78 protein-coding genes and 2 pseudogenes (2 of these 80 cut by a window edge) are annotated in these 115,343 nt (G+C 60.8%); 45 read left to right on the plus strand and 35 right to left on the minus strand.

From position 1 onward, the window contains the following. On the plus strand, positions 1–896 hold the 3' portion of the coding sequence (locus tag ACYAR8_RS22020; RefSeq protein WP_074890785.1) for a malic enzyme-like NAD(P)-binding protein. 373 nt of this gene lie to the left of the window's left edge; the window shows 896 of its 1,269 coding nt (coding positions 374–1,269); the start codon falls outside the window, past its left edge; the stop codon is at positions 894–896. Positions 897–1,021: 125 nt separating this feature from the next. On the opposite strand, the gene ACYAR8_RS22025 is transcribed toward ACYAR8_RS22020, so the two are convergent. Beyond that, a complete protein-coding gene (locus ACYAR8_RS22025; protein ID WP_425438883.1) occupies positions 1,022–3,496 on the minus strand; it encodes a penicillin-binding protein 1A in 2,475 nt (824 codons plus the stop codon). Positions 3,497–3,705: 209 nt separating this feature from the next. Between ACYAR8_RS22025 and ACYAR8_RS22030 the strand changes: the two genes are divergently transcribed. The 12 genes and pseudogenes from ACYAR8_RS22030 (at position 3,706) to hemE (ending at position 19,648) form a co-directional block, all read left to right on the plus strand. Next, positions 3,706–4,770, plus strand: coding sequence for a pilus assembly protein PilM (locus ACYAR8_RS22030; RefSeq protein ID WP_074890782.1), 1,065 nt, complete (start codon positions 3,706–3,708; stop codon positions 4,768–4,770). Next, positions 4,770–5,339 carry a PilN domain-containing protein gene (locus ACYAR8_RS22035; protein WP_074890780.1) on the plus strand — a complete coding sequence of 190 codons (570 nt, stop codon included), beginning with the start codon at positions 4,770–4,772 and terminating at the stop codon, positions 5,337–5,339. Before ACYAR8_RS22030 ends, ACYAR8_RS22035 begins: the two co-directional genes overlap by 1 nt. Further along, positions 5,336–5,983 carry a type 4a pilus biogenesis protein PilO gene (pilO, locus tag ACYAR8_RS22040; protein WP_074890778.1) on the plus strand — a complete coding sequence of 216 codons (648 nt, stop codon included), beginning with the start codon at positions 5,336–5,338 and terminating at the stop codon, positions 5,981–5,983. The genes ACYAR8_RS22035 and pilO overlap by 4 nt, the downstream gene beginning before the upstream one ends. Continuing rightward, entirely contained in the window at positions 5,980–6,507 is a 528-nt protein-coding gene (locus tag ACYAR8_RS22045) for a pilus assembly protein PilP (RefSeq protein WP_065986622.1), read from the plus strand. The genes pilO and ACYAR8_RS22045 overlap by 4 nt, the downstream gene beginning before the upstream one ends. A gap of 53 nt (positions 6,508–6,560) precedes the next feature. Beyond that, positions 6,561–6,945, plus strand: a pseudogene (locus ACYAR8_RS22050) (AMIN domain-containing protein); the annotation flags it as partial. A gap of 122 nt (positions 6,946–7,067) precedes the next feature. Next, positions 7,068–8,645 (plus strand): annotated as a pseudogene (locus ACYAR8_RS22055) (type IV pilus secretin PilQ); the annotation flags it as partial. Between the two features lie 4 nt (positions 8,646–8,649). Next, positions 8,650–9,168: a shikimate kinase AroK gene (gene aroK / locus ACYAR8_RS22060; protein WP_065986620.1), complete on the plus strand. Its 519-nt coding sequence runs from the start codon at positions 8,650–8,652 to the stop codon at positions 9,166–9,168. Positions 9,169–9,297: 129 nt separating this feature from the next. Then, a complete protein-coding gene (aroB, locus tag ACYAR8_RS22065; protein WP_074890775.1) occupies positions 9,298–10,401 on the plus strand; it encodes a 3-dehydroquinate synthase in 1,104 nt (367 codons plus the stop codon). A 10-nt stretch (positions 10,402–10,411) separates the two neighbouring features. Then, positions 10,412–12,031, plus strand: a complete 1,620-nt coding sequence (locus ACYAR8_RS22070) for an AAA family ATPase (protein WP_108119113.1) — start codon at positions 10,412–10,414, stop codon at positions 12,029–12,031. Between the two features lie 358 nt (positions 12,032–12,389). Then, the gene (gene gltB / locus ACYAR8_RS22075) at positions 12,390–16,835 is read left to right on the plus strand and encodes a glutamate synthase large subunit (protein WP_074890771.1); all 4,446 of its coding nucleotides are present in this window, start codon (positions 12,390–12,392) and stop codon (positions 16,833–16,835) included. 122 nt (positions 16,836–16,957) lie between these two features. Beyond that, on the plus strand, positions 16,958–18,376 hold the full coding sequence (locus tag ACYAR8_RS22080) for an FAD-dependent oxidoreductase (protein ID WP_065986613.1): 1,419 nt from the start codon (positions 16,958–16,960) through the stop codon (positions 18,374–18,376). A gap of 207 nt (positions 18,377–18,583) precedes the next feature. Beyond that, the gene (gene hemE / locus ACYAR8_RS22085; RefSeq protein WP_463581055.1) at positions 18,584–19,648 is read left to right on the plus strand and encodes a uroporphyrinogen decarboxylase; all 1,065 of its coding nucleotides are present in this window, start codon (positions 18,584–18,586) and stop codon (positions 19,646–19,648) included. Positions 19,649–19,919: 271 nt separating this feature from the next. Here hemE and ACYAR8_RS22090 read toward each other — a convergent pair whose 3' ends face one another. Then, on the minus strand, positions 19,920–21,185 hold the full coding sequence (locus ACYAR8_RS22090; protein ID WP_463581056.1) for an MFS transporter: 1,266 nt from the start codon (positions 21,183–21,185) through the stop codon (positions 19,920–19,922). Positions 21,186–21,301: 116 nt separating this feature from the next. Here ACYAR8_RS22090 and ACYAR8_RS22095 point away from each other — a divergent pair, with 116 nt between their 5' ends. Continuing rightward, entirely contained in the window at positions 21,302–22,192 is an 891-nt protein-coding gene (locus ACYAR8_RS22095) for a LysR family transcriptional regulator (RefSeq protein ID WP_074890764.1), read from the plus strand. Positions 22,193–22,274: 82 nt separating this feature from the next. Here the strand turns inward: ACYAR8_RS22095 and ACYAR8_RS22100 are convergent, their stop codons facing one another. Beyond that, on the minus strand, positions 22,275–22,763 hold the full coding sequence (locus tag ACYAR8_RS22100; protein ID WP_074890762.1) for a DUF3261 domain-containing protein: 489 nt from the start codon (positions 22,761–22,763) through the stop codon (positions 22,275–22,277). A 353-nt stretch (positions 22,764–23,116) separates the two neighbouring features. Here ACYAR8_RS22100 and ACYAR8_RS22105 point away from each other — a divergent pair, with 353 nt between their 5' ends. Further along, positions 23,117–23,899, plus strand: a complete 783-nt coding sequence (locus ACYAR8_RS22105) for a ParA family protein (RefSeq protein WP_427683283.1) — start codon at positions 23,117–23,119, stop codon at positions 23,897–23,899. 3 nt (positions 23,900–23,902) lie between these two features. Here ACYAR8_RS22105 and ACYAR8_RS22110 read toward each other — a convergent pair whose 3' ends face one another. Further along, a complete protein-coding gene (locus ACYAR8_RS22110; protein WP_074890758.1) occupies positions 23,903–24,280 on the minus strand; it encodes a PAAR domain-containing protein in 378 nt (125 codons plus the stop codon). A 136-nt stretch (positions 24,281–24,416) separates the two neighbouring features. Further along, on the minus strand, positions 24,417–24,851 hold the full coding sequence (trxC, locus tag ACYAR8_RS22115; RefSeq protein ID WP_463581057.1) for a thioredoxin TrxC: 435 nt from the start codon (positions 24,849–24,851) through the stop codon (positions 24,417–24,419). Positions 24,852–25,249: 398 nt separating this feature from the next. On the opposite strand from trxC, the gene ACYAR8_RS22120 reads away from it, so the two are divergent. The 3 genes from ACYAR8_RS22120 (at position 25,250) to ACYAR8_RS22130 (ending at position 27,693) form a co-directional block, all read left to right on the plus strand. Further along, on the plus strand, positions 25,250–26,179 hold the full coding sequence (locus ACYAR8_RS22120) for a hypothetical protein (protein ID WP_463581058.1): 930 nt from the start codon (positions 25,250–25,252) through the stop codon (positions 26,177–26,179). A 123-nt stretch (positions 26,180–26,302) separates the two neighbouring features. After that, entirely contained in the window at positions 26,303–26,752 is a 450-nt protein-coding gene (locus ACYAR8_RS22125; protein WP_463581059.1) for a hypothetical protein, read from the plus strand. A 110-nt stretch (positions 26,753–26,862) separates the two neighbouring features. Then, on the plus strand, positions 26,863–27,693 hold the full coding sequence (locus ACYAR8_RS22130; protein WP_463581060.1) for a hypothetical protein: 831 nt from the start codon (positions 26,863–26,865) through the stop codon (positions 27,691–27,693). On the opposite strand, the gene selO is transcribed toward ACYAR8_RS22130, so the two are convergent. From selO to ACYAR8_RS22145, 3 genes are read right to left on the minus strand one after another with little or no spacing between them, the layout of a single operon-like run. After that, positions 27,677–29,140 carry a protein adenylyltransferase SelO gene (selO, locus tag ACYAR8_RS22135; protein WP_463581061.1) on the minus strand — a complete coding sequence of 488 codons (1,464 nt, stop codon included), beginning with the start codon at positions 29,138–29,140 and terminating at the stop codon, positions 27,677–27,679. The two genes, ACYAR8_RS22130 and selO, sit on opposite strands and share 17 nt — an antisense overlap. A gap of 48 nt (positions 29,141–29,188) precedes the next feature. Beyond that, on the minus strand, positions 29,189–32,557 hold the full coding sequence (mscK, locus tag ACYAR8_RS22140) for a mechanosensitive channel MscK (protein ID WP_463581062.1): 3,369 nt from the start codon (positions 32,555–32,557) through the stop codon (positions 29,189–29,191). A gap of 36 nt (positions 32,558–32,593) precedes the next feature. Continuing rightward, on the minus strand, positions 32,594–34,336 hold the full coding sequence (locus ACYAR8_RS22145) for a potassium/proton antiporter (RefSeq protein ID WP_074890747.1): 1,743 nt from the start codon (positions 34,334–34,336) through the stop codon (positions 32,594–32,596). A 232-nt stretch (positions 34,337–34,568) separates the two neighbouring features. Between ACYAR8_RS22145 and ACYAR8_RS22150 the strand changes: the two genes are divergently transcribed. Continuing rightward, complete coding sequence (locus ACYAR8_RS22150) at positions 34,569–37,193, plus strand: dermonecrotic toxin domain-containing protein (protein WP_463581063.1); 2,625 nt, start codon at positions 34,569–34,571, stop codon at positions 37,191–37,193. Between the two features lie 20 nt (positions 37,194–37,213). On the opposite strand, the gene ACYAR8_RS22155 is transcribed toward ACYAR8_RS22150, so the two are convergent. Together ACYAR8_RS22155 and putA are read right to left on the minus strand one after the other, a co-directional pair. Beyond that, the gene (locus tag ACYAR8_RS22155; RefSeq protein ID WP_463581064.1) at positions 37,214–39,016 is read right to left on the minus strand and encodes an acyl-CoA dehydrogenase; all 1,803 of its coding nucleotides are present in this window, start codon (positions 39,014–39,016) and stop codon (positions 37,214–37,216) included. A gap of 218 nt (positions 39,017–39,234) precedes the next feature. Beyond that, positions 39,235–43,188, minus strand: coding sequence for a trifunctional transcriptional regulator/proline dehydrogenase/L-glutamate gamma-semialdehyde dehydrogenase (gene putA, locus ACYAR8_RS22160; RefSeq protein ID WP_463581065.1), 3,954 nt, complete (start codon positions 43,186–43,188; stop codon positions 39,235–39,237). Positions 43,189–43,618: 430 nt separating this feature from the next. On the opposite strand from putA, the gene putP reads away from it, so the two are divergent. Beyond that, entirely contained in the window at positions 43,619–45,103 is a 1,485-nt protein-coding gene (gene putP / locus ACYAR8_RS22165; protein ID WP_074890740.1) for a sodium/proline symporter PutP, read from the plus strand. A 57-nt stretch (positions 45,104–45,160) separates the two neighbouring features. Here putP and ACYAR8_RS22170 read toward each other — a convergent pair whose 3' ends face one another. Further along, complete coding sequence (locus ACYAR8_RS22170) at positions 45,161–45,832, minus strand: polysaccharide lyase family 7 protein (RefSeq protein ID WP_074890738.1); 672 nt, start codon at positions 45,830–45,832, stop codon at positions 45,161–45,163. Between the two features lie 316 nt (positions 45,833–46,148). On the opposite strand from ACYAR8_RS22170, the gene ACYAR8_RS22175 reads away from it, so the two are divergent. Genes ACYAR8_RS22175 through ACYAR8_RS22185 form a run of 3 tightly spaced genes read left to right on the plus strand, consistent with a single transcriptional unit; the run spans position 46,149 to position 49,176 of the window. Then, positions 46,149–48,290, plus strand: a complete 2,142-nt coding sequence (locus ACYAR8_RS22175) for a putative bifunctional diguanylate cyclase/phosphodiesterase (protein ID WP_463581066.1) — start codon at positions 46,149–46,151, stop codon at positions 48,288–48,290. 57 nt (positions 48,291–48,347) lie between these two features. Beyond that, entirely contained in the window at positions 48,348–48,848 is a 501-nt protein-coding gene (locus ACYAR8_RS22180) for a YgjP-like metallopeptidase domain-containing protein (RefSeq protein WP_425438882.1), read from the plus strand. 31 nt (positions 48,849–48,879) lie between these two features. Continuing rightward, on the plus strand, positions 48,880–49,176 hold the full coding sequence (locus ACYAR8_RS22185; RefSeq protein WP_074890732.1) for a winged helix-turn-helix domain-containing protein: 297 nt from the start codon (positions 48,880–48,882) through the stop codon (positions 49,174–49,176). A 79-nt stretch (positions 49,177–49,255) separates the two neighbouring features. On the opposite strand, the gene ACYAR8_RS22190 is transcribed toward ACYAR8_RS22185, so the two are convergent. After that, a complete protein-coding gene (locus ACYAR8_RS22190; protein WP_463581119.1) occupies positions 49,256–49,714 on the minus strand; it encodes a GNAT family N-acetyltransferase in 459 nt (152 codons plus the stop codon). Between the two features lie 205 nt (positions 49,715–49,919). Here ACYAR8_RS22190 and ACYAR8_RS22195 point away from each other — a divergent pair, with 205 nt between their 5' ends. Then, positions 49,920–50,657, plus strand: coding sequence for a substrate-binding periplasmic protein (locus tag ACYAR8_RS22195; protein ID WP_463581067.1), 738 nt, complete (start codon positions 49,920–49,922; stop codon positions 50,655–50,657). On the opposite strand, the gene yccS is transcribed toward ACYAR8_RS22195, so the two are convergent. From yccS to ACYAR8_RS22255, 12 genes are all read right to left on the minus strand, one after another. Further along, positions 50,638–52,845, minus strand: a complete 2,208-nt coding sequence (gene yccS / locus ACYAR8_RS22200) for a YccS family putative transporter (protein WP_463581068.1) — start codon at positions 52,843–52,845, stop codon at positions 50,638–50,640. The two genes, ACYAR8_RS22195 and yccS, sit on opposite strands and share 20 nt — an antisense overlap. A gap of 549 nt (positions 52,846–53,394) precedes the next feature. Then, positions 53,395–54,573: a BaiN/RdsA family NAD(P)/FAD-dependent oxidoreductase gene (locus ACYAR8_RS22205; RefSeq protein WP_463581069.1), complete on the minus strand. Its 1,179-nt coding sequence runs from the start codon at positions 54,571–54,573 to the stop codon at positions 53,395–53,397. Positions 54,574–54,785: 212 nt separating this feature from the next. After that, positions 54,786–56,165, minus strand: a complete 1,380-nt coding sequence (gene dbpA, locus ACYAR8_RS22210) for an ATP-dependent RNA helicase DbpA (RefSeq protein WP_074893676.1) — start codon at positions 56,163–56,165, stop codon at positions 54,786–54,788. Positions 56,166–56,251: 86 nt separating this feature from the next. Continuing rightward, positions 56,252–57,694 carry a multidrug transporter subunit MdtD gene (gene mdtD / locus ACYAR8_RS22215; RefSeq protein WP_108119099.1) on the minus strand — a complete coding sequence of 481 codons (1,443 nt, stop codon included), beginning with the start codon at positions 57,692–57,694 and terminating at the stop codon, positions 56,252–56,254. 197 nt (positions 57,695–57,891) lie between these two features. Further along, positions 57,892–59,217, minus strand: a complete 1,326-nt coding sequence (locus ACYAR8_RS22220; RefSeq protein WP_463581120.1) for a TldD/PmbA family protein — start codon at positions 59,215–59,217, stop codon at positions 57,892–57,894. Then, positions 59,217–60,659, minus strand: coding sequence for a TldD/PmbA family protein (locus ACYAR8_RS22225; protein WP_074893680.1), 1,443 nt, complete (start codon positions 60,657–60,659; stop codon positions 59,217–59,219). Before ACYAR8_RS22225 ends, ACYAR8_RS22220 begins: the two co-directional genes overlap by 1 nt. A gap of 593 nt (positions 60,660–61,252) precedes the next feature. Further along, positions 61,253–62,953, minus strand: a complete 1,701-nt coding sequence (betA, locus tag ACYAR8_RS22230; RefSeq protein ID WP_245760098.1) for a choline dehydrogenase — start codon at positions 62,951–62,953, stop codon at positions 61,253–61,255. Positions 62,954–63,102: 149 nt separating this feature from the next. After that, complete coding sequence (gene betB, locus ACYAR8_RS22235) at positions 63,103–64,575, minus strand: betaine-aldehyde dehydrogenase (RefSeq protein ID WP_463581070.1); 1,473 nt, start codon at positions 64,573–64,575, stop codon at positions 63,103–63,105. Between the two features lie 75 nt (positions 64,576–64,650). Next, a complete protein-coding gene (betI, locus tag ACYAR8_RS22240; protein ID WP_074892155.1) occupies positions 64,651–65,244 on the minus strand; it encodes a transcriptional regulator BetI in 594 nt (197 codons plus the stop codon). A 198-nt stretch (positions 65,245–65,442) separates the two neighbouring features. Beyond that, the gene (gene choV, locus ACYAR8_RS22245) at positions 65,443–66,624 is read right to left on the minus strand and encodes a choline ABC transporter ATP-binding protein (RefSeq protein ID WP_074892157.1); all 1,182 of its coding nucleotides are present in this window, start codon (positions 66,622–66,624) and stop codon (positions 65,443–65,445) included. Then, the gene (choW, locus tag ACYAR8_RS22250; RefSeq protein ID WP_074892159.1) at positions 66,621–67,466 is read right to left on the minus strand and encodes a choline ABC transporter permease subunit; all 846 of its coding nucleotides are present in this window, start codon (positions 67,464–67,466) and stop codon (positions 66,621–66,623) included. The genes choV and choW overlap by 4 nt, the downstream gene beginning before the upstream one ends. A 67-nt stretch (positions 67,467–67,533) precedes the next feature. Continuing rightward, a complete protein-coding gene (locus ACYAR8_RS22255; RefSeq protein WP_074892161.1) occupies positions 67,534–68,481 on the minus strand; it encodes a choline ABC transporter substrate-binding protein in 948 nt (315 codons plus the stop codon). A 476-nt stretch (positions 68,482–68,957) separates the two neighbouring features. Here ACYAR8_RS22255 and ACYAR8_RS22260 point away from each other — a divergent pair, with 476 nt between their 5' ends. Then, positions 68,958–70,334 carry an L-serine ammonia-lyase gene (locus tag ACYAR8_RS22260; RefSeq protein WP_463581071.1) on the plus strand — a complete coding sequence of 459 codons (1,377 nt, stop codon included), beginning with the start codon at positions 68,958–68,960 and terminating at the stop codon, positions 70,332–70,334. 470 nt (positions 70,335–70,804) lie between these two features. Then, entirely contained in the window at positions 70,805–71,908 is a 1,104-nt protein-coding gene (gene gbdR, locus ACYAR8_RS22265; protein ID WP_074892165.1) for a choline metabolism transcriptional regulator GbdR, read from the plus strand. Between the two features lie 37 nt (positions 71,909–71,945). Here gbdR and ACYAR8_RS22270 read toward each other — a convergent pair whose 3' ends face one another. After that, complete coding sequence (locus ACYAR8_RS22270; protein ID WP_463581072.1) at positions 71,946–72,212, minus strand: hypothetical protein; 267 nt, start codon at positions 72,210–72,212, stop codon at positions 71,946–71,948. A 331-nt stretch (positions 72,213–72,543) separates the two neighbouring features. Between ACYAR8_RS22270 and ACYAR8_RS22275 the strand changes: the two genes are divergently transcribed. Continuing rightward, positions 72,544–73,383: a 23S rRNA (adenine(2030)-N(6))-methyltransferase RlmJ gene (locus ACYAR8_RS22275; RefSeq protein WP_463581073.1), complete on the plus strand. Its 840-nt coding sequence runs from the start codon at positions 72,544–72,546 to the stop codon at positions 73,381–73,383. Positions 73,384–73,544: 161 nt separating this feature from the next. On the opposite strand, the gene ACYAR8_RS22280 is transcribed toward ACYAR8_RS22275, so the two are convergent. The 5 genes from ACYAR8_RS22280 to aceE form a co-directional block, all read right to left on the minus strand. Then, complete coding sequence (locus ACYAR8_RS22280; RefSeq protein ID WP_463581074.1) at positions 73,545–74,009, minus strand: REP-associated tyrosine transposase; 465 nt, start codon at positions 74,007–74,009, stop codon at positions 73,545–73,547. A 783-nt stretch (positions 74,010–74,792) separates the two neighbouring features. Continuing rightward, complete coding sequence (gene msrA / locus ACYAR8_RS22285; protein ID WP_463581075.1) at positions 74,793–75,455, minus strand: peptide-methionine (S)-S-oxide reductase MsrA; 663 nt, start codon at positions 75,453–75,455, stop codon at positions 74,793–74,795. 131 nt (positions 75,456–75,586) lie between these two features. Continuing rightward, positions 75,587–78,280 carry a putative bifunctional diguanylate cyclase/phosphodiesterase gene (locus tag ACYAR8_RS22290; protein ID WP_463581076.1) on the minus strand — a complete coding sequence of 898 codons (2,694 nt, stop codon included), beginning with the start codon at positions 78,278–78,280 and terminating at the stop codon, positions 75,587–75,589. A gap of 368 nt (positions 78,281–78,648) precedes the next feature. Beyond that, positions 78,649–80,319 (minus strand): dihydrolipoyllysine-residue acetyltransferase, encoded by a 1,671-nt coding sequence (gene aceF, locus ACYAR8_RS22295; protein ID WP_463581077.1) that lies wholly within the window; start codon positions 80,317–80,319, stop codon positions 78,649–78,651. Between the two features lie 146 nt (positions 80,320–80,465). Then, positions 80,466–83,111 carry a pyruvate dehydrogenase (acetyl-transferring), homodimeric type gene (gene aceE, locus ACYAR8_RS22300; RefSeq protein ID WP_108119093.1) on the minus strand — a complete coding sequence of 882 codons (2,646 nt, stop codon included), beginning with the start codon at positions 83,109–83,111 and terminating at the stop codon, positions 80,466–80,468. A 386-nt stretch (positions 83,112–83,497) separates the two neighbouring features. Here aceE and glnE point away from each other — a divergent pair, with 386 nt between their 5' ends. The 8 genes from glnE (at position 83,498) to ACYAR8_RS22340 (ending at position 93,739) form a co-directional block, all read left to right on the plus strand. After that, complete coding sequence (gene glnE / locus ACYAR8_RS22305; protein WP_463581078.1) at positions 83,498–86,449, plus strand: bifunctional [glutamate--ammonia ligase]-adenylyl-L-tyrosine phosphorylase/[glutamate--ammonia-ligase] adenylyltransferase; 2,952 nt, start codon at positions 83,498–83,500, stop codon at positions 86,447–86,449. Between the two features lie 246 nt (positions 86,450–86,695). Beyond that, on the plus strand, positions 86,696–87,730 hold the full coding sequence (waaF, locus tag ACYAR8_RS22310) for a lipopolysaccharide heptosyltransferase II (RefSeq protein ID WP_074892183.1): 1,035 nt from the start codon (positions 86,696–86,698) through the stop codon (positions 87,728–87,730). 1 nt (position 87,731) lies between these two features. Next, positions 87,732–88,796, plus strand: coding sequence for a lipopolysaccharide heptosyltransferase I (gene waaC / locus ACYAR8_RS22315; RefSeq protein WP_463581079.1), 1,065 nt, complete (start codon positions 87,732–87,734; stop codon positions 88,794–88,796). Continuing rightward, positions 88,796–89,920, plus strand: coding sequence for a glycosyltransferase family 4 protein (locus tag ACYAR8_RS22320; RefSeq protein WP_463581080.1), 1,125 nt, complete (start codon positions 88,796–88,798; stop codon positions 89,918–89,920). Before waaC ends, ACYAR8_RS22320 begins: the two co-directional genes overlap by 1 nt. Next, positions 89,917–90,723: a lipopolysaccharide core heptose(I) kinase RfaP gene (gene rfaP, locus ACYAR8_RS22325; RefSeq protein WP_074892189.1), complete on the plus strand. Its 807-nt coding sequence runs from the start codon at positions 89,917–89,919 to the stop codon at positions 90,721–90,723. The genes ACYAR8_RS22320 and rfaP overlap by 4 nt, the downstream gene beginning before the upstream one ends. Further along, on the plus strand, positions 90,723–91,457 hold the full coding sequence (locus tag ACYAR8_RS22330; protein WP_074892191.1) for a lipopolysaccharide kinase InaA family protein: 735 nt from the start codon (positions 90,723–90,725) through the stop codon (positions 91,455–91,457). The genes rfaP and ACYAR8_RS22330 overlap by 1 nt, the downstream gene beginning before the upstream one ends. Then, positions 91,454–92,209 carry a lipopolysaccharide kinase InaA family protein gene (locus tag ACYAR8_RS22335; protein ID WP_108119088.1) on the plus strand — a complete coding sequence of 252 codons (756 nt, stop codon included), beginning with the start codon at positions 91,454–91,456 and terminating at the stop codon, positions 92,207–92,209. Before ACYAR8_RS22330 ends, ACYAR8_RS22335 begins: the two co-directional genes overlap by 4 nt. 78 nt (positions 92,210–92,287) lie before the next feature. Beyond that, complete coding sequence (locus tag ACYAR8_RS22340) at positions 92,288–93,739, plus strand: lipopolysaccharide kinase InaA family protein (RefSeq protein ID WP_463581081.1); 1,452 nt, start codon at positions 92,288–92,290, stop codon at positions 93,737–93,739. Positions 93,740–93,743: 4 nt separating this feature from the next. Here the strand turns inward: ACYAR8_RS22340 and ACYAR8_RS22345 are convergent, their stop codons facing one another. Further along, positions 93,744–99,791 (minus strand): dermonecrotic toxin domain-containing protein, encoded by a 6,048-nt coding sequence (locus ACYAR8_RS22345; RefSeq protein WP_463581082.1) that lies wholly within the window; start codon positions 99,789–99,791, stop codon positions 93,744–93,746. A gap of 390 nt (positions 99,792–100,181) precedes the next feature. Here ACYAR8_RS22345 and ACYAR8_RS22350 point away from each other — a divergent pair, with 390 nt between their 5' ends. From ACYAR8_RS22350 to ACYAR8_RS22360, 3 genes are read left to right on the plus strand one after another with little or no spacing between them, the layout of a single operon-like run. Continuing rightward, complete coding sequence (locus tag ACYAR8_RS22350) at positions 100,182–101,936, plus strand: carbamoyltransferase family protein (protein WP_463581083.1); 1,755 nt, start codon at positions 100,182–100,184, stop codon at positions 101,934–101,936. Then, positions 101,929–102,837: a glycosyltransferase family 2 protein gene (locus tag ACYAR8_RS22355; RefSeq protein ID WP_074892201.1), complete on the plus strand. Its 909-nt coding sequence runs from the start codon at positions 101,929–101,931 to the stop codon at positions 102,835–102,837. The genes ACYAR8_RS22350 and ACYAR8_RS22355 overlap by 8 nt, the downstream gene beginning before the upstream one ends. 37 nt (positions 102,838–102,874) lie before the next feature. Continuing rightward, a complete protein-coding gene (locus ACYAR8_RS22360; RefSeq protein ID WP_463581084.1) occupies positions 102,875–104,335 on the plus strand; it encodes a hypothetical protein in 1,461 nt (486 codons plus the stop codon). Here ACYAR8_RS22360 and ACYAR8_RS22365 read toward each other — a convergent pair. Further along, positions 104,322–104,990 (minus strand): BUD32 family EKC/KEOPS complex subunit, encoded by a 669-nt coding sequence (locus ACYAR8_RS22365; RefSeq protein ID WP_463581085.1) that lies wholly within the window; start codon positions 104,988–104,990, stop codon positions 104,322–104,324. The two genes, ACYAR8_RS22360 and ACYAR8_RS22365, sit on opposite strands and share 14 nt — an antisense overlap. 121 nt (positions 104,991–105,111) lie before the next feature. Between ACYAR8_RS22365 and msbA the strand changes: the two genes are divergently transcribed. The 7 genes from msbA to ACYAR8_RS22400 all read left to right on the plus strand — a co-directional run bounded on the left by msbA (position 105,112) and on the right by ACYAR8_RS22400 (position 113,430). Further along, entirely contained in the window at positions 105,112–106,932 is a 1,821-nt protein-coding gene (msbA, locus tag ACYAR8_RS22370; protein WP_463581086.1) for a lipid A export permease/ATP-binding protein MsbA, read from the plus strand. Beyond that, on the plus strand, positions 106,926–107,822 hold the full coding sequence (locus ACYAR8_RS22375; RefSeq protein ID WP_463581087.1) for a GNAT family N-acetyltransferase: 897 nt from the start codon (positions 106,926–106,928) through the stop codon (positions 107,820–107,822). The genes msbA and ACYAR8_RS22375 overlap by 7 nt, the downstream gene beginning before the upstream one ends. A 1-nt stretch (position 107,823) precedes the next feature. Further along, on the plus strand, positions 107,824–109,227 hold the full coding sequence (locus ACYAR8_RS22380; RefSeq protein ID WP_463581088.1) for a PIG-L deacetylase family protein: 1,404 nt from the start codon (positions 107,824–107,826) through the stop codon (positions 109,225–109,227). 139 nt (positions 109,228–109,366) lie between these two features. After that, a complete protein-coding gene (gene hldE, locus ACYAR8_RS22385; protein WP_074892213.1) occupies positions 109,367–110,791 on the plus strand; it encodes a bifunctional D-glycero-beta-D-manno-heptose-7-phosphate kinase/D-glycero-beta-D-manno-heptose 1-phosphate adenylyltransferase HldE in 1,425 nt (474 codons plus the stop codon). Between the two features lie 74 nt (positions 110,792–110,865). Further along, the gene (locus ACYAR8_RS22390) at positions 110,866–111,840 is read left to right on the plus strand and encodes a glycosyltransferase family protein (protein WP_463581089.1); all 975 of its coding nucleotides are present in this window, start codon (positions 110,866–110,868) and stop codon (positions 111,838–111,840) included. Next, positions 111,840–112,550, plus strand: coding sequence for a protein kinase family protein (locus ACYAR8_RS22395; protein WP_074892216.1), 711 nt, complete (start codon positions 111,840–111,842; stop codon positions 112,548–112,550). Before ACYAR8_RS22390 ends, ACYAR8_RS22395 begins: the two co-directional genes overlap by 1 nt. A gap of 67 nt (positions 112,551–112,617) precedes the next feature. Next, a complete protein-coding gene (locus ACYAR8_RS22400; protein ID WP_463581090.1) occupies positions 112,618–113,430 on the plus strand; it encodes a hypothetical protein in 813 nt (270 codons plus the stop codon). A 7-nt stretch (positions 113,431–113,437) separates the two neighbouring features. On the opposite strand, the gene ACYAR8_RS22405 is transcribed toward ACYAR8_RS22400, so the two are convergent. The 3 genes in view from ACYAR8_RS22405 to ACYAR8_RS22415 are tightly spaced (at most 36 nt apart) and all read right to left on the minus strand, a layout consistent with a single transcriptional unit that may run on beyond the window. Then, positions 113,438–114,403, minus strand: coding sequence for a metal ABC transporter ATPase (locus ACYAR8_RS22405; RefSeq protein WP_074892219.1), 966 nt, complete (start codon positions 114,401–114,403; stop codon positions 113,438–113,440). A gap of 36 nt (positions 114,404–114,439) precedes the next feature. Further along, positions 114,440–115,249 carry an aldo/keto reductase gene (locus ACYAR8_RS22410; RefSeq protein ID WP_463581091.1) on the minus strand — a complete coding sequence of 270 codons (810 nt, stop codon included), beginning with the start codon at positions 115,247–115,249 and terminating at the stop codon, positions 114,440–114,442. Further along, positions 115,246–115,343, minus strand: partial view of an NAD(P)/FAD-dependent oxidoreductase gene (locus ACYAR8_RS22415; protein WP_074892223.1) — the final stretch only. The gene runs 1,078 nt beyond the window's last position; the window shows 98 of its 1,176 coding nt (coding positions 1,079–1,176); the start codon falls outside the window, past its right edge — the gene reads right to left on this strand; its stop codon occupies positions 115,246–115,248. The genes ACYAR8_RS22410 and ACYAR8_RS22415 overlap by 4 nt, the downstream gene beginning before the upstream one ends.

Genomic DNA, 115,343 nt, shown 5'->3' on the forward strand with positions numbered 1-115,343 from the left:
TCTCCATCACGTTCGGTGGCATCAACCTGGAAGACATCAAGGCACCTGAGTGCTTTGAAATCGAAAAGGCGCTGATCGAGCAGTGCGACATTCCGGTTTTCCACGATGACCAGCACGGCACCGCGATCGTTACCGCAGCCGGCATGATCAACGCGCTGGAAATCGCCGGCAAAACCCTGGAAGCGGCGAAGATCGTCTGCCTGGGCGCTGGCGCTGCGGCCATCTCCTGCATGAAGTTGCTGGTGAGCATGGGCGCGAAGATCGAAAACATCTTCATGATCGACCGTAGCGGCGTGGTTCACGACGGGCGTACCGACCTGAATCAATACAAGGCCCAGTTCGCTCACTCCACCGACAAGCGCACGCTGGCCGACGCCCTGGAAGGCGCTGACGTCTTCGTCGGTCTGTCCGGTCCAAACCTGCTGAGCGCTGAAGGTCTGAAGTCGATGGCGGCCAACCCGATCGTGTTCGCTTGCTCGAACCCGGATCCGGAGATCTCGCCAGAACTGGCTCACGCTACCCGCGACGACGTGATCATGGCCACCGGCCGTTCGGACTACCCGAACCAGGTCAACAACGTGCTGGGCTTCCCGTTCATCTTCCGTGGCGCGCTGGACGTTCGCGCCAAGCGCATCAACGAAGAGATGAAGATCGCCGCGGCCAACGCCCTGCGAGAACTGGCCAAGCTGCCGGTGCCTCAGGAAGTCTGCGATGCCTATGGCGGCATCGCCCTGGAATTCGGTCGTGAGTACATCATCCCGAAACCAATGGACGCGCGCCTGCTGGGCCTGATCTCCGATGCAGTTGCCAAGGCAGCCATCGAGAGCGGCGTCGCAACCCTGCCGTATCCGAAGCACTACCCGCTGAAGAGCGTGGATGAAGTGTTCAACGGCTGATACAAGCGCCCATAAAAAACCCAGCCAAGTGCTGGGTTTTTTTTATGGCTGGAGGCTGCCAGCAGTGCAACTGATCGCCGCTGCTTTTACTTGGAGCTTGCCGCTTGAGGCTTGCGGCTGCTCCCCTAGAACAGATCGATCGGCGCTGATTCATCCGCCGGCAGCGGGCTGCCTGGAGGTGGGCTGCCGCCAAGTTCGTTCACGCTAGGCGGCGTATCTTCGCTCTTGAACAGCTCGAAGAACGCCCCTGGCGTACTCGGCGTGGCGGAGCGGCCGCTGACGGGGTCGATACGCAGGCTGAGGATGCCGTCCGGTTCGGCCTGAACGTGTGGCGGCTTGTCCTTCAGCGCGGCGCTCATGTACTTCATCCAGATCGGCAGCGCGACCGTGCCGCCGAACTCATGGCGACCGAGGCTTTCTGGCTGATCGAAACCGGTCCAGACCGTGGTCACGTAATCGGCGTTGTAACCCGTGAACCACGCATCTTTCGATTCGTTGGTGGTACCGGTTTTGCCTGCGATGTCCGGACGGTTCATCGCCAGGGCGCGGCGACCGGTGCCGCGTTTGATCACGTCCTGCAGCATGCTGTTGAGAATGTAAACCGTGCGACCGTCAACAATCCGCTCCGCGACCACAGGGGCCGGCGCTGCGCCCGAAGTATCCAGCGCGTTCGGCACGACATTGGCAGTCAGCGGCGGGGCTTCTGGCGCTGCATAAGTCGATGCATTGCTGATAGCCGCCTCGCTGACCGCTTTCGGATTAGGGTCATTGGCAGGCACTGTCGGAGGGTTGGCGACAAAAAGGGTTTTCCCCTCACGGTCCTCAATCTTCTGGATCAGGTACGAGCTGACCTTGTAACCGCCGTTGGCAAATGCACTCCAGCCGCTGACGATCTCCATCGGTGTCAGGGTTGCCGTGCCGAGGGCCAGGGACAGGTTGGGCGGCAAGTCCTGCTTGTTGAAGCCAAACCGAGTGATGTAGTTGATCGCGTTGTTCACGCCCAGGCTTTGCAGCAGGCGGATCGACACGAGGTTGCGCGACTTGTACAACGCCTCGCGCAGCCGAATCGGACCGAGGAAGGTGCCCGTGTCGTTCTTCGGGCGCCAGACTTTGTCGATGGTTTCGTCGACGAATACGATCGGCGCGTCATTGACCAGGCTGGCGGCGGTATAGCCGTTATCCAGCGCTGCCGAGTACAGGAACGGCTTGAAGCTGGAGCCCGGCTGACGCTTGGCCTGCATTGCCCGGTTGTAGTTGCTCTGCTCGAACGCGAAACCGCCAACCAGCGCGCGAATCGCGCCGTTCTGCGGATCGAGCGAAACCAGCGCGCTTTGCGCCACCGGAAGCTGGCTGAACTTGAGCGAGTTGTCCGGCTGACGCTGCAAACGCACCAGATCGCCGACGTGGGCGACATCGCCAGGCTGCTTGGGATTGGCGCCGACGCTGTTGGTGTTCAGGAACGCCTTGGCCCACTTCATGCTGTCCCAGGCGACGGTTTCTTCGTTCTCGCCGCTGCGGGTCAGCACGCGGATCCCGGTCTTGTCGACCTGGGTGACGATGGCCGGCTCCAGACCGCTGATCGGACGCTGTTTGCTCAGTTCCTGCACCCAGCCCTCGCGGGTCAGGCCTGGGAATCGGCTCTCAGGCCCGCGATAGCCATGGCGCTGGTCGTATTCGATCAGCCCGTCCTGCACCGCCTTGTTGGCGTCTTCCTGCAGGCCGCTCGGTACGGTAGTGGTGACGCGGAAACCTTCTGTGTAGGCTGCGCTGCCATAACGACCCACCATTTCGGCGCGCGCCATTTCAGCGATATACGGCGCGTTCACTTCGGGACTCTGAACGTGGTAGCTGGCGTTGATCGGCTCGACAAGAGCGGTCTGGTAGGTGTTCTGGTCGATTTTCCCCAGCTTGAACATGCGGCCCAGAATCCAGTCGCGGCGTTCTTTGGCGCGCACCGGGTTGGCCAGTGGGTTGAATCGTGACGGCGCCTTGGGCAAGCCGGCAATCATTGCCATCTGCGCGACGCTCAGGTCGCGGATGGATTTGCCGTAGTAAACCTGCGCTGCGGCCTCGATGCCGTAGGCGCGGTTACCCAGATAGATCTTGTTGACGTACAGCTCGAGAATCTCGTCCTTGGTAAGTTGGCGCTCGATTTGCAAGGCCAAGAGAATCTCGGTGGTTTTGCGCGAAAAACTGCGCTCGCTGGTCAGGAAGTAGTTTTTCGCGACCTGCATGGTGATGGTCGAGCCGCCGGACTGGATATGACCGCTCTTGACCAACTGGCTGGCCGCGCGCATCAGGCTGCTCGGGTCCACGCCATAGTGATTCTCGAAGTTATCGTCTTCGGCAGAGAGCAGGGCGTGAATGAAATTGGGGGGAATGTCGGCGAAACGGATGGGAGAGCGGCGCATTTCGCCAAACTCTGCGATCAGTTTGCCGTCGCTGCTGAACACCCGCAGCGGGATCTGCAGCTGGATGTTACGCAGCGCATCGACCGAGGGCAGGTTCGGAGCCAGGTAGAGAAAGGCGCCGCTCAGGCCGAGCAGCAGCCCGCAGACGACCGCGACGATGGACCACCAGACGAACTTCAGCAGGCGTATCAAGGCTTTTGGATTTCCAGAAAAAAGAATGAGTTAGACGCAGGCATTTACAAATGAACACGCCTTGAAGCTTCGCTACACGAAAAAAACGCTGGGCATTATAAGCATTTTTCGTCGTCGAGCGTTATTTGCGCTACTGTCAAGTCAGCCGACAGTGGCACTGGACTAGAAATCATCCGTAAGTGACGGAAACGCATAGGGAATCGGTTGTGTTCGAACTCTTCAGTAAGAAGGCCAACACCCTTCTAGGGATCGATATTAGCTCCACCTCGGTCAAGCTCCTGGAGCTAAGTCGTTCCGGCAACCGTTACAAGGTCGAGTCTTATGCGGTCGAGCCACTGCCCGCCAACGCAGTGGTCGAAAAGAACATCGCGGAGCTCGAAGGCGTCGGCAGTGCTTTGACGCGTCTGCTGGTAAAAGCCAAGAGTAACGTCAAAATTGCGGCGGTTGCCGTCGCAGGTTCGGCGGTTATCACCAAGACCATCGAGATGGATGCAGGGCTTTCCGACGACGAGATGGAAAACCAGCTCAAGATCGAGGCCGATCAGTACATTCCCTATCCGCTGGAAGAAGTGGCCATCGACTTCGAGGTTCAGGGGTATTCGGCGCGTAATCCCGAGCGCGTCGAAGTATTGCTGGCCGCGTGCCGCAAGGAAAACGTAGAAGTGCGCGAAGCCGCGCTGGCACTGGCCGGGCTCACCGCCCGCGTGGTCGATGTCGAAGCTTATGCCCTGGAGCGCTCGTTCGGTCTGCTGTCTGCCCAGTTGGGTCAGGACCACGAGCAGTTAACCGTCGCCGTCATCGACATCGGCGCGACCATGACCACCCTCAGCGTGCTGCACAATGGCCGCATCATCTATACCCGCGAACAATTATTTGGCGGTCGCCAGTTAACCGAAGAAATCCAGCGCCGTTATGGCTTGTCCGTTAGCGAGGCCGGGCTTGCGAAAAAGCAGGGCGGGCTCCCCGACGACTACGTCATGGAAGTGCTGCAGCCGTTCAAAGACGCTGTGGTGCAGCAGGTGTCCCGTTCGCTGCAGTTTTTCTTCGCGGCCGGCCAGTACAACCGCGTTGACTACATCATGCTGGCCGGTGGCACAGCTTCTATTTCCGGTCTTGATCGGCTGATCCAGGAACGCCTGGGCACGCCGACGCTGGTGGCTAACCCCTTTGCTGACATGGCGCTGAGCGTCAAGGTCAATGCTGGCGCGCTCGCCAGCGATGCTCCTGCACTGATGATCGCGTGTGGTCTGGCCCTGAGGAGCTTCGACTAATGGCACGGATCAACTTACTTCCCTGGCGCGAGCAGCAACGCGAAGAGCGCAAGAAGCGCTTCATTCTGGCGCTCGTCGGGGTGCTGGTGCTTGGCATCGGCGCCATTCTTTTGGCTGATCAATATTTGAGCAGTGCCATCGCGCATCAGAACAGCCGCAATCAATTCATCAGGACCGAAATCGTTCAGCTCGACGCGCGTATCAAAGAGATCAGCGAGCTCAAGGCGCGTCGCAAGCAATTGCTGGAGCGGATGAAGATCATTCAGGACCTGCAGGGCAACCGGCCGATCATCGGGCGCATCTTCGATCAAATGGCGCGCACCCTGCCCGATGGTGTCTATTTCAACGACGTGAAGATGACCGGGCAGATGATCAGCATTTCCGGCGCTGCCGAATCCAATAATCGGGTCTCGGATCTGCTGCGTAATCTGGATGCGTCTGACTGGCTGGAGTCGCCGAGTCTGACCGAGGTCAAGGCCAACACTGCGGCGGGTGGTGTGGATCAGACCAACACCTTCCAGTTGACGGTGCGTCAGACGCAGCCAGCAGTTGAGGGGGTCAAGCCATGAGCATGAATGATTGGCTCGATAGCCTGAAAAAGATCGACCTCAACGACCTGGACATCAATAACCTGGGTTCATGGCCCGCCGCAGTGAAGACCATTGCCGGCGCGCTACTGTTGGCTCTGGTTCTGGCCGGCGGGTACTTCTTCTATATCCAGGACATGCAGGCTCAGCTGGATCAGGCCCGAGGCGAAGAGACGGCGCTGAAAGAGCAGTTCGCGACCAAGGCTTATCAGGCTGCCAACCTCGCGGCGTACAAGAGCCAGATGGTGGAGATGGAAAACACCTTTGGCGCGTTGCTGCGACAGTTGCCGAGCGACACCGAAGTCCCTGGCCTGCTTGAAGACATCACCCGCACCGGTCTGGGCAGTGGCCTGGAGTTCGAAGAGATCAAGCTACTCCCTGAAGAGGCCCAGCAGTTTTATATTGAATTGCCGATCCAGATTACCGTGACAGGCAGTTATCACGACCTCGCGACCTTCGCCAGCGGCGTCGCCAGCCTGCCGCGAATCGTGACGCTGCATGACTTCGAGATCAAACCGCTGGACGCCAAGTCCCCCGGAAAGCTGCGCATGAGCATCCTTGCCAAGACCTATCGCTATAACGACAAAGGTCTTCAGAACGTTGATACGAAAGGGCCGGCGAAATGAGGGCGATGCGTTGGTTGTGCGTCGGCGTCACGCTGATGGGGCTCGCGGGTTGCGACAGCTCGAATGAATTTGACGATCTCAAGCAGTTCATGGCCGAGGTACGCGCACGGCCGGTTGGCACCATCGAGCCGATGCCCAAATTCCGGCCCTATGAAGCCTTTACCTATGCGGCGGCCAGTTTGCGCAGTCCTTTTCAGCCGCCGATCAAGATTGACCTGGTCAACCGTCCAAAGGGCTCGCACCTGGTGCAGCCGGATCCGACGCGGGTGAAGCAGTTTCTCGAAGGCTTCAACATCGATTCCTTCGAGATGGTCGGCACGTTGAGCAATGAAACCGGCACGTTCGCGCTGCTTCGCGGGGCGGGTGGCGTGCATCGGGTGAAAGTGGGCGATTACCTGGGGCGTAACGATGGCCGGATTACGGCGATCACCGACTCGGCGGTGCAAGTGATGGAAATCGTTCCGGATGGAGAGGGGGCCTGGCTTGAGCGTCCGCTCAGTATTTCCCTCAAGGAACGCTCATGAAGACGGCAAGCAAGCGAAGCACCTTCGGATCTGCACAGTGGTGGAATGTGAACATGAACAGGATTCTTTCGATTATCGGCCTGTCGCTAGGGATGGCGATGCTTTCACCGGTTGTCCAGGCGGCTAACCTCAAGACGCTGGATGTCGCCGCATTGCCGGGGGATCGAGTCGAACTGAAACTGTCCTTCGACGGTCCGGTGGCGGCGCCGCGCGGTTACACCACCGAGCAACCGGCGCGCATTGCGCTGGACCTGCCGGGGGTGACCAGCCAGTTGGCGATCAAAAGCCGTGATCTGGGTTCAGGTAACGCCCGCAGCGTTGTGGTCGTCGAAGCCAAGGACCGCACGCGGGTGATCATCAACCTCACCACGCTCGCGCCTTACAGCTCGCGTGTCGACGGCAACAACCTGTTCGTGGTCGTGGGCCAGGGCGCCGCTGCGGCTCAGGGCTCGCAGCCGAGCACCGCCATGGGCGCGGCGCGAGTGAGCGTGCCAAGCGGACCTGCCGCCCAGTCGAAACCCGTTGCCCGCTCGTATGCGCCAGGCCCACGGTCGGTGAAAAACGTCGACTTCCAGCGCGGCGAGTTGGGTGAAGGCAACGTCATCATCGAGCTGAGCGACACCGGCATTGCCCCGGACATTCAGGAGCAGGGCGGCAAGATCCGCGTCGACTTCGCCAAAACGCAATTGCCTGAGCCGCTGCGCGTGCGTCTGGACGTCAAGGATTTCGCCACCCCGGTGCAGTTCGTCAATTCCAGCGCCACGGGTGACAAGGCCAGTATCTCCATCGAGCCGTCCGGTGCGTTCGACTACTCCGCCTACCAGACCGACAACAAGCTGACCATCAGCGTGCGCCCCCTGACCAACGAAGATCAGGAGCGGCGCAACTCGGAAAAACTGGTCTACACCGGCGAGAAGCTGTCGCTGAACTTCCAGGACATCGATGTGCGCTCGGTGCTGCAACTGATCGCTGATTTCACCAACCTCAATCTGGTGGCCAGCGACACCGTGCAAGGCGGCATCACCCTGCGCCTGCAGAACGTGCCGTGGGATCAGGCACTGGATCTGGTGCTCAAGACCAAGGGCCTGGACAAGCGCAAGATCGGCAACGTCTTGCTGGTCGGTCCGGCTGACGAGATCGCTGCGCGCGAGCGCCAGGAGCTGGAATCCCTCAAGCAGATTTCCGAACTGGCCCCGCTGCGTCGCGAGTTGCTGCAAGTGAACTACGCCAAGGCCGCTGACATCGCCAAGTTGTTTCAGTCGGTGACGAGCGCAGAATCCAAGACCGACGAGCGCGGTTCGATCACCGTCGATGAGCGAACCAACAACATCATTGCCTACCAGACCCAGGATCGTCTGGACGAGCTGCGCCGCATCGTTTCGCAGCTGGACATCCCGGTGCGCCAGGTGATGATCGAGGCACGCATCGTCGAGGCCAACGTCGATTACGACAAGTCTCTCGGCGTGCGCTGGGGCGGTTCGAGCAACAGGGGCAACTTCACCGCCGGCGGCAACGGCACCGTCTCGGGCGCCTCGGCAACCAATGGTCCCTACGTCGACATGGGCGTGACCAATGCTACCTCGTCGATCGGCCTGGGCTTCCTGACCAACAACACCATTCTCGACCTCGAGCTGACGGCGATGGAGAAGAGCGGCAACGGCGAAGTGGTCTCGCAGCCAAAGGTCGTTACGTCGGACAAGGAAACCGCGAAAATCCTGAAAGGTACGGAAGTGCCTTATCAGGAAGCGAGCTCCAGCGGCGCGACGTCGGTGTCGTTCAAAGAGGCCTCGCTGTCCCTGGAAGTGACCCCGCAGATCACGCCTGACAACCGCATCATCATGGAGGTCAAGGTCACCAAAGATGAGCCGGACTACGTGAACACGGTGCTGGGTGTGCCGCCGATCAAGAAAAACGAAGTCAACGCCAAGGTGCTGGTGGCCGACGGCGAGACCATCGTAATTGGTGGCGTGTTCTCGAATACGCAGAGTAAAGTCGTCGACAAGGTGCCATTTTTAGGCGATGTGCCGTATGTTGGCCGCCTTTTCCGGCGCGATGTGGTTTCGGAGTCAAAATCCGAGCTGTTGGTGTTTCTCACTCCGCGTATCATGAACAACCAGGCGATTGCTGTGAGTCGTTGATTCTGTGCGAAATTTAATTCTTGTGGGGCCGATGGGGGCTGGCAAAAGCACCATCGGTCGCTTGCTGGCCAAAGAGCTTCGACTGCCGTTCAAGGATTCCGACAAGGAAATCGAGCTGCGAACGGGCGCCAATATTCCCTGGATCTTCGACAAGGAAGGTGAAGCGGGCTTTCGCGACCGCGAACAGGCCATGATCGCCGAGCTCTCCGCACTGGACGGCGTAGTCGTAGCCACCGGCGGGGGCGCAGTCATGCGTGAAGAAAACCGTCGCGCCCTGCACGCCGGCGGTCGGGTGGTGTATCTGCATGCGTCGGTTGAGCAGCAAGTGGGCCGGACCTCGCGGGATCGTAACCGACCGTTGTTGCGCACGGCTGACCCGGCGCGCGTGCTACGCGAACTGCTGGCGATCCGCGATCCGCTGTACCGCGAGATCGCCGATGTCATCATCGAAACCGATGAGCGGCCCCCGCGAATGGTGGTTATCGACATACTCGCCCTGCTGGCCGAGCTTCCTCCCCGTTAAAGCGCAGACGGAAATGCGCTATCCTCGGCGACCATAAAAAGTGGGGTCGCTACATGGCCTTGCGCCATAGCCGGTGTCGGCGTCTTTCAGACGCGCACAGGCAACCAATTGTTAACAGCGTGGGGACACATGCAGACACTCAAGGTCGAGCTTGGCGAACGCAGCTACCCGATCCATATCGGCGAAGGCTTGCTGGATCAGCCCGAGTTGCTCAAGCCGTACATTGCCGGTAAACAGGTGGCGATCGTTTCCAACGCCACCGTTGCGCCGCTCTACATGGAACGCCTGACCCGATCCCTCGCCGGTTACAGCGTCTTGCCGATCGTGCTTCCCGACGGTGAAGCCTTCAAGAACTGGGAAACCCTGCAAACCATCTTCGACGCGCTGCTTACTGCACGCCATGATCGCCGCACCACTGTGATTGCGTTGGGCGGCGGCGTTATTGGCGACATGGCCGGCTTTGCCGCTGCCTGTTACCAGCGCGGCGTCGAATTCATTCAAGTGCCGACCACACTGCTCTCCCAGGTCGATTCCTCGGTCGGTGGCAAAACCGGCATCAATCACCCGCTGGGCAAAAACATGGTGGGCGCTTTCTATCAGCCCAATGCGGTGCTGATTGACACGTTATCGCTGAACACCCTGCCTGAACGCGAACTGTCCGCCGGTCTTGCCGAGGTCATCAAATACGGTTTGATCTGTGACGAACCGTTCCTGACGTGGCTCGAAGAGAATGTGGATAAGCTGCGCGGGCTGGATCAGGTCGCGCTGACCACGGCAATCGAGCGCTCGTGCGCCGCCAAGGCGGCGGTCGTCGGTGCCGATGAGCGAGAGTCTGGTGTGCGTGCCACGCTGAACCTCGGCCACACCTTCGGCCACGCCATCGAAACCCACATGGGTTACGGCGTATGGCTGCACGGCGAGGCGGTGGCGGCAGGCACGGTGATGGCGCTGGAAATGTCGGCGCGTCTGGGCTGGATCAGCGAGCAGGAACGTGACCGCGGCGTCCGTATTTTTCAGCGCGCCGGCTTGCCGGTGGTTCCGCCGCAAGACATGACACCCGAGCACTTCCTCGAGCACATGGCGGTGGACAAAAAGGTCATTGACGGTCGTTTGCGCCTGGTGCTGTTGCGTCGCATCGGTGAAGCAGTGGTAACAGACGAATATCCACAAGAAGTACTACAGGCCACACTGGTCGCGGACTACCGCGCCTTGGTGGATCAGCTTAGAGGTTAATGAGAAATCCATGACTAGTTTGCACGCCGATGAGGCCTTCCTCGGTCATTACCAGTTGAGTCATGACCCCTTTGCAACGCGGGTTCCCGGCTTCAAGTTCTTCCCCGCACAGCGCAAGCCCGTGCTGGGCCAGCTGCATCACCTTGCGCGCTACAGCCAGCTGTTGCTGGTCGTGACCGGGCCTCAGGGCAGCGGCAAAACGCTGTTGCGTCAGGCATTGGTGGCGAGTACCAACAAGCAGTCGGTGCAGAGCGTTGTGGTGTCGGCGCGTGGCGCCGGTGATGCGACGGGCGTGCTGCGCCAGGTTGCCCAGGCCCTGAACGTCGCTCAAGCGGAAATGCGCCCGATCCTGGCGCAGGTCGTGCAGTTGGCGCTGACCGGTCAGGAAGTCTACATCCTGGTGGACGATGCCGAACAACTGGGCGAATCCGCACTCGAAGCGTTGTTGGGATTGGCAGCAGGCACCCCGGAAGGGCGTCCGCATGTCTTCCTGTTCGGCGAGGCTTCGATCATTGATCGCCTGGATCAGCTGTGCGCCGAGAGCGGTACCGAGGAAGAGCGCTTCCACGTTATCGAGCTGGCACCGTATACCGAAGAAGAAACCCGTGAGTATCTGGCTCAGCGTCTCGATGGCGCAGGGCAGGGCGTTGAGTTGTTCAGCGCCGCGCAGATCACTGATATCCACGAGCAGTCCGGTGGATGGCCAGGCGCGATCAACCAGGTCGCGCGCGATTCGATGATCGAAGCCATGATTGCCAGCCGCTCTGCGGTCAAGCGTCCAAGTATGGGGTTCAAAATGCCTAAGAAACACGTGTTGGCTTTGGGTGGCGTTGTTGTCGCAGCCGTTCTCGCGGCGTGGCTGATTCCAGGCCGCAGCAACGCGCCGGCCACTGCGCCAGCCAACTCTCAGGCTCAATTGCCTCTGGGTCAGGGCCAGGCGCCCGCGCAACAATCGAACAACGGTGGCCCGGCCATCGAGTTCGCCGGTAATTCGCAACCGATGCCGCTGCCGATGAACGGCTCGCAACCGGCGACCCGCGCGCCGCTGGCGGAAGCCGCGGGTTCGGGCGAGGGTGACGGCGAAGATGGCGGCCCTGCGGCTAATCAATCGCTGCAGCCGCCGACCGTGACCACCACTGCACCACCGGCAGGCGCGACGGCAAGTCCTGCGCCGACCATGGCACAGCAACCGGTTCCGGCAACGCGTCCGGCCCCGGCCCCCAAGCCAACGCCTGCTCCGGCCCCTGCCGCGAAACCTGCCCCAGCGCCGACTCAGGTGGCCACCGCCAAACCTGCCCCGGCGCCGGCGGCCAAACCAGCAGCTGCAGCGTCTGGCGCGGCGGGCAGCGGCTGGTACGCAGGTCAGGCACCGACGCATTACGTGGTGCAGATCCTCGGCACCAGCTCTGAAGCCACCGCTCAGAGCTACGTGAAAGAGCAGGGCGCCGAGTACCGTTACTTCAAGAAAACCCTGCAGGGCAAGCCTCTGTTCGTGGTGACTTACGGCAGCTTCGCTGACCGCAATGCGGCACTGACCGCTATCAAGGCCTTGCCAGAGAAGGTTCAGGCTGGTAAACCTTGGCCTCGTACTGTCGGCAGTATCCAACAGGAACTCGCCGCCGCCCGCTGATGACGCAGGGACCTTATCCAGGTCCCTCGCTTGGCCCTCCCGATATCACGCATGAGCGTGCTGCCAACGAGCAGCGCGCCTTGCGGTGTCTGCGTCTCAGGCGCGCATTGATCTTCGGGCTCTCATTGGTCAGACTCGCAAAAAAGCTCTGGCTAGCACGAGAATCGATATAAAACCTTTCATGAATGCGACATAAATTTGCGACACTTCGTCGTCAAATTTGTGAGGACTTGTGTCGCTGTGTACAATGACCTCCCTTTTGCTCCCGCAAAGCCGGCATACGTTCGGCGTGGATGGTAAATGGTTGAATTGAAAAGAAATTTGCCTCGATAAGGGGCAGCCTGGTGAGAATGTGTCTATGAAAGCAGGTCTGTACCATCCAGAAGAATTCAAGGATAACTGTGGTTTCGGCCTGATCGCCCATATGCAAGGCGAGCCCAGTCATCACCTGTTGCAGACGGCTATCGAAGCCCTGACGTGCATGACCCACCGTGGTGGTATCAACGCCGACGGCAAGACCGGTGACGGTTGCGGGCTGTTGATGCAAAAACCTGACACCTTCCTGCGTGCGGTGGCCACCGAGCACTTCGGCGTCGAGCTTCCGCGCCAGTATTGTGTTGGCATGGTCTTCCTCAATCAGGACGACGCCAGGGCCGAAGCGGCCCGCGAAAACATGAACCGTGAAATCCTGGCGGCCGGCCTGACCCTGATCGGCTGGCGTCAGGTGCCGATCGACACCAGCGTATTGGGCCGTCTGGCCCTTGAGCGTCTGCCGAAGATCGAGCAGGTGTTCATCGGTGGCGAAGGCCTGACCGATCAGGAGTTCGCGATCAAGCTGTTCTGTGCACGTCGTCGCTCCTCGGTGGCCAACGCCGCTGACACCGACCACTACATCTGCAGCTTTTCCCACAAGACCATCATCTACAAAGGCCTGATGATGCCGCGTGACCTCACGGCATTCTTCCCGGACCTCAACGACGAGCGCCTGCAGACCGCGATCTGCGTATTCCACCAGCGCTTCTCGACCAACACCCTGCCGAAATGGCCGCTGGCTCAGCCATTCCGCTTCCTCGCCCACAACGGCGAGATCAACACCATCACCGGTAACCGCAACTGGGCCCAAGCCCGTCGCACCAAGTTCACCAACGACCTGATGGACCTCGACGAGCTGGGCCCGCTGGTCAACCGCGTGGGCTCCGACTCCTCCAGCATGGACAACATGCTCGAGCTGATGGTGACCGGCGGCATCGACCTGTTCCGTGGCGTGCGCATGCTTGTGCCGCCGGCATGGCAGAACGTCGAGACCATGGACCCGGATCTGCGCGCGTTCTACGAATTCAACTCTATGCACATGGAGCCTTGGGACGGCCCGGCCGGCATCGTCATGACCGAAGGTCGCCATGCCGTCTGCCTGCTTGACCGCAACGGCCTGCGCCCTGCGCGCTGGGTCACCACCAAGAACGGCTACATCACCCTCGCGTCGGAAATCGGCGTTTGGAACTACAAGCCTGAAGACGTCATCGCCAAGGGCCGTGTCGGTCCGGGCCAGATCTTCGCCGTGGACACCGAAACCGGACAGATCCTCGACACCGACGCCATCGACAGCCGTTTGAAGTCGCGCCACCCGTACAAGCAGTGGCTGCGCAAGAACGCCCTGCGTATTCAGGCGACGCTGGAAGATCACGACCACGGTTCGGCGTTCTACAACCCGGATCAGCTCAAGCAGTACATGAAGATGTTCCAGGTCACGTTCGAAGAGCGTGATCAGATCCTGCGCCCGCTGGGTGAGCAGGGTCAGGAAGCGGTCGGCTCCATGGGCGATGACACGCCGATGGCGGTGTTGTCGCGTCGCGTCCGCACGCCGTACGACTATTTCCGTCAGCAGTTTGCGCAGGTCACCAACCCGCCGATCGACCCGCTGCGTGAAGCCATCGTCATGTCGCTGGAAGTCTGCCTCGGGGCCGAGCGCAACATTTTCCAGGAGTCGCCAGAGCACGCTTCCCGCGTGATCCTCAGCTCGCCGGTCATTTCCCCGGCCAAGTGGCGCTCGCTGATGACCCTGGATCGTCCGGGCTTTGATCGTCAGATCATCGACCTGAACTACGACGAAGCCATGGGCCTGGAAGCGGCCGTGCGCAACATCGCGGACCAGGCTGAAGAAGCCGTGCGTTCGGGCAAGACCCAGATCGTCTTGAGCGACCGCCATATCGCGCCGGGCAAACTGCCGATTCACGCATCGCTGGCCACCGGTGCGGTGCATCACCGTCTGACCGAAAAAGGCCTGCGCTGCGACAGCAACATTCTTGTCGAGACAGCAACGGCTCGCGACCCGCACCATTTCGCCGTGTTGATCGGCTTCGGCGCCTCGGCGGTCTACCCGTTCCTGGCCTACGAAGTGCTGGGCGACTTGATCCGTACCGGGGAAGTGCTGGGCGATCTGTACGAAGTCTTCAAGAACTACCGCAAAGGCATCACCAAAGGCCTGCTCAAGATCCTGTCGAAGATGGGCATTTCGACCGTCGCCTCCTACCGTGGGGCGCAGCTTTTCGAAGCCATTGGTCTGTCCGAAGAAGTCTGCGACCTGAGTTTCCGTGGCGTTCCCAGCCGCATCAAGGGCGCGCGTTTCGTCGACATCGAAGCCGAGCAGAAAGCCCTGGCCTTCGAAGCCTGGAGCGCGCGCAAGCCGATCCAGCAGGGCGGGCTGCTGAAGTTCGTCTACGGCGGCGAATACCACGCGTACAACCCTGATGTGGTGGCGACACTGCAAGCGGCTGTTCAGCAGGGTGATTACGCGAAATTCAAGGAATACACAGCGCTGGTGGACAACCGTCCGGTGTCGATGATTCGTGATCTGCTCAAGGTCAAAGAGCTCGACACGCCGCTGGGCATCGATGAAATCGAGCCGCTGGAAGGCATTCTCAAGCGCTTCGACTCGGCGGGCATCTCGCTGGGCGCGCTCTCGCCGGAAGCCCACGAAGCGCTGGCCGAGGCGATGAACCGCCTGGGGGCGCGCTCCAACTCCGGTGAGGGTGGCGAAGACCCGGCGCGGTACGGCACCATCCGTAGCTCCAAGATCAAACAGATCGCAACCGGCCGTTTTGGCGTGACGCCTGAGTACCTGGTCAACGCCGACGTGCTGCAGATCAAAGTGGCGCAGGGCGCCAAGCCAGGCGAGGGCGGGCAACTGCCGGGTGGCAAGGTCAACGGCCTGATCGCCAAGCTGCGTTACGCAGTGCCAGGCGTGACGCTGATTTCGCCGCCGCCGCACCACGACATCTACTCGATCGAAGACTTGTCGCAGTTGATCTTTGACCTCAAGCAGGTCAACCCGGCCGCGCTGGTCTCGGTCAAGCTCGTAGCGGAAGCAGGCGTGGGCACGATTGCGGCCGGTGTGGCCAAGGCCTACGCCGACCTGATCACCATTTCCGGCTATGACGGCGGCACCGGTGCGTCGCCGCTGTCATCGATCAAATACGCGGGCTCGCCATGGGAAATCGGCCTGGCCGAAACCCACCAGACCCTGCGCGGCAACGACCTGCGCGGCAAGGTTCGGGTGCAGACCGACGGCGGCCTGAAAACCGGCCTGGACGTGATCAAGGCGGCCATCCTCGGCGCCGAAAGCTTTGGCTTCGGCACCGCGCCGATGATCGCGCTGGGTTGCAAATACCTGCGCATCTGCCACCTGAACAATTGCGCCACCGGCGTCGCCACTCAGAACGAAAAGCTGCGCAAGGACCACTACATCGGCACCGTCGACATGGTGATCAACTTCTTCACCTACGTGGCTGAAGAGACCCGCGAGTGGCTGGCCAAGCTGGGCGTGCGTTCGCTGGAAGAACTGATCGGGCGTACCGACCTGCTGGAAATCCTGCCGGGTGAAACCGCCAAGCAGCAGCATTTGGATCTGACGCCGCTGCTGGGCAGCGACCACATTCCGGCTGACAAACCGCAGTTCAGCCAGGTCGAGCGCAACCCCCCGTTCGACAAGGGCCTGCTGGCCGAGAAAATGGTCGAACTGGCGATCTCCGCCATTCAGTCCAAGAGCAGCGGCGACTACGAACTGGACATCTGTAACTGCGACCGCTCCATCGGCGCGCGGATTTCCGGCGAAATCGCCAAGCTCCACGGCAACCAGGGCATGAACGATGCGCCGGTGACCTTCCGCTTCAAGGGCACGGCCGGGCAGAGCTTCGGTGTGTGGAATGCCGGCGGCTTGAACATGTACCTGGAAGGCGACGCCAACGACTACGTCGGCAAAGGCATGACCGCCGGCAAGCTGGTGATCGTGCCGCCGAAAGGCAGCCCGTTTAAAACCCAGGACAGCGCCATCATTGGCAACACCTGCCTGTACGGCGCGACCGGCGGCAAGCTGTTCGCAGCGGGCACGGCGGGCGAGCGTTTCGCGGTGCGTAACTCAGGCGCCCACACCGTTGTGGAAGGCACGGGCGACCACTGCTGCGAGTACATGACTGGCGGTTTCGTCTGTGTGCTGGGCAAGACCGGCTACAACTTCGGCTCAGGCATGACCGGCGGTTTCGCCTACGTGCTCGATCAGGACAACACCTTCGTTGACCGGGTCAATCACGAACTGGTCGAGATTCAGCGCATCAGCGGTGAAGCGATGGAAGCCTATCGCAGCCACCTGGAGCGCGTGCTGGCCGAATACGTGACCGAAACCGACAGCGAGTGGGGCCGCAATCTCTGGGAAAACCTCGACGACTACCTGCGCCGCTTCTGGCTGGTGAAGCCGAAGGCCGCGAGCTTGAAGTCGCTGTTGTCCAGCACCCGCGCGAATCCGCAATAACAGCAGCTGCGAGCGGCAAGCTTCAAGCCGCAAGTTAACGGCAGCGCGCGAGTGCCTGCGAACATGATTTTCTTGCAGCTTCAAGCGTGGCGCTTGGGGCTGTAGTCAGGAGTTCTAACACCATGGCTGAACGTCTCAGTAACGACTTCCAGTTCATCGAAGTCGGGCGTAAAGATCCGAAGAAGAAACTGCTGCGTCAGCGCAAGAAAGAGTTCGTGGAAATCTACGAACCTTTCAAGCCCCAGCAGTCCGCCGATCAGGCGCACCGTTGCCTGGGTTGCGGCAATCCGTACTGTGAATGGAAATGCCCTGTGCATAACTTCATTCCCAACTGGCTGAAGCTGGTGTCCGAGGGCAACATCCTCGCGGCGGCCGAGCTGTCGCACCAGACCAACACCCTGCCGGAAGTCTGCGGCCGCGTGTGCCCGCAGGATCGTCTGTGCGAGGGCGCGTGCACCCTCAACGACGGCTTCGGTGCGGTCACCATTGGTTCGGTCGAGAAGTACATCACCGACACGGCCTTCGCCATGGGCTGGCGCCCGGACATGTCCCGCGTCGTGCCCAACGGCAAGCGCGTGGCCATCATCGGCGCAGGCCCGGCCGGCCTGGGCTGCGCCGACGTTCTGGTGCGTGGCGGCGTAAAGCCGGTGGTGTTCGACAAGAACCCGGAAATCGGCGGTCTGCTGACCTTCGGTATCCCCGAGTTCAAGCTTGAAAAGAGCGTGCTGAGCAATCGCCGCGAAGTGTTCACCGGCATGGGCATCGAGTTCCGTCTCAACACCGAGATCGGCAAGGACATCACCGTCGAGCAGTTGCTGGAAGAGTACGACGCGGTGTTCATGGGCATGGGCACGTACACCTACATGAAGGGCGGCTTCCCCGGTGAAGACCTGCCGGGCGTGCATGACGCGCTGGATTTCCTGATCGCCAACGTCAACCGCAACATGGGCTTCGAAAAGTCGCCGGAAGATTTCGTCGACATGAAGGGCAAGAAGGTTGTGGTACTGGGCGGTGGCGATACGGCGATGGACTGCAACCGCACGTCGATCCGCCAGGGCGCCAAGTCAGTGACCTGCGCCTACCGCCGGGACGAGGAAAACATGCCGGGCTCGCGCAAGGAAGTGAAGAACGCCAAGGAAGAGGGCGTAAGGTTCCTCTACAACCGTCAGCCCATCGCCATCGTGGGCGAGGATCGGGTCGAAGGCGTGAAAGTCGTCGAAACGCGCCTGGGCGAGCCGGATGCGCGAGGCCGTCGCAGCCCCGAGCCGATCCCAGGCTCCGAAGAGATCATCCCGGCGGATGCCGTGGTTATCGCGTTCGGTTTCCGTCCGAGCCCGGCGTTGTGGTTCGATCCGCAGGGTATCCAGGTCGACAGCCAGGGCCGTGTCGTGGCGCCGGAGCAGGGCCAGTTCAAGCACCAGACCAGCAACCCGAAGATCTTCGCCGGTGGCGACATGGTGCGCGGGTCTGATCTGGTGGTGACGGCGATCTTTGAAGGCCGCAACGCGGCTGAAGGGATTCTGGATTACCTGGGCGTCTAGTTGACGCCTGCGGCAAGCTGCAAGCGGCAAGCTCCAAGCCACAAGCTTAAGGCAGACGCTGATCTGCTTTTACTTGAAGCTTGCGGCTTGAAGCTCGCAGATGCATTGATGCGACAAATCGCCCCGATAAATAAAAGGCAAGGCACCGACCGTGCCTTTTATGTTGGTGTCTGAGAAAATGCCCGCACTTTTTTTCCGGATGCCGACATGACTGCCCTGAAGAACGACCGTTTCCTTCGCGCCCTGCTCAAGCAGCCAGTTGACGTCACGCCTGTATGGATGATGCGCCAGGCCGGCCGCTACCTGCCGGAGTACCGCGCCAGTCGCGCCAAGGCCGGGGACTTCATGAGCTTGTGCATGAACCCGGCGTTTGCCTGTGAAGTCACCCTGCAGCCCCTTGAGCGCTATCCGCTCGACGCCGCCATTCTGTTCTCCGACATCCTCACCGTTCCCGACGCTATGGGCCTGGGCCTGTACTTCGAAACCGGCGAAGGCCCGCGCTTCCGCAAAACCGTCACCACCCTGGCTGACATCGAAGCGTTGCCGATCCCTGACGCGCAGAAAGACCTCGGCTACGTCATAGACGCGGTCAGCACCATTCGCCGCGAGCTCAACGGCCGCGTGCCGCTGATCGGCTTCGCTGGCAGCCCGTGGACCCTGGCGACGTATATGGTTGAAGGCGGCTCGTCCAAGGACTTCCGCAAATCCAAGGCCATGCTCTACGACAACCCGCAGGCCATGCACTTGCTGCTCGACAAGCTCGCACAATCGGTCACGGCGTACCTGAACGGCCAGATTCTCGCAGGCGCGCAAGCAGTGCAGATCTTCGACAGTTGGGGCGGCAGCCTTTCGGCCGCGGCGTATCAGGAGTTCTCGCTGGCCTACATGCGCAAGATCGTCAACGGCCTTATCCGTGAGCACGACGGGCGCAAAGTGCCGGTCATTCTGTTCACCAAGGGCGGCGGCATGTGGCTGGAAAGCATCGCTGACGCCGGCGCCGATGCGCTGGGCCTGGACTGGACCTGCGACATCGGCGAAGCCCGCCGTCGAGTCGGCAGCAAGGTCGCGCTGCAGGGCAACATGGACCCGACCGTGCTTTACGCCAATCCTCAAGCCATCCGCCAGGAAGTCTCCAACATCCTCGCCAGCTATGGCAGCGGCACCGGCCACGTCTTCAACCTCGGCCACGGCATCACCCCCGAAGTCGATCCGGCCAACGCCGGCGCCTTCATCGAAGCGGTGCACGAAATGTCGGCCAAGTACCACCAGTAAGCAGCTCGCAGACATGAAAACGCCCGGCTAATGCCGGGCGTTTTTGTGTGGGGTTAGGCACGCAAAGAGCACAGATCTATCGACTCTGAGCGTCGGGCGCCGGATAGCTTCTGCCGAAGGCGTAGGAGCGCGCTTGCCCGCGATCTGGCGCGAAGCGGTAGTGGCTGTACCTCTGTGGTAGATCAGCAAGTCCGTCCTCGAAGTTCTTGCGGCCGGTTCCCGCCCGATCGCGGGCAAGCGCGCTCCTACAGTTGCATGTGCGGCTGTTGGCTCAAACCTGCACATTCACCGCCAGCGGTTTTACCTTCGCCAGTTTCAGCGCTACGGCGAGGGCGATCAGCAGGAGGGTGCCGATGAAGGCGCCGATGCCGTTCCAGCCAGCGTAGTGCCAGAACACGCCGCCGCCGGTGCCGGCAACGCTGGAGCCCACGTAATAGCTGAACAAGTACAGCGACGAGGCCTGGCCTTTGGCTTTGATGGCGCGGCGGCCGATCCAGCTGCTGGCCACGGAGTGGGCCCCGAAGAAGCCGAAGGTGAACATCAGCACCCCAACGATCACCACGACCAGCGGGGTGAACATGGTCAGCGCCACGCCGACGAGCATCAGCACGATCACTGCCCACAACACGTTGCGCCGGCCCAGTTGGTCGGCCAGTGCGCCGATCTTCGCGGAGCTGTAGATACCCGACAGGTACACCACCGAAAACAGGCCGACCACCGCCTGACTCAAGTTGTACGGGTCGGCCAGCAAGCGATAGCCGATGTAGTTGAACAGCGTCACGAACGCGCCCATCAGCAGGAAGCCTTCGAGAAACAGCCATGGCAGCCCGGCATCCCGGAACTGCAGGACGAAGCCTTCCAACAGGCTGCGGCCGTTGAGCGGTCGTGCGATGAAATTGCGCGAAGGCGGCAGGATTTTCCAGAACACTCCCGCCGCGCCCAGCGCAATCACACCCATGATCAGCAGTGCCGTGTGCCAGCTGACGTAATCGCTCAACACCCCGGTGATCACCCGGCCGCTCATGCCGCCGATGGCGTTGCCGCCGATGTACAGGCCCATCGCCAGGCCGATGTGCTGCGGGTGGATTTCTTCACTGAGATAGGTCATCGCCACGGCGGCGAGTCCGCTCAACGACAAGCCCACGAACGCCCGCGTGATGAGCACGCCCTCCCAGGTGGGCATCAGTGCGCTGGCGATGGTGAAAAGAGCGGCGGAGAACAGCGAGAAGACCATCACCGACTTGCGCCCGAGGCGGTCGGAAATGGGCCCGGTGATGAGCAACCCGATCGCCAGCATCGCGGTGGACACCGACAGAATCATGCTGCTCTGGGCGGCGTTGATGGAGAAGTCTCGAGACAGCACCGGCATCATCGGTTGCACGCAGTACAGCAGCGCAAACGTGGCGAAGCCGCCGGAGAACAGCGCAAGTACGGTACGAATGAAAGCAGGCGTGTCCTTCTCGATGTAGGTATCGCCCAACGGGATGGCTGCTGTGACGAGCTCGGCAGGCGCGGAAGGGGATGCAGCAGTATTCACGGGTGACCTCAGACGGCAGAGCGGGGAGCAGTGGCAAAAGAATATAGCCGCCTAACGATTGCTTCCAATATATTGTTCGACCTGTTTGATAGGTTTGACGACCTAATGGAATGACCGTGGAATTACGACACCTGCGTTACTTCATTGCTGTCGCTGAAGAGCTGCATTTTGGTCGGGCCGCTCAGGCGCTCGGCATCTCGCAACCGCCATTGAGCCAGCAGATTCAGGCCCTGGAGCAAGAACTCGGCGCCCGTCTCTTTGAGCGCACCAATCGACATGTGGCGCTGAGCGAGGCGGGCCGGTTATTCCTCGATGAAGCGCGCCTGGTGCTGGCACAGGTCGAGAAGGCTTCTGATGTGGCGCGGCGCGCACAGTTGGGCGAACTGGGGGAGCTGAAGATCGGCTTTACAGCATCCGCGCCGTTCACCTCAAGCATCCCGCAGGCCATATTCGCGTTTCGCCAGCGCTATCCCGCTGTGCACCTGGCGCTTCAGGAAATGAGCAGTCGGGAAGTCGCCGAGCGGCTCGAGAATGAGTCGATGCAAGTGGGCATCATGCGGCCGCTGCCGTTGCCGGATTCGTTGGTCGCCGTGGAGCTGCTGCACGAGCCGCTAGTGGCAATCCTGCGCTCGGACCATCCACTGGCGGAAGGCTCGGAACGCGGCATTCATTTGCGCGAACTGGCCAGTGAGCCTTTCGTGTTCTTCCCGCGCAGTTATGGCAGCGGGCTTTACGCGCAGTTGCTGGATCTGGCTCGGGAAGCAGGATTCAGCCCGTTGTTTACCCAGGAGGCGGGTGAGGCGATGACCATCATTGGCCTGGTAGCGGCAGGACTGGGCGTAACGGTGCTGCCGGCGTCCTATCAACGCATGCGCATCGACGGGGTGGTGTACCGGACGCTGCTGGATGCCCAGGCGACGTCAGCGGTGTGGCTGGTGCAACGCAAGGACCAGAAGTCGCCCATGGCCAAGGCGTTTGTCGAGCTGGTGACGCGCAAAGCGGGGTGAAGCGGAGGCGCTGCATAGAAATGCTGGCGTTGTTGCGCGGTTCCAATGCGCAGACGCGTGCAACGGGGAGCGAGCTACCCCGTCATTTGCTCGCCTTGCCCTGGAGTGGACTGACCAAGTACTTCAGCTCGCCGCTTTCCATGCTGATCCGGAAGACACCTTCGGAGGCGTAATCGACGAACCAGCGATCGTCCAGGCTGCGACCGTAGGGACGCAGCTGCACGCCAGGATAGTCAAAGCGCACTTCTTCCAGGGACGTCAGGGCGAAAAGCACGGCCGCGAACAGCTCTCTTGCCTCATGGTTGGGTGGCAGTTGGCTGTCTGCCTTCCAGCGCTCCTCGCGAAGCTGCTGACGTGCCACCGGAGTACCGAGTGAGTCCAGCAACGAGAAGCGCAGGCCGTGGCGTTCCTTCTGGATCGTCATCATCCAATCTTCGCGCTGACCGGCTTGCTCACGCTGGACATGCAGCTGCACGGGAAATTTGATGTGAGGTATTTGCGCAGGCAGCGGCGCATGGCTCGCGCAGCCACTCACCAACAACACGCATAACAGCAAGAAAGCGCGAATCATGAAGCTTTACCTTCCAGGTGAGCCGACAATTTTTTATTCCGGGCTTCGAGTCGTCAAAATGACACCGGCTATAGCGCGGCGCCATCACCGGGTGACGGGCATTATCTCGGTGCCGGCGCACTGAGGCAAACGTTGAAACAAATAGCGTGTTAACTGACGGTCTTTCTTGCGGGTATGGCGGCAGCCTCTGTCACTGTGTTGTAGGCGCGATCGGTCTTTCGATGACGTAGCCCTCATCCTAACGGTCAGATTTTTCCGAGAGGCTCGCCCTACTCATCGCGATTGCCTAGACTCGGACCCTTCACCGGGTCGCAGGCGATCCTTCACGGCTAGACAGCAACAGGGAGTCTTACATGCGGCGTGTGGTGTTCAATCAGAAGGGCGGCGTTGGCAAGTCCAGCATCGCCTGCAATCTGGCGGCTGTCAGTGCTCATGAGGGTTATCGGACGCTGTTGATCGATCTGGACGCTCAGGCCAACTCGACGCAGTACCTCACCGGTCTGACCGGTGAGGAGATTCCCATGGGGATCGCTGATTTCTTCAAGCAAACCTTGTCTTCCGGGCCTGGCGCCAAGAAGAATCAGGTCGACATCTATGAAACGCCCTTCGACAACCTTCATGTCGTGACTGCCACGGCGGAGTTGGCAGATCTGCAGCCCAAGCTGGAAGCCAAGCACAAGATCAACAAGCTCCGGAAACTGCTGGATGAGCTGAGCGAAGATTATGAGCGCATCTATCTGGACACGCCCCCGGCGCTGAATTTTTACGCGGTATCGGCGTTGATCGCGGCGGATCGTGTGCTGATTCCGTTTGACTGCGACAGTTTCTCCCGTCAAGCGCTGTACGGGCTGCTCAAGGAAATCGAAGAGCTCAAGGAAGATCACAACGAGGATCTGGAGGTGGAAGGCATTATCGTCAACCAGTTCCAGGCGCGGGCGAGCCTGCCCCAGCAGATCCTTGATGAACTCATCGCCGAAGGGCTGCCGGTGTTGCCCGTCTACCTCACCAGTTCGATCAAGATGCGTGAATCTCATCAAGCCAATATGCCGCTGATCCATCTGGAGCCGCGGCATAAGCTGACTCAGCAATTTGTCGAGCTGCATCACTTGCTGGAAACGGGTGCGGGTAATCGCTGACGGCTAAGCGAGCGGTGCGTGGCTTTCCCGTCGGGCTCGGGTCATGTGTTTGGCTCGCTTGCGCGCCTTTTCAGCCATGTCCTTGGGAATGTCGATGGTCGCGTCCATGTCCGCTTGAAGCGCGGTCTGGCTGGCGATCAAACGATGGGTGCCTTCCGCGCAGCCGCAGCGCACTGTCTGCCCGTGCGTCGCCACCGCCACGAGTTCGTCGATGAAGGTCGGATTGCCTTGGGCAATGAAGCCGATCTGAGCGCACCGCTCGCACCAGACCGGATCACCCATGCGCGCCAGGCGCCTGTCCTCCCAAGTGTGCAAGCCTGTAGCACTCAAAACCATGCCGCCGGTTGTCGTTGAATCGCCCTCTCTGACCACGTATGTCATTGCTAACCACTCCAGGGTACCGATAGGAGTGGCGAAGCCTAGACGCAGAATTCGACGAGTTCGGGGCTAAAGAGTGCTTTCAGAACATGCCTACAGCGCTGGCTGTCACGCACTTCAATCGCTGAAGAAACGCCTTTCAGATTCCCTGACTGCTCAGCCAGGCCATCAGCTGTTGCAACGGCATCGCGCCACTCTGCCGAGCGATTTCACGTCCGTCCTTGAACAGGATCAGGCTCGGGATCGAGCGAATCCCCAGTTGCGCGGAAAGCTGCTGATTGGCCTCACTGTCCAGCTTCGCCAAGCGAACCCGACCGTTCAGCTGAGTGGCCGCTTGCTCGAACGTCGGCGCGAAGGATTTGCACGGACCGCACCACTCCGCCCAGACGTCCACCAGCAACGGCAGATCGCCCTTGATCTGGCTGGCATAGTCGCCCTGCGTCAGGTTGAACGGCTTGCTCAGCAAAACCGGCTGCTTGCAGCGCCCGCATTTAGGCTGGTCGGTCAGCCGCCCGGCGGGAATGCGATTTAGCCCATTGCAGTGTGGGCAGGGGATCAGCAGGGAATCGGACATGACGGAGACCTGAATAGGATGATGACTAGTAGGTGGAGTCTGGGGGGTGGGTTATCAAGCTTTGCGGCTGCCCCTTTAGCGACGGGATATCATCAATGGCGGTCGGCTTTCATTTATCACCTGGAACGCCAGGTGGGAACTACCCCAAAGTTCGCCGTTCGCTAAGCATCCCACGTCTGAAAAATCTCGAACCTGAAGACGCAACAAATTCCCCTTTCACCCTTCGTCCCAACCCCCAACTGCGCGCGTTAAGCCCAATCTTCGACCGCTGATTATCCGAAAGCACCCCCCGTTTGCCTAACTGTTCGCCCTGCCTGCCTGTCGCTAGTGTCGATGCGAGGGGCTGACTGACGACGATGCGTGTTGGCTCCCGCCATCTCATAGCCAGGGAGTCGCCCATGATCAGCCAGATCCAGGCCGCCGTTGCAGCGGTTGTCGCGAACAAAAAGCCAGCCGTTGACGCCGTCCCAAGCAGCGAACCCAAAACCGTCGATAAACCTGCAGCGACCGCGACCGACAAAGCGACGTTCTCGACACTGGCGGCTCAGTTGAACGAGAGCGCAGCGCGAGCCGAGAAGAGGGACGCAGGGATGACCCACGCCGAGCTGCGGCAATACGGGCGTAATCGCATCAATGAGTTTTTGATCGAAGGCCGCACAGTCAATAGCGGCACCCGGGCCATGGAAGTGCCCAAGACAAACGACCCCGAACTGCTGGACCGGGCGCGCGAGGCTAGTGCGTTCGTGACCCGGACGTTGGCAGGTGACAAGAACGCCAAGAGCCCGTTCGAGAACCTCTCACGCGAGCAACTGAACCTGATTGCCTTCGACGACAGCGCAAGCTTCACGCTCAACGAGCGGCGCGCCGCCTGGCAGGGTGTGCAGAAGATGGACGAGAGCTGGCGCAAGGTTGCGATAAACGAGGGGGTGATCGAGCAAGCCCGGACGGGCAAGGCCTCCCACTTCTATAACGACGCCCTGAGCTACCTCAAGTCGCTGCCTGCGATTGAAAAGGCAGTGAGTTATCCCAAAGGAGCAGAAGCGATCGTGGAAGCGCGGATCAAGAGCGACCTCACGCTGCCCGGTTTACCGGGCACTTTCGGACGCCAGGCGCCAGACCGCAAGCTGACCCTCTACGACATCCTCGCCGGCATCGTTGACACCAGCAAAGACAAGAAAGCTGAACCAAACAACATCGCCTACACAAAGAAGTTCGCGCCTCGAACTTCACCTGAGCCAGCTACGGCGGCGCATGGGCTTGAAAAGCCAGCGGCTGCGAATGCCGGTACGCAAGTTTCTGCTTCACCGAAGCCTGCAGCTGAAGCCTGATCACCGTGGGCGCCTGCCGCGCTCGCTCGATGCGCTCCAAAGTAGCTATCCGTTCGGGTAGTAGGAATCTAACGCGATGCCTGATTAGCTTTTTTTAGATCTAATAAAAAGGAGGATCTAAAAATGGAATCTAAAAATAAAGTTAATGCAGTGTTGCTGCTTTCTACTTTGGCCACGGTTGGGATGGTGAGTGCAGGACCTCAGGTGACCGTAAACTTTAAAAATGAAACCGATGAAAATGCAGTTTATGTGCGTGGAAGTAGCAGCAACGAATTGACCACTTACTCGAACGCATCACCCAAACCTGACGCCGTGGCTGCGGGGGCCTCCACCAGCTTTAACGTCCGTCCAAGCGGTGCGTCTCCAATAAGCTACGCCACCGTGCGATATCAAGCGGGATTCAAAACCTGCCAATTTACAACCAGCTATTTGATGAGCTCTACACCGGGAGGTGTTCGCACGCCTAAGTGGAACAAAAGTGCAGTGTCGGGCGGCGGTGCCAGATGCGACGTTACTGTCACCTCCGTCAATTACTCCAACCACAATTGGGTAGTGAACTTCACCATGCGCTGATGACGCAAACATTAACCGGAGCTGCCCATTAGTGGCAGCTTCGGCTGCGCGTGGTATCAGAAAAGGAATTTTCTATGCTTTCCACTATAAGTTCGGCCACACGAGGTCCTTTGAGTGCAGACGAAGTTGAAAAAACGCCGTCTGCCGCGTTGCCAGTCGTAGACACTGAGCGGGCGCCGACTGCCTCACTAATGTCTCAATCAGAGGTCGCGAGCGTGTCAGTTCTGGGGCGGCAGCTAAGCGACAGTGCGGAGCGGGCGAATCAGAGAGAACTGACGATGTGCCGCGATGAGCTGGCGGCCTATGCCGCCAGGCAAAAAAGCAGGTTTTTGTTCGATGGGTATCAAGCCGGAAAAGCCCGGCATGATCTGGAGACGCCTCAAACCGATGATCCCGAGCTTCTGAATCGCGCCCAGCAAGCTACCGAATACGTGAACCGTTCCAGAGCTGGCGACTTGAATGCGAAAAGTCCCTTCGCGGGCCTTTCACGGGATCAGTTGATCCTGATTGCCTATGACGACCAAGGCGGCTACACCATCAATGAGCGACAAGCCGCTTGGCGCGGCAGTGCGCAAATGGAATACAAGTGGACGCAAGGCGCCATTGCCCGTGCTCAACTCGAAAGCAGTATCACCGGCAGAGTGCCAGTCTTTCTGAGGGAGGTCCTGGAATATTACAAAGCCCTCCCGATGATCGAAAAAGTTCAGGATCGTTATCCCTGGAATTACGAGGCCGAAATGGAAGCGAAAATCGCAGAGGAGCTAGCGCTGCCGGCGGGAGGCGAGCGCGAACCCCAAATGCACATACTCAACCTTTACGACATCCTCGCTGCCATGACTGATCCGCATAAAAAGCGTTTAGAGCGCGAGAATCCGGCATTGCCCGAAACGGTGGAGGTTTCACCTGACCTCAGCTCACCCCCACTCACGATGAACAACTGATCTCCAGATGCTTGCCCCAATCCGGCGGACGCTGTGCATAACTCTCCATTCCGGGCTGTTCATCGTACGGCGTGCACAGCACCTGATGCAGGCGGCGGACTTCGCTGTCGTCGCCTTGTTCGGCCGCTTCGATGGCGCGCTGGGCCAGGTAGTTGCGCAGGATATACAGCGGATTGACGGCGTGCATGCGCGTGCGTCGGTCCTGCTGACTGGATTCAGGCTCGCGGGCGATGCGGGCTTTGTAGGCGTCGGCCCAGGCGTCGAAGCCAAGCATGTCGACGAAGTCGTCGCGCAGTTTTCCCACAGCAACGTCGGCTGACTCCTCGCCCAGATGGCGGAAAAACAGGGTGTAATCGACGCCGCTGTTCTGCATCAATTGCAGCAAGCGCGCGATCAGGTCAGCGTCATCTTCTTCCGCCGTTGTCAGGCCCAGACGTCGACGCATCAGGTCCAGGTAATGCGCCTGATACAGCGGCAGAAACAGGTCCAGCGCCTCACGCAATGCCTCGACACTGATGAAGGGTGTCAGCGCCTGAGCCAATGCGCTGAGGTTCCACTGGCCGATGGGCACCTGATTGCTGAAGGAGTAGCGGCCTTCGTGATCGGAATGGTTGCAGACGAAATGCTGGTCGAAGTCATCCAGAAACGCGAACGGGCCGAAGTCGAAAGTGATCCCGAGAATCGACATGTTGTCGGTGTTCATCACGCCATGACAGAAGCCATAAGCCTGCCATTTGGCGATCAGCTCGGCCTGCCGCTCGACGATCACGCGAAACATCGCCAGGTACGGCTCGGGCTGTTCCAGGCACTCGGGGTAATGCAGGGACAGCACGTGATCGGCCAGTTGCTTCAGCTGTTCCGGCTGTTTGGTGTAGAAGAAATACTCGAGGCTGCCGAAGCGCACGTGGCTTTGCGCAAGTCGCAGCACCATCGCCCCACGCTCCTGGGTTTCACGCCACACCGGTGTACTGGAGCCGATCACACAGGCCGCACGACTGGTCGGAATGCCCAAGGCATGCAGGGCCTCGGAGGCCAGAAACTCGCGGATTGACGAGCGCAATACAGCACGACCATCGCCCATGCGTGAATACGGTGTCTGCCCCGCGCCCTTCAGGTGCAGGTCCCAGTGTTCGCCAGCGTCGTTGTAGACCTCGCCGAGCAGCAAACCGCGGCCATCACCCAGGCGCGGGTTGTACGAACCGAATTGATGCCCCGAATAAACCATCGCCCGCGGGTCGGCCTCGGCCCACAGTTTGTGACCGCTGAAAATTTCAGCAAACAGAGGTTGTTCTGCCTGAGCGAGGTCCAGATCGAGTAACGCGAGGGCCGCTTCGCTGGCAACCACCAGCCGCGGGTCGGCGATGGGCTCGGGCAGCACGGTGGTGGAAAACGCATCGCCCAGACGGGCAAAACGATTATCGAAAGTCAGCTCGTCGAGGGCTTTCAAGGGATGCCTCCAGCAGAATGTCCGACCATTCTGCTGGGTTTTTTCGGGTCAGTCGAGCCTGACTTCCGGTGGCTCCGGTGCATCTTTTGGCGCCGGGGGCACAGCAGCGGGCGGCGTGATGGTTTTCTGCTCGGGTTCAACGGGCACCATCTTGTACTCCTGTCCCTGCATGTTTTTGAGGTAAACCTCCATCTGCCGGAACGAGATATTGATGTGCTGCTTCTTGAATTCCTTATTGATAAACCGGTTGATCTCGTCGAGCACCGGGTTGCGGTCGCCCAGGTCACGCACGTGCATGCGCAGCTCGTGGTCGAGGGTGCTTTCGCCAAAATTGAGGAAGTAAACGATCGGCTCGGGTTCTTTCAATACCCGCGGATTGTCACGGGCGGCCTTGAGCAGCAGGTTGCGCACCAGGTCCAGATCCGAGCCGTAATCCACGCCCAGCTTGAGCGTGACGCGGGTGATGGTGTCCGTCAGCGACCAGTTGATCAACTGCCCGGTGATGAACGTCTTGTTCGGGACAATGATGTCCTTGCGGTCGAAGTCGGTGATGGTAGTCGCGCGAATTCGGATCTTGCTGACCGTACCTGACAGGGCGCCGATGGTGATGGTGTCGCCGATCCGCACCGGGCGCTCGAACAGGATCATGATCCCGGAGATGAAGTTGGCGAAGATCTCCTGCATGCCGAAACCCAGGCCCACCGACAGCGCCGCTACCAGCCATTGCAGCTTGTCCCAGCTCACGCCGAGCGCCGAGAGTGTCGAGACAAAACCAACGCCGGCGATGGTGTACGACAGCAACGTGGTGGTCGCGTACGAACTGCCCTGCTTGAGGTTGAGCTTCGACAGCACCAGCACTTCCAGCAGGCCCGGCAAGTTGCCGGCCAAAACGAAGGTAATGCCGATGATCACCAGCGCGCCGATCAAGTCGCCCAGGCTGATCGGCACCATGCTGATGTTGGCGCCGGTACCGCTGGTGTATTCGTACAGCGTGATGTTATCGAGGTACGAGAACACCGAAATCAGGTCGGCCCAGACGAAGTAGAGCGCGCCGATGAAGCCTGCGATGAGCGCCAGGCGAATCAGTCGCAGCGACTGCTGGTTGACCTGTTCGATGTCCAGCGTCGGCTCCTCGATCAGGGTCTCGCCTTCACCGGCCTCTTTCGCGGCCTGACGTTTGCTCAGCGCACGCTGATACGCCAGACGCCGCGCGGCGACGCTCAGCCCGCGCACGAACGCGGCTTCGATGACCAGCCACAGCATCAGCAGATACAGCGTGTCGATCAGGCGATCACTGAGCTTCAGCGCCGTGTAGTAGTAGCCAAAGCAAACAGCGACAAACAGCGCGACGGGCAGGGCGGTGAAGGCCAGCCCCACGGCGCGGCGAAACAGCGATGCACTGTGGTGGGTCGGGCTGGTGAGCAGCAGGCGCGCGAGCAACCATGCCATCAGGGCGTAGCAAGTCAGCACTACGGCGATGCCGATAACGTCGTCGGCCAGCGCAGAAGGCTCGTGCTCGGCCACGGCGACCACTGTCACCAGTGCGAGCACGACAAGACCCAGACGACGGATCCAGCCGCGCAGGAATTCCACTTGTGGTTTTTCCCAGCGGAAGTGCAATTGCGCCACGCCGCCCGGCGCAAGAATCCGGTAGGCGGTGTAGAACACCAGCCAGGCCAGCGCCACTTGCAGCAACGCAGAACCCAGATTGACGTTCTGCCCGCGGGCGTCGATCTGCAGGGCGAACGCACACACCGCCAGGGTCAGCGACAACGGCATCGCCAGCAGCACGTTGATGAAAATCGCCAGCGGCGTCTGCCACTGCCGGTCCCGCTTGAAGTGGCCGATGTCGGCGTGCAGGCGGTTGAGCTTGTCGTACAGCGCCTTGCGTTTCCACATCAGCGCGCCGATCACCAGGAACAGCGGCAGGAAGATCAGCGGGCGCTGAGTCAGTCCGTCGTAGAGTTCGCTGACGCTGGACGTCCAAGGCAGGGTGGTCACCTGTTTGACGAGTCGCGGCCGGATGCGCTCGAACCATTCCAGGTCCAGCGGCTTGTTGCTCGGAATCCAGAACATCTGCTCATCGAGGGTGGCCCGCAGGCTGTTAGCCGTGCTGACCAGCTGTTTCTGATTGAGCTGCAGGGTGATGGATTCGTTGAGCAGCGAACTGAGCTCACGATTCAGCCGCTCCAGCAGGTCGCTGCGCGTGGTAGCCAGATCGAGCAACGTCTTGCGCAGCGCGGGCGTCACGTCTTCGGGTTTCTGCGTCGCCAGCAGCGTGTCGACGTAAGCGCTCGGACTGCTCATCTGTTCGCGCTGCTGATTGACTTCGAATTGGTACAGGCGAATGTCGGCGATTTCGTCGGCCAGACCGCTGTCTAGCTTGAGTTTGGGCAGCGACTGCTTCTGTTTGTAGAGGATTTTCGACAGCAGCAAACTGCCGCTCAACACGTTGATCTGCTCGTCGAGCGCTTGATCGGTTTGCGTGATGGCATCCAGCTGGGTTTTGGTCTTGAGGTTCTGCTGGGTCAGCTCGTTGAGGCGGTCGGTGCCGCGCAGCAGATAGTCGGAAAGCTTGAGGTTGGCGGCGCTTTCGGTCGCCAGCAGGCTGCTGCCGCCGGCTTTCTGCGCTTCAAGGGACAACTGCGTCACGGTTTCCTGGGACTGGGCGCGACGCTTCTCGTTGATCAGCGTTTGCAGGTCCTGGATTTCCTGATCCTGACGATTGACCTTTTCCGTCAGCAGGTCGCGCTGGCTGCCGCCCAGGTCCTGCAACTGGCTGTTGCCGGCGAGCTCCTGGCGACGCAGCGCAATCAATGCGTTCAATGAGGCCTGTTCAGCGTTCAACGCGTTGCGCTGGTCGGCGTTGATGGTTTTGCCGCCGTCCTTGCCAGACTTGAGGATGCCGTTGATGGCCTGAATGCGCGTCTGGCTGTTGCTGATCTCGGCCTGGGCACGCTCTGGCCGGGTCTGCGCGGTGATGGTCAGGCTGTTGGCGTCATTGAGGGCTTTTTGCAGATCAGCCTGCTGGGCGCTGCGCTGACTCAGGATTTGCTCAAGCTGCGGCACCTCAAGATTGGCGTAACGCTGCGCGACCGGAATGACTTTGCTGGCCTTGAGCTTGGTCAGCTCGCGCTGGTTCTCGGTGGTCTGACGGGGTGCGTCGGCGAGCTGCTTTTTCAGGTCTTCCAGCTTCTGCTGGTTGTCCTTCTGGCTGGACAGGAACGTCAGCGTCTGTTCAAGCACCTGTTGCAGCGCTTTCTGGTCGTCAGCGCTCAGTTTGCGGTCGGCGATCTTGTCCAGACTGTGCTGGACGGCCTCGCTGGACAGAGGGGGCGTATCGGCGGCGTGGGCCGGTACGGACGACAGGCAAAGCCCAAGCAGGGCCGAGGTGAAAAGGTTACGCAGCGTGGACATAGACACCGGGTCGAGCGAGCAGAAATGGGGGGCAGTTTAAAGGAACAGCCCGGGCCCCGGGCGGCTTCCTTCGGGGAATCTGACGCCCACTTTGAGGATCTTGTTCCCGTCCATAACCGCAACCGTCCAAATAGTTCCATTCCATTCGATCTGGTCGCCCACGATCGGCGCACCTCGATTCTTCTGAATGATGAACTGACTCAGCGGCATACCCGGATCCAGCCCGTCCAGTTTCAGACCATAGAGTGCCGCGACAGCCCCCAACTCAGCGTCTCCCTCGAGTACGAAGTCACCGAAGAAACGCAGATCCAGACCACGTTGCGGCGCCTGACTGAACAGCTTGCCGAGGGCAGGAAGGTCGTGTTCATGGCCGATGACGCACAGCAAATCACCGACTTCCAGCACCGTACTACCCGACGGGTGGAGCAACTGCTGGCCACGGAAAAGGGCAGCGATCCGCGTGCCTTCGGGCATTTTCAGCTCGCGCAGTGCGGCGCCGATGCACCACTTTTCGGCGCCCAGGCGATACACGAACAGCTCCCACTCGCTGGTGACATGCACTTCCAGCGCCGCGCGGGAGATCGGCGCCGGATCAGGCGGCACCGTCACTTTCAGCCATTTCGCGACCCACGGCAGGCTCGTGCCCTGAACCAAGAGCGACACCAGCACGATGAAGAACGCGAGATTGAAATACAGCTGCGCATGGGGCAGGCCAGCCATCAGCGGGAACACCGCCAGAATGATCGGTACCGCACCGCGCAAACCCACCCAGGCGATAAAGGCTTTTTCGCGACCGTGGAACACCCGGAAAGGCAGCAGGCCCGCCAGCACCGAGAGCGGCCGCGCCACCAGAATCATCCACAGCGCCAGGCCCAGGGCCGGAAGCGCGATCGGCAGCAAATCATGGGGCGTGACCAGCAGGCCCAGCACCAGGAACATGCCGATCTGCGCCAGCCAGGCCATGCCGTCGAGCATGTGCAGAATGCCGTGACGGCTGCGAATCGGCTTGTTGCCCAATACCAGACCGCACAAATAAACAGCTAGGAAGCCGCTGCCGTGAATGGCGTTGGTCAATGCGAAGACGACGAGACCGCCGGCCACCACCAGAATCGGGTACAGGCCGTTGGCCAGATTAATCCGGTTGACCAGTTGCAGCATGATCCAGCCGCCGCCCAGCCCGACGATGCCGCCGATGCCGAATTCCTGAACCAGATGGCCCAACAGGCTCCAGTGCAGGCCGGTCTGGCCGCTGGACAGCATGTCGATCAACGTGACCGTGAGAAACACCGCCATCGGGTCGTTGCTGCCGGATTCGATTTCAAGGCTGGCGGTCACCCGTTCGTTCAGGCCTTTGCCGCCCAGCAGCGAGAACACTGCGGCGGCGTCGGTGGAGCCAACGATTGCGCCGATCAACAGACCTTGAATGATGTTCAGGTCAAATAGCCATGCGGCGACCATGCCGGTCAGCCCCGTGGTGATCAGCACCCCGACCGTCGCCAGCGACAGGGCGGGCCAGAGAGCAACCCGGAAACTTGCCACCCGCGTGCGCAGGCCGCCGTCGAGCAGAATGACCGCCAGCGCGAGGTTGCCGACCAGATAGGCCGTTGGGTAATTATCGAAGATGATGCCGCCGCCATCGACGCCGGCCACCATGCCGACCGCCAGGATGATCACCAGAATGGGAATGCCGAGGCGGGAGGACAGCGAGCTGACCAGAATACTTGCACCCACCAGCAACGCGCCGATCAGGAACAGGCTGTTGATGGTCGTGGCATCCAAGGGCGGTACTCCAGAAACGAATTCGAACAAACGAGGGCGCGAACTGACCATGCAGTCCGCGTGCCAAGGGATTTAACCTGTTGAATTGGTTAGCTGTCAAAGCGTAATTCTTGACGGCCGGGCACTGGGGACTGCGCGGTCGACGTATATCAAGAGGCCGCTGGGCCACCGCTGGTCGACGGTTCAGTGCCGGCTTGCGGGGGTGAAGTCGCCTTGGCAACGATAAATATGTATGGCAGATGGCGCCGCGAAATCTGATCACGTCTGGCGTTCATTTCAGCAAGAAGCGATTCGCGCCATGCAGATTTCAAACACAGCAGTAGCCGCCTTATCAGACGAGCGCCAACTCAAGCAGATAGCCAAGCGCTACGCTGCCGACTATCCCGATCTCCATGACCTCGCCAAGTCTGCCGCGCAGAGCATCCTCTTTCGGCACACGGGTAAGCACCTCGATCCCGACCATGTGTATTGGCATCGTTTTACGACGGCCAGTAGCAGCGAGTTATCCTTCACTGGGTGGAAACACGCCGGCACACCGGTGCAGTCGATGACCATGATCGAGCTGTTGATCCATCGGTTCGAGGTAAGCGACCAATCATCTGCAGACGAGCTGGCTCTCTACGGCGGCTTTTACACGGACGGCCCCAGTCACGAGTTTTACGACGAGCGCAATGAAGTTCGCCTGTTGCCCGAGGAGGTCCTTCGGGATTTCTGGGCGCTGGATTTCAGCGCGGGCTATCGCCGCAAAATGGACCGGTTCTGGACGCGACACAGTGATAACTTTTGCTTGCTCGCCAAGGCCAGCTACCTGGCGCGTGCCGGGGAAAGCGTTGCCAGGCGCCATCTTTCTCTTGCGGATTTCCAGACGGTGCGAAGCGTCATCAGCCAAGACCCGATGCCCCGATTGGAACAGCTGCGTACCGCAGCGCCAGCGTCGCCGGGTGTCTTGGTGTTTCCTTTAGAGCTCGGTGCATTCAAAGCTCGGGACATATTGCGCATTGTCGGGCCCGGGGAAAGGCAGATTCTGTACCTCGGCGGTGAGGCGAGGCCCTTTCGCAGCTTCGATACCCATCAGCACCTTTACCAATGGCTCAAGGGGCAGTTTCTTTCCTTGAGAACCCGAGCGTCCATCTGCGCCCGCTTTTTGCGTTCGTCGAACGACTGGCAAACACATCGCGATGCGTTTCAGCGCGATGTCGCGCAGCTTCTGAGCCGAGCTCAAGACCTTGAGGGCACGGATCGACTCGTCAATCGAACCGGCGAGCCGATTGCGGGTGATCCATTCGTTTATCTGCGCGAGGTCGCGCGCAGCGACATGACCAATGACGCAGACGCGTTGTTGACAAGCAACGCCGACCTGCGCAAACAGATCTGGCTGGGTTATCTGAACACTTTCCTTTCGGTGTTTGGCAACCTTGCGCCCCTGGGCTGGCCGATGGCGCTGGCGGTTGTGGGTGCCAGTGCCGCCAATGTCGGCCTGAGCATCGATCAGGCTGTGAACGCAAGAACCTCCGCGCAGCGTAGTCTCGGTGTTCAGAGCGCGATCAGCAGCGCGATCTACCTTTTTTTCAATTTACCTTTTCTGCTGCGCACGGGGGCGGGTGTCAACACGGCCTGGCCACGTGTGAGCCCGCGGCCGGGTGAGTTACCCGGCAACCCGCTGTCAGGCATGCCGGGCGACATCGTTCTTGAGTCTCAACTGCCTGCGGCCCAGGACGGGCGCTTTCAAGGCACCTATCAATTAGGGGATGGCGAGACGTGGGTGACGGTCGGACGCGAGGCCCATCGCGTAAGTTTCGATGAGCACCTCGGAAGCTGGGTGATTGTCGATGCAGACAATCCTTTCGCTTTCAACGGTCGCTGTCCGGTGGTGCTCAGCGCTGATGGCTACTGGCAACGCCTGCCTGCGCCGGGATTGGCGGGCGGCATGCCGATGGACAGCGTCGCAGCCGGCGCTTCAGATCAGCCACGGTTTACTCCCGTTCAGTCTACGTTCTGGGATCGTTTCATGCAGTTGAATCTGTTCGACGGAAAGCTCTATTCCGAAGCCGCGGTTGCACGGCAGGAATCGGTAGTCGAGGTTTACCGAATGGAACCGCAGGAGGTCGTTACTTCCGACTCGGACGGTGAGGACGTCCACTTCGATGAGTGGGGGGCCAGGCATCGGGTATATCGCACTGCGGAGGGAGAGTATTTCGCGTCGAACATTACGGCCTACACCCACGATGATGAGGCGTACAACCAGTTTTTACGCACCGGTGTGCCGAAATATCCTGATCAGGTCGCAATGCTCAGTCGGTTTGTGGAGGACGTCATTACCGTGGGCAGCAACAACGATGTGGCGCTTTATCGAGGGGGCAGCGGCGCGAGAGGTACGTCGGGGGCTTTTTTTCGTACCGGCGACGTTCAGGCGGGGGATGTACTCGTGAACACCGATATCACCTCCTTCAGCGAGAACCCTTACATGGCGCGGACGTTCGCCAGTAGCCAGGGAGGGATGCACGCCAGCGCGACGGAGGAGCCGATTCGTTTCGATGACACCAGCGTAGTCTTCGTATTGCCCGAAAAAAGCTACCTGGGTGCCGCACCCATTGCTCCTTTTTCCGCCAGCCCGGAAGAGGCTGAAGCTGTTTTCCTGCCAGGCCATTACTTTCAGATCGACAGTATCGAGCACGTTCTCGGTACGTTTTATCAGTTCATGAAAGTGCAGTTGCGCGAGATCGGAGGACCTCTGGAGGGGCGCAAACTGCTTGACCTGCGTACCGGGGAGGCTTTCAGTCGCGAACAGTATGCCGCCCGACTGGGCAGTGACGCGAAGGCCTTGACGGACTTCTTCTTTCCCCTCTCAACCTCGTAATAACCCAAGGGGTCAGTCGCTTAAAACCACCCCTCCTGCATCGACAGACACGCATCATCCCGCCTTTCGAGAATCGCCAGTTCGTGATGGCAGCCCGGCACTTCCCAAGTAAGGAAGAACCGGGCGGCCTGCAGTTTGCCTTGGTAAAAATCGTGATCAGCGGCGGTGCCGCGATTTAAACCTTCCTGCGCCCGAATCGCCTGTTCCAGCCAGCGCCAGCCAATCACCGCGTGTCCGAACGCCTTCATGTACAGCGCGGAGTTGGCCAGTGCCGCGTTGACCTTGCCCTGGCTCAGGTCGGTCAGCAGGCCGAGGGTCACCGCTTGCAGCCGGGCGACCAGTTGCTCCAGGGGTTGCCGCAATCCCGCCAGCGATTCGTGGGCCTGCGCCCGCTCACAGGTATCAGCGATAAGCCGAATCAGCTGTTTGAGCCCGGCACCCCCGTTCTGTGCCAGTTTCCGGCCCAGCAGGTCCAGCGACTGAATGCCGTGGGTGCCTTCATGAATCGGGTTCAGGCGGTTGTCGCGGTAGTACTGCTCCACCGGGTACTCCCGGGTATAGCCGTGGCCGCCGAGAATCTGGATCGCCAGTTCGTTGGCCTTCAGGCAGAACTCCGAAGGCCAGGACTTGACGATGGGCGTCAACAGATCGAGCAGCTCGTGAGCGTGTTTTCGCGCCTCCTCGCTCTCGCCCGTTTGTGTGTCGTCGAACAGGCGAGCGGCGTACAGGCCCAGGTCAAACGAGCCCTCGACGTAGGCTTTTTGCGTCAAGAGCATGCGTTTGACGTCAGCATGCTGAATGATGGACACCGGCGAGCCGTCCGGCGACTTGCTGTCAGGCAGTCGGCCTTGTGGGCGTTCGCGGGCGTATTCCAGTGAGTACAAGTAACCGGCGTAGCCCAGCATGACCGCCCCCATGCCGACGCCGATGCGTGCCTCGTTCATCATCTGGAACATGCAGCTCAGGCCCTGATGCGGCTTGCCAACCAAATAGCCGACGCAGTTGCCGTTGTCGCCGAAGTTCAGCGCCGTGGACGTGGTGCCGCGCCAGCCCATCTTGTGAAACAGGCCGGCCAGAATGACGTCGTTGCGCTCACCGAGGCTGCCGTCGTCGTTAACCAGAAACTTCGGAACGATGAACAGTGAAATACCTTTCACCCCCGCGGGTGCGTCGGGCAGTTTAGCGAGGACCAGATGGACGATGTTTTCGGAGAGTGGGTGATCGCCGCCCGAGATAAAAATCTTGTTGCCGCGCAGGCGATAGCTGCCGTCTTCGGCGGGCTCGGCGCGTGTGCGAATGTCTGACAGCGACGAGCCTGCGTGGGGCTCGGTCAAGGCCATGGTGCCGGAGAAACGGCCCTCGATCATCGGTTGCAGGAAGCGCCGCTTTTGCTCGTCGGTGCCAAAGTTCTCAATGAGATTCGCCGCGCCCATTGTAAGGAAGGGGTAGGACGCCGTCGCGGCATTGGCGGACTGAAAATGGGCAAAACAGGCCTGGGACAGCAATGTCGGCAGTTGCATGCCGCCGACTTCGAAGTCCCGGGCGGCGTTGAGAAAACCTGCCTCCAGGAAAGCGTCTACGGCAGGTTTCACTTCCGGGATCAGCACCGCTGCGCCGTTCTCGTAGCGCGGCTCGTTCTCGTCGTTTTTGCGGTTGTGGGGTGCGAAGTATTTTTCCGCGATGTTGCGCGCCGTGCTGATCGCTGCGTCAAAGGTTTCCCGGCTGTGCTCGGCGAAACGTTCGCGTTGGGTAAGCGCCTCTGCGTCCAGCACTTCATACAGCTCGAAAGCCAGATTGCGGGAGCTGAGCAACGTCTCGGACATGGCGGCGTACCTTTCTTGGGAATGCCGTCGAGTCTAGGTGGGCGGGGAAGGGGTGAACAGGATGATTGATGCGGGTGATGGAGGTATCAAACGATCAAGGCAGGCTCGCCGAATTCGGTGTAGGAGCGCGCTTGCCCGCGAACGCGTCAGGTCAAACACTGCTGTGGTGTCTGACCGAATGCATTCGCGGGCAAGCGCGCTCCTACAACGGGGCTGGGTTATCCGATCGTCATGAGGCTCGCGTTACCGCCTGCTGCTGCGGTGTTGACGCTCAGCGCACGCTCGATCACCAGGCGCTCCAACGGAATGTTGGTTTCGCCTTTGGACAAACCGTGTACGCCGACAATGGCACCGCTGCGTTGAGCGACCTGTTCGCAGATGGCGCGCAGCTGATCGGAATCACCGTGGTGCAATACCGCGTCAATGGCGACCTCGTCCTTCTGCCAGTCGGCAACCAGCTTGATGCGCGACTGAACGTCCTTGGGCAGACGGTTACGCAGCGACTTGCCCGGTTCCCCGTCCAGCATGATCGCCGTGCTGCCCACCGCCATCACGGCGGCCAGTTGCGCCAACAGATCCGTCTCGTCTTCGGCCAGGCACAACACGTGTTCACGGGGCAGGATGCTGTAGCTGTTGCGCTCGCCGGTCGGGCCCATGAGCGTGCGGGTCACGCCGCTCTGGGATTCTTCGGCGAACTGGCTGCACAGAGCTTCAAGGTCGCTGAGTTGCTGGCTGCTTGCCCAGGCCTTGAGCGCATTCAGCGGCTTGAGCACGGCCTCTTGCATGCGGGTGTCCGGTGCCTGTAGCGCATCGCGGGCGGCAAAGGATTTCTGCACGGCGTCGGCGGGGCGGGTCGACAGCAAACGGTACAGGTACAGCGGGCCACCGGCTTTCGGACCGGTGCCCGACAAGCCTTCGCCACCGAACGGCTGCACACCCACCACGGCGCCAACGATGTTGCGGTTGACGTACATGTTGCCGGCGTTGACGTTGTCGATCACCTTGGCGATGGTCTCGTCGATGCGCGTATGTACACCTAATGTCAGGCCGTACCCGGATGCATTGATCTGGGTGATCAATTGATCCAGCTCACGGCGCTTGTAGCGCACGACATGCAGTACCGGGCCGAAGATTTCCCGTTGCAACTCGTCGAAGCTGTCCAGCTCGATCAGCGTCGGCATCACGTAGGTGCCGCGTTTGATTTCGTCGCTGTCGGCAATGGCGACCTGATACACATTACGGCCTTTGTCACGCATGGCCTGAATGTGTTTCTCGATGCCGGCTTTGGCTTCCTGATCGATTACCGGGCCGATGTCCACCGACAGGCGCTCCGGGTTGCCGAGGCGGCTCTCAGCCATCGCCCCTTTGAGCATCTCGATGACGCGGTCCGCAGAATCTTCCTGCAAGCACAGCACGCGCAGCGCGGAGCAGCGTTGGCCTGCGCTGTCGAACGCCGAGGACACCACGTCGATGACCACTTGTTCGGTCAGGGCCGAGGAGTCGACGATCATCGCGTTCTGGCCGCCGGTTTCAGCGATCAGCGGAATCGGCCGGCCCTGGGCATCGAGACGGCCGGCGACGTTGCGTTGCAGCAAACGGGCAACTTCGGTGGAGCCGGTGAACATGACGCCCTTGACGCGATCGTCGCCCACCAGCCGTGCGCCGACGGTTTCACCCCGGCCCGGCAGCAGTTGCACCACGCCTTCGGGAATACCGGCTTCGAGCAGAATGCGGACGGCCTGTGCGGCGATCAGCGGTGTCTGCTCCGCGGGTTTGGCGAGTACCGGGTTGCCGGCCGCCAGCGCTGCCGCGACCTGACCGCTGAAGATGGCCAGCGGGAAGTTCCACGGGCTGATGCACACCACGGGGCCCAGAGGGCGATGAGCGTCGTTGCTGAAATCGTTGCGCGCCTGCACCGCGTAGTAACGCAGGAAATCCACCGCCTCGCGCACTTCGGCAATGGCGTTGGCGAACGTCTTGCCGGCTTCGCGGGCCAGCAGGCCCATCAACGGTTGAATCTCGGCTTCCATCAGGTCGGCGGCACGCTCGAGGATCGCGGCACGTTCGGCGGGCGGTGTTGCTTGCCAGATCGGTCCGGCGCTGAGGGCGCTGAGCAGGGCATTATCGACGTCCTCCAGACTCGCTTCCTGCACGTGACCGACCACGTCACGCAGATCGGACGGGTTCAGGACAGGCACCTCAGTGCCGGCGCTGACCGGGCTGCCCAGCATCGGGCCGGCTTTCCAGTCGTTGTGCGCCGTGGCGAGCAAGGCGGAAGAGAGCGAGGCCAGACGATGTTCGTTGGCCATGTCGATGCCGGCGGAGTTTGCGCGCTCACTGCCGTACAGGTCGCGTGGCAACGGAATGCGCGGATGCGGCAGGCCGAAGCCACCTTCCTGGGTCGCCATGCGCTCGATGCTGGACACTGGATCGGCCACCAATTCCTGTATCGAAATCGACTGGTCGGCAATGCGGTTGACGAAGGAGGTGTTGGCGCCGTTTTCCAGCAGTCGGCGCACCAGATATGCCAGCAGCGTTTCGTGGGTACCGACCGGTGCGTACACGCGGCACGGCCGGTTAAGCTTGCCGTCGGCGACTTTGCCCACGACCTGCTCATACAAGGGCTCGCCCATGCCGTGCAGGCATTGGAATTCGTACTGACCGGGGTAATAGTTCTGACCGGCGATGTGGTAAATGGCCGACAACGTGTGGGCGTTATGGGTCGCGAACTGCGGATAGATGACTTCCGGCACCGACAGCAGCTTGCGTGCGCACGCGATGTAGGAAACGTCGGTGTAAACCTTGCGGGTGTAGACCGGGTAGCCTTCCAGGCCTTCGACCTGAGCGCGCTTGATTTCACTGTCCCAGTACGCGCCTTTCACCAGACGGATCATCAGGCGATGGCGGCTGCGGCGTGCCAGGTCGATGACGTAATCGATCACATACGGGCAGCGCTTCTGATACGCCTGAATGACAAAACCGATACCGTTCCAGCCGGTCAGTTGCGGCTCGAAGCACAGTCGTTCAAGCAGATCCAGCGACAGCTCCAGGCGATCGGCCTCTTCGGCGTCGATGTTCAGGCCGATGTCGTATTGCTTGGCCAGCAAGGTCAGCGACAGCAGGCGCGGGTACAACTCGTCCATCACGCGCTCGTATTGCGCCCGGCTGTAACGCGGGTGCAGGGCGGACAACTTGATGGAGATGCCCGGACCTTCATAGATGCCACGGCCGTGGGACGCTTTGCCGATGGAGTGGATGGCTTGCTCGTAGGAGGCCAGGTATTTCTGCGCGTCGTGCTCGGTCAGCGCTGCTTCGCCGAGCATGTCGTAGGAATAACGGAAGCCTTTCGCCTCGAACTTGCTGGCGTTGGCCAGGGCTTCGGCGATGGTTTCGCCGGTGACGAACTGCTCGCCCATCAGGCGCATGGCCATGTCCACGCCCTTGCGGATCATCGGCTCGCCGGACTTGCCGATGATGCGACTGAGCGAAGAGGTCAGGCCGGCCTCATTGTGGGTGCTGACCAGTTTGCCGGTCAGCAGCAGGCCCCACGTGGCGGCGTTGACGAACAGCGACGGGCTGTTGCCCAGATGCGGGTGCCAGTTGCCGGTGCTGATCTTGTCGCGGATCAATGCGTCGCGTGTGCCTTTGTCGGGGATACGCAACAGGGCTTCGGCCAGGCACATCAACGCCACGCCTTCCTGGGATGACAGCGAGAATTCCTGCAGCAGGCCCTGGACGATGCCGGCGCGGCCACCCGCGCTCTTCTGGTTGCGCAGCTTTTCAGCGATCGACGCCGCAAGCTTGTGGGTGGCATCGGCCATCGGCGCAGGGAGGCGCGCCTGCTCGATGAGCATGGGCACCACTTCAGGCTCGGGGCGGCGGTAGGCGGAGGTGATCGCAGCGCGCAGGACTGACTGGGGAAGGATGCTTTCGGCGAATTCAAGAAATGCCTGATGGACGTTGTCGGCGAGCAAGTCACCCTGATCGTCGGCGTCTTTGCCACCCTGACCACTGAGTTCATTCAGGGTCGCACCGCCCTCGAGCTTCTCGAGATAATTAAAGATCGCCTGCTTGATCAGCCAGTGGGGCGTCCGGTCGATGGAGTGCGCCGCCGCTTTCAAGCGCTCGCGGGTGGGGTCGTCGAGTTTGACACCGAGGGTGGTGGTGGCCATTTCTTATCCTCATGACAGCCACGATCATGTGGCTTAGCTGCGGCAAGATTAGCTGTCGGGCTGTAAGGGTGCAACCGGGTGCAACCGCTTTTTTCAAAGTGTTTCAGGCGTGCCCTGTGATGAGTCGATTCAGCGGTAGCCCGCCAGTTTCGGGTGCCGCGCACGGCAGGGCTCTATATGGCAGCTCCCCCGCAAACAGGGTCTGTAGTGGCCAGTCAGCTAAATTGTAAAAAAGGAGGGGAATGGCGGTTTTCGGGTTGCACCTGCTCCGGGATGTCCTCTAGGATGCGCCGCTTTGGTGCATTCAAGCGGTGTGCAGCGGCGAACTTTTTGCCAGCCCGCGACATACGCGAGCGGCCGTGCGCGAACCTGATGCCTCAGGGAAATTCGCTCTGCTCGCGCCTATAAAAACAACGCCGGAATCTAACCGATGAGTGTCAGCAATCCTACCTTGATCACCTTCGTGATCTACATCGCTGCAATGGTCCTCATAGGACTCATGGCCTACCGCTCCACCAATAATCTCTCGGACTACATTCTCGGCGGGCGCAGCCTCGGCAGTGTGGTCACGGCGCTTTCAGCAGGCGCATCGGACATGAGCGGCTGGCTGCTCATGGGCCTGCCGGGGGCAATCTACATGTCCGGCCTGTCGGAAAGCTGGATTGCCATCGGGCTCATCATCGGCGCCTACCTGAACTGGCTGTTCGTTGCCGGTCGCCTGCGGGTACAGACCGAACACAACGGCGATGCGCTCACCTTGCCGGATTACTTTTCCAGCCGTTTCGAAGACAACAGCGGTTTGCTGCGGGTGATTTCGGCCATCGTGATTCTGGTGTTCTTCACGATCTACTGCGCTTCCGGCATCGTCGCCGGCGCGCGGCTGTTCGAGAGCACCTTCGGCATGTCCTACGAAACTGCCTTGTGGGCCGGCGCTGCGGCGACGATTGCCTACACCTTCATCGGCGGCTTCCTGGCGGTCAGTTGGACGGACACCGTGCAAGCGACCCTGATGATCTTTGCGCTGATCCTCACGCCAATCATCGTGCTTCTGGCGACCGGAGGTATCGACACCACGTTCATGGCGATCGAAGCGCAGGACCCGAGCAACTTCGACATGCTCAAGAACACCACTTTCATCGGCATCATTTCGCTGATGGGCTGGGGTCTGGGCTACTTCGGTCAGCCGCACATCCTGGCGCGCTTCATGGCCGCTGACTCGGTCGGCTCGATCGCCAAGGCGCGTCGCATTTCCATGACCTGGATGATCCTCTGTCTGGGCGGCACCGTTGCCGTGGGCTTCTTCGGCATCGCGTACTTTTCGGCACATCCTGAGCTGGCGGGTCCGGTGACCGAAAACCACGAGCGCGTCTTCATCGAGCTGGCCAAGATCCTGTTCAATCCGTGGATTGCCGGCGTTCTGCTGTCGGCCATCCTTGCGGCGGTCATGAGCACGCTGAGCTGTCAGTTGCTGGTGTGTTCGAGTGCGCTGACCGAAGACTTCTACAAAGCCTTTCTACGCAAAAGCGCGTCCCAGACAGAGCTGGTGTGGGTCGGCCGAGCCATGGTTCTGCTGGTGGCGCTGATCGCCATCGCCTTGGCGGCGAATCCGGAAAACCGCGTGTTGGGTCTCGTCAGCTACGCGTGGGCCGGGTTCGGCGCGGCATTCGGGCCGGTGGTGCTGATCTCGGTGATCTGGAAAGGCATGACCCGCAACGGCGCGCTGGCGGGGATTCTGGTCGGCGCGATCACGGTCGTGGTGTGGAAGCATTTCGAACTGCTGGGTCTGTACGAAATCATCCCCGGCTTCATCTTCGCCAGTATCGCCATCGTGGTCTTCAGCGCGATCGGCAAAGGCCCGACGCCGGGCATGTTGACGCGCTTTGAAGCAGCAGAAAAAGAGTACCAGGCGGCGTAAGGGCTGCCTGCTCAAGAGCCCGGGCGACACTAACGCTCGGGCTCCCTCGCGAGCGCATCAGCTCTTGTTGTGGTCGGCGTCCAGGTTGAAGAACATGGTCTTGCCGCCTTCGCTGGTATAGCCCGTGTGGTCTTGGGTGTAGACCCCGGCCTTGAAGTAAAGCTGCTGTTTGCTCCAGGTGGCGCTGATCCGGTCGTTCCAGCCCATGCCGTGGGCGGTCACGCTGAGTAACCCGGCTTTATTGAGGTGGATGACGTAGTTGAACGTCTCGTTCAGGCTCACGTTTTCCGCAACCGTGATCACACGCGCCTTTTTGTCGTCGGGGTGATAGCGAACCTTGGCGACAATGTTGCCCATGTGCGTCGCTTCCAGGTACTGATATTCGAGCTTCAGCAGCGGCTGCGTGCTGTCGTAGACATGGATCTGACCGATGACGACCCTGCCGGAAGACGGCACCTGAAGGACCTTGAGCTTGGCATTCAGGTAATTGTCAGCGTCCTGGTAGTACCAGTTGTGCAGCGTGCCGTTGGACCAGGTCTCGCGCAATTCCGTACGTGGGTAGATCGCGTTGGCGGTCTTGCTTCCGGTGACCGGCGCCCAGAATGTGACGTTCGATGAGCCGGATTTGAAATACTTGTCGTCGTAACCTTGAAGCAGTTGTTGTGTCTCGATAGTGGCGGGGGGCGAGCCCACTGGAATGCTGAGATTCCACGTTCCCAAATCAATCATGTCTAGTCGTCCGATATGTCTCATTGCCAGCAAAGTTGCGGGCGAAAGGGGGTTGGGGGCGGCTTTTTATACGGTTACACGACGCGTTTGTTAACGTGAATCTGTCGGATGGTTGACGTCAAAGTGCCGCTATTTGACCCGCAGCGCAGAGTCCTCCTGACATTCAGCGCCGTTACCGTTAGTCGGTTGGATGGCACTTTTCGGATGGCACTACTATCGGCGCCTTCTTTTTTCTCCAATCGAAGCTAGAGTAATGGGCTATCAGACCCTCAGCGGGGGCGTTCCCCGGGCAGTAAAGTGAATGATGAGTAGCAGCATGGAATGCGTGCAGTCCCTGCCCTTAAGTGGCAAATCAGTATTGTTGGTTGTGGATGATTACCCTGAGAATCTGGTGACCATGTGCGCGGTGCTACAGCGCCAGGACCGGGAAATCATCACCGCCGCCTCAGGCATGGAAGCGTTGGGCATTTTGCTGGACAGAGATGTCGATCTGGTGCTTCTCGATGTGCAGATGCCGGACATGGATGGTTTCGAAGTTGCCCGCCTTATGCGTGGCAGTCTGCGAACGCGATTGACGCCGATCATTTTCCTCACCGCCAACGAACAATCCCGCGACTCGGTGCACAAGGGCTATGCCAGCGGCGCAGTCGATTACCTGTTCAAGCCGTTCGATCCCAATATTCTCAGGCCCAAGGTTCAGGCGCTTCTGGAGCAGCAGCACAATCGTCGTGCCCTGCAGAAGCTGAGCCGCGAGCTCGAGTCGGCGCGGGCATTCAACGCATCGGTGCTGGCGAATGTCGCCGAAGGCATTCTTGTGGTCTCCGAAGACGGCGTGATCAGTTTCGCCAATCCGGCGATCTGCCGCTTGCTGGGCATGACCGACGGCGAACTGCGCGGCACCGCGTTGTGCGCCTACCTGCACGAGCCCAGCGTCGGCGAATGGGCCGACTCCGGCTTTTATCACCACTATCGCCGTGCCGACACCTACCGCGTCCACGACGCCGTGCTGCGAACGCCCGAGGGGCGGCAGGTCCCGGTCGCCTTGTCGTGCGCGCCGCTGCCCGCCGAGCAACGCGCCATGGTGCTCAGCGTGCTCGACATGTCGGTGGTGCGTGACCTCTATAGTCAACTCGAACATCAGGCCGTGACGGATTCCCTCACCGGCCTGCTCAACCGCCGTGGTTTCTATCAGACGGTCGAAGGGATGCTGCTGCGCAATGAGCACGCGGGCAAATATCTGGTCGTGTTGTATCTGGATCTCGACGGCTTCAAGGATGTGAACGACTCCCTGGGTCACGACGCCGGCGATCAGGTATTGCAGTGGGTCGGCGCGCAATTGAAAGACTGCCTGCGTCCTTATGATGTGCTTGCGCGTATGGGTGGCGACGAGTTTGTCGTGGTTATCGACGGGCTGGACTTCCCCGAACATGCTGCCAAAGTCGCCGAAAAGCTGATCGAGCGTGTGTCCGCCCGGCGGCTGGTGGACGGGGTCGAAGCCACCCTGGGAGCCAGTATCGGCATCGCGGTGTACCCGGACTGCGGCACCAATCTGGATGGCCTGCTGCGTGCGGCGGACATTGCGATGTACGAAGCCAAGCGGGCAGGGCGTCAGCAATACCGCTTTTTCGATCAGTACATGAACGGCCGCGCGCGCTCGCGTCTGATGCTCGAAGAGAGCGTGCGCACGGCAATCGATGGCAAAGACTTTTCCATGGTCTACCAGCCGCAGGTCAACGTCGTCACCGGCAAGACGAGGGGCTTCGAGGCGCTGCTGCGCTGGCATCATCCGGACGCGGGCGACGTGCCCTCTGGCGTTTTCATTCCGCTGCTGGAAGAGACGCGGCTGATCAACAAGCTCGGCAGCTGGATTTTCGAACAGGGTGCGGCGCAACGCCAACGCTGGAGCGACGTGTTCCCGGATGATCTGGTCATGAGCGTCAGCGTGAGCCCGGCGCAATTCAGCCTGCCCAATCTGGCGGCCGAGCTGCAGCGCGCGATGCAGATACACGGCCTGAAACCCCGGCAGCTGGAAGTCGAGATCACCGAGCCATCGCTGGTCCACAATCTGGTGCACAGCCGCAAGCAGCTGCAGAGTCTGCATGACATCGGCGTGCGCGTGTCGCTGGATGATTTCGGTGCGGGGGACAGCTCCCTTGCCCACCTGCGTAACCTCGATCTGGACACCCTGAAGCTTGATCGACACTTCATTGGCGGCATGCTGGGATCGTCCCGGGATCTGGCCGTCGCGCGGAGCATCATTGACCTGTGTCGCATGCTCAATATCGAGGTGATTGCCGAGGGAGTCGAAACCTACGAGCAATATGAGTGGCTGGTCGACAACGGCTGCCAGATCATTCAGGGCTTTCTCATTGCTCATCCGATGCCGCCGCTGGAGGCAGAGCGTTTTGTCGAACCTGTTGAAATGCCGATAGCGTCACAGCTGCTCGGGCAGGACTGACGCGGTAGACTCGCGCTTTTCCCGCGACCTGGTTCGACCATGACTGTCCCCACGCCCATGCCGCTCAAGTACCTGCAAGCCTATCCCGAAGGTCTGCAGGATCAGGTTCGGCAATTGATCTCGCAGAATCGGCTGACGGAGTACCTGCAGCAGCGCTATCCCGATCGGCACGAAATCCAGAGCGACAAAGCGCTGTACGCCTACGCGCTGGCGCTCAAGCAGGAATACCTGCGCAACGCGCCGAACATCGACAAAGTGCTGTTCGACAACCGTCTGGACCTGACCCACCGCGCGCTGGGCCTGCACACCACGGTGTCGCGGGTGCAGGGCGGCAAACTCAAGTCCAAGAAGGAAATCCGCGTGGCGGCGTTGTTCAAGGAGGCGGCGCCGCAGTTTCTGAAGATGATCGTGGTCCACGAACTGGCGCATTTTAAAGAGTCGGACCACAACAAGGCGTTCTATCAGCTGTGCGAACACATGCAGCCGGGTTATCACCAGTTGGAATTCGACCTGCGCATCTACCTGACCTGGCGAGACATGCAGACGGCCGTGCGCTGATCAGCCGCTAACGCTTTTCAAGGAAGTTTTGATGGAAGTCAGCAAGACCAAGAGCAGTTTCTACCGCCGCCTGTATGTGGCGTATCTGATCGACAGCGGCATCGCCAGCAGCGTACCGGCCCTGACCGACGTCACCGGCATGCCCCGCCGCACAGCCCAGGACACCATCGCGGCGCTGGCTGATCTGGATATTGTCTGCGAGTTCGAACAACTCGATGGCGCCCGCAATCATGCCGGCGGTTACCGGATTCGTGACTGGGGCGCGATTGACCGCCGCTGGATCGAGGTCAATCTGCAGACCATCAAGACGGTGCTGGGGTACCCGTGACGTGGTGTCAGGGGCGTTGATACAAGAGCTTCCCGGCTGAAGCCGGTCCTACCAGGACCAATGAAGTTCCCAAGCAGGATCAGTCCAGATCGCGACGCATGCTGATGTGAGGAATGCCGTCCTCGACGTACACCTCGCCCACCGGGTTAAAACCGTAGCGACTGTAGTAACCCTGCAAATGCGCCTGGGCCGAGAGAAATATCGGCTGGTCCGGCCATCGGAGTTCCGCGTGTTTCAGCGCCTGAACCATTAATTCATGGCCCATTCCCTTGTTGCGCATTGACGGTGCAGTCACCACGCGGCCGATGGTCACGTCACCGTTCTGCTGAATCGGGTCCAGCAGGCGCAGGTAAGCGACCAACTCATCATCCTGCCAGGCCATCAGATGGCAGGTATCGCCCAGCAAATCCTGGCCATCGACGTCCAGATACCAGCATTTCTGCTCCACCACGAACACCTGCGCCCTGAGTTGCAGAATGGCGTACAGCTGCTCTTTTCCAAGGTCGGTATGGTGTTTGCAGATCCAGTTGATAGACATGACGCCGGCCTGCGAGAAGAAGTTGATGCCGGATACTAAACGCATATCGGCGCAAGCCCAAATTCGCGGCAAGCCGGGCGAGACGATGGTTCAGTGAACGGTGTTTCATTTTGTTGAACTGCGGCACAAACATCACAGTGTTACGAGTTGTGCAAAGCTCAAAATGAGTCTTCACTGAAGGCCAGTTGCCACAAGGAAGCTGAGCATGTCGCGTTTGCAGTGCGCCGCAGGGCTGTTGGGAATGATGCTGATAGCCCAAGGCGCGGTCGCGCAGACATTGCGTCTCGCCGGCGATGCATGGGCGCCTTATGCCGACGTGTCATTGCTGCACGACGGGCTTTCGACTGACCTGATTCGTACGGCGCTGGGTCGCGCCGGTTACGACACCGAATATGAACAAGTCCCGTGGGCGCGGGCGATTCACGGGCTGAGCGAAGGGCGGTATGACATCGTCATCAACGCCTGGTACAGCGAAGACCGCACGCGTATTGGCGTTTTCTCCGCACCCTACTTGATTAACCGCCTGCGCTTTCTGAAACGCAAAGACGCCTCCATCGAGTTTCAGAACCTGTCGCAGCTGCACGGCTATTCCATTGCCGTCGTGCGCGGTTACGCCTATTCGCCGGAATTCGACGCCGATGCCAACCTCGAAAAGGTGCCGGTGGCGAGTTTCTCGATCGCTGTCAGGATGCTCGCTGCGGGCAGAGTCGGCTTGACGGTGGAAGACGAGTACGCGGCACGGTTTGCCCTCAAGCGCGAGCCTGCAGACGTGCAGGCCGACGTCGAATTCCTGCCCAAATCACTCAGCGAAAACAGCCTGCATATGCTGGTGAGCCTCAAGCGGGCGGATCACCAGCAGATCGTTATGGATTTCGACAAGGCCATTGCTGACATGAAAGCCGACGGCACGTACGACAAGCTCATCAAGCTGCACGGTCTGTGATGTCGGCTTCTTTGACCGGTTCCTTGATCAGGTGCGCTGCCAGGGTGCGAAGTGGCCCTAATTGCCGGCAGATCAGCGCCAGTTGCGTCTGCACCAACCGCTGGCCTTCATCGATTTCTTCCGGCATCTGTTCCAGGCTCGTCGCCAGCGCTTCCTCGGTATCGCTTTGCACCGCCACCGGCTCACGCATCGCCAGGCTCTGGGCGATTTCATCAATGCTCGCGGCAAGGCTGGCTGCGGCGCCCTCGATCAGTTGCTCACGCACTTCGGGCGGCAGCGGTGCGTCCCGGTGCGCGCCCAGTCCCGACAGGTAACTGAGCAGGGTGTGTGACAGCACCAGGAAGCGGAAACCGACGTCGGCTTCTTTGCGGAAATGCCCCGGCTCCATCAGCATGTTGGCCAGTGTGGTGGACAGCGCCGCGTCAGCGTTATGGGCGTTGCGTCGGGCCAGTCGATAGGCCAGATCGTCGCTCTTGCCGTTCGCGTATTGCTGCATGATCTGGCGCATATAAATGCTGTTGCACGACAGCGTGTTGGCCAGCACCTTGTTCAGTCGACGACCTTGCCAGTCCGGCAGAAACAGGAACACCGCCAGGCCTGCGATCAGGCTGCCCAGCAGCGTGTCCAGCAGACGCGGCAGGAACACACCGTAGCCGTCGCCGACCTGATTGAAGCAGAACAGGATCATCACCGTGATCGCCGCCGTCGACAGCGTGTAGCGCGTGGTGCGGTTGACGAAGAACACTACGCCCGCCAGCACCGCGCACATCGATTGCAGGACCGGTGTGGTGATCAGGTCGAACAGAATCCAGCCCGCCGTCAGGCCAATGGCCGTACCGATGATGCGCTGCCCGAGTTTGCGCCGCGTCGCGCCGTAGCTTGGCTGGCAGACGAACACCGTGGTGAGGATGATCCAGTACCCCTGGGACGGGTGAATCAGGTGAACCATGATGTAGCCGATGACCAGCGCCAGCGGCAGGCGCAGGGCGTGACGGAACAGCAGCGAGGTCGGCGTCAGTTGCAGGCGCAGGCGCGTCCAGACGTCCTTGAGGTTGCGCGGCGAGCGGTCAAGCAGGCTGCTGTCGGTGGCGTCGGCCAATGCGTCAGGGTTGCTCGCGTCGCTGAGCAGCCGGTCGAGGGTGCCAAGGTTATTGGCCAGCGCTCGCAACGAACGCAGCAGCCCGCGCCAGGCCGGGTTGCTTTGAATGCGCAGGTGCTCGAGGGACGCGCGCAGATCATTCAGCGCGTGGGCGAAGCTGTCGTCATAGATAAACGGCTGGCGAAGCTGGATCGACGCCGACAGGTCACGGCAGGCGCGACCTTGCTGGCGCAACAGGCGCTGGCAGCGAAACAGCACGTCGCTGTGGAAGAACGCCTCGGCCAGGGAATTGTAGGGATAGTGCGACGAACTGGCGCGCTCGTGGATGTCCTGGGCCAGAAAGTACAGCTTCAGGTAGCGACTGACTTTCGAACCCGGGCGGCCACTGCCGACGCGGTTAAGGATGATTTCCTTGGTCACGTTGAGCGCGCCGACGACCTTGCCGTTCTGCTTGGCAAGCTCCAGGCGCTTGGCTTCGATGTCGAGGGTGCGGATCGGCTCGAACAGCTCGGATTTGAGCTTCAGGTACAGGCCCAGCTCGCGAAACAGTCGGGCGAGCGCCTGCTGCACCGGCTGATTGGAAAACAGCATCTGCCAGAGCACCGACAGCAGGCCATACCACGCCGCGCCCGCAACCAGCAGCATGGGTTCGTGCCAGAAATCGGTGACTTCGCCACCGCGCTGATCGACGCCGATCATCGTGTAGACCGACAGAATCAGCGTCGCGTAGGCGATGGCGCCATAGCGCTCACCCAGCGCGCCGAGCATCGTCAGGCAGAAGGCGGCGAAGGCAAACGCACAGATGAACACCACGGGGTAGGGGAACAGCAGCTCTACGGACAGCGCCGCGATGCTGAAACACACCAGCGTCACGGCCAGCGCATTGAGGCGGCCTTGCCAGCTGTCATCGGTTTCCGCCAAGGCGCTGGCGATAATCCCGAGGAACAGCGGGATCAGCTGGGACATCTCGTTCTGGTACCAGCACAGCGCCATGCTGCCGGTCAGCGCGATGAAAACCCGCACGCTGTAGGAAAACTTGTCCAGCGCCCAGAGACGGCGGAATGTATTGCGCAACGATGTCGATGCCATGAACGCTGACGGCCTTGTTCGCGATTGATTTTGCTGAGGGATATGTACAGCGCCGGATGCGCGCTGTACATCCGGTTAGCAAGATTTATTCCGGGGCGGATGCCAATACCTCAAGGCGCACCTTAACCCCAATGGTGCATCTCTCGTTTGCGACACGCACTTGTAGGAGCAATCGGAGGTCACGACGGTCGCGAAGGCGGAAGGTCAGGCACTGAATGAGTATTGCCTGGCCCGGCCTCTTCGCGACCGTCGTAAACTCCGATGGCTCCTACAGAGATCGCGTGCGTCCGTGCCGGTGTGAGCTTGCTCGCAATTAATTCCGGGGCGGATGCCAATACCTCAAGACGCACCTTAACCCCAATGGTGCATCTCTCGATTGCGCCACGCACTTGTAGGAGCAATCGGAGGTCACGACGGTCGCGAAGGCGGAAGGTCAGGCACTGAATGAGTATTGCCTGGCCCGGCCTCTTCGCGACCGTCGTAAACTCCGATTGCTCCTACAGAGATCGCGTGCGTCTGTGCCGTTTTGAGCGTGCTTGCAGCGACTGCTCAGACGAACTGCGCTGCCGCATAGGCCGAGGCCCAGGCCCACTGGAAGTTGAAGCCGCCCAGATGCCCGCTGACATCCAGTACCTCGCCGACGAAGTACAGGCTCGGCGATTTAAGTGATTCCATGGTCTTCGACGAGACTTCCCGGGTGTCGATGCCGCCCAGGGTCACTTCCGCCGTGCGATAGCCTTCGGTACCCGCCGGCACCACCTGCCAGCTCGCCAGTTTGGCGGCGACGTCGGCCAGTTCGGCGTGGGTGTACTGCTTCATCGGCTTGGACACAAACCATTGCTCGGCGATCAGGTTGGCCATTTTCTTGGTGAAAATCTCGCCAAGCAGCGTTTTCAGTTCGCTGTTCGGGCGTTCGGCCTGTTGCTCGGTCAGCCAGTTGTGGGCGTCATGGTCGGGCATCAGGTTGATTTCGACCGTATCGCCTGGCTGCCAGAAGGACGAAATCTGCAGGATCGCCGGCCCGCTCAAGCCACGGTGGGTGAACAGGATGTTTTCGCGGAAGCTGACGTCGTTGCAGCTCACCAGGCAATCGACCGACGTGCCGGTCAGCTCGGTGCACAGCTCTTTCAACTGATCGGTGATGGTGAACGGCACCAGGCCCGCCCGAGTGGGCAACAGCGTGTGGCCGAACTGCTTGCCGACCTGATAGCCGAAACCGGTCGCCCCCAGCGTCGGAATCGACAGGCCGCCCGTAGCAATCACCAGTGACTCGCAACGCAGTTCGCCCAGGGTGGTTTTCAGCAGGTAACCGTTTTCGGCTTTCTCGATGCTCTGCACCGAGGTGTCCATGTGCAGGCTCACGCCAGCGGTGTCGCATTCGGCGAGCAGCAGATTAAGGATGTCGATGGACTTGTTGTCGCAGAACAGCTGGCCGAGTTTCTTCTCGTGGTAAGGCACGCCGTGCTTGCCCACCAGTTCGATGAAGTCCCACTGGGTGTAGCGGGCCAGCGCCGATTTGCAGAAATGCGGGTTCTGCGAGAGGAAGTTGGCGGGCTCGGTATACATGTTGGTGAAGTTGCAGCGACCGCCGCCCGACATGAGGATTTTCTTGCCCGGCTTGTTGGCGTGATCGATCAACATGACCTTGCGCCCGCGCTGGGCCGCCGTGAATGCACACATCAAACCTGCGGCGCCGGCGCCGATGATCACAACGTCAGTAACGGGCAAAGCGGTGTCCTCGGAATATCGGGAAGAAGATCGTGCCAACGCTCCGCGTTGGTACGCATACCGTGACGCTCGGCGTCACCCTAGGGCGCAGAGCGCCCGGCCCGGCGTTACCACGCAGAGCGTGGGAACGATCAGCTCACTCCTACAGGGGTTGCGCGGCCTTGTAGGAGTGAGCTTGCTCGCGATCAGGGGGCGACTCGGTACTGGGCGGATTAAAGAATCCGCACGCGCAACGATTTGCCTTTGATCTTGCCGTTGTTCAAACGCTCCAGTGCCTGCTTGGCCATGCTGCGCTCCACGGCGACGTAGGCCTGGAAATCAAAGATCGCGATCTTGCCCACCTGAGTGCCGGGAATGCCTGCTTCGCCGGTCAGCGCGCCCAGAATGTCGCCAGGGCGCAGCTTGTCTTTGCGGCCGGAACCGATGCAAAGGGTGGTCATCGGCGGCAGCAGCTTGCCGCCTTCCTTGCGTTCCAGCTGGTCATACTGCTGCCAGTTGAGCGGCGCTTTCTGCAGTTCTTCAACGGCGCGGGCGCGCTGGCTTTCGCCGGGGGCAACTAGGCTGACGGCGATGCCGGTCTCACCCGCACGACCGGTACGGCCGACACGGTGGATGTGAATTTCCGAATCCCGCGCCAGCTCGACGTTGAGCACCATGTCCAGACCATCGATGTCCAGACCGCGCGCGGCGACGTCGGTGGCCACCAGCACCGAGGTGCTGCGGTTGGCGAACATCGCCAGCACCTGGTCACGGTCGCGCTGTTCCAGATCGCCATGCAGGCCGACGGCAGACATGCCCTTGGCGGTCAGGTGATCGACCACTTCCTGAACCTGCTGCTTGGTGAAACAGAACGCCACGCAGGACTGCGGACGGAAATGATCGAGCACGCGGACCACCGCTTCGAGGCGTTGCTCCGGGGCGATTTCGTAAAAGATTTGCTCGATCTGGCTGTCGGCGTGGAGCGCTTCGACCTTGACGGTCTGCGGATCGCGCATGAATTTCGAGGACAGCTGCTTGATGCCGACCGGGTAGGTGGCCGAGAACAGCAGGGTCTGGCGACGCTTTGGCGTCTGCTCGATGATGTCGGCGATGGCGTCGTAGAAACCCATGTCGAGCATGCGGTCGGCTTCGTCCAGCACCAGCGTGTTCAGGCCGTCCAGCACCAGCGAGCCTTTGCGCAGGTGCTGCTGGATGCGACCCGGCGTGCCGACAATGATGTGCGCGCCGTGCTCCAGAGAGCCGATTTGCGGGCCGAAAGACACGCCGCCGCAGAGGGTCAGGACTTTGATGTTGTCTTCGGAACGCGCCAGACGACGGATTTCCTTGGCCACTTGGTCGGCCAGCTCCCGGGTGGGGCAGAGCACCAACGCCTGGCAGCCGAAATAGCGCGGATTGATCGGATTGAGCAGGCCGATGCCGAATGCAGCAGTCTTGCCAGAGCCCGTCTTGGCCTGTGCGATCAGGTCCATCCCCTTGACGATCACCGGCAGGCTCTGCGCCTGAATCGGCGTCATCTCGGCATAACCAAGGGACTCCAGGTTAGCCAGCATGGCGGCGGAAAGGGGCAGTGAGTTAAAAGCGGTGTTAGTCACGGGACGGGCCTGCAAAACAAAATGTCGCGCAGTGTATCAGGTCGCGGCCCCTGCCTTGGGGCCGCGCGCGATAAATGGTGAATAGGTCACGCCTCGATCTCGGGCTCCGGTTGTGGTTTGCGCGCCGGTGCTTCGGGGGCCATGCGCGGCGATAGCTGCAGGAAGATCGACGCCGCCAGCATCGCCAGCACGCCGACGCACAGGAAGGTCAGCTGAAACGCGCCGAGGACATCGCTGACTTCGCCCGTCGCCACGTCGTCGCTGAATCCGCCCAGCAGCGCGGCCGCGCAGGCGACGCCGAGGCTCAGGGACAACTGCGCGACCACCGACAGCAGGCTGTTGCCGCTGGCGGCACTGGCATCGTCGAGGTCAATCAGGGTCACCGCGTTCATTGCCGAGAACTGCAGCGAGTTGACCCCGCCCAGAAACGCCAGATGAATCAGCAGCAGCCAGTACGGCGTGTCGGCAGTGACCAACGCCATGCTCGCCAGCAAGATACCCAGCAGCAGCGTGTTACCGGTCAGCACGATGCGATAACCCAGTCGCTCGATAGCTTTGGTCGCCAGCGGTTTGGCGAACATCGCAGCGAGGGCCAGGGGAATCATGCTCATGCCGGCGTGTGACGGCGAATACCCCAGAGCGACTTGCAGCATCAGCGGCAGGAGGAAGGGCAGGGCGCCGCTGCCCAGTCGGGCAAACAGATTGCCCATAATGCCCACCGCGAAACTGCGGGTCTTGAACAGCTGAGCGGAGAACAGCGGCGCTTCCACATGACTGGCGCGCAACCAGTACGCGGCGAGACACGCCATGCCGCCGAACAGCAACATCACCACCCGCAAGTGCGGCAGGTTCAGTTCGCCAAGGCCTTCCATTGCAATCGTGATCAGCACCATCGACGCGCCGAACAATCCGAACCCCACCAGATCAAACCGGGTGCGCCCGCCGCCCTGAAGATCGGGGATGAATTTGCGTACGGCGAAACACCCAAGAATCCCCACCGGGAGGTTGATCAGGAAGATCCAGTGCCAGCTCAGGTATTCCACCAGCCAGCCGCCGACCGTCGGGCCCATCAGCGGGCCGAGCAGGGCGGGCATGGTGATGAAGCTCAAGGTGCGCACCAGTTCGGTTCGGGGGTAGGCGCGCAGCACGATGAGCCGGCCGACCGGCATCATCAACGCACCGCCGAGGCCCTGAATCACCCTCGCCCCGACCAGCATGCCGAGGGAGTTGGACACTGCACACAGCAACGAGCCAAAGCTGAACAAGAGGATGGCGCTGAAGAAGATGCGCTTGATGCCGAAACGGTCGGAAATCCAGCCCGACGCCGGAATCAGCAGGGCGATGGTCAACATGTAGGCGATGATCACCGACTGCATGCGCAGCGGGTTTTCCGCCAGCGAGCCGGCCATGGACGGCAGCGCGGTGTTGAGGATTGTGCCGTCCAGGCTTTGCATGAAAAAAGCGATGGCGATGACCCATGGCATCCAGCGCAGGGTGCGGGCGTCCAACTGCGGTGTTGAGGTCGGCATGTGGATCGAGGGTCCTTGTGGTTGCTCGTGCTTGATCGATTGTTGCTATCGCGGGCTGCCTGTCGCGCGGCAGGTCCCGCTTGTGGTCGCATTCCGTAGGAGACGGCTTGCTGGCGAACGCATCACATCAGACACCCTTGAGGTGACTGACCCACCGCTTTCGCCAGCAAGCCGGCTCCCACAGGTAGACGTCGGCGTTACAGCGTCAGCGTCAACCCACTCAGCAATGCGCCGGGCAGCAGATTCGAGGCGGTCTGGCGCTGACTGTAGGTGCTCGTCGACAGCAGGAGTTCCCTTTCTGTGGTCAGTTGTTCCAGTGCCGTGCCCAGCAGCGCGAAGATACTGTCGTCGAAGCGCATGGTGTTGACCGGTGCCTTGATTTGCCCGTCTTCGACCCAGAACGTGGCGAAGCGGGTCATCCCGGTGATGCGCCCGGCGGTGCGGTCCGAGAAATTCAGGTACCACAGGTTGCTGATGTACAGGCCCGTGCCCAGTGCTTTCAACACCTCATCCAGCGCTAGCGAACCACCCGCCATGCTCAGCGCGCTCGGCGACTCGCCCCAGCCCGCGCCGTTGGCGACAAGGCCATACTCGGCCGCACTGCGCGAGTCGATCATGCGATCCCGGGCCACGCCTTCGGCCACCAGCGACAGGTCCATGCGCGGATAGCCCTCGCCGGAGAACGCAGGCGACAGCGAGCCGCTGACCTGCTCGTTCAAACTCACCAGCGGGCTCAGCATAGATTGGCCGTCGTACAGCCGCTGCAAAGGACTGGTCTTGTCAGCCAGCGACTGCGCGGAGAAACCACCCCAGCACAGCATGCCCATGACTTCTTCAAGTGCGGCAGGCGCCAGATAAGCGCGGTATTGCCCGGGCGCGAGGGCGTGTGCCGGGCGGCCAAGAAACGCCAATTGCTCACGGGCCAGCGCAAAGCGCCGTGCAAAGCCTTCATCCGTCCAGGTATGGCCGGCGTAGTTGGCTTTCACCGCCTGGCCGTTCTCGTGGAACAGGCTCCAGTCGAAATTGAAGCTGTTGGCCTGGTGCCAGCCGAGCGCACCGCTGGAACTGGCAAAGCCGCGATAGATCGGCCCGGCCGCGTAGATGCCCACCAGATCCAGCCCCTCGCCCAGTTGCGCGATCTGCTCGACGACATGGGCGCTGTCCGGCAGCGGCGTCTCCTGCACGTTGCTGCTCTGCCAGGCTTCGTCGTTCAGTTGCAGATAAGGATCTTCCGGCAACAGCGTCAGGGTTTCGCGCAGCTGAAGCAGGGCTTCGCTCAGGCGCTGTCGATCCACCTCGCCATCGCCCGACAGCGTGAGGTTCAGGTTGGCATGGCGGCCTGCGGCGATCAGTTTGAACGTCACACTGGCCTGCTGCACGTGGCCGGCCTGACGCACTTTGGCGTGATTGAAACGGATGAAGTCCGACGCTTCGGCGTCATAGCTGAGGGTGTAACGCTCGTCCGCAGTGACCGCGCTGTGCAGCCACTCGGCCAGGGCTTTGAATTGAGCTTGATGGGACATCATGCGTCACCCCCGAAAACATCAACGCTCGCGAACACGCAAGCGGGCGAGGCATGCCCCACACGGATCACTTGATTGGGCTCGCCTTTGCCGCAGTTGGGTGTGCCGAGGACCTTGAAGGTGCTGGCATCGCCGACCGCGCTGAGGTTGCGCCAGAACTGGGCGGAGATCGCGCGGTAGTTGGGGTTTTTCACCACGCCCTTGATCTCGCCGTTCTCGATCAACTGACCCCACTCACAGCCGAACTGGAATTTGTTGCGCGCATCGTCGATCGACCACGAGCGGTTGGTGCTCATCAAAATGCCGTGCTCGATGCCACCTATGAGCTGCGCCATCGACTGGTCGCCCGGCTCGATGTTGAGGTTGGCCATACGGTCGATGGGTGCGCGGTTCCAGCTGGACGCGCGGCTGTTGGCGACGCCTTCCATGCCGCTGCGGTATTGCGACAGCGCGCCGCCCAGCGGCCTCACCAGTACGCCGTCCTTGATCAGAAATTGCTTGCTCGCCGGCGTGCCGTCGTCGTCGTGGCCGTAGCTCGCCAGTTGCTCGGGGATTTCAGGATCGAAGGTCACGTTGAGCAGGCTTGAGCCGTATTGCAGGCTGCCGAAGTCGCTGGCTTTGACGAAGCTGGTGCCAGCGTAATTGCGCTCATCGCCGAGGATGCGGTCCAGCTCCAGCGGGTGGCCGATGGATTCGTGGATTTGCAGGGTCATCTGGTCGGGTGTCAGCAACAGATCGCGCGGGCCGGTGGGTGTGTTCGGCGCCATGACCAGTTGCAGGGCCTGATCGGCGACGTTGACGGCCGCGCCAATGATCCCGCACGACGCGATGACTTCCGCGCCGCCTTGCTGGCCGAAGTTCTCGCGACCGAGGCTGCGGGTCTGGCTGTCCTGGCCGTCGTAAGCCGTGACGGTGAGGCCAGGGAAGACGAAGCGCTGGGCCTGGCGGATCTCGGCGCCGGCGTTGTTGAGGTAGATTTGCTCGACGTTCTCGAGCCCCAGGCTCACCTGCCAGTTGACCAGACGTTCGTCCCTCGGCACCGACGCCGATTCGGCATTGAGCAGGGCGTAGCAATCACTGAGCGATGGAAACGCATTTTGCAGATTGGGCGAAAGGTAATCGGCGTGGGCGGTGGCGACAGCATGGTCGCGCAGGTCGAGGAGGGAGTGCGGGGCCAGTTGCCGCGCTTGAATTTCAGCCTGCTCCAGCGCCGTTTGAAGCCCGCGCTGGGAGATGTCGTTGGTCGCCGCGTAGGCTTCGACGCCATTGACGCGCACGGTGAGCATCGCGCCCTCGTCGATGCTCAATTGCGGCGGCTCGGCGACGTTCTTGCGCACCGACAGATGCTGGCTGGTCTGTTTGACGTAACGCAGGGAGAAAAACGGGGCGCTGCTCTGCAGGGCGGCGAACCGCTGTTTGAGCTGAGCGGAGAAGTCGAACATGCAGGAAAGCTCCTTGACGATTCGGACAGGCAACGGCCCGAATCATAGCGCGGATGGTCACTGCAGCGGGGGAGGGTTGTACAACGCGGGCCTGGGATGTACCCATTGTGGGACCGGCTTTAGCCGGGAATGCGCCATGTGTCACAACGCAAAATCGAGGGTGTACCCACCGGCCTCTTCCCGGCTGAAGCCGGTCCCACTGACACAGCGCGTGCCCATTGTGGGACCGGCTTTAGCCGGGAATGCGTCAGGTGTCACACCGCAAAACCGAGGGTGTACCCACTTGCCCCTTCCCGGCTGAAGCCGGTCCCACTGACACAGCGCACGACCATTGTGGGACCGGCTTTAGCCGGGAATGCGTCAGGTGTCACACCGCAAAATCGAGGGTGAACCCACCGGCCTCTTCCCGGCTGAAGCCGGTCCCACTGACACAGCGCACGACCATTGTGGAACCGGCTTTAGCCGGGAAAGCGTCATGTGTCACACCGAAAAATCGAGGGTGTACCCACTGGCCCCTTCCCGGCTGAAGCCGGTCCCACTGACTAATGCACGCCGTAAGTGGAACCGGTTTGAGCCGGTCTTGTGATTGGCGTTTATTGCTGCGCCAACGGGCCCACTTCACGCATCGGCTTGCCACGTACTGGCGCGTCGCCGGCGACGTAGTAATCGGCGGTGCTGCGCGGCAGCGGGGCGCGGCCACGGATCTTGTCGGCGATTTTCTCGGCCATCATGATCGTCGGCGCGTTGAGGTTGCCGGTGGTGATCAGCGGCATGATCGACGCATCCACCACGCGCAGCCCTTCCATCCCGTGCACACGGCCCTGGCCGTCGACGACTGCCATCTCATCGGTGCCCATCTTGCACGAGCAGGACGGGTGATACGCGGTCTCGGCGTGCTCACGGATGAAGGTGTCCAGTTGCTCGTCGCTCTGCACGTCGATGCCCGGGCTGATTTCGCGGCCACGGTATTTGTCCAGCGCCGGCTGCTGCATGATCTCGCGGGTCAGGCGAATGCCGTCGCGGAATTCCTGCCAGTCCTGCTCGGAAGCCATGTAGTTGAAAAGAATGCTCGGGTACTCGCGGGGGTTCTTCGACTTCAACTGCACGCGGCCACGGCTTGGCGAACGCATCGAGCCGACGTGCGCCTGGAAACCGTGCTCTTGCACGCCCTTGCTGCCGTTGTAGTTAATCGCGACCGGCAAGAAGTGGTACTGAATGTTCGGCCACTCGAATTCCTTGCGCGAACGAATGAAACCGCCCGCCTCGAACTGGTTGCTGGCGCCGATGCCTTTGCCGAGGAACATCCACTCTGCACCGATGGCCGGCTGGTTCCACCACAGCAGCGAAGGGTACAGCGAGACCGGCTCTGTGCAGGCGTACTGCAAATACATTTCCAGGTGGTCTTGCAGGTTCTCGCCAACGCCCGGCAGGTCGTGAACGACCGGGATGTCGAGCTTCTTCAGCAGCGGCGCAGGGCCGACGCCGGAACGCTGCAGGATCTGCGGCGAGGCAATTGCGCCACCACACAGCAGGACTTCCTTGCGAGCGCGCGCTTCGATGCGGGTGTCGCTGTCGCCGACCATGTAGGCCACGCCGACGGCGCGCTTGTTGTCGAACAGAATACGGTCAGTCAGCGCGTGAGTGACGATGGTCAGGGTCGAGCGCTTCTTCGCTTCGTCCAGATAGCCACGGGCGGTGCTGGCGCGACGGCCGAACGGCGTGACGGTGCGGTCCATTGGGCCGAAACCTTCCTGCTGATAACCGTTGAGGTCGTCGGTGCGCGGATAACCGGCTTGCACGCCTGCTTCAACCATCGCGGCGAACAGCGGGTTATTGCCGGCCTTGGGCGTGGTCACGCTGACCGGGCCTTCGCCACCGTGGTAGTCGTTCGGGCCGATGTCGCGGGTTTCGGCCTTGCGGAAGTACGGCAGGCAATCGAGGTAAGACCAGTCTTCCAGCCCCGGGTTTTTCGCCCAGCCGTCGTAGTCCATGGCGTTGCCGCGGATGTAGCACATGCCGTTGATCAGCGACGACCCACCCAAGCCCTTGCCGCGACCGCATTCCATACGGCGGTTGTTCATGTGCGGCTCTGGCTCGGTCTCGTAGGCCCAGTTGTAGCGACGGCCCTGGAGCGGGAACGCGAGCGCGGCCGGCATCTGCGTGCGGAAGTCGGCGCGATAGTCCGGGCCGCCTGCTTCAAGCAACAGCACGGTGACGCCTGCGTCCTCAGTGAGACGGGCTGCCAGGGTGTTACCGGCCGAGCCGGCGCCGATGATGATGTAGTCGTATTCCAAGATAAATCTCCTTGGGAGTTGCAAGCGTCAAGCCTCAAGCTGCAAGAAAAAGCAGCGAGACGGCGCCTGCGAGATTGATGGGGTGAGCGGCAGACCAGGACTGCAGTTGCTTTGTCTTGAGGCTTGCCGCTTGCCGCTTAAAACTGCTTCTAGAACACCGACGCGTAATCGCCCAGCTCAACCTGCACAGACTTGATGCGTGTGTACTGCGCCAGCGAACTGATGCCGTTTTCACGGCCCACGCCCGACTGCTTGTAGCCACCGACCGGCATCTTCGCGTCGGACTCGCCCCAGGCGTTGATCCAGCAGATACCGGCTTCCAGTTGATGGATCACACGGTGCGCGCGGTTCAGGTCCTTGGTCACGATGCCCGCAGCCAGACCCATTTCGGTGTCATTGGCGCGACGGATCACTTCTTCTTCGGTGTCGTAGCTGAGGATGCTCATGACCGGGCCGAAGATTTCCTCTTTGACGATGGTCATCTCATCGGTGCAGTCGGTGAACACGGTCGGTGCGACGAATGCACCGTTGCCCAGCTCACCTTCGGTCAGACGGTCGCCGCCGATCAGCAGGCGGGCGCCTTCTTCCTTGCCCTTGGTGATGTAGCCGAGCACGTTTTCCATATGCGCGAAGCTCACCAGCGGGCCGAAGTTGATGTTGTCGTCCTGCGGGTTGCCGACGCGGATGCGTTTGACGCGCTCAAGGATTTTCGCTTCGAAGTCCGCCTTCAGGGCGCTCGGTACGAACACGCGAGTGCCATTGGTGCAGACCTGACCCGAGCTGTAGAAGTTCGCCATCATCGCGATGTCAGCGGCGCGATCCAGATCGGCGTCGTCGAAAATGATCAGCGGTGATTTGCCGCCCAGCTCCATGGTCACTTCCTTGAGCGACGAGCTCGACGCACTGGCCATGACTTTCTTGCCGGTCTGCACGCCGCCGGTGAACGAGATCTTCTCGATACGCGGGTGCTCGGTCAGCCAGCTGCCCACGTCGCTGCCGGCACCGGTCAGCACGTTGAACACGCCGTCCGGCACGCCGGCTTCGGTGTAGATCTCTGCCAGCTTCAGCGTGGTCAGCGAGGTGACTTCGCTTGGCTTGAAGATCATCGCATTGCCGGCTGCCAGCGCAGGGGCGGACTTCCAAAGGGCGATCTGGATCGGGTAGTTCCACGCGCCGATGCCGACGGTGACGCCCAGCGGCTCGCGGCGGGTGTAGACGAACGAAGTGTCACGCAGCGGAATCTGCTCGCCTTCGATCGCGGGCACCAGGCCGGCGTAGTACTCCAGCACGTCAGCGCCGGTGACGATGTCGACGTATTTGGTTTCGGAGATCGCCTTGCCGGTGTCCAAGGTTTCCAGTTCGGCCAGCTCATCGTTGCGTTCACGCAGGATGTCGACGGCACGACGCAGGATGCGCGAGCGCTCCATTGCGGTCATGGCGGCCCAGACTTTCTGGCCCTTTTCAGCGCTGACAACGGCGCGTTCGACGTCTTCCTTGGTGGCGCGCTGCACCTGGGCCAGGACTTCGCCATTGGCCGGGTTGATGGCTTCGAAGGTCGCGTTGCTGCTGGCGTCCACGTAGCCGCCGTCGATGTAGAGTTTTTGCAGTTCGAAACGGGCCATAAAATCCTCGCAGTAGTCTGGTTTGGGTGACGACCGAGTGCGCCGTGCGCTGCCTTGGTCGTGATGCCGGCTGCTTCAGCTCGGCGCTTTTGCCAGTTGAAAGTCCATGTACTCGTAGGCGATCCGTTGCGCTTGTTCGGTGTCGAAGGCGTCGCCCGAAAGCGCGCCGCGCAGCCACAAGCCGTCGATCAATGCCGCCAGCCCCCGGGCTGCGCTGCGTGCTTCGTCCAGCGGCAATGCGCGACGGAACTGGCAGCACAGGTTGGAATACAAACGGTGATCGTTTATCCGCTGCAGCCTGTGCAGCGAGGGCGAATGCATGCTGGTTGCCCAAAAGGCGAGCCAGGTTTTCATCGCCGGACCGTTGACCTGACTGGAATCGAAGTTGCCCTCGATGATCACTTTCAGGTGAGCCCGCGGGCTATCGTCGTTCAATGCCCGGCGCCGCTCGGCGACGCTGGCGATCAGCGCATTCATCAGGTGGCGCATCGTCGCTGCGATCAGGCCGTTCTTGTCCTGAAAGTAGTGACTGATGATGCCGTTGGAGACCCCCGCCAGTCTGGCGATCAGCGCAATGCTGGCATCGCCCATCCCGACCTGATCGACCGCCGTCAGGGTGGCCTGGATCAACTGTTGACGCCGAATGGGTTGCATACCGACCTTGGGCATCTTTGGGACTCCTTGATGTGCCGGGTGATCGTGAGTGGCTGGAAACGACGTCCACTGTAAAGCTTTTTAATTGAACGTTCAATCAACAAAAAAGCGGGGGCGCAGAAAAGCAGCCACAAGCTTTGAGCTCGAAGCCGCAAGAGTCGAGGCGTGGCGGCCTTTTTCTTGCGGCTTGAAACTTGAAGCTTGCAGCTGCTATCAGCCGTGATTCTTGCCTAGCAATGCGTGGTACAACTCGCTGTCGCCGAGGATGCCGACCAGTTGGTTGTTCTCCTGCAGCACCAGCTTGTTGCCGGTGTGATAGCGGATCTGCAGGGCGTCGCGCATGCCGATGTCGGAGTGGACGACGGTCGGCTTGCGGCCAAGGGTTTCCACCGACTGGCCCGGCTCCCAGCTTTGCAGATCAAGGGTCGCGCCATGCTGGTGGGCGCCGGTGATGGCGTTGCCTTCGGACAGATCAATCCATGTGTCGTCGCTCGGGTCCAGGCAGACCTGAGAACCGTTGATGCGCGTGCACTGGGTGATCGGGCGCATCAGGCTGCGACCGCACAGCACGTTTAGCGGATTGGTGTGGGCAACGAATGTCCGCACGTATTCATCGGCGGGGTTGAGCACGATCTCTTCCGGCACGCTGTACTGAATGATCCGGCCGTCCTTCATGATCGCGATGCGGGTGCCCAGCTTGAGCGCTTCGTCCAGGTCGTGACTCACGAAGACGATGGTCTTGTTCAGCTTCTTCTGCAGCACCAGCAGTTCATCCTGCAGGCCCTGACGGATCAGCGGATCGAGGGCCGAAAACGGCTCGTCCATCAGCAGAATGTCGGCGTCCATCGCCAGCGCACGGGCCAGGCCGACACGCTGCTGCATGCCGCCCGACAGCTCGTCCGGCTTCTTGTTGCGCCACTGGGTCAGGCCTACCAGCTCCAGCTTTTCGTCCACCAGCGCGCGCCGCTCTTTCTCGGGGCGGCCCTGCATTTCCAGACCGAAACTGATGTTCTCACGCACCGTCAGCCACGGCATCAGGGCGAACTTCTGGAACACCATGGCGATGCGCTTGGTGCGCATCATCTTCAGCTCGGCGGGGGTGCAGGCAGCGATATTGATCTGCTGGCCTTCGTGCTCGACGAACAGCGAACCGCGGCTGACCGTGTTCAGGCCGTTGATGCAGCGCAGCAGGCTGGATTTGCCCGAGCCGGACAGGCCCATCAGCACGCAGATCTCGCCTTTGTTGATCTCCAGCGTGGCTTTTTCGACGCCGACGATCTGGCCGGTTTTCTTGAGGATTTCGGCCCGCGTAAGGCCCTGGTCCAAGAGCTTGAGTGCCTCACGCGGGTCTTTGGAGAAGACGACGTCAACCTGATCGAATTTGATGATGCTCATGCGTCGGCCCTCACTTTGGCGTCCGGTTGTTTGCAGATCCGGTCGAGCATGATCGCCAGCAATACGATCGCCAGGCCCGCTTCGAAGCCCAGAGCGATATCAGCAGTGTTCAGTGCGTTGACCACAGGTTTGCCCAAACCATCCGCGCCCACCAGCGCGGCAATCACCACCATCGACAGCGACAGCATGATGCATTGGGTGATGCCGGCCGCGATGCTCGGCATTGCATGGGGCAGTTCGATACGGGACAGCAACTGACGACGCGAGCAGCCGAAGGCTTTGCCGGCGTCGAGGAGTTCTTGCGGGACATCACAGATGCCCAGATACGTCAGGCGAATTGGTGCAGCGATCGCGAACACCACCGTCGAAATCAGGCCCGGCACCACGCCGAGGCCGAACAGGGTCAGGGTCGGGATCAGGTAAACGAAAGTAGGGACGGTCTGCATCAGGTCGAGCACCGGACGCATGCAGGTGTAGAACATCGGCTTGTGCGCGGCAATGATGCCCAGCGGCACGCCGATCACCACACAGACCGCCGTGGCGAACAGCACCTGCGCCAGGGTCTCCATGGTTTCCTGCCAGTACCCCAGGTTGAGGATCAGCAGGAAGGAAATGATCACAAATGCGGTCAGGCCCCATTTGCGCTGAATGAAGTGAGCGAGCAGGGCAACCAGGCCGATCAGCACGAAGGGGTTGAACCAGGTCAGCCCGCCGGTCAGGCCGTGAATCATGGTTTCCAGTGAGGAAGCGATGGCGTCGAAGGTGCTGGCGCCGTGTTGCGTCAGCCATTCGACAAAGCCGGCGATGTACTCGCCCAGGGGGATTTTATGATCAGTCAGCATGGTATGGGTTGTCCGCGTGCGGGATGAAAAGAGGACAACAGGCGGGCGTACCCGCCTGCCTGTCGCGTTACTTCGTCAGCTCGGCTTTTGCGGCTTCCAGGCCAGGTTTTCCGTCCACGGTGGTGACACCCGCCAGCCAGGTGTCGAGTACTTGAGGGTTGGCTTTCAGCCACGCTTTGGCGGCTACTTCAGGTTTTTTCTTGTCGTCGAGGATGTTGCCCATCAACGCGCTTTCCATCGGCAGCGTGAACGACAGGTTCTTCAACAATTGACCGACGTTGCTGCACTCGGTGGTGTAGCCCTTGCGCACGTTGGTGTAGACGGTGGCTTTGCCGAAGTCGGGGCCGAAGAAGTCATCGCCGCCGGTGAGGTATTTGATTTTGAAGCGGGTGTTCATCGGGTGCGGTTCCCAGCCCAGGAACACCACGTCGGTGTTGCGTCGCGAAGCGCGGTCGACCTGGGACAGCATGCCCGCTTCGCTCGACTCGACGACTTTGAAGCCTGCGTCTTTCAGGCCGAAGGCGTTCTTGTCGATCATGCTCTGGATCAGGCGGTTGCCGTCGTTGCCCGGCTCGATGCCGTAGATTTTGCCATCGAGCTCTTTCTTGAATTTGACGATGTCGGCGAAGTCGTGAAGCCCCTTGTCGTAAAGGGCCTGGGGAACGGCGAGGGTGTATTTGGCGTTCTCGAGGTTGGCGCGGACGGTTTCAACGGTGCCGGCATCGCGGTAGGCCTTGATGTCGTTTTCCATGGTCGGCATCCAGTTGCCGAGGAAGATGTCCATGTTTTTGCCATCGGCCAGCGACTTGTAGGTCACTGGCACGGAAATCATCGTGGTTTTGGTTTTGTAGCCTAGCGACTGCAGCACGACGCTGGTGACGGCGGTGGTCGCTGTGATGTCGGTCCAGCCCACATCGGAAAAATTGACCATCTGGCAAGCGGCAGGCTCTGCGGCCTGGGCCAGGATCGGGAGACTCAGCGCAACGCCCAGTAACAGCCTTTGTGAACCTTTCATGTTGGACTCCTTTGGTGTTTTTTTCTCGGCATCAACCGCAGTTGATGCGTTTTATGGTGTCGGCGAGTCAAGTTGGGAAAACAGCTCCATCACTGCGTCTGGCGATTGAGTCGACAACGATCATGTAACAGGGAAAAACAAACGCCTACAGGGGGCGTCGTATCCAGTACACAGGGCGTCGTATCCAGTATCAGTGACGTCGCTTACAGGTTTTTTCCCTGCTCGCCGAATGATTCCCGGGACAAAAGCAGAGTGACGATACGGCAAAAAGTGCCCGAATCGGCAGCCGATCGTGCTCAGGCACCGGTTCAAGCAGACGCGACGTTGGTGGGCATGGGTGAGTCGGTGTGAGACGCCGCCCTGCAAAACAAAAGGCTGATGATGCCGCCATCTCGATGGATCGCTGCTTGAGCGTAGCAGCTCCGTCGCCGGCCGCGCGGCGCGCCGGGAGCCCTGTTTACGGAGGTTTGCGGTTAATGGCTATCAGCGTGTTCGACCTGTTCAAGATCGGTATCGGCCCCTCCAGCTCACACACCGTCGGCCCCATGCGCGCGGCAGCATTGTTCGTTCAGGGGCTGCGCGAACGCGATCAAGTGGCGCAGGTGCAACGCCTGGAAGTACGGCTCTACGGCTCGCTGTCGGCAACCGGCGTCGGCCATGGCAGCGACAGCGCGGTGATCATGGGCCTGATGGGCGAGTGGCCCGATGCGATCGATCCTGCGCTTATCGGCCAGCGCATTGCCGAACTGCGTGAAACCGACACCCTAAAGCTCAATGGCGATTGCCCGATCCCTTTCATCTGGCAGCGCGACATGCTGCTCATCGACGAAAGCCTGCCGTTCCATCCCAACGCCATGACGCTGGTCGCGTTCAATGAGCAGGGCGAGTTTCATCGCGACACTTATTACTCGGTGGGCGGCGGTTTTGTCGTCGATGAAGCCCAGGCCGCCAGCGGCGTGCTGGATCGCGACGAAACCGTGCTGCCTTATGATTTCTCCAGTGCCGATGAACTGCTGATGCTCTGCGAAACCCACGGTTTGCGAGTGTCGCAGCTGATGATGGAAAACGAGAAAGTCTGGCGCAGCGAAGACGAAATCCGCGCCGGGCTCATGCACCTGTGGCGTGCCATGCAGGCATGTGTCGAGCTGGGCTTGAAGCACGAGGGCATCCTGCCGGGCGGCCTGAACGTGCGTCGTCGTGCCGCGCGTCTGCATCGCAGCCTTCTTGAGCTGAACAAGCCGAACGTGATTGGCTCGACGCTCAGCGCGATGGAGTGGGTCAACCTGTTCGCGCTGGCCGTCAACGAAGAAAACGCCGCAGGAGGGCGCATGGTCACGGCGCCCACCAACGGCGCGGCGGGGATCATTCCGGCGGTGCTGCATTACTTCGTCAAATTCAGCGACGAGGTCAGCGAAGCCAACGTGGTCGATTACCTCTTGGGCGCCGCAGCCATCGGCATTCTGTGCAAAAAGAACGCGTCGATCTCAGGCGCCGAAGTCGGCTGTCAGGGCGAGGTCGGTTCGGCGTGCGCCATGGCGGCGGCCGGTCTGGCGGACATCCTGGGTGCCACCCCGGCGCAGCTGTGCAACGCGGCTGAAATCGGTCTGGAACACAACCTCGGCCTGACCTGCGATCCGGTGGGCGGACTGGTTCAGGTGCCATGCATCGAGCGCAACGCCATCGCTGCGGTGAAAGCCATCAATGCCGCGCAAATGGCGCTGCGTGGCGACGGCCAGCACTTCATCTCGCTGGACCGGGTCATCCGCACCATGCGCGACACCGGCGCCGACATGCACGACAAATACAAAGAGACTTCGCGCGGCGGGCTGGCGGTCAGCGCCGTCGAGTGTTGAGTGGGTAACGCCTGTTCATGGGAACTCTCTGGGATAAAAGCAGGGGCGCATTTAGCCGCCTGCTCGCTTTTCGCCCACCGCTCGATGAGGCCGCTACGTTTTGGCGCGTGGTCTCCCTTGAGCTGGCGCGTTGCCATCTGAATCTGCGGCCTGACGCTGGCCACCGATCACCCCGTGCGTCGGGTGACACTCCCCGACCGCCTGCCTATCCGATGGTTCACACAAGTGATACGGAATTGCTCATCCCTCCCGCAGCGCCTATGGCTCAGCCGCCACGACGTCGCGATTTGAATCGTTGTGTCGCTCCCGAATAGACGCTTCGCGACGTCGCAATCGGGAGTAGTTGAATGCTCATTCAACTTTAGGCATGGCATTTGCGTTGCAATGACCAAGCTCTCCGCAGATGAGGGCGATACAACGAGAGCCTCTGCTGAGGCCTTCAACCGTTTTACGCGTGAGGAGAAAGTGTGATGACTACGTTCAACTCCGGGGCTCAACCCCAGAACCGTGCGCCCCAATCCATCGGCTTCCTGCTGCTGGACAACTTCACACTGATCTCCCTCGCGTCAGCGGTCGAGCCATTGCGTATGGCGAATCAGCTTTCGGGCCGTGAGCTGTATCGCTGGACCACACTGACGGCGGATGGCGGCCAGGTCTGGGCCAGCGACGGTCTGCAGATCACCCCGGACGCGGCCATGCACAAAGCGCCGGTACTCGACACCGTGATCGTCTGCGGTGGCGTCGGCATTCAGCGTACCGTTACCCGCGAACACGTCAGCTGGCTGCAGAGTCAGGCGCGCCAGTCCCGTCGTCTGGGCGCCGTGTGCACCGGCAGCTGGGCTCTGGCCTGCGCGGGTTTGCTGGACGGGTTCGACTGCAGCGTGCACTGGGAATGTCTGGCCGCGATGCAGGAAGCTTTCCCGCGCGTTGCCATGAGCACGCGTCTGTTCACCCTCGACCGCAACCGTTTCACCAGCTCCGGCGGCACCGCGCCGCTGGACATGATGCTGCACTTGATCAGCCGTGATCATGGCCGCGAACTGTCCGCCGCGATCTCGGAAATGTTCGTCTATGAGCGGATTCGTAACGAGCAGGATCACCAGCGCGTTCCGCTCAAGCACATGCTCGGCACCAACCAGCCAAAGCTGCAGGAAATCGTTGCGCTGATGGAAGCCAACCTGGAGGAGCCGATCGATCTGGACGAACTCGCGGTGTATGTCGCCGTGTCCCGCCGTCAGCTGGAAAGGCTGTTTCAGAAATACCTGCACTGCTCGCCATCGCGCTATTACCTCAAGCTGCGCCTGATACGCGCCCGCCAGCTGCTCAAGCAAACGCCGATGTCGATCATCGAAGTGGCGTCGGTCTGCGGCTTTGTGTCCACGCCGCACTTCTCCAAGTGCTACCGCGAATATTTCGGCATCCCGCCACGGGACGAGCGCGTCGGTTCCAACACCGCCCAACAGGTGGCAATGCTGCCGATCCCGCCGTCGCTTGTTCTCGCGCCGTTGTCCGGGCCGCTGTCAGCGCTGAGTCAGGCGCGTAATGAATCGACGTTTGCGAGTGTGCGGTTGTAAGGCGACGTTCCCTTGCGTATTACCGCGTAAGGTTAGCTCAGGCCTGCGCTTGGCCCTGTTTGTAAGTGGCCAGCGCAGGCAATAACTGCTGATCAATGGCTTGGCGTACAGCCGGCAGAATGGTTGCACTGCCGCTCAGCAGCTTTTCCACAAGTTGGCGCAATGCCCGAGCGCGGTCGCCATTCAGGCCGAGCACCGCTTGGGCGCAAGCCTGTTCGGCACTGATGCCGGAGGGCACGTCGAGACCGATCGCCCTGAGTTGGCTGATCAGGTCGTCTTGGTCGATGAGGTCTGCATGCATCATGACGTGCGCTCCTTTTATTGAGATTGATCCGATTCTGGTGCTGTGCGTGTCGGCTCGGCAAGGGCTGGCTCGGTGGATGTCTGGCATGCGTATAACCGTGTCGTTTTCGGCTATGTAACCGTTTAGTTCATTTGGCATAATCGCCCCACTTACATTGCGCAGACTACGGTTTGGTCACCCTCTGGTCCGCGCAACCGCCTCACCCCGGTTTTGTAACGGCTTAACCGGGGATTTTTTTGCCTGTCGTTTGGGCTCCCTCCGTCGGCAGGGCATGAGCGGTCTGCGCAACTTCGGCTGTTTTGATAAACTCCGCAGCCTTCCAGGAGCCGCCATGAATTACCGTCACGCCTTTCACGCCGGCAACCACGCCGACGTCTTCAAACACATCGTTCTGACTCGCTTGATCGCGCTCATGTCGCGCAAGGAGCAGCCACTCGCTTACCTCGATACCCACGCTGGCATCGGCCTGTATGACTTGCAGGGCGATCAGGCCACGCGCACCGGCGAATGGATCGAAGGCATCGGCCGCCTCTGGGATGCCGACGATGTGCCTGAAATGGCGGCTGGTTACATCGACGCGATCCGCCACATGAACCGCAAGACCGGGGAACTGCGTTACTACCCGGGCTCGCCCGAACTGGCCCGCCGCATCACCCGCGAACAGGACCGCGTACTGCTCAACGAAAAGCACCCCGAAGATGGCGCGCTGCTCAAAGACAACATGAAATACGACCGGCGTGTCGCCGTGCACCTGGGCGAAGGCTGGCATGTGCCCCGCGCCTTGTTGCCCGTGCATGAAAAGCGCGCGGTGATGCTGATTGATCCGCCGTTCGAGCAACTGGACGAGATGAAGCGCTGCTCCGTCGCTCTCAAGGAAACCATCGCGCGAATGCGCCAGACCGTCGCCGCCATCTGGTACCCGATCAAGGACCAGCGCGCGCTCAAGCGTTTCTATCAGGACCTGGCCGAAACCGGTGCGCCGAAGCTGCTGCGGGTTGAGTTGTTCGTGCATCCGCTGGACACGCCGAACAGCCTCAACGGCTCCGGCCTGGCAATCGCCAATCCGCCGTGGGGACTGGAAGAAGAACTGCGCGAATTGATGCCATGGTTGGCCAAGAAGCTCGGCCAGACCCAGGGCGACTGGAAGATGGATTGGTTGATTGCGGAGTGAGTTAGTTGTTGCGGTGAAGCGTCTGGCGCTTTCCCGGCTAAAGCCAGTCCTACAGGTCCACGCGATCGGTCCGTAGGACCGGCTTCAGCCGGGAAGGGGGCCATGCGGACACCATCACATTTGCAGCGTGACGTCTGACGCCTTTCCGGCTAAAGCCAGTCCTAATCGAGCACCCATTCACAACCCCACAATAGATATTCCTCCCGCTGTCTCACCAGACCTGCCCTTACCGGGTTATTAACAACATAGCGCGCCATCTCGACGAGGTCTTCTTCGGCCCTGACCCCGTGATCGTAGTAACCCTTTTGCCATGTGAGTGTTTTCACGCCGTGAGCCTTGTTCACTGCGAATGCGCTTCTGCCCTTCAGCGCCTGCATGAGCGCGGGCAGTGCCCCTGACTTGAGCGCGAACAGCCAATGCAGATGGTCGGGCATGACCACCCACGCCATTGAGTGCACAACCTCTGAGTCATGCAGGTGCTGCATTTCTGTGACAACCCTGCGGGCTATCTGAATGTCACTGAATATAGGCAGGCGATTCTTGACCACAGAGGTCACGAGATAGACGTTCCCAGGCTGGGAAGCTCGACCGATACGAAGAGACCGCGCATGTTTGATTTCCTGCATTCCATTGCTCCTCTTTGTGTGAGGACAAACAATAAAAGCAGAAAGCGGATTTAAGTATGGCTAGTGGTTGTCAGGAGATTTCTGGCGGACGCTGATGTTCAGTAGGACCGGCTTCAGCCGGGAAGAGGCCAGTTGCAACACCCTCAATTTCTCGGCGCGACATCCGACGTCTTCCTGGCTAAAGCCAGTCCTACAGGTGTACGGGATCGGTCAGTAGGACCGGCTTCAGCCGGGAAGAGGCCAGTTGCAACACCCTCAATTTCTCGGCGCGAAATCCGACGTCTTCCCGGCTAAAGCCAGTCCTACAGGTGTACGCGATCGGTCAGTAAGACCGGCTTCAGCCGGGAAGAGGCCAGTTGCAACACCCTCAATTTCTCGGCGCGACATCCGACGTCTTCCCGGCTAAAGCCAGTCCTACAGGTGTACGCGATCGGTCAGTAGGACCGGCTTCAGCCGGGAAGAGGCCAGTTGCAACACCCTCAATTTCTCGGCGGGACATCCGACGTCTTCCTGGCTAAAGCCAGTCCTACAGGTGTACGCGATCAGTCAGTAGGACCGACTTCCGCCGGGAAGAGGCCAGTTGCGACACCCTCAATTTCGCCGCGCGCCATCCGACGTCTTCCCGGCTAAAGCCAGTCCTACAGGTGTACGCGATCGGTCAGTAGGACCGGCTTCAGCCGGGAAGAGGCCAGTTGCAACACCCTCAAGTTCGCGGCGCGACATCCGACGTCTTCCCGGCTAAGCCAGTCCCACGAAAAGCGCGCGGTGTGTCAGTGGGACTGCTTAGTTCCCCGCCAGACTCGGCGGCATGCAGACACCCGTTCCGCCAATGCCACAATAGCCCTGTGGATTTTTCGCCAGGTATTGCTGGTGATACGCCTCGGCGAAGTACACGGTGGGTGCCTGGTCGATGTCGGTGGTGATTTCTCCCAGACCGGCCTTGGCCAGTTCGGCTTGATACACCTCGGCGCTGGCCTTGGCCGCCTGCAGTTGCTCAGGCGTAGTCGCGTAGATCACCGAGCGGTATTGCGTGCCGATGTCGTTGCCCTGACGCATGCCCTGTGTCGGGTTATGCAATTCCCAGAACATCGCCAGGAGTTGCTCATAGCTGACCTTCGCAGGTTCGTACACCACGAGCACCACTTCAGCGTGGCCTGTCAGCCCCGAGCAGACTTCTTCGTAGGTCGGGTTCGGGGTGAAACCGCCCGCGTAGCCCACGACGGTGCTGACCACGCCTTCTTGCTGCCAGAAGCGACGTTCTGCCCCCCAGAAGCAACCCAAACCAAAGATGGCGAACTCGACTTCATCGAAGAATGGTCCCAGCAGGGGGTTGCCATTGACGAAATGGGTTTCAGGCAAGGCCATGGGTGTTTCGCGCCCAGGCAGTGCTTGCTGGGCGGTAGGGAGAGCGTTTTTATTCACAAGAATTTCCGAGCGCAAGACCATGAGGTACATCCTCTCTGGGGCAGGACAACCGACATGCGTTGTCAGTGAAAACGGTATATGGGGTCAGAATCGGCTGATGCAAATGCAGGGCGGCAAGTGTGCCGCACTCAGATGACGCGGGGAAGGGGGTGTCAGGCCAGAGGGCCGCGCGGGTAGCGACGCAACTTCTCGATCAGCTCTTCGCCCGGAATCGGTTTGTCGAACAGATAGCCCTGACCAACGTCGCAGCGGTGGCGACGCAAAAAGGCCAGCTGCGCCGCCGTTTCGATGCCTTCGGCGACCACGGTCAGCTTGAGGTTGTGCGCCATGGCGATGACCGCCGAGGTGATTTCCATGTCGTCCTGATCATCGGGAATGTCCCGAATGAAGCTGCGGTCGATCTTGATCACGTCGATGGGGAATTTCTTCAGGTAACTGAACGACGAATAACCCGTACCGAAGTCATCCATCGCGAGGGTCAAGCCGAGGGTCTTAAGCGACTCGAGTTGCAGGCGCGTGTCTTCGGTCGCTTCCAGCAGCAGGCCCTCAGTCAGCTCGAGTTCCAGCAGCGACGGGTCGAGCTGCTCGTCTCGCAGAATACCGGCCAGCGACGAGACCAGCTCCGGATCGGAAAACTGCTTGGGTGACACGTTGATGGCCACATGCAATTTGCCGTATCCGGCAGCGGTCAGTTGTTTGCTCATGCGGCAGGACTGGCGCGCGACCCATTTCCCGATCGGGATGATCAGGCCGGTTTCTTCGGCGACGCTGATGAACTGGTCCGGACGGATCATGCCTTTTTCCGGATGATTCCAGCGCAACAGCGCTTCCATGCCCAGCAAACGGCCACTGCGCAGGCACAGTTTCGGCTGGTAGAAGACTTCCAGTTCGTTCTGTGTCAGGGCGCGGCGCAGGTTGTTCTCGACGAACAGCTTGTAGCTTGCCTCGGCGTTCAGCGCTTCGGTGAACACCTGTACCTGATGCTTACCGTTGGCTTTGGCCTTATGCAGCGCCAGGCCTGCGTTTTTCATCAGCGTCTGCGGGTCGCGGCCATGGATCGGCGCGCAGGCCAGCCCCACCGAGCCGGTTACGCTGATCAACTGATTGTCGACGAACATTGGCTTGTCCAGCGTGCTCAGCACCTGGCTGGCGACGCGTTGGCCTTCCTCTGGAGTGGTGTCGTCGAGCAGTACAGCGAATTCGTTACTGGCAAAGCGCGCCAGAATGCCGGTCGGGTTAAGGCTATTGCGCAGGCGACGGGCAAGGCTGATCAGCAGCTTGTCACCGGTCTGGTGGCCGAGGCTGTCGTTGATGCGCTTGAAGTTGTCGATGTCCACCAGCAAAAGACTGATCGGCGTCTCGACGTCCCGGGCAAAGTGCTCGTCCAGGGTTCGGATGAACGCCGGACGGTTGCCCAGACTGGTCAGATTGTCGGTGTACGCCAGGCGCTCGATCCGCTGCTGGGAGAGCTTGGCCTGGGTGATGTCCTCGTAGATGCCGATGTAATGGGTCAGTTCGCGGTTGTCGCCGTAGACCTTGGAAATCGACAGCTGGCCCCAGTACGGTTCCAGATTTTTGCGTCGGCTCTTGAACTCGCCCTGCCAGCTGTTCCCGTTGACCAGGCTGGAATTCGCGTCGAGCAGCAGCGGGCTGAGATTTTCCAGCGCCGGCAGCTCCGAGAGTTGCTGTCCGTGGACCTCATCGGCCGGGTATTGAGTGATCTCGGTGAAGCTCGGGTTGACGTACTCGACCACGCCGTCGCGGTTGACCAGCAGAAACGCATTGGCGCTCTGCTCCACGGCACGCTGAAACAGGTGCAGGGCGCTGGTGGCGGTGCGGCGGTTGTGATTGTTGATGGCGTGGGCAAACTGATCGGCCAGCTCACCGGCAAAAGCAATCTCATCGGACTGCCATTCCCGTGGCGTGCCGGTCTGCTCAAGGCACAGCACGCCCACCACCTGGCCATCAATGCGCACGCCAGCATCGAGAATCGCGGTGATGTCCTGGGTGCGCAGTCGCTGAACCAGCTCGCGAGTACGCGGATCCTGCTCGACATCGTTGACGTCAATGGCGCGGCTGGTGTGCAGCACGTCCAGGTAGCTGGGGAATTCGCTGATGTCGATCGCGCCGGTCTTGGGGAACGTGCTGGTATCCCGGCGGTACTCGGCAATCGGCTCAAGGGTCTTGCCGTTGAGATTCCACAGACTGGCGCAAGAGATGTCGTAAATCTCGCAAGCGCTTCTGGTGATCAGCTCAGCGGCTTCCTGCAGTGAGTTGTTCGAGCTGTAGCGATGGCGCGCCAGACGCAGAATCAGGCTCTGCTGCGCGCGAACTCGCTCAAGGTGCAGCAATTGTTCGTGCTGGGCACGCTGGTTGAGCTCCAGTGCGATCTGCAGGCGGGAGTTCTGCACCTCCAGATCGGGGCCCATGACCAGTTCGCCGGCCTCAGCTTGCTCACCGACCACCATCAGATACCCGCGCAGCAGATGCCGATTGTGCTGCTTGTATCCCTCACCGATCTCCACCAGCCCCAATGGGCCGCGCGTCGTGTGCAGGGTGTAGCGAATGATGTAATGGGCGCTGCCCGCCAGTTGCATCTGCACGGCGTCGTGCAATTGATAGCGCGCTTCGGGCTCCATGAGACTGGCGTAAGGCGTACCCACCAGCGCGCAGAGCTCGACGGCGGGCATGCTGAATTGCTTTTCGCAGTTCGGATCCAGGTAGAGCATGGCCCAGCCGGGTTCGTTCAGCCGCTCGAAACGCAGCATGCCGAGCCGCGAGGGCACCGGTAGTTGCGTCACGACCTCGGCCGCCGGTCTTCCGGCAGCATCGGGTTGGCTTTTCATGGAAAGAACTCGCTTTCAGGGTGCTGTCGCGCACGGGCAAGGAGCCCGTCTTTAAATCGCGTGCCGCAAGGTTGCATCATGGCGCACGGGCTGACAAGTCAGCGCGATGGCTTAGTGCTATAAATCTGTCGGCAGACGGTTGATTTACTGGAGGTAATTGGTCGGATTGTCGGGGTGAGGATCAGGCGGCTGGTGTTTGTTCATCATCAGCTATCGGCAGCTCGGCCGAATACTGTAGGGACTTGTTGTCGTGAATGGACGCCTTTTCAAACGGCAAAAAAAGCCCCGCCAGTGGGCGGGGTTGAGGTACGAGCGTGGCAGCTCGAAAAAGCGAAGGCCCGTTTCGCATGAAACGGGCCTTGTACGGCTTACAGCAGAATGGTGCGGATGTCCGCGAGCAATTCGCTCAGACGCTTGGTAAAGCGTGCAGCAGCGGCGCCATTGATCACGCGGTGATCGTAGGACAGCGACAACGGTAGCATCAGGCGTGGCTGGAAAGCCTTGCCGTCCCAGACCGGTTGCATGGTGGCCTTGGACACGCCAAGGATCGCCACTTCCGGCGCGTTGACGATTGGCGTGAAGCCGGTGCCGCCAATATGACCCAGGCTGGAGATGGTGAAGCAGGCGCCTTGCATGTCGTTGGCCGACAGCTTTTTGGAACGCGCTTTTTCAGCCAGCTCGGCTGCTTCGGCCGCCAGTTGCAGCAGGCTCTTCTGATCGACGTTCTTGATGACCGGGACCAGCAGGCCTTCCGGTGTGTCCACCGCGAAACCGATGTTGAAGTATTTCTTGCGAATGATCGCTTTGCCGCTTGGTGCCAGCGAACTGTTGAAGTCCGGCAGTTCCTTGAGCATATGCGCGCTGGCCTTGAGCAGCAGCGGCAGCACGGTCAGCTTCACGCCAGCTTTTTCAGCCACGGCTTTCTGCGCGATACGGAAAGCTTCCAGGTCGGTGATGTCGGCCTGGTCGAATTGCGTGACGTGCGGAATGTTCAGCCAGCTGCGGTGCAGACCGGTTGCGCCCAGCTGCATCAGACGCGTCATCGGCACTTCTTCGGTTTCGCCGAAACGGCTGAAATCGACTTCCGGAATCGGCGGGATGCCCATGCCGCCCGCAGCGCCGCCAGCAGCAGGCGCGTCCTTGGACTTGGTCATGATGGATTTGACGTAGGCCTGTACATCTTCTTTCAGCACGCGACCGTGTGGGCCAGTTGCCGAAACAGCGTTCAGCTCGACGCCAAACTCGCGAGCCAGCTGACGAACAGCCGGGCCAGCGTGAACCTTGGCGCCATTGTTCGCAGGTGCGGCGGCGGGTGCGGCAGCAGGCGCAGTAGAGCTTTCAGCTTTCGCAGCCGGAGCAGCAGCGGCCGCCGGAGCAGCCGCTTCAGCCTTGGCCGGAGCCGGGGCAGCCGCCTGAGCAGGCGCGGCAGCAGGTGCAGCACCCGCCACTTTCAGTTTCAGAATCAGGTCGCCAGTGCCGACTTCGTCTTCGACCTTGACGCTGATGCTTTCGACAACGCCTGCAGCTGGAGACGGGATCTCCATCGAGGCTTTGTCGGATTCCAGGGTGATCAAGGATTGATCAGCTTCGATGCTGTCGCCCACTTTGACCATCAGCTCGATGATGCGAGCCTTGCCCGACGAACCGATGTCCGGGACGTGAATGTCCTGGACAGTTTCCGAATCAGCAGGTGCAGCCGCTGCGGCAGGCGCAGGTTCGGCTTCGGCTGGCTTCTCGGCAGGCTTTTCAGCAGTAGGGGCAGGCGCGGCCGCGGCAGGTGCAGCAGCAGGCTCGGCCGCCGCTTCGCCTTCCACTTCCAGCTCAAACAATTCGTCGCCTTCTTTCAGGCGGTCGCCCAGCTTCACTTTCATCGCCTTGATGACACCGGCTTTAGGCGCAGGAATTTCCATGCTTGCCTTGTCCGACTCAAGCGTCAGCACGCTCTGGTCAGCCTCGATGCGATCACCGACCTTGACCATCAACTCAATGACTTCACCTTCACCGTTGCCGATGTCGGGTACGCGAATTAACTCACTCACAATGTCTCTCCTTAGGAGAACCTGTTCCTCGACTGCGCCGATTCTTCTGCAACGAAACAGCCTGGATGCTCATTTACCGAGGTAAATTCCGCATCGGCGGCTGTTTCGCGCATGTTTCAGCGCTCTATTCGATCGTTACGCAGACCTTAGCAGTCCAGCGGGTTGCGCTTTTCAGGATCGATGCCGAACTTGGCAATGGCTTCCGCCACGACCTTAGGTTCGATATCGCCGCGATCGGCCAAGGCTTCCAGCGCTGCCAGCACCACGAAGTGACGGTCAACTTCGAAGAAGTTGCGCAGCTTCTTGCGGCTGTCGCTACGGCCGAAACCGTCGGTGCCCAGCACTTTGTATTCCTTGGTCGGAACCCACTGACGGATCTGGTCGGCGAACAGTTTCATGTAGTCGGTCGAAGCGATCACCGGACCTTTACGGCCGTTGAGGCATTCTTCAACGTAGCTCAACTGTGGCTTCTGACCCGGCTTCAGACGGTTGCTGCGCTCTACGGCCAGGCCGTCGCGACGCAATTCGTTGAAGCTGGTGACGCTCCAGACGTCCGCGCCAATGTTGAACTGCTCGCGCAGGATCTTCGCCGCCTCGCGTACTTCACGCAGGATGGTGCCCGAACCCAGCAGCTGCACGTGGTGCGCGGCTTCCTTGGTGTCTTCTTCGAGCAGGTACATGCCCTTGATGATGCCTTCCTCGGAACCGGCCGGCATGGCAGGTTGCGTGTAGGACTCGTTCATCACGGTCAGGTAGTAGAAGACGTCCTGTTGTTCTTCGAACATCTTCTTCATGCCGTCCTGAATGATCACCGCCAGCTCGTAGCCGTAGGTTGGATCGAAGGTGCGGCAGTTCGGGATGGTCGAGGCCAGGATGTGGCTGTGACCGTCTTCGTGCTGCAGACCTTCACCGTTCAGGGTGGTACGGCCGGCAGTGCCGCCGATCAGGAAGCCACGGGTGCGGCTGTCGCCTGCGGCCCATGCCAGGTCGCCGATACGCTGGAAACCGAACATCGAGTAGAAGATGTAGAACGGAATCATCGGCTGGTTGTGGCTGCTGTACGAAGTACCTGCCGCGATGAACGACGACATCGCGCCGGCTTCGTTGATGCCTTCCTCGAGAATCTGACCTTTCTTGTCCTCGCGGTAGAACATCACTTGTTCTTTGTCGACTGGCTCGTACAGCTGGCCTACGGAAGAGTAGATACCCAACTGACGGAACATGCCTTCCATACCGAAAGTACGGGCTTCGTCCGGGATGATCGGGACGATGCGCTGACCCACTTCCTTGTCCTTGACCAGTTGGGTCAGGATGCGCACGAATGCCATGGTGGTGGAAATTTCGCGGTCGCCGGAGCCGTCAAGGATGGCCTTGAGGGTTTCCAGTGGCGGAGTCGGCAGGCTGAAGCTCTGTGCGCGACGCTGTGGTACGAAGCCGCCCAGTGCAGCACGACGCTCGGCCAGGTAACGCGCCTCGGCACTGCCTTCTTCCGGCTTGAAGAACGGCAGGGCTTCGAGCTGATCGTCTTTGATCGGGATGTCGAAGCGGTCACGGAAGTGACGCAGGCTGTCAACGTCGACCTTCTTGGTGTTGTGCGCGGTGTTTTTCGCTTCACCGGCGCCGGTGCCATAACCCTTGATGGTCTTGGCCAGAACCACGGTCGGCTGACCCTTGTGGTTCACCGCTGCGTGGTAAGCCGCGTAGACCTTGTACGGGTCGTGGCCGCCACGGTTGAGCTTCCAGATTTCGTCGTCGGACATATCTGCAACCATCGCCTTGAGTTCTGGCGAGTTGAAGAAGTGTTCGCGCACGAAAGCGCCGTCTTTGGCTTTGTAGTTCTGGTATTCGCCGTCGATGACTTCGTCCATACGACGTTGCAGGATGCCGTCGACGTCCTTGGCCAGTAGTGGGTCCCAGAAACGGCCCCAGATGACTTTGGTCACGTTCCACTGAGCACCGCGGAACACGCCTTCCAGTTCCTGAATGATCTTGGCGTTGCCGCGAACCGGACCGTCCAGACGCTGCAGGTTGCAGTTCACGACGAAGATCAGGTTGTCGAGCTTCTCGCGACCGGCCAGGGCGATGGCGCCCAGGGATTCCGGCTCGTCGGTCTCGCCGTCGCCCAGGAAGCACCAGACTTTTTGCTTGCCTTCCGGGATGTAACCGCGGTGCTCCAGGTACTTCATGAAGCGCGCCTGGTAGATCGCCTGAATCGGACCCAGACCCATGGAAACGGTCGGGAACTGCCAGAAATCTTTCATCAGCCACGGGTGCGGATAGGACGACAGACCGTTGCCATCGACTTCCTGACGGAAGTTGTTCATCTGGTCTTCGGTGATGCGGCCTTCCATGAACGCACGGGCGTAGACGCCTGGCGATGCGTGACCCTGGAAGTAGATCAGGTCGCCGCCGTGTTCGTCGGTCGGGGCCTGAAAGAAGTAGTTGAAGCCGATGTCGTACAGCGTTGCGCTGGAGGCGAAGCTGGAGATATGACCGCCCAGATCCGGGTCGCCGATGTTGGTCTTGACCACCATCGCCAAAGCGTTCCAACGTACCAGCGAGCGAATGCGGCGTTCCATGAACAGGTCGCCGGGCATGCGTGCTTCGTGGGTAACGGGGATGGTGTTGCGATACGGCGTGGTGATGGCGTAAGGCAGTTGCGAACCACTTCGTGTGGCCAACTCACCCATACGGGTCATCAGATAATGAGCACGGTCTTCGCCTTCTTTGTCGAGAACCGATTCCAGGGCGTCCAGCCATTCCTGGGTTTCGACGGGATCGAGGTCTTGCATGGCTTGCTCCAGGGCGGAAAGGCTTCCAGAATCGGTTGCCTGAGTTTGTTGCGACTGGCCTTGTGGGCAGACGATATAAAATTCTTGGATGACCGGATGGGTCCCCGGTGTTGTGTAGTTTTACTACAAATCTCGGGCTAATTCAGCTTTTTGACTTGTATATACAGTAGTAAAACTACAGCAGAGCGTGGTTGTCGCTCGTAGTGCAGTGTCCGGTAAAGCAGTGTTGTCGGTGCAAAAATCTGACGAGTCGCCTGATTGATAATGCTGGCAGCCAAGAATCGCCAGCCATCAGCAATTTTTAACCTTTGTTCGACAGTCCGTCCGTTGCGTGTATACCCCCCGCCGTGGCGGACTGCCATTTGAACGCCGATCAAGGATAGACCATGAGCCTTCCCCTGCTGGCCGAGCTGCCGGCTGTCCTTCTGCCGTTGGTCACTCGCGCCCGTCAATCCTGGCGTACCGCTCTCGATTCTCTGCCAGATGAAGCCGGGCGGTCATTTCAGGCCTGGCCCGAGGCGCGGCTGTTGGCGTTTGATCGCGTCTGTGCAGCCAGCGATTTTGTCGCCGATCAGGTTTCACGCGATCCGCTGATGCTGCTCGACCTCGCTGAATCCGGTGAGCTGGAACGCAGTTTCGCGCCTGGCGAGATGCTTGAGCACCTTGCCAATGCAGTCATTCAGGCTGCCAGTGACGATGAACTGGGGCGTAATCTACGTCGTCAACGCACGCGCCAGCAAGTGCGAATTATCTGGCGGGACCTCACCCGGCAGGCCGATCTGGTGGAAACCTGCCTCGATCTCTCGGACATGGCAGATGGCTGCATCGATCTGGCTTACAAGTGGCTGTACGAGCGGCATTGCCAGCAATTCGGTACACCGACCGGCCGTCGGACCGGCGAGCCGCAGCAGATGGTCATCCTCGGCATGGGCAAGCTGGGCGCTGTCGAGCTGAACCTGTCCTCCGATATCGATCTCATTTTTGCCTACCCCGAAGGCGGCGAAACCCAAGGCGTCAAGCGCCCGCTGGACAACCAGGAGTTTTTCATCCGCCTGGGTCAGCGATTGATCAAGGCGCTGGACCCGGTCACGGTCGATGGCTTCGTCTTCCGCGTCGACATGCGTCTGCGTCCCTATGGGTCTTCCGGTGCGTTGGTGCTCAGTTTCAATGCGCTGGAGCAGTACTACCAGGATCAGGGCCGCGACTGGGAACGCTACGCCATGATCAAGGCGAGAGTGGTCGGCGGCGATCAGGAGAAGGGCGGCGAGCTGCTCGGCATGCTGCGGCCGTTTGTCTATCGCCGCTATCTGGACTTCTCCGCCATTGAAGCGCTGCGCACCATGAAGCAGCTGATTCAGCAGGAAGTCCGCCGCAAGGGCATGGCCGAGAACATCAAGCTCGGTTCCGGCGGCATCCGCGAAGTGGAGTTCATCGCCCAGGCGTTCCAGCTGATTCACGGCGGTCGCGATTTGAGCCTGCAGCAGCGGCCGTTGCTCAAGGTGTTGAAAACCCTTGAAGGCCAGGGCTATTTGCCCGCAGCGGTCATCGATGAGCTGCGTGAGGGCTATCAGTTTCTGCGCTACACCGAACATGCCATTCAGGCGATTGCCGATCGGCAGACGCAAATGCTCCCCGACGACCCGCAGGATCAGGCGCGCATCGCCTTCATGATGGGCTTTGCCGATTGGACGAGCTTTCATGTGCAGCTGATGTACTGGCGCGGGCGCGTCGCGTGGCACTTTCGTCAGGTCATCGCCGACCCGGATGAGGAAGAAGGTCAAGAGGACCACGGCGAAGAAATCGTCGGTGGCGAGTGGCTGCCGCTGTGGGAAGAATCGCAGAACGAAGAAAGCGCGTGCCTCCAGTTGCACGAGGGCGGATTCGCCGATGCGCAAAAGGCGCTGAAAAATCTGAGCAATCTGCGCAACAGTTCGCAACTGCGCTCGATGCAGCGTCTGGGGCGTGAGCGGCTCGATGCCTTTATTCCGCGCCTGCTCGCCCAAGCGGTTGAGCACGACAATCCCGATCTGGTGCTGGAGCGCGTACTGCCGCTGGTGGAAGCCGTGGCCCGTCGCTCGGCGTATCTGGTGTTGCTCACTGAGAATCCCGGTGCACTGCGTCGATTGCTGACCCTGTGCGCGGCCAGCCCGTGGATTGCCGAGCAGATCGCCCGCTTCCCGTTGCTGCTCGATGAGCTGCTTAACGAAGGTCGCCTGTTCAGCCCGCCCCAGGCGCTTGAGCTGGCTGCCGAGCTGCGCGAGCGTCTGACGCGGATTCCCGAGGACGATCTCGAGCAGCAAATGGAAGCGCTGCGGCATTTCAAACTGGCGCACCGTCTGCGAGTGGCGGCGTCGGAAATCACCGGCAGCCTGCCGCTGATGAAAGTCAGTGATTACCTGACCTGGCTGGCCGAGGCGATTCTGGAGCAAGTGCTGGCGCTCGCCTGGCGCCACACCGTCGCCCGTCATGGTGCGCCGCGCCGGCCGGATGGTGCATTGTGTGATCCCGGCTTTGTCATCGTCGGCTACGGCAAGGTCGGCGGGATTGAGCTGGGGCACGGCTCGGATCTGGACCTGGTGTTCATTCACGATGGCGATCCCCAGGCTGAAACCGACGGCGCCAAGCCGATCGATGGCGCGCAGTTTTTCACGCGGCTCGGCCAGCGGATCATCCATTTGATCACCACCCAGACCAACTCGGGCCAGTTGTACGAAGTCGACATGCGCCTTCGCCCCTCTGGCGCGGCGGGTTTGCTTGTGAGTTCGCTCGGGGCGTTTTCCCGATATCAGGAGAACGAGGCCTGGACGTGGGAGCATCAGGCCCTGGTGCGCGCACGGGTGCTGGTGGGCAGCACCGATGTCGGCCGGCAGTTCGAGGGCGTGCGCGCGTCGGTACTGGGCCGTGAGCGGGATTTGCCGAAGCTGCGCCAGGAGGTCACCGAGATGCGCGCCAAGATGCGCGACAACCTCGGCACTCGCATAACGGCGGCCGGGAAGGGGGCGAATGCGTTCGAACCGACCGCGCGGTTCGACCTCAAGCAGGACGCCGGAGGTATCGTCGATATTGAATTTATGGTGCAATACGCGGCCCTGGCGTGGTCCAGAGAGCATCCCTCGCTGCTTCGTTACACCGATAACATCCGTATTCTCGAAGGCCTGGAAGAGGCGAGCCTGATGGCCGCCGCCGATGCCGGTCTGCTGCGTGAGGCGTACAAGGCTTACCGCTCGGCCGCTCACCGACAGGCATTGCAGAACGATCCGGGTGTGGTGGCCGGCGACCAGTTCGTCACCGAGCGGCGCGAAGTGATGCGGATCTGGGGGCAGCTGGGGCTGAGTTAATAGATGAAGGATTCTTCATTGAACTCGCTGGCCTCATCGCGGGCAAGCGCGCTCCCACAGTTGAGCGCGGTCTCCTGTAGGAGCGCGCTTGCCCGCGATGGCGTCAGAGGGGGCGCAACCGGATCCGGCGTGTGTTACAGCCATCCGGTTCTATAAAGCTATGACAGGGAGGCGTCAGGCTGCGTGTACAAGCATCACGCAGTTTGATGGGCCTCCCTGCTCGTTTCTGGTCGTTTTTGGATGAGCATGAGAATTCTGATCGTAGGGCCCAGCTGGGTCGGTGACATGGTGATGGCGCAGACGCTGTTCCAGTGCCTGAAGCAGCGTCACCCGCAGTGCGAAATCGATGTGCTGGCGCCCGAATGGAGCCGGCCGATCCTTGAGCGCATGCCGGAAGTGCGCACGGCTTTGAGCTTCCCGCTCGGCCATGGCGCGCTGGAGCTGGCCACGCGCCGGCGCATCGGCAAGTCCCTCAAGGGCCAGTACGATCAGGCGATTCTGCTGCCCAACTCGCTGAAGTCGGCGCTGGTGCCGTTCTTCGCCGGCATTCCCAAGCGCACCGGCTGGCGTGGCGAATTTCGCTATGGCTTGCTCAATGACGTGCGCACCCTCGACAAACAGCGTTACCCGCTGATGATCGAGCGCTTCATGGCGTTGGCCTACGACAAAGGTGCCGAGCTGCCGCGCCCGTATCCCAAACCCAGCCTGCAAATTGAAACGGCCAGTCGTGACGCGGCGTTGACCAAGTTCGGCCTGAGCCTTGATCGGCCTGTGCTCGCGCTGTGCCCGGGCGCCGAGTTCGGTGAATCCAAGCGCTGGCCTTCCGAGCACTACGCCAAGGTCGCCGAAGCGAAGATTCGTGAAGGCTGGCAGGTCTGGCTGTTCGGCTCGAAGAACGACCATGCTGTGGGCGAAAGCATTCGTGAGCGGCTGATTCCCGGCCTGCGCGAAGAATCCATGAACCTCAGCGGGGGCACTTCACTGGCTGAAGCCATTGACCTGCTGTCCTGCGCGGACGCCGTTGTCTCCAACGATTCCGGGCTGATGCACGTTGCCGCCGCACTGAATCGCCCGCTGGTGGCGGTGTACGGCTCCACTTCGCCGGGCTTCACGCCACCGCTGGCCGATGAAGTCGAGATCGTCCGTCTCGGCATCGAGTGCAGCCCGTGCTTCGAACGCACCTGCCGCTTCGGCCATTACAACTGCCTTCGCCTGCTGGAGCCGGACTCGGTGATCCAGGCCCTCGGCCGTATTGGCGCCGCCCCGGTCGAGGTCGCCTGACTTGCGGGTACTGCTGATCAAAACCTCGTCACTGGGTGACGTGATCCACACTTTGCCCGCGCTGACCGACGCCATGAATGCGCTGCCGGGCATCCAGTTCGACTGGGTGGTGGAAGAGGGCTTCGCCGAGATTCCGACCTGGCATCCGGCGGTCGCGAACGTGATTCCGGTGGCGATCCGTCGCTGGCGCAAGAACCTTTGGCAGACCGTCAAAAATGGCGAATGGCGCCGGTTCAAGCAGCGCCTGCGCGACACCCGCTACGATCTGGTGATCGACGCCCAGGGCCTGCTGAAAAGTGCCTGGCTGACCCGCTACGTCAAAGCGCCCGTCGCCGGGCTGGACAAGACTTCTGCGCGCGAGCCCATGGCCGCTCGTTTCTACGATCGTCCCTACGCCGTTGCCCGCGGCCAGCATGCGGTCGAGCGCTTGCGTCAGCTGTTCGCCCAGGCGCTGGGCTATCGGGTGCCTGCGGGGTTGGGCGATTACGGCCTTGATCGCAGCCGCCTGCTCACTGCCACAAACGACGCGCCCTTCGTGCTGTTTCTGCATGGCACTACGTGGGACACCAAACACTGGCCCGAGCTGTACTGGCGACAATTGGCCGAACGCATGATCGGTCAGGGTCTTGAAGTGCGGCTGCCGTGGGGCAATCCGGCCGAGAAGGCACGGGCCGAGCGCATTGCCGTTGGCCTTGATAACGCCGTCGTGTTGCCCAAACTCAATCTGGCAGGCGTTGCTCGCGTGCTGGCGAGCGCCCAGGGTTGCGTGGCGGTGGACACCGGTCTTGGTCATCTGGCTGCAGCGCTGGACGTGCCGACCCTGTCGCTGTTCGGCCCGACCAATCCGGGCCTGACCGGCGCGTACGGCCGGTCGCAGGTTCATCTGGCGGCGGAATATCCCGCCTGCGCGCCGTGCCTGCAAAAGAAATGCACCTATCGACCGACCCCTGAAGATCAGCGCCAAGTCGATACAGAACGCGAGTGGCCCATGTGCTTTACTCGCCTGAATCCCGAGCGGGTAGCGAACCACTTAGGCGCGCTATTGCTGGCAAAGGAACATCCCTGATGCAACTGGCATTCGTGCTTTATAAATACTTCCCCTTCGGTGGCCTGCAGCGCGACTTCATGCGCATCGCCCTGGAGTGTCAGCAGCGCGGCCATCAAATCCGCGTCTACACGCTGATCTGGGAGGGCGATGTACCGCCCGGCTTCGAAGTGCTGGTGGCGCCGGTCAAGGCGATCTTCAATCACCGCCGCAACGAAAAGCTTACCGACTGGATGAATGCCGACCTGGCCAAGCGTCCCGTGGACCGGCTGATCGGGTTCAACAAGATGCCCGGCCTGGACGTGTATTACGCCGCTGACGGCTGCTACGAAGACAAGGCGCAGAACCTGCGCCACGGCCTGTACAAATACTGGGGCCGCTACCGTCACTTCGCCGACTACGAACGTGCAGTGTTCGGCAAAGACGCGAAAACCGAAGTGCTGATGATCTCCGAAGTGCAGCAGCCGCTGTTCATCAAGCACTACAACACGCCGCTTGCGCGCTTTCATCTATTGCCGCCGGGGATCTCTCAGGACCGCCGCGCACCGCCGAATGCCGCCGAAATCCGTGCCGAATTCCGTAGCGAATTCAAGCTGGCCGACGATGACCTGTTGCTCGTGCAGATTGGCTCCGGCTTCAAGACCAAGGGCGTTGATCGCAGCCTCAAGGCGTTGGCGGCGCTGCCTGCTGAACTGAAGAAACGCACGCGGCTGTTTGTAATTGGTCAGGACGACCCCAAGGTATTCCAGCTGCAGAGCACGACGCTGGGCCTGGGCGATCACGTCACCTTCATGAAAGGGCGCAGCGACATCCCGCGTTTTTTGTTGGGCGCCGACCTGTTGATTCATCCGGCGTACAACGAAAACACCGGCACCGTGCTGCTTGAAGCGCTGGTGGCAGGACTTCCGGTGCTGGTCAGCGCGGTGTGCGGCTACGCCCATTACATCGCCGAAGCCGACAGCGGTCTGGTGCTTGATGAGCCGTTCGAACAGAGCCAGCTCAATCAATACCTGACCCGCATCCTCAAGGACGACGCCGCGCGCAGCACCTGGAGCCGCAACGGGCTGACATTCGCCGACACGGCTGATCTTTACAGCATGCCGCAGCACGCTGCGGATGTGATTCTGGCGGAGCACCACGGATGAAACTGATCCTTGCTGAACCCTTCAAGAGCCTCTGGGCCGGGCGCGATGCGTTCGAGGCCGTCGAGGCGCTGGAAGGCCAGGTCTATCGCGAGCTCGAGAACCGGCGCACGTTGCGCACCGAGGTCGACGGACGCGGTTATTTCGTCAAGATCCATCGCGGCATTGGCTGGGGTGAAGTGGCGAAGAACCTGCTGACCGCCAAATTGCCGGTGCTCGGCGCGGGTCAGGAATGGGACGCCGTCAATCGTCTGCATGAAGTCGGCGTGCCGACCATGACCGCCGTGGCGTACGGCGAGCGCGGCAACAACCCGGCCATGCAGCATTCGTTCATCATCACTGAAGAGCTGGCGCCGACCGAGAGCCTGGAGGACGTCAGCCTCAACTGGCGCACCGAACCGCCCGAGCCACGCATGAAGCGCGCATATATCGCCGAAGTGGCGCGGCTGGTCGGGATGATGCACCGCGCCGGAGTCAATCATCGCGACTGCTACATCTGTCATTTTCTGCTGCACACCGACACGCCGGTCACGCCCGACGATTTCAGGCTCTCGGTGATCGACCTGCATCGCGCCCAGACGCGCCCGGCGATTACCCAGCGCTGGCGCAACAAGGATCTGGCGGCGCTGTATTTCTCGGCGATGGACATCGGCCTGACCCGCCGCGACAAACTGCGCTTTCTCAAGGGCTATTTCCAGCAGCCGCTGCGCCAGATCCTGGCCCAGGAATCGGCGCTGCTGAGCTGGCTTGAAGGCAAGGCCGAGAAGCTTTATCAGCGCAAGTTGCGCTACGGGGACGCGCTCTGATGGCGGGTTGGAATCTGGAGCCTGGCTATGCCGCGCTGACGGCCGACTTCGGTACCCTCGATGCCGTGTTCGCCCTCAAAGGCGAGCGGCTGACCCGGGATCCGTTGTCGGAAGTCATCCGCGTCGAGCGCGGTGGCGTGAATTACTACGTCAAGCGCTACGTCGCGGCGGGTAAGGGTTTGCGCCGTTATCTGGGGCGACCTCGGGTGAAGTCCGAATGGCAAAACCTCAAGCGCTTCGCCAAGTGGGGCATCCCGACGGCAGAAGTCGTGGCCTGGGGCCTTGAGCGCAACGGCGCTGCGTATGATCGTGGCGCGTTGATCACCCGCGAGCTGCCGCGCACCGAGGACTTGTCCGAACTGGCTCGGGCCAATGACACGCGTCTGGACAGTCGTTCATGGGTCAACAGCGTCAGTCAGCAGGTCGCGCGCTACACCCGAACCATGCATGACCATCACTTCACCCATAACGACCTGAAGTGGCGCAACTTGCTGGTGGACGATCAGTCGACGGTGTTCCTGATCGACTGCCCGAACGGCGCGTTCTGGGTCAGCTTCATGCTGCGCTACCGCATCACCAAAGACCTCGCGTGCCTGGACAAGGTCGCGAAATATCACCTGTCGGCCACCCAGCGCCTTAGGTTCTATCTGCAATACCGTGGTCGCGAACGCTTGAATGATTCTGACAAGAAGCGCATCCGCCACATCGTCAGTTTTTTTGAGGGCCGTGAATGAGTGTTTTCATTGCTGACGCCGACCGGGGGCTGCTCGAGCGGCACGGTCTGGCGGACTTCGATGCGTTGTGGAGCGTAGAGCTTGACGCGGTGGATGAGCCCAACACCGGTCGCGGCGGCTGGAGCAGTGTGTTTCGCCTGGAGCTGGAAGGCTCCGGTTATTACCTCAAGCGCCAGAGCAACTACCTGACTTACACCCTGCATCACCCGTTTGGCGAGCCTTCGTTTTCACGGGAGTTTCGCAACATCAGCCTGTATCAGAAGCTGGGTATTCCGGCGCTGCATGCGGTGTTTTACGCGGACAGAAAAGTCGACGGCGAGCGCCGCGCGATTCTCATGACCCGCGCGCTGGATGGCTGGACCGATCTGGACACGTTGTTGCAGGACTGGCACGAGCGGCCGGCCACCGAGCGGCTGGCGATTCTGCAGGCGTGCGGGCAACTGGCGCGCACGCTGCACAAGGCCGGTCAGGTGCATGGATGTTTCTACCCCAAGCATATTTTCATGCGGGCGCGGGGCGGCGAGTATATGGCGCAGCTGATCGACCTTGAGAAGACGCGCAAGTCGATCTTCGGCCAGCGCGACCGGGTCAAGGACATCGAGCCTTTGCTGCGCCGCGCACCGGTCTGGAACGATACGGAAATCCGCGAACTGCTCGCGGCTTACCTGCACGCCCCGACCGACAGCGGGCTGGTTGATGCCTGGTGGCAGCGCGTCGCCAAACGCGGCACCCACAAGCGCCGGGATCGTTGATTTTTGGTTTTTGATGCACACGAGATTCACTGCCTGTCAGGTCTGCGATCTGGACCGGCTTGATCAAAGAGGGCGCCGATGCGTTTGTCTGAACTGAAAAACGCCGGTCGCACCCCGGCGCTGCCGATGAACATTGCGCTGGAGGATGCGGCCGGTCCTGCCGAGCTGCAGCTGCTCAGCCTGCTGCGCGTCCTGCCCGGTCAACGCTACGTTGGCGCCGGCATCTGGCGCGGGCGCACAGTCCTGGCAAAGTTGCTGGTCGGTGCGAAAGCCCCTCGGCATTTCCAGCGTGAACGTGACGGCGTACAGGCGCTGGCCAAGCAAGGCTTGCCAACACCGTTGCTGCTGGCCGAAGGGCTGCAAGAAGGTGAGGGCGGCTGGCTGCTGTTCGAGTTTCTGGATCAGGCCGAAAGTCTGGGCGATGCCTGGCAATCGGTGGAAGAGCTGCCACCCCTGGCCGATGAACAGCAGTCAGTGCTCGGCGATGCGCTGGCGGCCGTGGGCCAGATGCACGCCAAAGGCCTGTGGCAGGAGGACCTGCACCTGGACAACCTGCTGCGTCAGGGCTCGACCTTGTACTTGATCGACGGCGCGGGCATTCGCGTCGAAGAAGCGGGCAAACCGTTGTCCCGGCAGAAAGTGCTGGAAAACCTCGGCGTGTTCTTTGCCCAGTTGCCCAAGTCCCTTGAGCCGTTCACCGAAGAGTTACTGGTCTATTACCTGCTGAGCAACGGCGAGCACGGTTTGCCGGTCGAGGCGCTGCAAAAGCAGATCGACAAGGTGCGCAGTTGGCGCTTGCGGGACTACCTGATCAAGATCGGCCGTGAATGCAGCCTGTTCAGCGTCGAGGATGGGCCGTTTGCCCTGCGCGCGATTCGTCGCGAGGAAGTCGCGGCAATGCAGCCGGTGCTAGAAAAAGCCGACGCGCTGGTCGATGGCGGTCATCTGTACAAGACAGGGGGAGCGGCCAGCGTCGCCAAAGCTGACGTCGCTGGCCGTGAGCTGGTGATCAAGCGCTACAACATCAAGAACCTGGCGCACTGGCTCAAGCGTTTCTGGCGCCCGTCCCGCGCCTGGCACTCATGGCGTGAAGGCAATCGGCTCCGTTTCCTCTGCATTGCAACGCCCAAACCGCTGGCGCTGCTGGAAAAACGCTTTTTATGGCTGCGCCGCGAGGCGTATCTGGTGACCGAGTTTCTGCCGGGGCCCGACATCATCGAGCGCTTTGCGCCCTACGTTGCGTCCGGGGATGCGCCGGAAGCCGAATTGCAGGCGCTGGATCTGTTGTTTGCGCAGTTGATCCGCGAGCGCATCAGCCACGGCGATCTGAAGGGCCACAACGTGTTCTGGCACAACGATCGCTGGTCGCTCATTGATCTGGACGCCATGTGTCAGCATGGATCCCAAGCCTCGTTCGCGACGGCGTTCGCCAAAGACCGCGCGCGTTTCATGCGCAACTGGCCGGCGGACAGCGCGCTGCACCAAGTGCTGGAGCAGCGCCTTCCGACGGTGTCAAAAACGCCGGACTGACCCGTCAGCTCACTTGATTCAGGTTCATCTCCACCAGAGCGTCGATCAGTGCCTGCACGTTGTCGAACGGCTGGCGATGAACCCGCTGCCATGACTCGCGCTCGACGTAGACTTTGCCTGCAGTATTGAACCGTATCGGCGTGTGCTTGAGGGTGCGGTCCCTCGATCGATGCACGATCGTCGGTCTCAAGGGATCGGATTCGTCGAGCAGGAACATGCCCGGACTGTGCAATCCAGCGCTGGCCGGTGCGGCAAGTTGAGGGCGCTTGGGCAATTCGACCTCCACGAGGAAATCGTTCTTCACCAGCACCGCCTCGTGACCCACCCCCGCAGGAACCTGCTCGCCAGGGTCGATCATGATGCCGCGGCTTTTGCCATGCGCCACGTCCATCACCCGTACACCGATCCCCTGTTCAAGCTCCGCGATGCCAGGCACGCTGTTTTTGAAGGTGTTGACATGGGTCTCACCCGCCAGCGCGATCCACTTGTGCGCTCCCATCACCTCCTGATGTTTGCGTATCGTGCGAGACGCAAAATAGCTGAACACCTGCTGGCGCGTGGTGCTGGATTGGTTTGGCAGATGGCGGATGAAGTAGCTGGCAGCGCAATCAATCGCGCGGATTTCAATGCCATGCCGTTTGGCCTGGACCACCAGCCTTTCAAACGAGTACACGCCTGTCGGGTCGGTCCGAAACGTTTTGTCCATGCGCTTGAGGTCATGCAGCAGACGTTTACTCATCAGCCCGGTTTCGGCGAAGCGGTCCAGGTCGGCCTGATGGAGATCGGTCAACAGGTGCTCCATGTACAGCGTTCTTACGTTCTGGCGCGCCAGATGCTCCATGTTGTCGAGAATGAAGCGCTTGCTGGCGAGCGCCGAGTGGGACTCCCCAATCACCACCCCCGAGGTGTTTTCGTACAATTCCTCGATGAACATGCTCAACGGCGTGTCGGTCTTCACTTCAGGCAAAAGCACGCGCTCGGGTAAGGCGAGCGTGAGCACCGAGCGCGCGTCTTTCTGCAACGTACTCGCCAGTTCAAAGAATCTCTCACGTACCTCCACCAGATGACTTTCCACGAAGAAATAGTCGGGGTTAAGGCCTCGGTGACGGAAGTGGGCAAGGTCATGAAAGGTGGTCTGCATGTCGGCAGGCACTTGATAGCGGTTGTCGATCAGTGACTGCTGAATGGCGCCCAGCGGGTAGTCGTTGCTCCAGCTCGTGGCATCGGCGCGGGTCCAGTAGCCTGCCGGACTCCATTCAAAACCGTGCTCACCGGTGTAAGGGTTCAGCTCGTTCCTGCGATGGGAGACGATGGCGCGGCGGTTAGGGTCAAGGCCCCATGCCATGGGTGAGCGCCGTTCAAGCAACCCATACAGTGCATCGTCCAGCGAGGTCTCGGATGGACTCACTGGCGACGATGCGCCGGCCACATTGTCGATGTTCGGGTTGCCGATCTGTGCCTTGAAATCCGCACGCGACGCAGCGCTGCTGATGACGGCATCGCTGTCCACGGATATCTGGATCGGCGTGCCCAACGGCACGTCTTCGACGCGCAGGCTGAGTACCCCCTGCAGCTCACTGATGCCGGGCCGTTGCTGCCAGGTGTTGGCTGTGCGGTGGTCGAGCAGGGCGATCCAGCGTCGGCCAGGGTGCGCCTGAACGTCGCCACTGATGACCTTGTTACCGAAGAAAACCGCCATCTTTTGCGGCGCGAGGGCGTCGCCGGCAGCGGATGCCACTTCGTTGTCGGCATAGTCGTAACTGACCGATGAGCTGAATGGCCGAACCTCAATGCCGTTTCGGTGTGCGGCTTTGATCAGGTGGTAATAGTCGTATTTGTCGCTGCCGTTTTTGAGCGCGCCCTCGTTCACGGTCTCCAGATAATGCTTGAGCGTGTGGGAGCCACTGCGCGTTTTGCTGCCAAGCGCCTTGTATTTCTGAAGCTTGTGCGTGTGCTGGTCGGTCTGCAGATGTTCGATGTACAGCACCTCGACCTTGCGCTCCGCCAGCAACGGCATGTGGTCGATCAGCAGCTGTTTGCTGGCGATGGACGTCGGCGCTTCGCCAATCACCAGACCGCTCGACTGCTCCAGTGCTGCGTCGAAAAAAGCTTGTGGCTTCACGTCATCTGCCAGGACCGGCAAATCGGGTTTACCCGGCAGGGGCGGATGCTCGAAGAATGCCTTCGCATCGCGGTAGAGGTTCTGGCGCAGGGTCTGGTAGGTCGAACGGCCACCCTGGAAAATGTCCTCGAAAAACTCGTGCAGGCCAAAGGGTCCCTCATCAAAGCGCTCAGCCTGCCGCGGGCTCACGATGCCAAAGATGTAAGGTTGCAGCGATTCCGGCATTTCGTAATCGCTCACGTCGCCCACGGCTGTGGCGGGGCCTGCCGGGGTTTCGTCCAGACGGCTGAACGACGGGAAAACGCCGCCGCGCAATCCTGCGGCCTCAAGCATTTGCCACTGCCCATGACTGTTGAGGCGCACCGTTTGCCGGCCGAAGAATGCAAACGGGTTACACGGGTCAACAATTTGCCAGGCGGCCAGCCGGACGTCGTACTGGACCTGGTATGTCTGGCCCTGCATTGAAATGTAGAAATTGCCGTCAACGACGCTGACACCCTGCCCGTGCGGGCGGCTCAGAGGGACGGCGTCCGCCAGAGATACATCAACGGCGTGAAGCGGATGTGCGAGCGTGTTCGCGCCCCGCACCGGTGCGCTGTCCTGCTGCAGTGCTTTCCATACGCCGGTGACGTCGGTTTGCGCGAAGTGACCCGTGGGCTGAAGCGTTTCGGGGATCAGCGCGTGGGTCCGGTGGAGCGGAACGTGGCGGTTGAGAGATTGCGGCGCGGCCCAGAACAGTTCGTTCTCCACCACGATCGGCTGCAGCGTCTCATCGGTGGTATGGGCAATCGAACGTGCATACCTGCCGGCCGCATTCTGGCTGGTCAGGTCCTTGAGCACATCCCCCAGCCCTTTCATTCCGGAGTGCAGATCGCCCGCAGCGCCCGCCGTGTTCAGCCAGGCGCTGAGCACGTAGAAGCTGGCGGTGGCGTGATCCCGCTCGTCGAGGGCTTTTAATGCGCGATAACCATCCGCGCCCGCGATGATCATGCCGACGGCAAAGCTGGCGGGCGGGAAGGGCAGGGTCACTGCAGTCGCGATCAGCTCCAGGCTGCTCCAGACCTGTCGGCAGAGCATGTCTGCACGACCGGTCTGGGTGTCCGCGACATCCTGGAGCTTGCGCTCGATCACCTGATTGAAGCACACGTCATACAGGTTGCTGAAAGGCTCGCTCGGCAGCGCGGGTTTGCGACCACCGCCTTTCTTCAGTTCAGCCAAGGCAAAGGCCAGCGGCATCCCGGCCTTCAAGCGGGCGCGGCTGAGGTAGTAATCGCCCATGCCTGCGCCCAGCAGTGTGTTGCTGAACATGGTGAGTGGACGGAAGAGACGACCGTCCGGCGCCTGCGGCGTGTACAACAGAACCTGTTCCAGCGAGCTCGCGTCAGGCGGCGCGAGCAGGAAGCAGCCGTGAATAATCTCTGCACGGGAAGCGATAACCATCACGTCCACGTTCAACTGCAGGGGATAGACGGGGTAGCGCAGGCGCTCCGCCGGGCTGCTGTGATGCATATTGAGGATGGAAGTGGTGAGCCAGCCCAGTTGCGAGGCGTCGATGTGGCCTTCGAGGAAGCTGCGCAAGGCGTCGGCGCGCATTTGCAGTTGTGTCAGCAGCAGGCTCTGTTGGCGGCGCCAGTCGTAACCCTCGCTTGCAGGTGCCAGCAGCTGTCCACGAATCATCGCGATGTACTGATCGGCGACCCATTGACCGCGAACCGAGCCGGCCACTTTTTCCGGACTCAGCGGCGTGAGGTCGACGCCCTCGGGGCCGGTGAAGGTGGCGGTTGTATCGGCAGCCGGGTTGAGCAGACCAAGTGTGTCGTCGTAACCGTCGCGCAGCATCTGGGTATATGACAGAGTTTCGCGGGGTGTATGAATGATGATGCGGTCAGGGTCCACCGCGTCGGGCGGCAGGCCCATCAGCGCGTTGATCTTGCGGCTGGCAGTCTGATGGACGTAGGTGTTGAAGTCGGTCACCTGGGTGTTCGGGGCGGCTTGGTAGGCTTCACCCGCCGCCACGATCGCCTCTTCCAGTGCCACCATCTTCTGACGCTGCTCGGCGGATGCCCGCAGGAACCAGTCCGGTGTGTGCAGCCGTTGCTCGGAGAGCATCACCTCAACGCGGGCCGACACCAGTGCACGCAAACCGCTGTTGTAATCAGGGAGGGTTGCGTAGCTGATCCAGTCCTGGGCAGGCGCAGGCTTTTCGCTCAAATCCTGCAGCTGGTCTTTCAGGGCGTCCCTTCTGCTCGCGGTGATCTGTTCCAGCAGGAACGGGTTCATGTCGGCGGACCGGCTCCAGCTCACGAGCTCGCCGAGCAACTGGCGCTCGTTGTCGAAGCGTTGGAAATGCCGGCCGCGCGGGCTGTCCGGAGTGAACATCAGCAACCCGTCCAACTGTCCCGATGCATCGAGCTTGCGCAACATCAGCATGTTGCTCAGGGTGTCACGGCCATTGAGCTTGATCTGTTGAACGATAACGGCCGGGTTTGTCGGGGCGACGGTGTCCGGATTCAGTGACTCGATGAGGGCCAGGTCGGAAGGTTGAATGTGGCCTTGCAACGCTGCCCCACGGGCCTGCGCGATGAGCTGATGATGCATCGCTTCGCTCATCAGGCGCTGTGTGGCTGGCGAGCCGAGCGCCTGGCGCTGGGCGGGTCCGAAACGGCTCCGCAGGTCCAGCTCGGTGATGACGTCGACGAGGTACGCCGGGGTCAGTTCACTGTACTCAGGGTCAAGCGGCAGGCGGTTATAGGTGATTTGGCTATGGGTCTGGAAGGCCGAACCTGCCGCTGTGTCACCGGGGTGCAGGCCGTAAAGCGCCAGGTGCGTCAGCGTTCGGCTGACGGTGTAAGTTTCACCGGTGACGGGCTGCGTTCGTTCGGTGCTGATCAGGACCTCGTTCGGATCAAGGTCAATCCCCAGATCATTGGCCAGTCGTGCGCGCAGACGGCTTCGCGCGAACTGTTGCGGGGACGCGGCGCCGTCCATGATGCTCATCAATGCGCTGCGCGCGTGCTCGTAACTCATCAGGCCCGAGGCGTAACGCTCGCGTTGCTCGGTGCTGGCCAGTTCAAGCCAGTCCGGGCGTGCGCGGCGTGCTTCGCGGTGGGCGCGGCGATCCTCGGCAGCCACAATGGCGCCGTCGGGGCCCCAGGATTTCGGCTGGCGGAGCAGTTCTTCAAGTCTGGCCAGCAGGGTCTGAGGCGACAGGCTGTGGGCGGTCTCGAACAGCGCGTCGATGTCTACACGCTGCCTGGCGAGCAGATGATCAAAGGCGTGATCGTAGGGTGATCCCTTGATGGACGTTAGGTGAAAGTCTGAAGGGAGGGTGGTTTCCAGAAACACATCGCCCCCGGATGAGACCTCGAGCCATGCATCGCGCGTGCTGTCGCGCATCAGGCGCAGGAGAGGCAGGCGCAGGAGTGGGTGATTGATGCGACGGGCGAGTGCTTGCTGCAGTGCCTGGTTCGAGACAAAGCCTTCAACGCCCTGTCCGGGCAACCAGAGCAGGGTCTGCCCCGGTTGGGCGGTCGCAACGATCGCGCCGGGGAATTCGATGCGACGCTGTGCATCGAGCTGGAGTTCGAGGGCGCTGAAAACGACGTGCTCCCCCGCATCCATACCCGGCAGGCAGCGGGAATAGTCGCGGTGCAGTTCGCCTTCTTCGATGTTCAGCAGCAGGTCATCGCGCAGGGTCAGTTCGAGGCAAGTCACGAACAGCTCGCGCCGCGAAATGTCACGCGCACTGGCCTGCGCCCAAAAGCGCTCGCTGGCCGAGTGCAGAAGCGCTGCCTGCTCCAGGGGCGGGAGGCCGGATGATGCGTCAGTGAGATTCTTTGCGTCCGGTAGCTGCTGACATTCGGCGTCGAGAACAGCGGCGAGCGTTGTCAGCCGATCCAGCGCAGGCGGGTTGGTTGAAAATGTATCCATGGCGTTAAGCATTCCTGAGTGAGCTCCGCGCGAAAGGGCAGGCGCGAGCCGGGCGAGAGCCCGATGATTCGTTCAGCCACAAATCAATCAGAACGCCGGTGCGTGTGGTGCTAAATAGTTAACGCACAAGGTGAGGGGCGAAGGTGTAGGACCGGCTTCAGCCGGAAAGACGTCAAGTGCCATGTCACAAAATCGACGGCGTACACCCTGGCCGCTTCCCGGCTAAAGCCGGTCCCATACGAGCATCGCGCGGCACTTCATTCCCTGCGACCACTTCCAGAGCCATTACGCTATAATCCCGCCCTTTAGCTGTCTGCCGCCGTGGCGCCAGACACACCTTATTTGTCAGGCGCGTGATGCCTGCATGCAGACTTAAGAGGCTAGACCCTAGTGGCATTGACGATTCTTGGCCTGTCCGGCGCCCTTAGCCATGATCCTTCCGCAGCCCTGTACATCGACGGCAAGTTGGTTGCAGCGGCCGAAGAAGAGCGTTTCGTTCGCGACAAGCATGCCAAGAACCGCATGCCCTATGAATCAGCGAAGTTCTGCCTCGAACAAGCAGGCATAAAGCCTTCCGATGTTGACGTCGTCGCCATTCCTTTCGCGCCCATCAGCCTGTTCGGCGAAGCGCGCTGGCACTACGCCAAACGCTACTGGTATGCACCGGACCGCGCACTCGACGCGATTCTGATGGGCAACCGCCGCTACAAGCGCTACCGCAACAAGATCGTCTGGTGCCTGGAGCAACTCGGTTTCGATCCGAAAAAAATCAAGATCGAACCGGTTGAGCACCACCTGGCCCACGCCTCCAGCGCGTACCACTGCTCCGGTTTTAAAGAGAAAACCGCGATCCTCGGCATCGACGGCAAGGGTGAGTACGCCACCACGTTCTTCGGCTATGGCGAAAACGGCAAGATCCACAAGATCAAGGAATTCTTCGATCCGGATTCCCTCGGCGGCCTGTATGGCGCGATCACCGAATTCCTCGGTTTCGAGATGCTCGACGGCGAGTTCAAAGTCATGGGCATGGCGCCATACGGCGACGCGACCAAATACGATTTCTCGCGCCTGGCCACGTTCGAAAACGGCGAACTGGTGATCAACACCGAATACGCCAACGTCATCGGCCTGCGTCGCTACAAAGAGAAGGGCAAAGGCTTCTACTTCTCGCCGAAACTGATCGAGTGGCTAGGCCCCAAGCGCGAAGGCGACATCGCCGACGAGCCGTACATCCATTACGCCGCCAGCATGCAGGCGCTGTTCGAGAAGCTGTCGCTGCAGATGATCGACCACTATCTGGGTGACATCCTCAAGGAAACCGGCAAGCTCGCCTTCGCTGGCGGCTGTGCGCTGAACGTCAAGCTGAACCAGAAAATCATCGCGCGCCCCGACGTCAAAGAGCTGTTCGTCCAGCCCGCGTCGGGTGATGCCGGCACAGCCGTTGGTGCCGCTGCCTACGTTTCCCACGCGCGTGGCGTGCCGGTCGAGAAAATGGAACACGTTTACCTCGGCCCGTCCTACAGCAACGAAGACGTGATCGCTGCTTGCGCCCGCCACCCGAGCAAGCCGGCCTGGCGCCAGATCGACAACACCCCCGAGCGCATCGCCAAGATCATGGTCGCGGGCAACCCGGTGGCCTGGTTCCAGGGCCGCATGGAATTTGGTCCGCGCGCTTTGGGTGGTCGTTCGATCATCGGCTGCCCGAGCATTGCCGGCGTCGCCGATCGCATCAACCATCAGATCAAATTCCGCGAGCGCTGGAGGCCTTTCTGCCCGTCGATGCTGGACACCGTTGCCCCGCAGATGATCAAGATCGATCACCCGGCGCCGTTCATGACCTTCACCTTTGAAGTGGCGGAAGAGTGGAAAACCCGTGTGCCGGAAGTCGTCCACGAAGACGGTACCTCCCGCGCTCAGGTGCTCAAGCGCGAGTACAACCCGCGTTACTACGACATGATGAAGGCACTCGAGGAACTGACCGGCAACGGCGTCTCGCTCAACACCTCGCTCAACCGTCGCGGCGAGCCCATGATCTGCTCGCCTACCGATGCGCTGAACATGTTCTTTGGCTCCGATCTGGAGTACCTGATCATGGAAGACATTCTGGTAGTCAAAGACGGCGTGGAAGGATCTGGACTTGACTGAAACACTGATCAGCGTCGTGATTCCCGCATACAACTATGCCCATTCCCTGCGTCGCGCAGTGAAATCGGTATTGGCGCAGATTCATGACGCTTCTGCTGATCTGCTGGTGATAGATGACGGTTCCACCGACAACACATCAGAGGTGCTCGCGAGGCTTTCCGCCGAGAACCCTGGGCGCTTTCGAGTGCTGCATAAGCCCAATGGTGGGTTGTCTTCAGTACGCAACCGCGGCATAGAAGAAACCACAGGTCTGTACCTGGTGTTTCTTGACGCAGATGACGAAATGGCCCCGGGTGCACTGGCGGGGCTCGCCAGTCATATCGCACGCCATCCCGACACTCATTTGGTGATCGGCGCGCACTGGTCGATGTTCGCCGATGGCCGACGCAGTTTGCAGGTTGCCAAGCCGCTACCGGCGGCGGCACGACAGAGAGTCAAAGGCTATTTGCTGGACAAGACCTTCTCCATCTCAAACGGTGCCTGTGCCATGCATCGCGACGTGTTTGCGCCGGGTAACTATCCCGAGCATCTGCGCAATGTCGAAGATCTTCCCGTCTTCGCTCAGGTCCTGGCGCGCTTTCCCTGCACGGTGCTGGATCAGCCGCTGGCGTTCATTTACAAACACTCCGACAGCATGCGTCATGACTTGCGCCAGAGCCTGGCGGCGGGCACCGTGCAAGTGGTGTGCGAGGTGTTCTCGGCCCAGCGGATGCCCGTTGAGTTTCATGACCTGCGTCAGGCATTCATGGCGCAGCGTTGCCTCTCATTGTTTCGTGATTGTTATTCCCACGGCGAGTACACACTGGCCAGGAAGTTTTATTTCATGGCGTTGAAGGCGCACTGGCGCACGTTCGCGCGCTGGTCATATACACGCAAAGCCTTGCGTTCGTTGTTTCGATAACCGGTTTCAGTTTTGCGCATGTAGCTGAGGGAAGGTAATGAAAGCGGCAGTTGTTAAAACCGGCGCCCAGGTCTCCGGGTGGGTCCGCGAGCATCCGGTTCGGCTGGCATTCCTGGGCAGCATCCTCCTTTCGCTGATTGCAGTCCTGGGCACCGCAACAGTCGGGCGTGACGCAGCCCTGTACATCGATATCGCGCAACGAGTCGCCGAGCACGGCACGCAAGCTGCCTGGCAATCCTTTGACTGGCCGTGGTTCTCCCTCCTGCTGGCCGGTACCCACCTCGTGCTGCACCTGCCTCTGGAGCTGAGCGCCTACCTCTGGTGTGGCCTTTTCTTCGCCGGCGTCAGCGCTTTGATGGTTGATTGCGTTCGTCAGCGTTCGGCAGCGCTCGCCCCTTGGGCCTGCCTGGTGATGCTGGCAATGCCAGCCGTTAACTCGTTTCGCAACGACATCATTCGTGAATGCGGCTTCTGGTTCTTCTGCACGCTGGCGATCTGGCTCTCACTGCGTTGGGATGCCCGTGGCGGCTGGCTGCGCGCAGCTTTTATCCACGTGGCGATCCTCTGCGCCATGTTGTTCCGGCTTGAGGCGCTGCTGCTGATCCCGGCATTGGCGCTCTGGCAATTGCCGGGATTAAGGGATGCTGCCAGCCGCAAGCAGGTGTTTCAGTTTGCACTGCTGCCAGCGCTTGGCTTAATCGCGGTGGTGATCTCAGGCGCGTTCCTGTCCGGACGCCTGATGATCTATCTGGATATGCTCAATCCCCACACTGTTCTGGCGTCCTTTGATCTGCTGTCGAACCAGTTCGCCAACTCCCTGATCAACAAGTATTCGCAGGACGAAGCCGGACGCATCATTTTCTTCGGCATCCTGGCCTCCATGCTGATCACTTTCGTCAAACTGATGGGCCCCTTCGCGTTGCCGTTCGTGCTGCGCAGGAACTGGGGCGTGTTGGGTGCATACTGGCGCGATTATCGGCCCTTCGCCTGGGCGGCGCTGCTGTACCTGATCGTGCTGGTGCTGTTTTATGTCAAAGAGCAGTTCATGAACAGCCGCTACATGAGCTTTCTGAGTCTGCTTTTTGTGCCGTTAATGGCAATGGGATTGGCATCGTTTGTTGGGCAGTTCCCGCGCCTCGGCAAGGCGCTTGTTGTTGTAGCGCTGCTCGTGATGCTCTCAAACGTGATAACGACCGGTGCCGGGAAGACCCATTACGTGGAGGCAGGCCGCTGGATGTCGACCCACGTCGAGGCGAGCGCTACGGCCTTCGTTGACGACGGGCGCATCAGTTATTACGCCGGCCGAGGTTATGTGATTCCGGGGTTGACTCGGGAGCAAGCGATGTCCCCGCAGCACGCGGACGAGTATCAATACTTCCTTATCGACGCCAAAGAGAACGAGCCATGGCTCGTCGAGTGGCTTGAAGCACGCCATCTCAGGGTGTTGGCGCACTTTACCAATCGCAAGGGCGCAACCGTTCTGGCTATCGGTCGATAGGGGCGGTCAGCAGCAGTTGCAGGCGCTCGGTCATTGTCGACTGTCTGTCAGTCGGCATACCTTGGGTATAACCCTGCAAAAACGCCGCGCCCTGATCACTGCCAAGCAGCCACTGCTTGTCCTGTTCGTAACGTAATAAGTGGGCGAAGTTGCGCAGGCGCTTGCTGTCACTCAACGCGAGTTTCTGGCAGCGCAGGTCCGCGATGTCGATCAAGCCGAGTTCATTGGCCGGCGTGAGCACAACGTTCCCCAAGTGCAGCGAGCGAAAGTAAACGCCGCGATCGTGCAGGTGAGCGATAAACGTACCCAGGTCAGCACGCAATGGTGCTCTTTCAACGTGCTGGTTCAGCACCTGGCGGATGGTCAGGCCGGGCAGTGGCGTATAGCGCACGCCGTCGCGGCTGATGCTGGCAATTCGGTAGGTGGCGATGACATCGGGGCAGGGAATGCCGCGCTTTTTGAGAGCGTCGATGTTGTCGGCGAAGCGTTTCGCATAGGGGAACAACAAGGCCGAGCTAATCAGGCGCTTGCGGCGGAACAGTTTGAGAATGGTGCCGTCCTCAAGCAACAGAACCTTGTCCCCGGATCCGTCCGCTTCGAGCACGGTGGCGTTTTCTCGCAAGGCTAGATAGGCGCTGTGTTCCATTGGGTGCATCGGCATACTTACCTGAACAAATGCGGCATGTTACCCGAGTCCGCCCCGCTTGGGTCGCAGCAGGGGTCGACAAATATGGGTTGTGCTACCATGCCCGCCTAATTTTTTCGTGCGGATTCCCATGAGCAGTCCTGATCCTCAAGCTAAAACGACCCTGGCGATTTACTTCCGCCTGTTGACCTATGTGCGGCCGTATATAGGCCTTTTCTGCTTGAGCATTGTCGGCTTTCTTATCTTTGCGTCTACCCAGCCGATGCTCGCCTATATCCTCAAATACTTCGTCGATGGCCTGTCCAATCCCGAAGCCAGTCTGTTCCCCGGCAACCCTTATATTGGCCACCTGCAATTGCTGCAGGCGGTGCCGCTGATGATCGTTCTGATCGCAGCGTGGCAAGGTGCCGGCTCGTATCTGGGCAACTTCTTTTTGGCCCGCGTCTCCCTCGGGCTGGTGCATGACCTGCGGGTCGTGCTGTTCAACAAATTGCTCACCCTGCCCAACCGCTTTTTCGACAACAGCAACTCCGGGCACCTGATCTCGCGCATCACGTTCAACGTGACCATGGTCACCGGCGCTGCCACCGACGCGATCAAAGTCGTGATTCGTGAGGGCATGACGGTCATCTTCCTGTTCGGCGCGCTGCTGTGGATGAACTGGAGACTGACACTGGTGATGCTGGCAATACTGCCGCTCATCGCCGTCATGGTGAACAGCACCAGCAAGAAGTTTCGCAAGCAGAGCAAGAAGATTCAGGTGGCCATGGGCGACGTGACCCACGTGGCGTCGGAGACTATCCACGGCTATCGCGTGGTCCGCAGCTTTGGCGGTGAAGACTATGAAAAGGCCCGCTTCGAGAAGGCCAGCAGCAGCAACACCAAAAAGCAGCTGGCGATGACCAAGACTGGCGCCGTTTACACGCCAATGCTGCAACTGGTGACCTACAGCGGCATGGCCATCGTGATGTTCCTTGTCCTTTATCTTCGCGGCGATTCGTCGGCGGGCGATCTGGTGGCCTACATCACCATGGCTGGCCTGCTGCCCAAGCCGATCCGCCAGTTGTCTGAAGTCAGCTCCACTATCCAGAAAGGCGTCGCCGGTGCTGAGAGCATCTTCGAGCAACTGGATGAGCAGACAGAGCAGGACCTGGGCACCGTAGAGCGCAACAAGGTTTCAGGCCGTCTGGAGGTCAAAAACCTTACGTTTACCTATCCGGGGACGGAAAAGCGCGTGCTGGACGACGTGAGTTTCGTTGCTGAAGCCGGCCAGATGGTCGCGTTGGTGGGCCGCTCCGGCAGCGGCAAATCCACGTTGGCGAGCCTGATCCCGCGTTTCTATGATCACGTGCAGGGCCAGATCCTCCTTGATGGCGTCGAGACCCAGGACTACACCCTGCGCAGCCTGCGCCGTCAGATTGCGCTGGTGAACCAGAACGTCACGCTGTTCAACGACACCATCGCCAACAATATCGCTTATGGCGATCTGGCCGGCGTGCCGCTGGAAGAGATCAAGAAAGCCTCGGCCGATGCCTACTCCGACGAGTTCATCGACAAGTTGCCTCAGCAGTACCAGACCCTCGTCGGCGAGAATGGCGTGCTGCTGTCTGGCGGTCAGCGTCAGCGGCTGGCGATTGCTCGCGCGCTGCTGAAAAATGCGCCGCTGCTGATTCTCGACGAAGCGACTTCGGCGCTGGACACCGAATCCGAGCGTCATATCCAGAAGGCGCTGGAGAAAGTCATGCAGGGCCGTACCACCCTGGTGATCGCCCACCGCCTGACCACCATCGAAAAAGCCGACGTCATTCTGGTGATGGACGAAGGCCGAATTGTCGAGCGCGGCTCCCATGACGAGCTGCTGGCCAAGAACGGTTACTACACGCGCCTGCACGCCAAACAGTTCGAAGAAGACGAGCCTGCCGAAATCGACCGGGCAGTCGATGCATGCTGAGTCACTTGCGCGCATGGCGTGAGCGAGGCTGGACCCCGATCGATGCAACGACCTACGCCACCGCGTGGCAGCAATTCGGCGGCAGCGTAGCCACGCACCCGCAGGTGATCGAGCGTCTGGCCGGGCTTGCGGATATTCCGGTGCGTTATCTGGGGTGGCTGCAAGATGGCAACGTCGTCGCTGCGGTTGCCTGCTGGGGCCGGGATCTGGCGCTGGCGAAGAAGGTACTCAAGCAGCGTGATCGGCGGGTGTTCGATCTGGGCAACGCAGAAATCATTCTGCCGATCGCCCCGGGTGTGACCGTTCCTGTGCGCCAGCGCATGAGCTACGTATCGGAGCTGAACGCCGGTCAGGTCGACACCCTCAAGCCTCAAGCCGAGAGCCTGGCGATCGCCCGCGCGCCCGAGGACTATTCCAAGAAATTCCGCTACAACCAGCGCCGCGAACAGCGCTTGCTTGAAGAGGCGGGCGGGGTCGTGCAGCCGATGCTGGATTTCACGTCCGAGGAACAAGCGCGCATTTACTCAAGCCTGTTTCATGCGCGCTGGGGCTTCGACGTGCCGGGCAAGGATCACCTGGCCAAGGTGTTCGAGGTGATGCGCGAGTTCATGACCGGCTCGATGATTCTGCTGGAAGGCAAGCCCATTGCCGCTCAGGTCCTCTACAGAGTCGAGTCGCCACATTGGGTTTCGGTGGAATACATCAACGGCGGTGTCGATCCGGCCCATCAGGCGCTGAGCGCCGGCAGCGTGCTCAGCTTCGTCAACACCCAGAACGCCTGGGCTGACGCGAGGGCGGTGAACAAGCCATTGCGCTATTCCTTTGGCCGCTCCGATCGCGAATACAAAGACCGCTGGTGCCAGACGGTGCCTGTCTACAAGGTTGGATGACATGTCCGGGCGCAAGCAGCAGCTTCTGAAACGACATCGGCGCAACAAGCGTCTGGCGCTGATCATCGGTCTGGTGCTGCTGATCGGCATTGGCATCTGGGTCGCGTGGTGGCTGGTGCCTTTGCTGATTGTCGCTGCCTGGGTGGCCCACGAGGCCTGGTTCTCCGACCATCTGTTTTATTCGCCCAAGTGCGATTACCACTATCAGTTTCCCGACGCGGCCCAGGCGCAGGCCGTTTCCGTGGTCAATGGCATGCTGCAACTGAGTGAGCCGTTGGCCGAAGGCGAAACGCTGCTGCTGGAGCTTGATCTGCGCAGCAGCTGGCTCGGTCGCTGGCTGGACCCTTACGTGTTGGCAGGCGACGACCGCCAGGATTTCGAACGAGGGTTTGCCGGGCGTCGCTACGTGAACCTCACCGGTCAGCGAGACGTGGTCGCAGACAGCACGTTGCGCCTCAAAGGCGGGTTTTGCCGCATCGCCGATACGGGCCGTTTGTACGTGCTGAGCAACCCGGACTACCGTCAGCAGCGGTTGATGGTACTCGCACCCCACGCTGACGATGCCGAACTGGCAGCCTTTGGCCTGTACAGCCAGGCCGCTGATTGCAGCATCGTTACGGTGACTCAGGGCGAAATCGAGGCCGAACGCTACGAACAACTGGGGCTGAACCGCGCCGATGCCGCGCGGCTCAAGGGTCGTCTGCGTACGTGGGACAGTCTGGCGATTCCGTTGTGGGGCGGTGTGCCGCAGAGCCAGTGCGTGCAACTGGGCTACTACTGCCTGCAACTGCCGGCCATGGCGCAGTCGCCGGATCAGCCGTTTGGCTCTCGCGATTCGGCAGAGACCGACATCCGCAGCGCGCGGCAGCACAATCCGTTGCCGTTGCCAGGGGATCAGGACGGCGCGCCGACCTGGAACAATCTCGTGGCCGACCTCGCTGCGCTGCTGGACGCCTATCGCCCGGACGTCATTGTCATGCCGCATCCGCAACTCGACCCCCACGCCGACCACATCGCCACGACTCAAGCGTTATATGAAGCGGTGAGCAGAAGCGCGCACACGCCCGAGGTGGCGCTGTTCTACGCCAACCACCTGCACGACAACGACCGCTGGCCCATGGGGCTGGCCGGTAAAGGTGTCGCGCTGCCGCCGTTTGTCGAAGCGCCTTCGGTTGGTCAATTCTGGAGTACGTCGCTCAGTTCGGACGTTCAACTCGATAAGGCCATGGCCCTGGCGATGCAGCATGACCTGCAGGGGTCGCCACCCCTGAAGAGGCGCCTGCGCCGGCAGATTCAACGCTGGCTGGCCGGTCGCGAATGGCCGCTGACGGGAGACGACGAATTCTTCCGCAAGGCCGTACGGCGGCATGAGGTGTTTTGGGTCCGGCGCTTTCCGCGCCCGTAACTGCAACAGTCGATGCACCATTTAAAGCGCCATTTGAAGCGCTGTTTGAAGCACTAAGGGATTCGAGGCCAACCGGCCAGCCAGCGCTGATCGCTGTGCTAAGATTCCGTCCTTGTCCATTTCTGCCACGGGTTGTTCGATGAAGTTGTCCATGCCGCGTTTTGATCAGGCTCAAGTGTTAGTTGTCGGCGACGTCATGCTCGACCGCTACTGGCACGGTGGCACTTCCAGAATCTCCCCTGAAGCGCCGGTTCCGGTGGTCAAAGTCGACCAGATCGAAGACCGTCCGGGTGGCGCGGCCAACGTGGCGTTGAACATTGCAGCGCTGGGCGCCAAGGCGTCACTGGTCGGCGTCACCGGCACCGACGAAGCCGCCGACAGCCTGGGCAACAGCCTCAAGGCCGCTGGTGTGATCGCCAGTTTCCAGCGCATCGCTCATCAGCCCACCATCGTCAAATTGCGCGTCATGAGTCGGCACCAGCAGCTGCTGCGTATCGACTTCGAAGAACCCTTTGCCACTGATCCCGAGGCCCTGAGCCGGGACGTTGATGCCTTGCTCGATGGCATCAAAGTTCTGGTCCTGTCCGACTACGGCAAAGGCGCGCTGAAGAATCACCAAGTCCTGATCAAGGCGGCCCGGGACCGGGGCATTCCCGTTCTGGCCGACCCGAAGGGCAAAGACTTCGCGATCTATCGCGGTGCCAGCCTGATCACGCCCAACCTCAGTGAATTCGAGTCCATCGTCGGCCATTGCGTCGACGAGGCAGAGCTGGTCGCCAAAGGCGGGGCGCTGATGAAGGACCTCGATCTGGGTGCGTTGCTGGTCACCCGTGGCGAACACGGCATGACCCTGCTGCGTCCGGATCAGCCGACCCTGCATCTTCCGGCCCGCGCGCGTGAAGTCTTCGACGTGACCGGCGCTGGCGATACGGTTATTTCCACGCTGGCAGCGGCCATTGCAGCGGGCGAGGAGCTGCCTCATGCAGTCGCCTTGGCGAACCTTGCGGCGGGCATCGTCGTAGGCAAACTGGGCACCGCCGCGATCAGCGCACCCGAGTTGCGTCGCGCCATCCAGCGCGCCGAAGGTTCCGAGCGCGGCGTGCTGACCCTCGATCAGTTGCTGCTGGCGATTGACGATGCCCGTGCCCACAACGAAACCATCGTGTTCACCAACGGCTGCTTCGACATTCTGCACGCCGGCCACGTCACCTACCTGGAACAGGCCCGCGCGCAGGGGGACCGGCTGATCGTGGCCGTCAACGACGACGCGTCGGTCAGCCGCCTGAAAGGCCCGGGACGCCCGATCAACAGCGTGGATCGACGCATGGCGGTGCTGGCAGGTCTGGGCGCGGTGGATTGGGTGATCAGCTTCCCCGAAGGCACCCCGGAAAACCTCTTGGCCCACGTGCGTCCGGACGTGCTGGTGAAGGGCGGCGACTACTCGGTTGACCAGGTCGTCGGCGCTGACATCGTCGCCTCTTATGGCGGCACCGTGAAAGTGCTGGGTCTGGTCGCCAACAGTTCAACGACAGCCATCGTCGACAAGATCCGCAGTCAGGACTGATCCGATGCTCACAGTGAAGAGTGGCAGTCTGTTGCCGCTGCCATTTATGTATTCGCAGTTCGGTATATGAACAAATGAAAGTCATGTTACTGGTGATGGATGAGCAGCGCGTCATCCTGGACGGGTTGTACGACACCGTGCGGCAGCATTGTGACGACTGCGTCATCTTTCGCCTGAGCAAGCAACAGCAACTGAATCTCGGGACATTTCTGGCCTCGGTCGACTATCAGAACTACGACCGGGTAGTGATCTTCTCCCGGGTCAAACGGCTCGCTCGCCAGCGCGCGGTGCTCAAGTGCATTCCGGGGCTGATTTTTCTTGAGCACGATGCTTATCAGAATTACATGAGCGCAAGCAAATACCACGGCATGTATTCGCGCCTGTACCGGCAGCTGCCGTGGAGTCGCGCGTTGCTGTCGGGCGCGGTGGTGGCGCGGCGCATGCGCGGCGAAGGCCTCGATGCGGTGTTCGTGTCCAAAGGCTACGACCAGGAAATGCTGCGCAACCTCGGCAAGCCTCGGGACATTCCGGTGGGCTTTCTGGGCAGTCTGAAAAGCCGTGAGTATTCAGAGCGCAAGCAGTTGGTGGAGAACCTCGCGCAGCGCGCCGGCGTGCTGGTGACGCGCACGGCCTCTGGTGCCGAGTACCTTGAAACCCTCAATCGCATCAAGATTTTCGTCAGTGCCGACATCGGCATGGGCGAGTTCATGATCAAGAATTTTGAAGCCATGGCCTGCGGTTGCGTGCTGCTCGCGTGGAGTCAGGGCGAAGAGGACGATCTGCTGGGTTTCGAGGAGGGGCGCAACGTCATGTTCTACCGCTCCGAAGACGAAGCCGTCGAGAAGATCCGGCTGCTGCAGAGCGACCCCGATCTTGCTGAGCGCATCGCTGGCGAAGGGCAAAGATTCGCCGAAGAGCGGTATGCCTTTGCCCGCGTCGGGCGCGATCTGGCCGATGAAATTCAGCGGCCAATGCGCCCGTGGCAGCGTCCATCGGCGCTGATCCGTGGCTGGGTCAAATTGCGCCATGGCATGCAGGTGCCCGCCTGATGCCGCCGCCGTCCAACCACGACAGCGCCGCCCCCAGTGAACCCCTTGTATTGCCGGGCGCCGACCAAGACGTATTCGGCGCGCTTCCCCCTGCGCTGCGCCAGTGCCTGGCGAAGGCTGCACGGGTCATTCTCATTGCCAACAACCCTGCCATCTCCCAGGCCGATTTCGATGCCTTGGGCGTGGGCGCCGACGATGTCGTGATCAGCTTTAATCTGTGCATCAAGGCCGCGCTCCTGAAGCCTGAAAGCGTCAACCTGTTCGTCCACGGTTTTAACGCGCCGGACTGCTACTTCTTCGGACTGCCTGCCTCGACGGGCGTCACGCAGCTCGCCGCCCAGCCTGGTGCGCGCTGCTTCACGCTGCTGGTGGGCTGCGCCGTGCCGCTGTGTCCGCTGCCTGACGTTGCGCTGTATTGGGACCGCATTCCTTTGCCGGCACTGGCCGAGCACTATCCGGTCGATCGCCCCAACGGCAAGCGCTTCGTCGGGCCCTCCACAGGGTTCAACGTGCTGGTGCTGCTCGACTGGCTGCGCGCTCATGCCGGTTACCCTTACAGGCTCATGACGCTGGGTTTTTCCAACGAAGCCGGCAAACTCTGGGGTGGGCACGCCTGGGACTATGAGCGCAACTGGCTGCTGGGCGCGGACGTCGAAGTGATCGCCCTCAAGCCCCGCAGTTGGTGGCGCAAGCTGCTATTTAGTAAATGAACAAGCCCGTCCGCCGCTTGAGCGCGCGTGTCCAGGCGCATCGCCATTGATCCCGGAGAGTTTGTCAGTGCTGAACATTGCGGTCGCGTTTTTTGGTATCCCGCGAAACTCGGAGATCTGTTTTCCTTCCATTGAGGAAAACGTCCTCGGCCAGTTGCCGAAGGGCAGCAACGTCAAATGCTTTTACCACCTCTACAAGATCGACGAAGTGCACAACCAGCGCTCGGCGGAGAAGGGTGAGCTGAAGGCTCAGAACTACGACGTTTTCCAACCGATGACAGGGTTTCTGGAGTCCACCGACGGCGTGCTGGATCGCTGGGATTTCGAGCGGGTCAAGGCGATGGGCGATACCTGGGGCGACGAGCACGTTTCCCTGCGCAATCTGATCTATCAGCTCAACTCACTGCACACCGTTACGGGCATGATGAAGTCGTTCGATCCCGACTTTGTGGTGTTCGTGCGCCCGGACAACTTCTTCCATTCGCCGCTGCCGGACTATATTTTTCATTCGCCCCACGCACGACGGCTGAACGCCTACATTCCGGACTGGCAGTGGTGGGGCGGGCTGAATGATCGTTTCGCCATTTGCGGCCGTGACGTCTATCGCGCCTATGGCAAACGGATCGAGCGCATCTTTGAGTTCTGCGAAGCAACAGGGCGCAAGCTGCACTCGGAGCGCTTGCTCAAGTACGTGTTGCTCAAGGCGGATGCCCGGGTGTGTACGCTGCCGACCACTGCCTCCCGTGTGCGCATCACCGGCGCCTTTGCCGAAGAGTCGTTCTCGCCCAAGCGCGGGATGGGCAAACGCGAAAACCGCTATTTTCACTTATTCGCCACGCTGCGCACCTGGCGTGACAAACGCCTCGCCGAGAAGCGTTAAGCGCGGCTTACTTGTGCAGGCCGCTGCGAACCAGTCTGACCAGCCGTCGCGCTTTGATCCGCAGCTTGGTCAGCCCTGACTTGGGCTTCTTCTTCGGCGTCATGCCCTGCTGCACCAGCCAGTCCTTCCAGCGAATCCGCTCCTCGCGCACCACCCAGCCCTCCTGGGGCGCGAAGCTCTCGGCCAGATAAAGCCCACGTGTACCGGCAGGCGAGAGCTTGTCGTTCTTCAGGGTGTACAGCTCGGGCAGGGGCGAGCCGTTTTCAAGCGGCATCAGATACAGATCCGGCTTGCTGCGATTGAGGCGCGCCACCAGCTCGTTGTTCTCCAGGCTCTCATCGACGTGGAAAAGGCTCAACGGACGAGCCTCTTTCGGCACCTCCAGGCGCATGTCATAGATCAACTGCAGTGAAGCGGTCGGCAAATGCACGTAAGCGCGTGGCCGCTCGATCAGGGTCAGGCTGCCGCAGCGTACCGGGAGTGCCGCGCCGGAAAGCGGTGTGAGACGAAAGGGCATCGCTTCGCGGTAATGCAGCGCTGCCGCATAGGGCGCTGGCAGCCAGGTTTCATTGAAGCGCCCGCCGAGCCAGCCTTGGGGCGTCTCGATCAGGCATTCCTCGGCCACTTCCTGCACCGCCGTGTGCAAGGGCAGGTTAAGCTCGTGGGCGGGTACGTAGCCGGAGATCAGCTTGAGCACCACATCGCCACGGTCCTGACGGCGCTGGCGAACCAGCACCCAGTAATCGCGGTTCTGCCACCGCAGCGTCAGGCGTACCGAGACGCCGAGATTGGCCAGCTCGGTGGAAAACCGTTCGCTGTCTTCTACGTCGATCTTGCGACGCCGCGCCAGGGTCTGGGTGAAATTCAGCGGCATCCCGACGCTCTGATAGGTCAGGCCTTCAGGGGTGGCTTCGACAAATAACGGCAGGGTCTTGAAGTTGCTGGGGTTTTTCCGAATCAGGGTTCGCGGCATATCGGCTCCTTCTTGCGTTGGGGTCGGCCGTGCGTTTCAGGGCTGACGACGGATCACGGCAGCGGCGGTTGCCACGTTATGGGCCAGATGCAGCGGGTTGATGGTGCCGACGATAGCACCGGTCACGCCGGGGTGTTCAAACAGCAGCTCGAAACTGGCACGCACAGGATCGACACCGGGACTCAGGCAAACGTGCCCGCTGGCCAGTGCTTTTTTGACCAGCACCCCTTTGCCGTGTGCAGCAGCGTAGTCGAGGACCGGCTTCTCGCCCTGTTCGTTGAGGTTGTACGTGACCATCGCACAGTCGCCGCCCTGCAAGGCCAGCAACCCGCCTTCGACGGTCTTGCCGGAAAAGCCGAACCCGCGAATCTTGCCCTCGCGCTTGAGCTCGGCCAGGTTCTGATATACGGCGCATTCATTGAGCACGTGCAGGTCGTTGCCGTCGGAATGCACCAGCACCAGATCGATGAAGTCGGTTTCCAGGCGCTGCAGGCTGCGCTCCACCGACAGCCGCGTATGTTCGGCGCTGAAATCGTGCCGTGACTGACCTGCTTCAAATTCCTCGCCGACCTTGCTGACGATCACCCAGTCCTTGCGCTGGCCGCGCAGCAGCGGGCCGAGGCGCTCTTCGCTGCGCCCGTACGCCGGGGCGGTGTCGATCAGGTTGATGCCCAGATCCCGGGCCAGCTTCAGCAGCATCCGCGCCTCGACGTCGTCGGGAATCTTGAAGCCATTGGGGTACTTCACGCCCTGATCGCGGCCCAGCTTCACCGTGCCCAGCCCCAAGGGAGAAACATTGAGGCCGAGGGTGCCGAGCGGTCGATGCAGATCGTGCAGGGTGTTCATGGCAGCAGTTGATCCCAGACAGGAATGGCGAGGGGCGGCGTGGGGAAGTCGGTGTGCGGCGGTTGCGGGGTGGGGTGAATGTCATCCCGGGACA

It is taken from the genome of Pseudomonas sp. HP_01 (genome assembly GCF_055284355.1).

Coding starts and splice junctions, on each gene's coding strand:
- glnE (WP_463581078.1), top strand. CDS start 83,498: ATGAGCCTTCCCCTGCTGGCCGAGCTGCCGGCTGTCCTTCTGCCGTTG.
- ACYAR8_RS22225 (WP_074893680.1), bottom strand. CDS start 60,659: ATGTTCGACTTCTCCGCTCAGCTCAAACAGCGGTTCGCCGCCCTGCAG.
- ACYAR8_RS22335 (WP_108119088.1), top strand. CDS start 91,454: ATGAGTGTTTTCATTGCTGACGCCGACCGGGGGCTGCTCGAGCGGCAC.
- ACYAR8_RS22340 (WP_463581081.1), top strand. CDS start 92,288: ATGCGTTTGTCTGAACTGAAAAACGCCGGTCGCACCCCGGCGCTGCCG.
- ACYAR8_RS22190 (WP_463581119.1), bottom strand. CDS start 49,714: ATGTCTATCAACTGGATCTGCAAACACCATACCGACCTTGGAAAAGAG.
- ACYAR8_RS22080 (WP_065986613.1), top strand. CDS start 16,958: ATGGCTGAACGTCTCAGTAACGACTTCCAGTTCATCGAAGTCGGGCGT.
- yccS (WP_463581068.1), bottom strand. CDS start 52,845: ATGGCATCGACATCGTTGCGCAATACATTCCGCCGTCTCTGGGCGCTG.
- aroB (WP_074890775.1), top strand. CDS start 9,298: ATGCAGACACTCAAGGTCGAGCTTGGCGAACGCAGCTACCCGATCCAT.
- ACYAR8_RS22405 (WP_074892219.1), bottom strand. CDS start 114,403: ATGCCGCGAACCCTGATTCGGAAAAACCCCAGCAACTTCAAGACCCTG.
- mscK (WP_463581062.1), bottom strand. CDS start 32,557: ATGTCCACGCTGCGTAACCTTTTCACCTCGGCCCTGCTTGGGCTTTGC.
- waaF (WP_074892183.1), top strand. CDS start 86,696: ATGAGAATTCTGATCGTAGGGCCCAGCTGGGTCGGTGACATGGTGATG.
- ACYAR8_RS22375 (WP_463581087.1), top strand. CDS start 106,926: ATGCTGAGTCACTTGCGCGCATGGCGTGAGCGAGGCTGGACCCCGATC.
- choV (WP_074892157.1), bottom strand. CDS start 66,624: ATGAGCATCATCAAATTCGATCAGGTTGACGTCGTCTTCTCCAAAGAC.
- betB (WP_463581070.1), bottom strand. CDS start 64,575: ATGGCCCGTTTCGAACTGCAAAAACTCTACATCGACGGCGGCTACGTG.
- gbdR (WP_074892165.1), top strand. CDS start 70,805: ATGACTACGTTCAACTCCGGGGCTCAACCCCAGAACCGTGCGCCCCAA.
- ACYAR8_RS22365 (WP_463581085.1), bottom strand. CDS start 104,990: ATGCACCCAATGGAACACAGCGCCTATCTAGCCTTGCGAGAAAACGCC.
- ACYAR8_RS22105 (WP_427683283.1), top strand. CDS start 23,117: ATGCGGCGTGTGGTGTTCAATCAGAAGGGCGGCGTTGGCAAGTCCAGC.
- ACYAR8_RS22280 (WP_463581074.1), bottom strand. CDS start 74,009: ATGCAGGAAATCAAACATGCGCGGTCTCTTCGTATCGGTCGAGCTTCC.
- betI (WP_074892155.1), bottom strand. CDS start 65,244: ATGCCCAAGGTCGGTATGCAACCCATTCGGCGTCAACAGTTGATCCAG.
- ACYAR8_RS22410 (WP_463581091.1), bottom strand. CDS start 115,249: ATGAACACCCTGCACGATCTGCATCGACCGCTCGGCACCCTCGGCCTC.
- ACYAR8_RS22100 (WP_074890762.1), bottom strand. CDS start 22,763: ATGATTCGCGCTTTCTTGCTGTTATGCGTGTTGTTGGTGAGTGGCTGC.
- ACYAR8_RS22260 (WP_463581071.1), top strand. CDS start 68,958: ATGGCTATCAGCGTGTTCGACCTGTTCAAGATCGGTATCGGCCCCTCC.
- msrA (WP_463581075.1), bottom strand. CDS start 75,455: ATGGTCTTGCGCTCGGAAATTCTTGTGAATAAAAACGCTCTCCCTACC.
- hemE (WP_463581055.1), top strand. CDS start 18,584: ATGACTGCCCTGAAGAACGACCGTTTCCTTCGCGCCCTGCTCAAGCAG.
- choW (WP_074892159.1), bottom strand. CDS start 67,466: ATGCTGACTGATCATAAAATCCCCCTGGGCGAGTACATCGCCGGCTTT.
- msbA (WP_463581086.1), top strand. CDS start 105,112: ATGAGCAGTCCTGATCCTCAAGCTAAAACGACCCTGGCGATTTACTTC.
- trxC (WP_463581057.1), bottom strand. CDS start 24,851: ATGTCCGATTCCCTGCTGATCCCCTGCCCACACTGCAATGGGCTAAAT.
- ACYAR8_RS22175 (WP_463581066.1), top strand. CDS start 46,149: ATGGAATGCGTGCAGTCCCTGCCCTTAAGTGGCAAATCAGTATTGTTG.
- ACYAR8_RS22390 (WP_463581089.1), top strand. CDS start 110,866: ATGAAAGTCATGTTACTGGTGATGGATGAGCAGCGCGTCATCCTGGAC.
- ACYAR8_RS22150 (WP_463581063.1), top strand. CDS start 34,569: ATGGCAGATGGCGCCGCGAAATCTGATCACGTCTGGCGTTCATTTCAG.
- ACYAR8_RS22125 (WP_463581059.1), top strand. CDS start 26,303: ATGGAATCTAAAAATAAAGTTAATGCAGTGTTGCTGCTTTCTACTTTG.
- ACYAR8_RS22180 (WP_425438882.1), top strand. CDS start 48,348: ATGCCGCTCAAGTACCTGCAAGCCTATCCCGAAGGTCTGCAGGATCAG.
- ACYAR8_RS22195 (WP_463581067.1), top strand. CDS start 49,920: ATGTCGCGTTTGCAGTGCGCCGCAGGGCTGTTGGGAATGATGCTGATA.
- mdtD (WP_108119099.1), bottom strand. CDS start 57,694: ATGCCGACCTCAACACCGCAGTTGGACGCCCGCACCCTGCGCTGGATG.
- ACYAR8_RS22395 (WP_074892216.1), top strand. CDS start 111,840: ATGCCGCCGCCGTCCAACCACGACAGCGCCGCCCCCAGTGAACCCCTT.
- ACYAR8_RS22360 (WP_463581084.1), top strand. CDS start 102,875: ATGAAAGCGGCAGTTGTTAAAACCGGCGCCCAGGTCTCCGGGTGGGTC.
- ACYAR8_RS22035 (WP_074890780.1), top strand. CDS start 4,770: ATGGCACGGATCAACTTACTTCCCTGGCGCGAGCAGCAACGCGAAGAG.
- ACYAR8_RS22255 (WP_074892161.1), bottom strand. CDS start 68,481: ATGAAAGGTTCACAAAGGCTGTTACTGGGCGTTGCGCTGAGTCTCCCG.
- ACYAR8_RS22320 (WP_463581080.1), top strand. CDS start 88,796: ATGCAACTGGCATTCGTGCTTTATAAATACTTCCCCTTCGGTGGCCTG.
- ACYAR8_RS22330 (WP_074892191.1), top strand. CDS start 90,723: ATGGCGGGTTGGAATCTGGAGCCTGGCTATGCCGCGCTGACGGCCGAC.
- ACYAR8_RS22380 (WP_463581088.1), top strand. CDS start 107,824: ATGTCCGGGCGCAAGCAGCAGCTTCTGAAACGACATCGGCGCAACAAG.
- ACYAR8_RS22170 (WP_074890738.1), bottom strand. CDS start 45,832: ATGATTGATTTGGGAACGTGGAATCTCAGCATTCCAGTGGGCTCGCCC.
- ACYAR8_RS22110 (WP_074890758.1), bottom strand. CDS start 24,280: ATGACATACGTGGTCAGAGAGGGCGATTCAACGACAACCGGCGGCATG.
- putP (WP_074890740.1), top strand. CDS start 43,619: ATGAGTGTCAGCAATCCTACCTTGATCACCTTCGTGATCTACATCGCT.
- ACYAR8_RS22070 (WP_108119113.1), top strand. CDS start 10,412: ATGACTAGTTTGCACGCCGATGAGGCCTTCCTCGGTCATTACCAGTTG.
- ACYAR8_RS22045 (WP_065986622.1), top strand. CDS start 5,980: ATGAGGGCGATGCGTTGGTTGTGCGTCGGCGTCACGCTGATGGGGCTC.
- putA (WP_463581065.1), bottom strand. CDS start 43,188: ATGGCCACCACCACCCTCGGTGTCAAACTCGACGACCCCACCCGCGAG.
- ACYAR8_RS22185 (WP_074890732.1), top strand. CDS start 48,880: ATGGAAGTCAGCAAGACCAAGAGCAGTTTCTACCGCCGCCTGTATGTG.
- gltB (WP_074890771.1), top strand. CDS start 12,390: ATGAAAGCAGGTCTGTACCATCCAGAAGAATTCAAGGATAACTGTGGT.
- ACYAR8_RS22275 (WP_463581073.1), top strand. CDS start 72,544: ATGAATTACCGTCACGCCTTTCACGCCGGCAACCACGCCGACGTCTTC.
- ACYAR8_RS22220 (WP_463581120.1), bottom strand. CDS start 59,217: ATGTCCCATCAAGCTCAATTCAAAGCCCTGGCCGAGTGGCTGCACAGC.
- ACYAR8_RS22120 (WP_463581058.1), top strand. CDS start 25,250: ATGATCAGCCAGATCCAGGCCGCCGTTGCAGCGGTTGTCGCGAACAAA.
- rfaP (WP_074892189.1), top strand. CDS start 89,917: ATGAAACTGATCCTTGCTGAACCCTTCAAGAGCCTCTGGGCCGGGCGC.
- ACYAR8_RS22155 (WP_463581064.1), bottom strand. CDS start 39,016: ATGTCCGAGACGTTGCTCAGCTCCCGCAATCTGGCTTTCGAGCTGTAT.
- hldE (WP_074892213.1), top strand. CDS start 109,367: ATGAAGTTGTCCATGCCGCGTTTTGATCAGGCTCAAGTGTTAGTTGTC.
- ACYAR8_RS22270 (WP_463581072.1), bottom strand. CDS start 72,212: ATGATGCATGCAGACCTCATCGACCAAGACGACCTGATCAGCCAACTC.
- pilO (WP_074890778.1), top strand. CDS start 5,336: ATGAGCATGAATGATTGGCTCGATAGCCTGAAAAAGATCGACCTCAAC.
- aceE (WP_108119093.1), bottom strand. CDS start 83,111: ATGCAAGACCTCGATCCCGTCGAAACCCAGGAATGGCTGGACGCCCTG.
- ACYAR8_RS22345 (WP_463581082.1), bottom strand. CDS start 99,791: ATGGATACATTTTCAACCAACCCGCCTGCGCTGGATCGGCTGACAACG.
- ACYAR8_RS22290 (WP_463581076.1), bottom strand. CDS start 78,280: ATGAAAAGCCAACCCGATGCTGCCGGAAGACCGGCGGCCGAGGTCGTG.